We start from the raw sequence: 114,205 nt of genomic DNA on the forward strand, positions 1-114,205 counted from the left end.
CGGCCCCGCCGTCGCGCGCGCCGCCGTCGCGGCCGGAACCCCGCGCGCCGGCGCCTCCGTCACGGGGACGCGACTGCGCCTGCCGCACGGCCCTGGTCGCCTCGCCGAGCTCGACGCCGAGCATGCGCGCGAGCTCGCGCGTGTACCCCGGACGCATCGCGGGGTCGCGGATGTCGGCGATCACGGGCGCCGCCGCGCGAAGCGCCGCGACCCGCCCCTCGACGGTCTCGAGGTCGTAGCGCTCGACCGTGTGCCGGAGCACGAACTCGAACAGCGGCGTGCGGGAGTCGACCAGCGAGCGCACCGCGCCGTCGCCTCGCGCGAGGCGCAGGTCGCACGGATCGAGTCCGTCGGGCGCGACCGCCACGAACGTCTGCGCGGCGAACCGCTGCTCCTCGGCGAAGGCGCGCATCGCGGCCTGCTGCCCGGCGGCGTCGCCGTCGAACGTGAACACGACCTCGCCGACGCCGGAGTCGTCGCCGAGCACGCGCCGCAGCACCTTGATGTGGTCGACGCCGAACGAGGTGCCGCAGGTGGCGATGGCCGTCGTCACCCCTGCGAGGTGGCAGGCCATGACGTCGGTGTAGCCCTCGACGACCACCACGCGGTGCGACTTGGAGATCTCGCGCTTGGCGAGGTCGAGCCCGTAGAGCACCTGCGCCTTGTGGTAGATCGCGGTCTCGGGGGTGTTCAGGTACTTGGGGCCGTTGTCGTCGTCGAGCAGGCGCCTGGCGCCGAACCCGACGGTCTGCCCCGTGACGTCGCGGATCGGCCACACGAGCCGGCCGCGGAACCGGTCGTACACGCCGCGGTCGCCCTGCGACACGAGGCCGGCCGCCGAGAGCTCCTCGCTCGAGAAGCCGCGACCCTTGAGGTGGTTCGTCAGGGCGTCCCAGCTCTTCGGTGCGAAGCCGACGCCGAACCGTCGGGCCGCCTCGGCGTCGAAGCCGCGCTCGCCGAGGAACCGGCGACCGACCTCGGCCTCGCTCGTGCCGAGCTGTTCGGTGAAGAACTCGGAGGCGGCCTGATTCGCGGCGAGCAGCCGTGCACGGTTGCCGTGATCGCTCGCCTGGCCGCCGTCTTCGTAGTGCAGCTCGTAGCCGAGACGGCCGGCGAGGCGCTCGACGGCCTCGGTGAACGAGACGTGGTCCATGCGCTGCAGGAACGTGTACGCGTCGCCCGACTCGCCGCAGCCGAAGCAGTGGTAGTAGCCGAGTGCCGGCCGCACGTGGAAGCTCGGGCTGCGCTCGTCGTGGAAGGGGCAGAGGCCCTTCATCGACCCGACGCCCGCGGACTTCAGGCTCACGTGATCGCCGACGATATCGGCGATGTTCGTTCGGGCCTTCACCTCATCGACGTCACTCTGTCGAATTCGGCCGGCCATGGCTCTCATCCTAGATCGCCGCAGCCGGGCGGATGCCGGTGCGACGCGACTCGGGGCGGCCGGATGCCGAGTTCGCCCGCGGCATCACCGACGAACGAGGCGCTCGTGCCAGGCCAACGCCGACTGGTCGGTGAGGCTGGCCACCTGGTCGACGATGACGCGGCGCCGGGCCGTGTCGTCGGATGCGGTGGCCCAGTCTTCGGCGAACCCGGGATCGAGATCGCGCTCGCCGGTCGCGAACAGCGCGTCGGCGAGCTCGACGAGCACTTCGCGCTGCTGCGTGTAGATGGGCTGGCGGCTGTTGCGCGACATCACGAACGCGGCGACGATGCCCTTGAGCACGGCGATCTCGGCCTGCACCTCGCGCGGAACGACGACATCGGCGTCGAACCGGATGAGGCTCGCCAGCGGGAACGCCGAACGCGTCGCCTCGGTGGCCGCCCGCGCGAACCGGCCGATGAGCTGGCTCGTGAGGTTCTTCAGCTGCGCCTGGTCGCGGCGGCTGCCGCTCCACGAGTCCATCCAGCCGTCGAGCGAGTCGAGGCGGTCGAACGCGGCGATGAGCTCGTCGTGCGAGAACGCCCCGCCGATCCACTCGTACATCGAGGTGACGAGCGCGTCGTGGTCGACCCGCTCGCCGAGGCTCTCGACGTCGATGTAGCCGTTCACGATCGCGTCTTCGAAGTCGTGCACCGAGTAGGCGATGTCGTCGGAGAGGTCCATGACCTGGGCCTCGATGCAGAGCCGGCGCTCGGGCGCCCCGCGGCGGAGCCACGTGAACACCTCGAGGTCGTCGCGGTAGAAGCCGAACTTCGCACGCCCGCTCGGATCGGCGACCGACGTCGCCTCGGGCCACGGGTACTTGCAGCTCGCGTCGAGGCTCGCCCGCGTCAGGTTGAGACCGTAGCCGCGCCCTTCGGCGTCGAACACCTTGGGCTCGAGCCGCGTGAGGATGCGGAGGGTCTGCGCGTTGCCCTCGAAGCCGCCGATGTCTGCCGCCCAGACGTTGAGGGCCTTCTCGCCGTTGTGCCCGAACGGCGGATGCCCGAGATCGTGCGCCAGGCAGGCGGTGTCGACCACGTCGGGGTCGAGCCCGAGCGAGGACGCGAGCTCGCGCCCGACCTGCGCGACCTCGAGCGAGTGCGTGAGCCGGTTGCGCGCGAAGTCGAGCCCGGCGGTGGGGCTCAGCACCTGCGTCTTCGCCGCGAGGCGGCGCAGCGCGCTGGAGTGCAGCAGGCGTGCGCGATCGCGCGCGAAGTCGCTGCGTCGGTTCGTGTGCTCTTCTGGATGCTGGCGCTCGGTGTCGACGTCGTGGTAGCCGCCGAAGAGTCGCTCGGATGCCACCCTCAGCCGCCGCTCGTGTCGAGCTCGGCGTCGACGAGGGTCGTGCGGTCGTGCCCCGCGAGTTCTTGCGAGTCGAGCCAGCCGTCGGGCAGGGCGGGCTTCTTCGGGGTGCCGGCGCGGCCGCGCGGCCCCTCGGCCCCCTCGCCCGGATACGGCATCGACCAGTCGAGCGTGCCGAGCAGGTCGTCGAGCTGCGCGAGCGACTCGACGGTCGCGAGCCTCGCGCGCAGGTCTCCGCCGACCGGGTAGCCCTTGAAGTACCAGGCGACGTGCTTGCGGATGTCGCGGCAGCCGCGCTCTTCGGAGTCGAAGAACTCGGTGAGCAGCTCGGCGTGGCGTCGGAACGTCTGCGCGACCTGGCCGAGCGACGGATGGAAGTTCTGCGTCTCGCCGCGGAACGCCGCCGCGAGGTCGCCGAAGAGCCACGGCCGGCCGAGGCATCCGCGACCGACGACCACGCCGTCGCAGCCGGTCTCGGCGACCATGCGCAGCGCGTCTTCGGCCGACCAGATGTCGCCGTTGCCGAGCACGGGCACGCCCGTGACGGTCTCTTTCAGCTTGCCGATGGCCGCCCAGTCGGCGTGGCCCGAGTAGAACTCGGAGGCCGTGCGCGCGTGCAGGGCGATCGAGGCGACGCCGGCGCCCTCGGCGATGCGACCCGCCTCGAGGTACGTGAGGTGGTCGGAGTCGATGCCCTTGCGCATCTTGATGGTGAGCGGGATGTCGCCCGCGGCCGTGACCGCGCCCTCGACGATGTCGCGGAACAGCCCGGTCTTCCATGGAAGCGCGGCGCCGCCGCCCTTGCGCGTGACCTTCGGCACGGGGCATCCGAAGTTCAGGTCGATGTGGTCGGCGCGGTCTTCGGCGACGAGCATCGTGACGGCCTCTGAGACGGTCTTCGGGTCGACGCCGTAGAGCTGGATCGAGCGCGGCGTCTCGGACTCGTGGTGCGTGATGAGGCGCATCGACTCGGGGGTGCGCTCGACGAGCGCGCGCGAGGTGATCATCTCGGAGACGTAGAGGCCGGCGCCGAACTCGCGGCACAGTCGACGGAACGCCGTGTTGGTGATGCCCGCCATCGGGGCGAGCACGACGGGCACGTCGAGTTCGAGGCCCCCGATGGTGAGCGGGCCTGCGGGGGTCGTGGAAGTGAGTGACATCACGGTCGATTCTCCCAGAATCCCCTGACATCCCGCCCCCAGCCCGATCGGCCGGCCGTAGGATCTCCCTCAGACGAGCGGTGGAGGACGAATGAGCGAGACGATCCCTGGTTCCGAACGGGTGCGAGCCGACGCGGCGGCGAGAGGCCTCGACGTCGAGATCATCGAGCGACCGGCCGCCCGGAGCCTCGAGGAGGCCGCCGAACTGCTCGGCATCACGCCCGCCGACATCGTCAAGTCGCTCGTCGTCAAGCGCAGCGACGACACCTACCTCTTCGCGCTCGTGCCCGGCGGTCGCAAGATCTCGTGGCCGAAGCTGCGCGCGCTCGTCGGCGTCAACAAGCTGCAGCTGCCCGACGCCTCGCTCGCGCTGGCCGCGACCGGCTACGAGCGCGGCACGATCACGCCGCTCGGGTCGACGACGGCATGGCCGGTCTACATCGACGAGTCCGTCGTCGGGCGCCGCGTCTCGATGGGCGCGGGCGAGCACGGCCGGAGCCTGTTCGTCGACGCCGACCGGCTCATCGAGGCGCTCGACGCGGTCGTGGCCGACCTCAGCGACCCCGAATAGGCGCGGCCCCTCGGCGGGCGACTACGCTTCGGGCGTCGCGCCCGGCACGAAGCAGACGTCGCCCTCGCACACCATCGCCGACGGGTCGCCCGCCACCATCGTGAACGGCGACGCCGCGGCATCCGTCGGCCGGATCGCCGGGTCGGATGCCACGGGCGTGCCGTTCGCCACGGCGTCGCTCACGCGACGCGCTCGCCGGAGATCTGCGCGATCGCCTGCGAGAAGACCTCGGCCGGCTGCGCGCCGGAGATGCCGTACTTGCCGTCGATGACGAAGAACGGCACGCCGTTGATGCCGTACGCGCCCGCCTGGGCGATGTCGGCCTGCACGTCGGACGCGTACCGGCCCGACTCGAGCGCGTCACGCGCGGCGTCGGCGTCGAGGCCGACCTCTGCCGCGTAGCCGACGAGTTGGTCGATGCGGTTCACGCGACCTCCCTCGACGAAGTACGCCTTGAGCAGGCGCTCCTTGAGCTCGAGCTGCTTGCCGTTCGCCTTCGCGAAGTGCAGCAGTTCGTGCGCCTTCAGGGTCTTCGTGTGCGCGACCTTCTCGAAGTGGTAGTCGAGGCCCGCGTTCGCGGCGACGCCCGTGACGTGCTCGAGCATCTGCTCGACGCGCTCGACGGGCATGCCCTTGCGATCGGCGAGGTACTCGACCGTCGACCCCTCGAAGTCGAGCGGGGTGTCGGGCGAGAGCTCGAACGAGTGGTACTCGATCTCGACATCGGGTGCGTCGGCGCCGAGCGCCTCGATTCCGGCCTCCAGATGGCGCTTGCCGATGTAGCACCAGGGGCAGGCGATGTCGGACCAGATGTCGATCTTGATGGGTTCACTCACGCTCAGGTCGAACCGATGCGGACGCATGCGTATTCCCGGCATCGCCCGGAAGATCCCGGACGTCGGATGCCGCGGCCGATGCCGTGACGGCTCGCGCGCCGTCCGAAGCGCTCGACCACCGTCGCGAGACCCACACGACCAGAGCGGCCACCGCGGCGAACACCGCCGCGATCACGACCACCCAGAACGCGACCCCGAGGTATCCGTCGGCCTGACGCTCGGGGTTCAGGAACGGATACGGGTACCAGGTCTGCACGGCCTTCACCTGGTCGTAGACCAGCGGGCCGCGCAGGAGCGTGTAGGCGACCCAGGCGATGGGGAACGCGATGATGATCCAGATGCGGCTCCACGCGAGCCGCGGGCGACCGGGGGCGAAGAGCCAGTCGAGCACGAGGAAGATCGGGGCGATCACGTGCATGACCTCGTTGGTCCACGGCTGCGAGTCGCCGCCGCCCGTCACCGCGAGGCCGCGGAGCAGCAGGTTGTAGACGATGCCCGTGACCGCCATGTACGTCGTCGCGCACCCGCGCACGACGGCGAACCACTCGGGGTCGGGCAGTCGCCCGCCGAAGGCGAACACGGCACCGAGGAACAGCACGAGGGCGGCCAGCAGGTTCGACTCGATCGTGAAGTAGCTGAAGAAGTTGACGTTCAGCGTGACGAGGTCTTCGAACGCCTCCTCGATCCAGAAGCCGTACGACCCCTGATAGGTCACGATCGTGGCGGCGATGATCGCGACGGCCATCGCCACGCGGAGCACCGCCCAGAGGAGGACGAAGCCTCTCGGTGCGGTATCGACGCGGCGTGCGGAGGCGGCGGAAGCTGAGTCGGTCACGCGGCCAGCGTATCGGCGACACGGATCGATTCGAGCGGCGCATCGACGGCGTGCCGCCACGGCAGGCGCATGCGCGGCGAGAATCCGACACGCGGCATCCATGCCAGAATCGCATGCATGCCGCGCAACTTCGACCTCCTTTCGGCGTGCGAGGCGTTCGTCTCGGTCGCCGACCGCGAGAGCTTCACGGCCGGTGCGATCGGCACCGGCGTGACCCAGTCCGTCGCGAGCCGCCGCATCGCCGCCCTCGAGGCGCACCTCGGGGCCCGCCTCTTCGAACGCACGTCGCGCCGCGTCGCCCTCACCGCGTTCGGCCGCAGCGTGCTGCCCGGCGCGACCCGGCTCGTGGTGGCCGCACAGGAGTTCGCCGACGACGCCGATCACGCCCGCGCGCTGCCGATCACACTCGCGGTGCCGCGCCACCTCTCCCCCGCGGCGGCCGCACGCCTCTGCGCGGCCGCGGCCGACCGCGCACTCTCGGTCGAGCTGCTCGAGGGCGCCCCGCGCGAACGCGCCGAGTGGATCGGCTCCGGCCGCGCCCAGCTCTCGCTCCAGCACGTCGAGCCCGAACGCGCCGACTGGTCGACGCCGCTCGGCGTCGGATTCGCGCGCGGTGCGGACTCGGGCGACGAGCCCTTCTACCTCGCCGAACTGCGCCCCCGCCGCGGAACGCCCGAGCGACGCCGCCTCTGGTTGCAGCCGGAAGACGACGTGCCGAACGTGCGCGACCGCCTCGAACGCGTGCGCAACGGCGCAGGCCTCGCGACCGACCACCTGCGCGTCGCCACCTCGCTCGTCACGGCCGTGGCCAGGGCGATCGGCGACGGCGACCTCGTGCTCTGCACGAACGCCGAGGCCCGCGAAGCCGATCTGGCGTGGCATCCGCTCGGCGACCTCGCGCTCAGGCGCGGCTACACGCTCGTGCACCGCGACGCCGATCTCGGTGCGCGCTTCGTCGAGGCGACCGGCGGGCTGCTGCCCGACCTGCTCGGCACCCCGGGCGAACCGGCCGAAGACGAGCGCTGAGCGGATGCCGCAGCCACGAGCCGGCGCCGAGCGTGCCACGACGATCGTGTTCCTCGACTACTCGCGCACGGTCGTGATGGCGCGGGTCGTCCGCCGAACCCTCCGCCGCCGCATCCGCCGCACCGAACTCTGGAACGGCAACCGGGAGGCCCCGCTCGCCACCATGCTCACCGACCGCGACCACATCATCCGGTGGGCGTGGCGCACGCACCCGACCTGGCGCGGGCAGGTGGCCGACGCGGCCTCACGGCATCCGTCGCTCGACGTCGTGCGCCTCGCGAACCCGCGCGAGGCCGAGCGCTGGCTCGCCGCGGGTCAACCGGCCGTCGGTGCGTCGACCGCACCGCCGAAGCGCCGATTGCGCGACGCGTAGAGCTCGATCGCCTGCCAGAGATCGGTGCGCGAGAAGTCGGGCCAGAGCTGGTCGAGGAAGACCATCTCGGCGTACGCCGACTGCCACAGCAGGAAGTTCGAGGTGCGCTGCTCGCCCGAGCTCCGCACGAACAGGTCGACGTCGGGCATCTCGGGCACGTAGAGGCGCTTGGCGATCAGCTTCTCGGACACCGCCGAGGGCTTCAGCCGGCCGGCCGCCACGTCGTCGGCGATCGAGCGCACCGCGTCGGTGATCTCGTTGCGGCCGCCGTAGTTGACGCACATCGTGAGCGTCAGGGTGTCGTTGCCGGCGGTGAGCCGCTCGGCGAACTGCAGCTCGTTGATGACCGAGGCCCAGAGTCGCGGCTTGCGACCGGCCCAGCGGATGCGGACGCCCCACTCGTTGAGCTGATCGCGTCGGCGGTGCAGCACGTCGCGGTTGTAGCCCATGAGGAACCGCACCTCGTCGGGGCTGCGCTTCCAGTTCTCGGTCGAGAAGGCGTACACCGAGAGGTGCTTCACGCCGGCCTGGATGGCGCCGGCCACGACGTCGAGCAGCGCCGCCTCGCCCGCCTTGTGCCCCTCGATGCGCGTGAGCCCACGGCGATTCGCCCAGCGGCCGTTGCCGTCCATGACGATCGCCACGTGGTTCGGCACGGCGCCCTTCGGGAACGCGGGCGGGTGCACGCCGGTCCAGTCGAGCGGCTTGTAGGCGACGGCGTCGCGGTGCGTGTAGGGCTTGGGGGTCACGGTGCGGTGATTTCTCTCGAGACGTGCGGCAACGAGCGGAGGCCGCGCTCGAGGTGCCACTGGGTGTAGGCGGCGACGATGCCGCTGGCCTGGTTGCGGTCGCCCACGGCCGAGGCGTCGACGAAGGCCCAGTCGCCGGCGAGGAGCGCGCCGAGCAGCGCGACCGTCGAGCGGGCGATGCGCGGGGTGCCGGGCGGCGCGCACTCCTCGTCGCAGACCACGCCGCCGAGCTGCACGACGACCGCCGTGTGCTCGCCCGGACGGCCGCAGCGCGAGCAGTCCTCGAAGCTCGGCGCCCAGCCCGCGAGCGCGAGTGCGCGCAGCAGGTACGAGTCGAGCGTGAGGGTCGCGCCGTGCTCGCCGCGCGCGAGCGACCGCAGCGCGCCGACGAGCAGCAGGTACTGCTGCAGCGAGCCCTCGGACTCGGTCAGCTTGTCGGCGGCCTCGACCATGGCGCTGGCCGCCGTGTAGGCCTCGTAGTCGGCGCTGATCTCGGCGCCGTACGAGCCGAGCGACTCGGCCTGGGTCACGACGTCGAGCGTTCGGCCCTCGTAGAGCTGCAGGTCGGCGACCATGAACGGCTCGAGGCGGGCCCCGAACTTCGAACCGGTGCGCCGCACGCCCTTCGCGACCGCGCGGATCTTGCCGTGCCGCCTCGTGAGGAGCGTGACGATGCGGTCGGCCTCACCCAGCTTGTGGGTGCGCAGCACGACGGCTTCATCTCGGTAGACGGGCACCCTTCATTCTCCCACCCGCCGCCGACGGCACGGCGCACCGCGCGGATGGCGCGCATGCGGCATCCGTCTGGTTCACTTGCCTCGTGGAAACCCAGCAGTTCTTCATCCCCCTCTGGCTCGATCTCACGGCGGTCGGACTCGGCGGCGTGCAGGGCGCCCTGTTCGCGTCTGGGTTCCAGGGTCAGCGTCGGCTCGACCTGCTCGGTGTCGCCCTCGTCGGCATCGTCATGGGGTTCGGCGGCGGCATGATCCGCGACCTGCTGCTCAACGAGCCGCTGCGGGCGCTGCAGAGCAACTGGTACCTGATCGTCGCGATCGCGGCAGCGCTCCTCGGCATGCTCCTGGCCGGGCCGCTCACGAAGGTCAACGGCCTGATCGTCGGCCTCGACGCCATCGTCATCGGGATGTTCGGCGCGCTCGGCACCTCCAAGGCGCTCGCACTCGGGCTGCCGATCCTGCCCGCGGTGTTCGTCGGCGTGGCCGCAGCAGCCGGCGGCGGCGTGCTCCGCGACATGCTGATGGGCCTGCCCATCGCGATCATGCACGTCGGGTCGCTCTACGCGGTCGCCGCCGGAGCCGGATGCATCGTGCTCGCCGCGCTCGACCTGTTCGGCGTGCCGCTCTTCGTGGGCGGCATCGTCTGCGTCGCCGTCACGGCCGTCATCCGCTGGCTCGCGGTGATCTTCGACGTCTCGTTGCCCGAGCAGCGCATGCTCTACCGGCGCAAGGTCGCGACCGAGACGGGCATGCTCCCCATCATCCGCAACTGACCGCGACGGCCCGCGGACCGACGCTTCCGCGATCGCGCACGGCCGGCCCCGAGCAGCGAACGGCGGCTGAGACGACGGATGCCGCGAGCCGGCGTCGGCTCGCGGCATCAGTCGTTCGGATCAGACCCCGACGGCCTCGAGCTCGTCGACCGCGACCCGTGCGCGGATCGCGCGGTTGACGGCCGAGACGACGGCCTTCAGCGATGCCGTGGAGATGTCGGCGTCGAGACCGACGCCCCAGAGCGTGCGGTCGCCGACCTGGCACTCGACGTAGGCCGCGGCCACGGCGTCGCCGCCGGACGACATGGCGTGCTCGCTGTAGTCGAGCACGCGCACGTCGACGCCCTCGGCGCCGAGCACCGACAGGAACGCCGCGACGGGTCCGTTGCCGCTGCCCTCGGCGTCGACGCGCTCGTCGCCGTCGCGGAGGCCGACGCGCACGCGGACCTCGCCCGTGAGGTCGCTCTCGGTGCGGAGCGACAGCAGCTCGAAACGGCCCCACTTCTCGTCGGGCTGCTCGGCGGGCGCGGGCAGGTACTCGTCGGTGAAGACGGCCCAGATCGCGTCGCTCGAGACCTCGCCGCCCTCTTCGTCGGTCTTGGCCTGCACGACGCCCGAGAACTCGATCTGCAGGCGACGCGGCAGGTCGAGCGCGTGGTCGTTCTTCAGCAGGTACGCGACACCGCCCTTGCCCGACTGGGAGTTCACGCGGATGACGGCCTCGTAGCTGCGACCGAGGTCGCGCGGGTCGACGGGCAGGTAGGGCACGGCCCACTCGAGCTCGTCGACCGTGACGCCGCGACGCTCGGCCTCGGCGGCCATGGCCTCGAAGCCCTTCTTGATCGCGTCCTGGTGCGATCCGCTGAACGCCGTGTAGACGAGGTCGCCGGCCCACGGGCTGCGCTCGTGCACGGGCAGCTGGTTGCAGTACTCGGCCGTGCGCTTGACCTCGTCGACGTCGGAGAAGTCGATCTGCGGGTCGATGCCCTGCGTGAACAGGTTGATGCCGAGGGCGACCAGGTCGACGTTGCCGGTGCGCTCGCCGTTGCCGAAGAGGCATCCCTCGATGCGGTCGGCGCCGGCCATGTAGCCGAGTTCGGCGGCCGCGATCGCGGTGCCCCGGTCGTTGTGCGGGTGCAGCGAGAGGATCACGTTCTCGCGGTGCGCCAGGCGACGGCTCATCCACTCGATCGAGTCGGCGTAGACGTTGGGCGTCGCCATCTCGACGGTGGCGGGCAGGTTGATGATGACCTTGCGCTCGGGCGTGGGCTCGAAGATCTCGATGACCTGGTTGCACACGTCGACGGCGAACTCGAGCTCGGTGCCCGTGTAGCTCTCGGGCGAGTACTCGTAGTACACGTCGGTGCCCGGGACGGTCGACTCCATCTCGCGGCACTTGCGCGCGCCGTGCAGGGCGATGTCGATGATGCCCTGGCGGTCGGTGCGGAAGACGACCTCGCGCTGCAGGATGCTCGTCGAGTTGTACAGGTGCACGATGGCCTGCTTCGCACCCTGGATCGACTCGTAGGTGCGCTCGATCAGGTGGTCGCGCGCCTGCGTCAGCACCTGGATGGTGACGTCGTCGGGGATCGCGCCCTCTTCGATGAGGCTGCGCACGAAGTCGAAGTCGGTCTGGCTCGCGCTCGGGAACCCGACCTCGATCTCCTTGTAGCCCATCTTGACGAGGAGGTCGAACATGATGCGCTTGCGCTCGGGGCTCATCGGGTCGATGAGCGCCTGGTTGCCGTCACGCAGGTCGACGGCGCACCAGCGCGGGGCGACCTCGATGCGCTTGGACGGCCAGGTGCGGTCGGGCAGGTCCACGGCGATCAGTTCGTGGAAGGGGCGATACCGGTGGACGGGCATCGCCGAGGGCTTCTGGGTGTTCTTCATGAGGTGCTCTTCTCGCTTCTCGGATGCGTTCAGCCGACGACGAACTCCGCAGCGAGGGAGGCCTGGAAACTAGGACTCGCTGCGGCAGCTAAGGAGAAGCAGGCCGTAAGACACGCACCAAGGCTAACACTGCCGCGAGCCGGCGCGCACGACCGTGCGGACGGATGCCTCCCCCGAGGCATCCGTCCGCACTCTTCCCCGCCTCCGCACCCCCGTGCGGAGGACGTCTCGACGCGGCGCCCACTCGCCGCGAAATCCGGCCCGTCGCGCTCAGTCGACCGCGAGCGCGACCACCGGCGACACGCGCGCCGCGCGGCGCATCGGGGCGACGGATGCCGCGAGCGTGAGGAGCGCGGCGGCGCCCACCACGATCGCGACGATCGGCCACGGGATCACCGGGGCGACGATGCCGGGGCCCGAACCCACCGACCCGAGGATCGACTGCGCGCCGACCCATCCGTAGGCGATGCCGAGCACGAGGCCCGTGAGTGTCGCGGCGACCGTGAGCGCCGCGGCCTCGACGAGCACCATCACGCGGATCTGGCGGCGGTCGAACCCGAGCGCGCGCAGCAGGCCGAGCTCGCGCGTGCGCTGCATGACGCTGATCGACAGGGTGTTGACGAGCCCGACGGCCGCGATCACGGCGCTGAACCCGATGAGCGTCGAGAACACGGCGACGGTGCCGTCGATGACCGGGCCGAGCGCGTCCTGGAGCTCGGGCTGGTCGTCGGTGGCGATGAGCAGCATGTGCCGGTAGGTCTCCATCGTGACCGCGAACGTCGTGACGAGCGTCACGCCGATCACGAGGCCGATCGTCATGCGCGAGGAGCGTTCGGGGTGCCGCACGGCGTTCTCGGCCGCGAGGCGTGCGGCGGGGCGGTCGCCGAAGAGCCGGCCGACCACGCGCAGCACGGGCGGCATGACCCGGTGCGCTGCGAGCACGATGGCCGTGAACGAGAGGATGCCGCCGAGCAGGCCGATGAGCACGCCCTCGGGTCGCACGAGGCCCACGACGACGCCGAGCACGAGCAGCCCCGCGCCGAGCACCCCGAGGATCCACGCCGCGACGGCGCGGCCCCGGCGCGAGGAGACCTCGTCGAAGTCGGCCTCCGTCGCATTGCCGAGCGCCTGCGCCGGACGCACCGCGAGTACACGGCGCGAGCCGGTCCACGCCGCGAGCCACGTGGTGAGGGCGACCGCGACCATCGGCACGAGCAGCAGCGGATCGACGAGCGAGTACGTCACTCGCGGAATGCTGCCCTGCGCCATGCCGATCTCGGCGATGCCCCACGCGGCCGCCGACCCGACCAGGGCGCCGAGCACCGCACCGGCGAGCCCCACGAGCAGCCCCTCGCGGGCGATCGCCGCGCGCTGCGCGCCCGCGCTCGAGCCGATCAGCCGCAGCAGAGCGATGAGCCGCGTGCGGCCGGCGACGACCGTCGCGACGGTGTTGCCGGTGACGACCGCGCTCACGTAGACCGCGATCGTGATGAACACGCCCGCGACGAGACCGAGCATGAGCTGCACCGTGCCGCTCTCCGCGAGGCCGTTCTCCGAGGTGATGACGGCGGTCAGGATGCCCGTGATCTGGAGCAGGGCCACGCCGAACGCCGCAGCGAGCGTGGCGACGAGCAGCGTCGGCAGCAGGTCCTTGAGGCGGGTCACGCGGCAGCCTCCATCGCGAGCATGTACGAGCTGATCTCCTCGGGCGTCGAGCGCGCGGTGTCGCGCACGATGCGGCCGTCGGCGAGGAACAGGATGCGGTCGGCGTGACTCGCCGCGACCGGGTCGTGGGTGACCATCGCGATCGACTGGCCCGTACGTGACGACGCCGACGCGAGCAGCGACAGCACCTCCCGGCCCGTGCGCGAGTCGAGGTTGCCCGTCGGCTCGTCGGCGAACACGAGGTCGGGCCGCGTCGCGAGGGCGCGGGCGATCGCCACGCGCTGCTGCTGTCCGCCCGAGAGCTCGTGCGGGCGGTGCTTCACGCGCGGGGCGAGCCCCAGGGTGTCGAGCAGCTCGTCGATCCACGCCTGCTCGTCCTTCGAGGGGCGGCGACCGTCGAGCTCGAACGGCAGCAGCACGTTGGCGCGCACGTCGAGCGTCGGCACGAGGTTGAACGACTGGAACACGAACCCGATGCGTCGGCGTCGCAGCACCGTGAGCTCGCCGTCGGGCAGGTCGGTGATGTCGGTGTCGCCGAGCCACACCCGGCCCGAGGTCGGCGAGTCGAGGCCGGCCATGATGTGCATGAGGGTCGACTTGCCGGAGCCCGACGGGCCCATGATCGCGGTGAACTCCCCACGACGCAGTCCGAGCGAGACGTCGTCGAGGGCCGCGACCGCGCCGGGGCCGGTTCCGTACCGTTTGCCGAGGTTGGTGACGCGTGCGATGAGTCCGAGGTCTGAAGGATGGATCTGCATGCCTTCGACGCTACGGACGCCGGCCCGCACGGGTCATCGGGCCATGGGATGGCCCTGCGTCATCCTGCAGGATGATCCGACGTGCCGAGATCGTGCTCGTAGGCGAAGACGACGAGCTGCACACGGTCGCGCAGACCCAGCTTCGCCAGGATCCGGCTCACGTGCGTCTTGACGGTCGCCTCCGACAGGAACTCGGATGCCGCGATCTCGGAGTTCGAGAGGCCGCGGGCCGCGAAGCCGAAGATCTCGCGCTCGCGCGGCGTCAGCTCGGCCCACGAAGTCGGCGCCGGGCGGCGTCCGCTCCCGCGCGCGAGATGCGCGAACAGCTCGCGCGTCGCGCTCGCCGCGATGACCTGGTTGCCCTGGTGCACGGTGCGGATCGCCGCGAGCAGGAATTCGGGGTCGGCGTCCTTCAGCACGAATCCACTCGCCCCCGCGCGGATCGCCTTCGCCGCGTTCTCGTCGAGGTCGAACGTCGTGAGCACGAGGATGCGCGGTGCCCGCCGTCCGGCCCGTTCGGCCTCGGCGAGGATGCGCTCGGTCGCCTGGATGCCGTCGAGCTGCGGCATCCGTACGTCCATGAGCACGACGTCTGGTCGGGTCGTCGCCGCGAGGGCGACCCCGGCCGCGCCGTCGCCCGCCTCGCCGACGACCTCGAGGTCGGGCTGCGACTCGACGAGCATCCGCACGCCCGAACGGAACAGCGCCTGGTCGTCGACCAGCGCGACTCGGATGGCGTTCATGCGGTGCTCCTCGGTTGCGCGGGAATGCTCGCGACGACGCGGAACACGCCGTCGCCGCCGGGCTCGGCGCTCAGCGTGCCGCCCACGAGCTGCGCACGCTCGCGCATGCCCGTGATGCCGTGCCTCGCGCCCGTCGGCCCGGTCGCCGTGGCACCGGTGGCCGTCGTGCCCGGCCCGCCCGCGGCATCCGCGAGGCGATTGGCGATCATGAGCGACACGCCGGTCGGCGTCCAGTCGAAGCGCACCTCGACGGGCGCGCCGGGGTCGCCGTGGCGCAGGGCGTTCGTGAGCGCCTCCTGCACGATGCGGTACACCGCGATCTGGTGGCCCGTGCCGAGTTCGCACGGCTCGCCCGTCTCGACGCGGCGCACGTCGAGTCCGGCTGCGACGACGCCCTCGATGAGCTCGCCGAGGTCGTCGAGCACGGGCTGCGGCGCGCCGCCCTCGCGATGCCGCAGTTCGGCGAGCAGCACCCGCACGTCGCCGAGCGCCCCCCGCGCGACGCCCGAGATCGTCTGGAGGGCCTCGGATGCCGCGTCGGGCCGGGTCTTCGCCGCGAAGCGCGCCCCGTCGGCCTGCGCGATCACGACCGCGAGCGAGTGCGCGACGACGTCGTGCATGTCGCGTGCGATGCGGTTGCGTTCCTGCTCGACCGTGTACCGGTACTCGACGAGCGCGCGCTCGCGGTTCGCGACCTCCTCGCGCCGCCGCACCTCGCGCCCCTCTCGAACGGACCTCGCCAGGAGGCCGGCCGTCCAGGCCAGCACGAGCAGCGCGAGCGAGGCGACGAGGATGAAGGCGGCGGCGATCAGGTTCTCGGGCGTGAGTCCGCTGGTGTCGCCGAAGATCGGCATGAGCACCTGCAGGTAGACCGTGGCGATCAGCGCGCCGACGCCCGCCGACACGAGCCCGAGCCACTTCACGAGCCGTCCGCCGTGCGCGGCCGTCGAGTAGAGCACGCCGAGCACCGCGAAGTCGTAGAACTGCAGGTCGCGGAGGGCGGCCATCTGCACGGTCGCCGCGCACCACGCGATGCCGAGCGACCATGCCGGAGCCAGGCGACGCACCGCGAGTGCCGAGACGAAGAGGGCCATGGCGACGAGGTCGGCCCAGTTGCCCATGAGCGCGAACGGCAGCGACATGAGGCCGAACACGCCCGCGAGGACGATGTCGGTCGTCAGCTTGGCGCGGCTGATGCGGTTCTCGGGCACCGATCCACCGTACGCGCTGCGTGCACCGGATGCCGCGTCAGCCGACGCGAATCATCCTCGAGTCGTACGGGCCGGCCGCCGGCCGACACATCCGACGCCCCACACGGTCGGACGCTCGAGTCGCCCGGCGCGGTTCAGAACCCGAGGCGGCCGAGGAGCTTCGGATCGCGCTGCCAGTCCTTCGCGACCTTGATGTGCAGCGCGAGGTAGACCTTGCGCCCGAGCAGGCCCTCGATCTGGGCACGGGCCGTGGCGCCGACCTCGCGCAGACGCGAACCGCCCTTGCCGATGATGATGCCCTTCTGGCTGTCGCGCTCGACGTAGAGGTTCGCGTAGATCTCGAGCAGGTCCTTGTCCTCACGCTCGACCATGTCCTCGACGACGACGGCGATCGAGTGCGGCAGCTCATCGGTCACGCCCTCGAGCGCGGCCTCGCGGATGAACTCCGCGATGCGCTCCGAGGTGTCCTCATCGGTGAGGATCTCGGCCGGGTAGAGCGGCTGGCTCGACGTCGGCAGCAGCGAGAGCAGTTCGTCGACGAGCACGTCGAGCTGCTCGCCCCGCGGCGCCGAGACCGGGATGACGGCGTCCCACTCGCGCAGCTCGGACACCGCGAGCAGCTGCTCGGCGATCTTCGCCTTGCCCGCGGCATCGGTCTTCGTGACGATCGCGACCTTCTTCGCGCGCGGATACTGGTCGAGCTGCTCGTTGATGAACCGGTCGCCCGGACCGATCGGCTCGTTCGCCGGAACGCAGAACGCGATGACGTCCACGTCGCCGAGCGTGGACTGCACGAGCGAGTTGAGCCGCTCGCCGAGCAGCGTGCGCGGGCGGTGCAGTCCCGGCGTGTCGACGAGGATCAGCTGTCCGTTCTCGCGGTGCACGATGCCGCGGATCGCGCGACGCGTCGTCTGCGGCTTCGAGCTCGTGATCGCCACCTTCTCGCCGACGAGCGCGTTCGTGAGCGTCGACTTGCCGACGTTCGGGCGCCCCACGAACGAGACGAATCCTGCGCGGTACTCAGCCACGGTTCTTCCTTCCATCGGCGTCTCCGGACTCGAACGCCAGTTGGGCGTCGATCAGGGACTGATCGCGTTCGACGAGGATCGTCGAGATGCGTTTTCTGCGGCCCTCGGTGCGCTCGGCCTTCAGCACGAGCCCGGAGACCACCGCCGTCTCGCCCGGCTGGGCGAGGCGGCCGAGTTCCTTCGCGAGCAGGCCGCCCGCGGAGTCGACGTCCTCGTCGTCGAGCTCGAGGCCGAACAGCTCGCCGAGCTCGTCGATGGGCAGGCGCGCGTTCACGCGGAACCGGCCCGGCTCGAGCTCCTCGATCTGCGCGGCCTCGCGGTCGTACTCGTCGGAGATGTCGCCCACCAGCTCTTCGATCACGTCTTCGAGGGTGACCAGGCCCGCGATGCCACCGTACTCGTCGACGACCATCGCGAGGTGGTTCGACTCGAGCTGCATCTGCCGCAGCAGCGCGTCGGCCTTCATCGAGTCGGGAACGAACACGGCCGGGCGTGCGAGCTCGCCGACGGTGAGGTCGGCGGCATCGAGCGGACGCTCGAATCCGAGCCGCGCGAGGTCGCGCAGGTACAGGATGCCGGCGACGTCGTCGGCGTCCTGCTCGATCACGGGGATGCGCGAGTAGCCGGCGTTCAGGAACAGGGCCATCGCCTGCGGCAGATGCGCCGTCGACTCGATCGTGACCATGTCGGTGCGCGGCACCATGACCTCGCGTGCGACCGTGTCGTTGAACTCGAAGATCGAGTGGATGAGCTCGCGGTCGCCCTCTTCGAGCACCTCGAGCTCGGTCGCCTCGTCGACCATGCTGAGCAGCTGCTCCTCGCTCGACACGCCCGCGAAGCGGATGCGTCCGGGCGTCACCCGGTTGCCGAGGCCGACGAGGGCGTTCGCGAGCGGCCCGAGCAGCACGCGCAGGAAGTGCACGACCGGGGCGGTCAACCGCAGCACGACGGGCGCGTGCGCACGGCCGACGCTGCGCGGACTCGCGCCCACGAGCACGAACGAGACGGCCGTCATGATGAGCGCCGACCAGAGCAGCACCCACCACACGTTGTCGAGGAACGACACGAACGCGAGCGTGACGAGCACGGCCGCCGTGGTTTCGGCGATGATGCGCACGAAGTTGACGGCGTTGACGTGCGCACCCGTGTCATCGGCGATGGCCAGCAGCGAACGACGTGAACGGGAGCCGAACGCGAGCTCGGTGACATCCGCCCGACTGGTGGCGCCGAGGGCTGCGTCGACGGCCGCCATGAGACCGCCGAACGCGACGAGCACGAATGCCGACGCGAGGAAGAGCCAGGCCTGCATGGTCAGCGACGACGCTCCTGCATCGTGAAGCCGACGAGGAGGTCGCGCTGCAGCCCGAACATCTCCTTCTCGTCTTCGGGTTCGGCGTGGTCGAAGCCGAGCAGGTGCAGCATGCCGTGCGTGGTGAGCAGGAGCAGTTCGTCGATGAGCGGATGCCCCGCGGTGCGCGCCTGCGCCTCTGCGACCTGCGGGCACAGCACGACGTCGCCGAGGAGTCCGGGCGGCGCGGGGTTGTCTTCGCTGCCCGGTCGGAGCTCGTCCATGGGGAAGCTCAGCACGTCGGTGGGGCCGGGCTCGTCCATCCACTGCACGTGGAGCTGCTCCATGGCCCCCTCGTCGACGAGCACGATCGCGAGCTCGGCGTCGGCGTGCACGTGCAGCGCGTCGAGCACGTAGACCGCGAGGCGCTGCAGCACCTCCTCGTCGATCTCGACGGCGGATTCGTTGTTGACCTCGATGCTCACGAGTTGCCGCCCTTTCGCGGAAGATGGTCGCGCGGGCCCGCGTGCCCGCGTCGTTCGGCGCGGTTCGCGAACTCGCGCGCCTGGTCGCGTTCGAAGCGCTGCGCCTGTGCGCGCTGGTCGAACTCGGTGTACGCGTCGACGATCTGTCCGACGAGGGTGTGCCGCACGACGTCGGCGCTCGTCAGGCGTGCGAAGTGGATGTCGTCGATGCGGTCGAGGATGCGGGTCACGAGCCGCAGGCCGCTCGCGCCGCCGGGCAGGTCGACCTGCGTGACGTCGCCCGTCACGACCATCTTCGAACCGAAGCCGAGGCGGGTGAGGAACATCTTCATCTGCTCGGGCGTGGTGTTCTGCGCCTCGTCGAGCACGACGAACGAGTCGTTCAGCGTTCGGCCGCGCATGTAGGCGAGCGGTGCGACCTCGACGGTGCCCGAGGCGAGGAGCTTCGGCACCATCTCGGGGTCCATCATCTCGTTCAGCGCGTCGTAGAGCGGCCGCAGGTACGGGTCGATCTTGTCGGTGAGGGTGCCGGGCAGGAATCCGAGGCGCTCGCCGGCCTCGACGGCCGGACGGGTCAGGATGATTCGGCTGACCTCCTTGCGCTGGAGGGCCTGCACGGCCTTCGCCATCGCGAGGTAGGTCTTGCCCGTGCCGGCCGGTCCGATGCCGAAGACCACGGTGTGCTCGTCGATGGCGTCGACGTACGCGCGCTGCCCCTCGGTCTTCGGACGGATGCTCTTGCCGCGGGAGGCGACGATGACCTGCCCGAGCATCTCGGAGGGTCGTGAACCTGGATCGGCGTCGATCATGCGTGCCGAGCTCCTCACTTCGGTGGGGGTTGGGTCCTGGCCGGCTCGCACGAGCTCCAGGAGTTCTTCGATGAGTCGACGCACCCGGAGGCGCTCCTCGGATGCACCGCGGATGCCGATCTCGTTGCCGCGCACGTGCACCTCGACGTCGGGGTACTCGCGCTGGATGGTGGTCAGCAGGCGATCCTGCGGGCCCAGCAGCCGCACCATGGCGATGCCGTCGATCTTCAGTCGCTCCTCGTCGACGGACTCGGGGGCGACGTCGTGCGACTCATCCGCCAAGCGAGGCCTCCTCGAGGCCGCCGGCCAGGACGTGCGCGTGCACGTGGAAGACGGTCTGGCCCGCGCCGGCGCCCGTGTTGAACACGAGACGGAAGTCGCCGTCGGCGAGGTCGGCGGCGATGCCGCGGGCGACGTCGACGAGTTCGGCGAGCAGCGCGGGGTCGCCCGCAGCGAGCTCGACGACGTCGCGGTAGGTGCCCGACTTCGGGGTGACGACCACGTGCACGGGCGCCTTGGGCGCGATGTCGTGGAAGGCGATCACGTTCGCCGTCTCGGCGACGATGTTCGCGGGGATCTCACGCGCGGCGATGCGCTCGAACAGGGTCGGCTCAGCGGGTGCGCTCATGTCTCCATCGTAGCGAGGGATGCCTCACCACCGCCCGAGTCGGGCGTTCAGCACCGCGATGGCCGCGGGGCCCGCCGTCGAGGTGCGCAGGACCGAGTCGCCGAGTCGCACGGTCTCGGCGCCCGCGGCGACGAGACGCTCGATCTCGGCGGGCGCGATGCCGCCCTCGGGGCCCACGACGAGCACGAGATCGCGGCCGTCGTCGTCGAGCGCGGTGAGCGGCGTCGTCGCGGTCGGCTCGAGCAGCAGCACGCGGGCGCCGTCGAGCAGGGCGACGAGCCCGGCGGTCGCCGTGAGAGGCGCGACCTCGGGCATCCACGGGCGGATCGACTGCTTGGTCGCCTCGCGCACGATGCTCGCCCAGCGGGCGCGGCCCTTCTCGGCCTTCGGCCCCTCCCATCGCGAGACCGAACGGCTCGCCGACCACGGCACGATCGCATCGACGCCGAGCTCGGTGGCCGCCTGCACCGCGAGCTCGTCGCGGTCGCCCTTGGCGAGGGCCTGCACGAGCGTGATGCGGGGGCTCGGCGCGGGCGTCGAGGTCACCTCGCCGACCTCGAGCACGAGCTCGCGCGGTGCCGCCTCGACCACGGTCGCCGTGGCGAGGACGCCGCGACCGTTGCCGACGGAGAGCTGCTCGCCGACGCGCACGCGCGAGACGGTCACCGCGTGGCGCGCCTCGTCGCCCGCGAGGCGCACGAGATCGCCGGAGGCGGCGCCCGCCAGTTCGAGGGTCTCGTCGAGGTAGAGATGGCTCATCGCGGCATCCGTCAGCCGAGGAACTTGTCGCGGAGTCGGGCGAAGAGGCCCTGCTGGAAGTGGCTCAGCTCGGGGGCCGCGGCCTTCTTCGACGCCGCGAACTGCTGCACGAGCTCGCGCTCCTTCGTCGAGAGCTTGGTGGGCGTCACCACCTGCACGCCGATGCGGAGGTCGCCGCGGCCGCTGCCGCGGAGCTTGGAGACGCCGCGGTCCTTGACCGTGAGGATCTCGCCGCTCTGCAGGCCCGCCTTGATCTCGACCTCGACGTCGCCGTCGAGCGCCTCGATCTTCGCCGTGGTGCCGAGGATCGCGTCGGTCATCGACACCGCGAGGGTCGCGAGCAGGTCGTCGCCGTTGCGGCTGAACACGTCGTGGTTCTTGACCTTGATCTCGAGGTACAGGTCGCCGTTCGGGCCGGCGGCCGGGCCGGCCTCGCCGGAGCCCGGCATCTGCAGGCGCACGCCCGTGTCGACGCCCGCGGGGATGTCGACCGGAACCGTGCGGCGCGCACGCACGCGCCCCTGGCCCTGGCAGGTCACGCACGGCGTCGCGATGACGGTGCCGTAGCCGCGGCAGGTGCCGCAGGGGCTCGACGTCATGACATTGCCGAGGAGCGAGCGCACCGCGCGCTGGATCGAACCGGTGCCGTGGCAGATGTCGCAGGTGACGGGCGACGTGCCCGGCTGGCAGCACGAGCCGTGGCAGGTCTGGCACACCACGGCGGTGTCGACCTCGATGTCGCGGTGCGTGCCGAAGATGACCTCGTCGAGCCCGACCTCGACGCGGATGAGCGCGTCTTGACCGCGTTCGCGACGCGACCTGGGCCCGCGGCTCTGCTGAGCGCCGCCGAAGAACGTCTCGAAGATGTCGCCGAACCCGCCGAAGCCCTGCCCGCCGCCGCCGAACCCGCCCTGGTCGCCGAGGTCGTACTGCTGGCGCTGCTTCGGGTCGGAGAGCACGTCGTACGCGTGCGTGACCGACTTGAATCGCTCGGACGCCTCGGCGCCCGGGTTCACGTCGGGGTGCAGTTCGCGTGCGAGGCGACGGTACGCCTTCTTGATCTCGTCGGGGGTCGCCTCGCGCGAGACGCCGAGGACCTCGTAGTGGTCTGCCACGGAGGGCGTGTCCTTTCGATTGCGGATGCCGGTGGGGGCCGGCTGCTCAGTTCTCGCCGAGCGTGCGGGAGAGGTATCGGGCGACCGCGCGAACGGCCGCCATGCTGTGGGAGTAGTCCATGCGGGTGGGGCCGACGACGCCGAGCCGGGAGATGTCGCGACCGGGGATCTCGAACGCGCTCGAGAGCACGGAGGTCTCGCCGAGCCCGAACGACGCGTTCTCGCGGCCGATGCGCACGGCCACGGCGTGCTCGTCGGCGGCCATCTCGCCGAACAGCCTCAGGAGCACGACCTGCTCCTCGATGGCCTCGATGACGCCGAGGATCGACCCGGCGAAGTCCTGCTCGGTTCGCACGAGGTTCGCCGCTCCGGCCACGACGAGGCGATCCTGCCGCTGGGCGCGGGCCTGATCGGCGAGCGTGGACGCGAGCGCGCCCAGCACGACGGCATCGGCCGGCGCGACGTCGTCGAACGTGCCGGACAGCGACTCCGCGGCATCCGCCATGGCCCGATTGCCGGCGAGCTCGTTCAGGCGCGCGCGATGCAGCGCGAGCGAGGCCTCGTCGACCGGGTGCGGGAGCTCGGCGACCCGCTGCTCGACCTGACCCGAGTCGGTGATGAGGATGCACAGCACGCGGTCGGGTGCGAGCGAGACGAGCTCGACGTGCCGCACCCGCGCACTTCCGAAGCTCGGGTACTGCACGACCGCGAGCTGCTTGGTCAGCTGAGCGACGAGGCGCACCGTGCGCGCGAGGAGCTCGTCGAGGTCGCTCGACTCGCCGAGGAAGGTCTCGATCGCGTGCCGCTGGGCCCTCGTCATGGGGCGCACGTCGGTCAGCTGATCGACGAAGACTCGGTACCCCTTGTCGGTCGGGATGCGGCCCGACGACGTGTGCGGTGCCGCGATGAGCTCCTCCTCTTCGAGGAGCGCCATGTCGTTGCGGATGGTCGCCGCGGAGACGCCGAACGAGTGCCGTTCGACGATGGCCTTCGAACCCACGGGTTCACGGGAGGCGACGTAGTCCTGCACGATCGCTCTGAGGACGGCGAGGCTGCGTTCGGAGACCATGTCCCTCGCTTTCCCGGCGCTGTTAGCACTCAATCGATGTGAGTGCCAATCATACCGCTCAACTCAGGGTAATCCCCATTGCCGACACTCCCGCCCGGCGCTACCGTGAGCATGTTCCGCGACCTACCCGGCTGCGACCGCTCATGCTCGCGGCAGCGGAACGACCGCCGAAGCCCCGAAAGGCACGTACATGTCAGATCCCAACGCAGGCCCGTCCGATCCGAACGTGCCGCCCACCCCGCCGCAGCAGCCGGCCGCACCGCAGCCCGCGGCCGCGCAGCCCGCGGCAGCGCCGGGCGCGCCGCTCTCGCGCGAGCAGGATGTGCAGTGGGGCTCGTTCGCCCACCTCGGCGGAATCCTCGGATTCCTGCCGTCGCTCATCATCTGGCTCGTCTTCAAGGACCGCGGCCAGTTCACGAACACCGAGGCGAAGGAGGCGCTGAACTTCCAGATCACGCTCGTCTTCGCGCAGATCGCGGCCTGGATCCTGACGTTCATCCTCGCCCTCGTGTCGTTTGGCGTCCTCGGCTTCCTCGGCACGTTGCTGTGGTTCGCAATCTGGGCGGTGGGTCTGATCTTCTCGATCCTCGCGTTCATGCAGGCCAAGGACGGCAACCACTACCGCTACCCCTTCGCCATCCGACTCATCAAGTAGTCCAGGGGGCGGCGCCGGCTCCCGGCGCCGGTCGCGCGCATCGCCCGTCGTGGGAGCGTCACACTCCCGCGGCGGGCGTTGCTGTGCCAGCATGAAGGCGTCCGCACTCACCGCGCCGGGTCCGGCGCATCCGAACAGGAGAAGACGATGTCCGACCTGCCCCCTCCCCCGCCCCCGCAGAACCCCTACGAGCAGAGCCCGCAGCTGAGCCCCAACGACGAGAAGCTCTGGGCGACGCTCGTGCACATCGGCGGCATCTTCTTCGGCTTCATCCCGGCCCTCATCGGCTACCTGATCCTCAAGGACAAGGGCCCGTTCGTGCGCGCGCACACCGCGACCGCGCTGAACTTCCAGATCACGATGACCATCGCCGCGATCATCAGCAGCATCCTCTGGCTGGTCGTGATCGGCATCTTCCTGTCGATCGCCGTCGCCGTCGTGGTCGTCGTCTTCAGCATCATCGCCGCCGTCAAGGCGAACCAGGGCGAGCCGTACTCGTACCCGCTCACGATCAAGTTCGTGAGCTGACCGGGGATTCGTCCTCGAGCGAGGTTCAGTCCTCGAGCAGGCGCCGCACGACGGCGTCGGCGAGCAGCCGTCCTCGCCTGGTGAGCGTCAGCCCACCAGCGAGGGCGGCTTTCGCGTCGACGAGCTCGTCGGCGATGAGGCCCGCGACCGCGTGACGACCACCCGTGTGCAGCGATGCGATGTCGATGCCCTCGCGGATGCGCGTGAGGAGCAGCACGCGCTCGGTCTCGCGCGTGGGTGCGTCGAGCACCTCGCGACCGACCGCGGGCGAGTGGCCCGCCGCCAGGCGCTCGGCATAGGCGGCCGGATGCTTCGCGTTCCACCAGCGCACCCCGCCGACGTGGCTGTGGGCGCCGGGCCCGACGCCCCACCAGTCGTCGCCGCGCCAGTAGCCGAGGTTGTGCCGCGAACGGTGCGCCGCATCGTTCGCCCAGTTGCTGACCTCGTACCACTCGAAGCCCGCCTCGGCGAAGGCCGTGTCGGCCAGCTCGTACATGTCGGCCTCGAGGTCGTCGTCGGGCTGCGCGAGTTCGCCGCGACGGATCTGCCGTGCCAGCTTCGTACCGTCCTCGACGATGAGCGCGTACGCGCTCACATGGTCGGGCCGCTCGGCGACCACCGCGTCGACACTGCGCCGCCAGTCGTCGAGCGACTCCCCCGGCGTGCCGTAGATCAGGTCGAGGCTCACGTCGAGTCCGGCGTCGCGCGCCCAGCGCACCACGAGCGGCACCCTCGCCGGGTCGTGCGTGCGATCGAGGGCCGCGAGCACGTGCGGCACCGCCGACTGCATGCCGAACGAGACCCGCGTGAAGCCGCCCTCGGCGAGCCGGATCAGGTCTTCGGGCCCGACGGAATCGGGGTTCGCCTCGGTCGTGACCTCGGCGCCCGGCGCGAACCCGAACTCGTCGCGAACGGCGCCCAGCATGCGCACGAGGTCGTCGGCGGGCAGCAGGGTCGGCGTTCCGCCGCCGAAGAAGACCGTCTCGGCCGCTCGGGAGGGCGCTCCGGATGCCGCGAGCACGCGCCGCGACATCCGGATCTCGTCGATGGCCTGATCGGCGTAGTCGACCTGACGGGCGCCACGAAGCTCGCTCGCCGTGTAGGTGTTGAAGTCGCAGTACCCGCAGCGCACGCGGCAGAACGGGACGTGCACGTAGACGCCGAACGCCCGATCGGCGGCGCCTTCGGCCGCGGAGGCGGGCAGCAGGCCGTCGAGCGGTGCCGGCTCGCCGAGCGGCAGCGCGGAACCCACGCCTACACGCCGCCCGCGGGATGCAGGGCACGAAGCTGCTGCTTCGTCAGCTCGCGTCGACGACGTCGCACCCATGGTGCGAGCACGCGCTTGGAGCCTCCGGCCGTCGCCCGGAACGAGCGGATCGTGAGCCACACGGTGTCGTCGTCGCGGCGCTCGAGCACGAACGACTCCTCGCCGCTCTCGAGCCCGTCGCCGGTCGTGCCGAATGCGTAGCCGACGCGGCCGGGCTCGTCGATCACGTAGACCACGAGCACCGGCGTCAGCTGCGGGCGGAACCGACCGCGTCGCACGAGCGTGGCCTGCATGCCCGAGGCGATGTAGGCCGTGCCGTCTTCGCCGAAGCGGTCCTCGGTGCGCGGGCCTGGCTGCTCGGCGAGCGGGGCGCCCTCGGCGTCGTACACGATGCCGGGATACTGGGCGCCGGTTCCGGCGGAGACATCCGTCACCTCGTAGCCGGCGCCGCGCTGGATGCCCCACGTCATGAGGGCCTCTGCCGCGCGGTCGAAGCGGTCGACGCCGCTGCCGAGCCGAACGCTGTCTTCGGCCGGGCGGTAGCCGCTCGGCGGGTAGCGCATGAGGTCGGGTTCGAGCGTCGCGCCGATCGAGCCGTAGGTGACGGACTGATCGGTGAAGGTGCTGCGTCGGGTCATCGGGGGCCTGCTTACTTCTTGTCCTTCTTCTCGACGTCGCCGCTCAGGGCCGCGATGAACGCCTCCTGGGGAACCTCGACCCGGCCGACCATCTTCATGCGCTTCTTGCCCTCCTTCTGCTTCTCGAGGAGCTTGCGCTTGCGGCTGATGTCACCGCCGTAGCACTTGGCGAGCACGTCCTTGCGCATGGCGCGGATCGACTCGCGCGCGATGATGCGGGCGCCGATCGCAGCCTGGATGGGCACCTCGAACTGCTGGCGCGGGATGAGCTCGCGCAGGCGGCCCGTCATGAGCACGCCGTACGCGTAGGCCTTGTCGCGGTGCACGATCGCGCTGAACGCATCGACCTGCTCGCCCTGGAGCAGGATGTCGACCTTCACGAGGTCGGCGGCCTGGTCGCCCACGGGCTCGTAGTCGAGCGACGCGTAGCCGGCGGTCTTCGACTTCAACTGGTCGAAGAAGTCGAACACGATCTCGCCGAGCGGCATGTTGTAGCGGATCTCGACCCGGTCTTCGCCGAGGTACTCCATGCCGAGCAGGGCGCCGCGGCGCGACTGGCAGAGCTCCATGATCGTGCCGACGTAGTCCTTCGGGGCGAGGATCGCGGCGCGCACCATGGGCTCGCGCACCTCGGAGATCTTCGCGCCCGTCGGGAACTCGCTCGGGTTCGTGACCGTGACGGTCTTCCTGTCTTCGGTCGTGACCTCGTAGATCACCGACGGCGCCGTGGCGATGAGGTCGAGGCCGAACTCGCGCTGCAGGCGCTCGGTGATGATCTCGAGGTGCAGCAGGCCGAGGAAGCCGCAGCGGAAGCCGAAGCCGAGCGCGACCGAGGTCTCGGGCTCGTAGACGAGCGAGGCGTCGGAGAGCTTCAGCTTGTCGAGCGCCTCGCGGAGCTCGGGGTAGTCGCTGCCGTCGATCGGGTAGAGGCCCGAGAACACCATCGGCAGCGGCTCGGTGTAGCCCGGCAGCGCCTCGGTCGCGGGCTTCGCCGCCGTGGTGACGGTGTCGCCGACCTTCGACTGGCGCACGTCCTTCACACCGGTGATCAGGTAGCCGACCTCGCCGACGCTGAGGCCCTTGGACGGGGTCGGCTCGGGGGCGCTCACGCCGATCTCGAGGATCTCGTGGTTCGCCTTCGTCGAGAGCATCTGGATGCGCTCGCGGGGGTTGAGCCGGCCGTCGACCATGCGCACGTAGGTGACGACGCCGCGGTAGCTGTCGTACACGGAGTCGAAGATCATGGCGCGCGCCGGGGCGTTCGCGTCGCCGACCGGAGCCGGGATGCGCTCGACGACCCTGTCGAGCAGGTCCTCGACGCCGAGGCCGGTCTTGCCCGAGACCTTCAGCACGTCGTCGGGCGAGCCGCCGATGAGCTCGGCCAGCTCGCGCGCGTACTTCTCGGGCTCGGCGGCCGGCAGGTCGATCTTGTTCAGCACCGGGATGATCTCGAGGTCGTTCTCGAGCGCGAGGTAGAGGTTCGCGAGCGTCTGCGCCTCGATGCCCTGCGCGGCGTCGACCAGCAGGATCGCTCCCTCGCATGCGGCGAGCGAACGCGAGACCTCGTAGCTGAAGTCGACGTGACCGGGGGTGTCGATCATGTTCAGGGCGTACGACGTGTCGCCGACCTGCCACGGCATGCGCACGGCCTGGCTCTTGATCGTGATGCCGCGCTCGCGCTCGATGTCCATGCGATCGAGGTACTGCGCGCGCATGTCACGGTCGCTCACGACGCCCGTGATGCCGAGCATGCGGTCGGCGAGGGTCGACTTGCCGTGGTCGATATGCGCGATGATGCAGAAATTGCGGATCAGCGCGGGGTCGGTGGCGGCGGGCACCGGCGGGGTAGCAGCTCTCGGAGACATCCCGACGATTCTCCCATGACTTGGCTTCGCACTTTCGACGGATGCCTCCGCGAAGCCCCGCGACTACGCTGACACGCACCATGACCGCGCCCGCAGCCCCGCTTCCGCTCCCCCTCCTCGACTTCGGGAGGGTCTCGCCGTCGGCCCTCCGACCGGTGTTCATCACGCTCCGATTCGGGCTCCACGTGCTCGTGGTCGGGCTCGCCCTGTTCGTCATGGTCCGGGCGCTCCTCGCCGACGACCAGTACGAGGGCGCCATCACGATCCTCACGATCGCGTTCCTCGCGTGCTACGGCGCCGGCGTCGCGACCTCGCACCGCAACCTGCCCCAGTGGGCGCGCGTGCTCTGGCTCACGGCCCTGCTCGCACTGTGGGCCGGAATGTCCGCGATGACCCCGGATGCCGCGTTCCTCGCGTTCCCCCTGTTCTTCCTCGAGCTGCACGTGCTGGCCGCTCCCCTCGCGGTTCCGCTGGTCGTCGTCACGTTCGGCCTCTCGGTGTGGGGCACGGCGAGCCACCTCGGATTCGAGGTGGGCACGATCCTCGGCCCGCTCATCAGCGCCGGCGTGGCGATCGTCATCGGACTCGGGTACCGCGCGATGGCGCAGGAGACGAAGGACCGCCAGGCGCTCATCCTCGACCTCATCGCCACCCGCGAGGAGCTCTCGACGGCGAGCCGCGAGGCCGGCACGCTCGCCGAGCGCGAGCGCATCGCGCGCGAGATCCACGACACCGTGGCGCAGGGCCTCTCGAGCATCCAGATGCTCCTGCACGCCGCAGAACGCGACATCGACGACGAGCGCACGCTCGACAAGCTGAGACTCGCCCGTGAAACCGCCTCGGAGAACCTGGCGGAGACCCGCCGCTTCATCCGCGAGCTCAGCCCGCCGTCGCTCGACGAGCAGACGCTGCCGGCCGCCCTCCGTCGCCTCGCGGCCGCGGTCGACGAGCAGGCCGCGCAGGCGGGCACGGCGACCCGGGTCTCGTACTCGACGAGCGGCGACCCCGTCGCCCTGCCGATGTCCATCGACGCGACGCTCCTGCGCATCGCCCAGGGGGCCCTCGCGAACGTGCTGCGCCACGCCCGCGCCACGCGCGCCGAGCTCACGCTGAGCTACCTCGGCGACGAGGTCGCGCTCGACGTGGTCGACGACGGCATCGGCTTCGACCCCGTGGCGCTCGCCGCCGACCCGGCGGCGCAGCTCCGCTTCGGACTGCGCGCCATGCGCGAGCGCGCCGAGCGCGAGGGCGGGTCGATCGACATCGAGTCGCATCCCGGCGAGGGCACCGCGGTCTCGGTGCGGATCCCCGTGGCGGCGGCGTCGTGAGCGGCGATGCTGTGACCGGCGGCGCTGCGACCGGCGGTGAGGCGAACGCCGGTGCCGGCCCGAGCAGCGACGGCGCAGCCGGCGGCATCCGTCTCCTGATCGCCGACGACCACCCCGTCGTGCGCGCCGGGGTGCGCGCCATGCTGGAGGCCGAACCCGACCTCGTGGTCGTCGCCGACGTCGACCGGGCCGATGCCGCGGTGCGGCGTGCGAACGAGGGCGGCGTCGACGTCGTGCTCATGGACCTGCAGTTCCCGTCGGACATGCAGGGCGCGGAGGCGACGCGTCACATCCGCTCGCAGGCGGATGCCCCCCGCGTGCTCGTGCTCACCAACTACGACACCGACGCCGACATCCTGAGCGCGATCGAGGCCGGGGCGAGCGGATACCTGCTGAAGGACTCGCCGCCGACCGAGCTCGTCGCCGCGATCAGGGCCGCCGCGACCGGCGAGCCCGCGTTCGCGCCCGGCGTCTCGTCGCGCCTCGACGCGAACGGCGGCCTCGAGCGCCTGACGGGCCGCGAGGCCGAGGTGCTGGGCCTCGTGGCGAGCGGCTACACGAACCGCGAGATCGGCAAGGCGCTCTTCCTCAGCGAGGCCACCGTGAAGTCGCACCTCGTGCACATCTTCGCCAAACTGGAGGTGGGTTCGCGCACGGCCGCCGTCGCGCGGGCCCGCGATCTCGGCATCATCCGCTCGAACTGACCGGGGCGAGCGGATGCCGCGGCCACCGCATTGGTGCCATGCGCTCGTTGCTGGTATCGTTGTCTGTTGGCTTGCGTGTGGGTCCCACCCCGCACGATTCGCCGCGCGAGGCCCCTCTACCTTCGCTCGGCACATCCGGTACCCGCACAAGAACGAAAGACGAACCACGTGGCAAACATCAAGTCGCAGATCAAGCGCATCAAGACGAACCTGAAGGCTCAGGAGCGCAACAAGGCGGTCAAGAGCCAGGTCAAGAGCGCCGTCCGCGCCGCTCGCGAGGCCATCGCAACGGGTGACAAGGACAAGGCCATCGCCGCCGTCCGCGTCGCCGGTCGCAAGCTCGACAAGGCCGCCAGCAAGGGCGTCATCCACAAGAACCAGGCCGCGAACCGCAAGTCGGCCATCGCGAAGCAGGCCGCCGCGCTGTAAAGCACGACGTCTGATCGAACGCCCCGCACGAGTCGTGCGGGGCGTTCGTCGTTTCAGCGGCGACGTCCGGTCGTATCGGGTTCGCGGCTCGAGAGTTGCGACGACGCCTCGGACCGCCCGGCTCCACGACCGGACGATGCGGGGGCGGCGGCCCGGCTAGACGACGCTGCGACCGCGGGAGGCGATGACGCCGACGAGTCGCTCGAGCGCGAACACGGGGTCGCGCTCGGCGCCCTTGACCGCGGCGTCGGTACGTGCCAGCTGCACGATGGCCTGCTGGAGGCCCTCGTCGGTCCAGCCGGCGAGGTCGCGCCGTGCGCGGTCGACCTGCCACGGCGCGAGCCCGAGCGAGGAGGCGACGCCGGAGCCACCGCCGCGAACGCCCGAGACCTTCGCCATCGTGCGGATCTTCATCGCGAACGCGGCGACCATGGGCACGGGGTCGGCGCCGCTGTCGAGCGCGTGCCGCAGAGCCACGAGCGCGTCGCCGTGGCGGCCGGCGATCGCCGCGTCGGCGACCTCGAACGCATTCGTCTCGACGCGACCGCCGTAGTACTTCGCGACCACGGCCTCGGTGATGTCGCCGGAGGCGTCGGCGAGGAGCTGCCGACACGCGGCATCGAGCTCGGCGAGATCGTCGCTGAACGCCGCGACGAGCGCACGCAGGGCCCTCGGGGCGATCGACCGGCCGGCGGCGCGGATCTCGGTCTGCACGAACTCCTGCTTGTCGGACTCGCGCTTGAGCTCGGCGCAGACGATCTCGATGGCCTCGCCGTCGCCCGACCGGATGGCGTCGAGCATCTTCTTGCCGCGCACCCCGCCGCGGTGGCGCACGACGACCGTGGTCGACTCGGTCGGCTGGCCGACGAAGTCGACCATGTCGAGGATGAGGTCGTCGGTCGCCTTCTCGGCGCCGTCGATGCGGATGAGCCTGGCCTCGCCGAAGAGCGACGGGCTCGCGAGCGTCAGGAGCTCGCCGCGCTGATAGGCGTCGCCCGAGATCTCGCTGACCTCGAGGTCGGGGTCTTCGGCCCGGAGCACCTCGCGGAGCCGGGTCGAGGCGCGCTCGGCCAGCACGTCTTCGGGGCCCGAGATGAGCACGATCGGCGCCGGTCGAACCTGGTTGTACGCCAACTGCGGGATCGCCGCCGCCTTGGCGCGCGCGTTGCCGCGTGCTGCGCCTGAGGATCGAGCTGCCACGGCACCTCCCTTTCCGTTCAAGTCTACGGTCGAGGTGCGACATCGCCCGCGCTCCGCTCGGTCCAGAGACGGAACCCGCCGTCGCCGGTCGCGGTCAGGAGCGATGTGCCCGAGCGGTCGCTCCGCACGGGAACGGTGCCGAGCCGATCGAGCAGTTCGAGCAGGCGATCGGTGGGATGGCCGTACCCGTTGTCGGCGCCGACGCCGATGACGCCTACGGTCGCGGAGAGCGCCTCGTACAGCCGTTCGCTCTGGTCGGCCGAGCCGTGATGGGCGACCTTCACGAGGTCGACGCGGCCAGGCGCCGCATCCGCGAGCATGCGGGCCTGGGCCTCCTCGCCGAGGTCGCCGAGGAAGACCGCCCGCCCGATGCGCCCCTCGAGCTCGAGCACGACGCTCGCGTCGTTGCCGGGCGCCGTTCGGGCAGGCGGCCACAGCACGCTCCAGCGCGAGTCGCCGAGCACGCCACGCCGGCCGGACGCGACCTCCACGGCGTCGGCACCGCCCGCGATCAGCGGGTCGAGCACCCGCGAGGAGCGTTCGTCGTCGAGCGGACCGTGCACCACGGTCTGCACCATGCCGACGACCGCGCCGCTCCCTGCGACGTGATCGGCATCCCAGTGGGTGAGCACGAGCAGGTCGATGCGCTCGACACCCAGGAACTCCAGGCACCGACCGAGCGCGGCCGGGTCGGGTCCGGTGTCGAAGAGCGCCGTCGACCCCTCGGAGCGCACGAGCACGGCGTCCCCTTGGCCGACGTCGCAGTTCGCGACATCCCACTCCCCCGGATGTGAGGCTCGCGCGACCACCGACGGCCCCGCGACGAGGCCGATCGGCACGGCGACGAGCAGCACGAGGACGACGGCCGCGACTCGGCGGAGTGTGCGACCGCCCCGGCGATCGAGGAGGAGCCAGAGCCCGACCGCGGTCGCGACGAGCAGCACGCACGCACCCGGCGCGTCGGACAGCCACGGCAGTCGCCCGCCGGGAAGGCCCGAGGCGCCGTGCGCGACGAGCGCGATCCAGGAGGCGGGAACCCACGCGACCTGTAGAAGGGCGAACCCGACCGACGGCAGGATCGGCAGCAGGAGGCATCCGATCATGCCGACCACCGTGCCGACCGGCGCCGCGGGCGCGGCGAGCAGGTTCGCCGCGACCCCGTAGACGGCGATCGCCGGATCGAGCAGGATCAGCACGGGCTGGCACGCCACCTGGGCTGCGACGGGCACCGCGAGCACGATGGCGAGCGGCACCGGCATGACCTCGGCGAACCGCCGCGCCAACGGAGCCGCGAGCAGCAGCAGCCCGGCCGTGGCCGCCGCGGAGAGGGCGAACCCGTAGTCGCGGGCGAGCCAGGGATTCTGCACGAGCAGGAGCACGACGGCGACGGAGAGCGCGGAGGTGCCGCCCGCACGCCGCGACGAGGCGACGCCGACCAGGATCACGACCGCCATCGCCGCGGCCCGGATGACGCTCGCCTGCGGCGTCACGAGCACCACGAACCCGGCGAGGGCGACGAGCGCGACGACGACCCGGGAGCGGCGGCCGAGTCCGCACGCGGCCGCGAGGCCGAATGCGGCTGCCGTCACGATCGCGCAGTTCGCCCCGGAGACGGCCGTCAGGTGCGTCAGCGAACTCGCCTTCATCGCGGCATCGAGGTCGGCATCGACCGCGGAGGTGTCGCCGATCGCGAGTCCTGGCACGAGCGCGGCGCCATCGCCCTCGAGGCCGGCCGCGGCATCCGCGAAGCCGTGCCTGAGCCCCGAGGCCCACGCGAGCCACGGCGGCGGCCCTCCGACCGGATCGACGCGGTCGGGCGAGACGAGTCGGAACGCGGTCGATTCGCCGGCCGGAAGGCTCTGGGCGCGTGCCGCGAACGAGAGGCGCGTGCCCCATTCGACGTCGGTCGATGCGCTCAGCCCGACCGTGACCGGAACGTCGGCGGCCGCCACCCCGTCGACGCTCACGAGCACCCCGTCGACGCGGACCATCGGCTCGTCGGCCGCCCAGACCGCAGCGCGCATCGGGCGGGGCGACGTGGTCGCCTCGATCACGACGTCGACGGTGCTGCGGGCCCGCGCCGCCTCCGTCAACGGCGACCGCGCCCGCTCGGCGAGTCCGGCGGCAGCGGTCGTCGCCGCGAGGGCCGCGCACGCGAGCACGACCAGCGTGGTGGCAGCCACGGCGACGAGGAGTGCACGCCGTCGGCTGGACGTCGTGCGCGTGTCGCGACCGTCGCCGAGCGGTGTGTTCAGGGCTCTTCGCGCACTGCCGTGGCGGTCGAGCGTCGCCCAGCAGAGCAGGCCGGCGACGATGAACGCGAGCGCCCACAGCGAGGCCGCCGTCATCCACCCGTCGATGCCGGCATCGGGCGCTCCGACGGCCGCCCACGCGGCAGCCCAGGTCGCGCACGCGGGCAGCAGCATCCGCAGGTCGTGCACTCAGAGCGCCACGAGCTCGGCGAGACCGGCGAACACGGCGTCGCCGATGCCGGTCACGTCCATCAACTGGTCGACGCTCGTGAAGGCGCCGTTCGCCTCGCGGTAGTCGAGGATGCGCTGCGCGAGTGCGGGGCCGATGCGCGGCAGCGTGTCGAGCTCCGCGACCCCCGCGGTGTTCAGGTGCACGAGGCCGTCGGATGCCGCAGCGCCCCCGCCCGCGCCACCACCGCCCGCACCCGCGCCACCGCCCGCCGCGGCCGCCGGCACCTCGCCGATCGCGAACACCCGGAGCTGCTCGCCGTCGACGACCGGACGAGCGAGGTTCACCCCTGCGGGGTCGGCGTCGGCGGTGAACCCGCCGGCCGCGGCGACGGCGTCGACGACCCGCGCGCCCTGGTCGAGCTCGACGAGGCCGGGACTGGCGACCGCCCCGAGCACGTGCACGAGCAGCGGCAGCGGTTCGCCGACCGTGCCGTCGGCGGCGTCGGCACCGTTCGGGCCGTCGCCGCTCACGCCTCCGTTCGGCGAATCGGCCGAGCCGTTCGCACCCGACGGGCCACCAGACCCTCCGATGACCTCCTGCGCCCCGCCGCCGCCCGACGCGAACGAGACCACGGCCGCCAGCGCGACCGCCGCGACGAAGAGCACGACGGCCGCGCCGACGGCGATGCGCACGCGCGGTCCGGCGCGGCGCGCGGCGGGGTCGAGCGCATCGAGCGCATCACGCGGCACGGGTGCACTCGGAGCATCGAGCGGTTCAGCGGGCATGCCCGCACGCTACGGCGACCCCGCAACGCCGAACGGCCGGCCGGGCCGAAGCCCGACCGGCCGTCGCCGATGCCGCAGTGGGGAGGAGCGGTCATGCCGACCGGCCGACCCGTCGAACGCGGGGTCAGCCCTTGATCGCGATGTTCACCAGGCGCGGTGCGCGCACGATCACGTTGACGATCTCGCTGTCGCCGATGGTGCGCACGACCGCGGCCGACGCGCGCGCGAGGGCCTCGAGCTCCTCGCCCGAGATCTTCGGGGAGACCTCGATGCGGTCGCGCACCTTGCCGTTGACCTGCACGATCGCCGTGACCGACTCCTCGACGAGGAGCGCCGGATCGGCCTTGCGCCACGGCACGAGGGCCACGGTCGGCTGGTAGCCGAGACGCTCCCACATGTCTTCGGCCGTGTACGGCGCGAACAGGTCGAGGATCATCGCGGTCACCTCGGCCGCCTCGCGCACCGCGGCGTCGCCCGCACCGGCACCCGAGTCGATGGCCTTGCGGGTCGCGTTCACGAGCTCCATGAGGCGCGCGACGACCACGTTGAACTTGAACGCCTCGACGAGCCCGGGGGCATCGGCGAGCAGTCGGTGCGTGATGCGGCGGAGCGCGGCGTCGCCCGTCTTCCACTCGACGTCGGGGCTCGAGGTCACCTCGCCGGCGATGCGCCACGCACGGGCGAGGAACTTCGCCGCACCGGTCGGCGAGACATCCGCCCAGTCGATGTCGTCTTCGGGCGGGCCGGCGAACGCGAGCGTGACGCGCAGCGCGTCGGTGCCGTGCGCCTGCAGTTCGGACGCGAACTCGACGAGGTTGCCCTTCGACTTCGACATCTTCGACCCGTCCATGAGCACCATGCCCTGGTTGAGCAGCGACGTGAACGGCTCGGTGAAGCTCAGGTAGCCCTCGTCGAAGAGCACCTTCGTGATGAAGCGCGAGTAGAGCAGGTGCAGGATCGCGTGCTCGACGCCGCCGACGTACTGGTCGACGGGCGCCCACTTCTCGGCCTCGGCCGGGTCGAAGGCGACGCCCTCGTCGGTCGGGTTGAGGTAGCGCAGGTAGTACCAGGAGCTGTCGACAAACGTGTCCATGGTGTCGGAGTCGCGACGCGCGGCCCCGCCGCACTTCGGGCACGCGACGTTGACCCAGTCTTCGGCGGCACCCAGCGGGCTCGAGCCCTTGGGCTTCAGGTCGAGGCCCGCGGCGTCCGGAAGCCGCACCGGCAGCTCGCTGTCGGGCACCGGCACCTCGCCGCAGTCGGTGCAGTGGATGATGGGGATGGGCGTGCCCCAGTAGCGCTGGCGCGAGATGAGCCAGTCGCGCAGGCGGTAGTTCTTGGCCGCACGGCCGAGGCCGCGGTGCTCGAGCAGGTCGACGACGCGGCGGATCGCGTTCGACTTCGAGAGGCCGTCGAGCGGGCCCGAGTTGATCAGGCGGCCCTCGCCGGTCAGCGCGACGCCCGTGTCGCCGGGGTTCAGCGGCGGCAGGTCGTCGGGCAGGTACGGCACGCCGTTCTCGTCGAGCGGGATCACGGGGATCACACCGGTGACGGGCTGGTTCGTGTCGACGACGACGCGCACGGGCAGGTCGAACGCGCGGGCGAAGTCGAGGTCGCGCTGGTCGTGCGCGGGCACGGCCATGATCGCGCCGTGACCGTAGTCGGCCAGCACGTAGTCGGCGGCCCAGATCGGCAGGCGCTCGCCGTTCACGGGGTTGATCGCGTGGCGGTCGAGGAACACGCCGGTCTTCGGGCGGTCGGTCGCGAGGCGGTCGATGTCGCTCTCGGTGCGCACGGACTCGAGGTAGCCCTCGAAGCGCGCCTTGACCTCGTCGGATGCCCCGGCCGCGAGCTCTGCGGCGAGCTCGGAGTCGGGCGCCACGACCATGAAGGTCGCGCCGAACAGCGTGTCGGGTCGCGTGGTGAAGACCGGGATGCGCTCCTCGCGCCCCTCGATCTCGAACTCGACGTCGGCGCCGGCCGAGCGGCCGATCCAGTTGCGCTGCATCGAGATGACCTTCGACGGCCACGCGCCCTCGAGCTGGTTCAGGTCGTCGAGCAGGCGGTCGGCGTAGTCGGTGACGCGGAAGTACCACTGCGTGAGGGCCTTCTTGGTGACGACGGCGCCGCAGCGCTCGCAGTGCCCGTCGACGACCTGCTCGTTGGCGAGCACGGTCTGGTCGTTGGGGCACCAGTTGACCTGGCCCGCCTTGCGGTAGGCGATGCCCTTCTCGTAGAGCTTCAGGAAGAGCCACTGGTTCCAGCGGTAGTACTCGGGGTCGCTCGTGTGCAGTTCGCGCGACCAGTCGAACGACGGCGCGTACTGGCGGAACGAGCGCTTCTGCTGGTCGATGTTCTCGTAGGTCCAGGCGCGGGGGTCGACACCGCGCTTGATGGCCGCGTTCTCTGCGGGCAGCCCGAAGGAGTCCCACCCGATGGGGTGCAGCACGTCGAAGCCCTGGTGGCGCCAGTAGCGGGCCACGGTGTCGCCGTAGCCGAACGCCTCGGCGTGCCCCATGTGCAGGTCGCCGGAGGGGTACGGGAACATGTCGAGGATGTACTTGCGCGGCTTCGTGTCACCGGGGCGGCCTGCCGCGAACGGCTTCGACTCCTCCCACACCGGAAGCCACTTCGCCTGGATGGAGGCGAAGTCGTATGCGCCGGGGTCGACCTCGTGCTGATCGTGTGCCACGTGACTCTCAATCGTGTCGATGCGGGGTTCACCGCACTGCTCAGGGCGCGCCAGACGTCGACGCACCGAGCATCAAGCCTACTCACTCGGGCTGGGCGGCGGCCTCACCTGGAGCAGACGAGGATCAGGCGCCCGTCGCGCCGAGCACGGCGAGCAGTGCGCGGGCCTTGATGCGGGTCTCCTCGACCTCCTCCTCGGCGATCGAGAGGGCGGTGATGCCGCCGCCCGTGCCGATCGAGGCGCCGTCGGGGCCGAGCACGATCGAGCGGATGACCATGGCCAGGTCGAGGCTGCCGTCGACGGCCAGATAGCCGAACGCACCGGAGTAGACGCCGCGGGGTCCGGCCTCGAGGCCGTGCAGGATCCGCATGGCGCTGTGCTTGGGCGTGCCCGTCATCGACCCCGCCGGGAACGCCGAGCGCACGGCATCGAGTGCGGTGAGCGGATGCCGCAGCCGGGCGCGCACGGTCGAGACGAGCTGGTGCACATGCGGGTACTCCTCGACGGCGAGCAGGCTCGGCACGCGCACGGTGCCGAGTTCGGCGATGCGCCCGAGGTCGTTGCGCATGAGGTCGACGATCATGAGGTTCTCGGCACGCTCCTTGTCGCTCTCGAGGAGCTCGCGTCGCAGCCGCCGGTCTTCGACGGGGTCGGCGTGCCGCGGGCGCGTGCCCTTCATGGGCTTCGTCGAGACGACGCCGTCGTGCGAGACGTGCAGGAACAGCTCGGGCGAGGCGCTGAGCAGCGCGTGCTCGCCGAACCGGAGGTAGCCGCCGTGGTGCGTCGGGCTCGAGGCCCGCAGTGCGAGGTAGGTGCTCGCCGGGTCGGGCGTCACGTCGACGTCGACGCGGTTCGTGAGGCAGAGCTGGTAGGCGTCGCCGCGGTGGATCGCCTGCTGGCACTCCCCGATGAGGCGCGAGTAGGTCGCGGCGTCGTGGCGCCAGCGCGCGGTCGGCGCGGGCGCCGGCGCCGACTGCGGATCGGGGCGAGCGGATGTCGGCGGCTCCGCCGGCACTGCGGGTGCGGATCCGGCGGGCCCGGCGCCAGCCCTGGCGCTCGCCCAGACCTCGGCGAGTTCGCGCGCCCAGGCCTCGGATGCGGCATCGCCGTCGTGATCGCCGTCGCGCTCGTCGCCGCCGAGCCACACGAGCGCCGCCGTGCGCGCCGCGTGGTCGAACACGACGGCCCGGTCGACCCAGAGGAACGCCGCGTCGGGCGTGTTCGTCTCGGCCGCAGGCACGCCGACGAGTCCGGCGCCCAGCTCGTAGCCGAACCACCCGTACCAGCCGAGCGGGCCGGACGGATCGGAACCCTCGGACTCCTCCGCGCGGTGCTCGGCGAGGCGCGCGCCCAGCGCATCGAACACGTCGTCGACCCCGGCGGCCCGCGTCAGCGTCGGGCGGTCGGAGGCCGCGGGCCAGGCGCTCGTGATCGTGCCGGCCGCGACATCCGCCGTGAGCAGCTCGGAACCGGCGTGCGCCGCGGCGATCACGCTGATGCCGCTCGTGGCATCGGAGCCGCCGTCGAGCCACACCACGTGGGTGGATTCGGTGTGGTGCGCGCGGAAGAGCAGGTGCGGATCGGTCCACCCGTCGAGCCGGCGGCGTCGGATTCGGCGCGGCATCCGTTCAGCCTATGTCGTGGACCGGCCGTCGAGACGCCCTTCACCAATGCTGAACGTGCGGTCGACGAGCCGTTCGTCGACGGGTGCGTGCGAGATGACGAGCACCGTTCGCCCGGCGTCGCGCGCGACCGTCACGAGGTCGCGCATGAGCGCATCGGCCTGCACCGCGTCGACGTTCGCCGTCGGTTCGTCGAGCACGAGCACCGGGAAGCCCGCCAGCGTGGCCCGTGCGAGCGCGATGCGCTGCGCCTGCCCGCCGGAGACGAGCGAGCCGCGCTCGCCGACGCGAGCGTCGAGGCCGCCGCGCTGCTCGACCCAGTCGCGCAGTCCGACGCGGTCGAGCGCGTCGAGCAGGTCGTCGTCGGTCGCGCCCTCGCGTGCGAAGAGCAGGTTCTGGCGCACGGTCTCGTCGAAGAGCCACGGCCGCTGCTCGACGAGGCCGACGATCGTTCGGAGCGCGTCGGGCTCGAGCGCGGAGGCCTCGACGCCGCCGATGCGGTACGAGCCCCCGTACTCGAGGAACCGCACGAGCACATGCGCGAGGGTCGTCTTGCCGGCGCCCGACGGTCCGCGCAGCAGCACGCACTCCCCCGACTCGAGCTCGAGGTCGACGTGCTCGAGCGCGGCACCGGATGTCGCGTCGGGCCGTCGTCGGTCGCCGTCGGCGTTCTCGGGAACCGGCGCAGCTGCATCGCCGGCGTCGCCGCCCACTGCGGGCCACGATGCTCGCACGCCGCGCAGGCGGATCTCGGGCGGCGCAACGCCCGCGGGCGGATCCGCCGGCACCAGAGGCGGAACCGGGATGCCGCTCGGTACCCGCTCGGGCACGGCCGATTCGACTCGCGCGGCGCTCGAGCGCGCCTGACGCCAGGCCGTCGCGGCGAGCGGGATCGCGGCCGCGACCTCGGCGATCGCGAGCGGCACGAGTGCGAGCACGGCGAACACCGGACCGCCGATGCGGCCGTCCTCGAGCAGCGGCGCCGCGGCCGCGAGGCTCGCGGCGACCGCGAACCCGCCGATCGCCGTCATCGAGGCGGATGCCGCACCGGCCGCCATGACCCTGGCTCGCGTCGCGCGGGCGAGCCGATCACCGAGCGCCTCGATGCGGGCGCGGCTGCCCTCGGCCGCATCGAAGGCGACGAGCACGTCGACCGACTGCACGTGCTCGAGCACGGCCGCCTGCAGGTCGCCGCGCAGCGGGGCGAGCTCGCGTTCGGCCCTGGCCGCCGCGAACGACTGGGCCAGGAGCGTCAGCCCGACGCCGACCACGAGGCAGGCGAGCACGGCCAGCGCCGAGGCCGGCGCGAGGATCGCGACGCCGACGATCGCCGCGAGGAGCACGACCGCAGCACTCACGAGCGGCTGCACGACGCGCAGGGGCACGTTCTGCAACTCGTCGACGTCGTCGACGAAGCGGGACAGCAGGTCGCCGCGACGCGCTCCGGCGAGCCCGTCGGGTGCGACGGGCAGCATGCGTTCGAACACGCCCGTGCGGATGGCCGCGAGCTGCCGGAACGACGCGTCGTGGCCGGTGAGCCGTTCGAGGTACCGGAACACGGCCCGACCGAGTGCGAACGCGCGCACGCCGACGACCGCGACCGACAGGTAGAGCACCGGAGGCTGCTCGGCCGCGCGGGCGATGAGCCACGCCGAGCACGCGAGCAGGGCGATCGCGGAGAGGCCGGAGGCGATGCCCGAGAGCACCGACGGCGTGAGACGGCCGGCCGACGGGATCGCGGCGCGGAGGATCGTCGAGCCCGCGGCGGCGCGCTCCGAAGTCGCGCGTCCCGAGGTCGCGCGTCCCGAGGTCGCGCGTCCCGAGGTCGCGCGCTCCGAGGTCGGATCGACGGCGAGGCGTTCAGACATGGGCGCCCGCCAATGCGATCGTGCGGTCGGCCGAGGCGGTCACGCCAGCGCGGTGCGTCGCGACGACCACCGCGTACCCCTCGTCGGCGAGCTCGCGGAGACCGGCCGCGATCGCGGCCTCGTGTGCGGGGTCCTGGGCGGAGGTCGGCTCGTCGAGCAGCACGATGCGCGCCTCGGTGGCGAGCGCGCGGTGCAGGGCCCTGGCGATCGCGACGCGCTGCGCCTGCCCGCCGGAGAGCCCGGAGCCGCCCGCGCCGAGCGGGGTCTCGGGGTCGAGCCCGACGTCGGCGAGGCGCATCGCGCGCTCGACGAGCGCCGCATCGGCCTGCTCGGCGCCGAGACGCACGTTCGAGCGCACGGTTCCGGCGAAGAGCGTCGCACCCTGCGGCGACCAGGCGATCGCCGCGCGGGTCGCGGCACCGGGGCGCTCGCCGTTCACGAGCGCCTCGCCCTCGATCGGTGCGAACCCCAGCAGGCCCGCGAACAGGCTCGACTTGCCGATGCCGCTCGGGCCCGTGACGGCCACGAGTTCGCCGGGGCGGGCTGCGAGATCCACGCCGTCGACCACGAGCTCGCCGTCGCGGCGCACCCCCGCAGCGACGAGCGAGACCCCGGTGTCCGCCGCAGCAGCCGCGGGCGTCGCAACGGTCGCCGCGGCATCCGGAATCCCATCACGACCGGCGACCGGCCCAGGGGCGACCGGCACCGAAGCGCCCCCGCCCCGCGCGGCCTCGAACAATTCGAACGCGTCGTCGGATGCGGCGACGCCCGCAGACGACGCATGGAACGCCGCGCCGACGTTGCGCACGGGCAGGAAGATGTCGGGCGCGAGGATCAGCACGAACAGCCCGGGCAGCAGCCCGATCTCGCCCCACACGAGCCGGAACCCGATCGACACCGCGACGATCGCGACCGAGAGGCTGGCCGCGAACTCGAGCGTGAAGCCCGACAGGAACGTCACGCGCAGCACGGCCATCGTGCGCTTGCGGAAGTCGTCGGTGACCGACCGGATGCGCGAGACCTGCCGCTTGGCCCGGCCGAACACGATGAGCGTCGAGAGCCCTCCGACGACCTCGAGGAACCCGTGCGAGAGGGTCGCGAGCGAGTCGTACTGCCGCCGCTGCACGGCCTGCGTCGCCATGCCGATGAGCGCCATGAAGACCGGTATGAGCGGCAGCACGATCACGAACACCAGCCCCGAGAGCGGGTCGGCCCACCACGCGATCGCGATCAGGATCGGCGTCGCGACCGCCGTCAGCACGAGCTGCGGCAGGTACGAGCCGAAGTACGCGTCGAGCGCGTCGAGGCCGGGGCCGAGCAGGGTGGTCGTGCGCGCGCTGGAGAATCCGGGCACCCCGGCCGGGGCACGCTCGACCGCGACGAGCACGTCACGCCGCAGCTCCTGCTTCACGCGCATCGCGCCGGCCGAGCCCACGAGCTCCCACGCCCACGCCGACAGGGCACGGACGGATGCCGCGACCACGAGGAGCACGAGCAGGGGCCACGCCTGCGACATCCGCTCGCCGTCGATGAGGCCCGCGACGAGCGACGCGAGCGCGTACGCCAGCCCGACGGTCGCGGCCGCCTGCAGGAGCGCCAGCAGGGCGCCGACGACGAGGAACCTGCGGGCGGCGCGCGAACGCCGGACGAGTCGTGGATCGAGGGGTTTCACGTCAGTGCGCGGCCGCCTCGACGGATGCGCGCGAGACGCGCTTGCGGAACACCCAGTACGTCCAGCCCTGGTAGAGCAGCACGATCGGCAGGGTGAACAGCGCCACCCAGCTCATCACGGTGAGGGTGTACTCGGTGCTCGACGCGTTCTCGATCGTGAGGCTGTTCGCCGGGTCGTTCGAGGCCGGCATCACGTCGGGGAACAGCGCCGCGAACAGCGCCAGCACCGCCGTGGCGACGGTGACCGCGAGCAGCGTGAAGGCGATGCCCTCGGCCCCGCGCAGGTTCGCCAGCCAGCCGCCGATGAGCGCGAGGGCGGCCACCGCGGCGAACACCCAGAACCAGAACGTGCCGAACGCGAAGCCGGTCCAGAGCAGGAAGCTCGCGGCGACGACGATCGTGATCGCTCCCGAGCGGACGGCGAGGCGGCGCGCACGCTCGCGCAGGTCGCCCTCGGTCTTGAGCGAGGCGAACACGACGCCGTGCGTGAAGAAGAGCAGCAGCGTCGTGAGGCCGCCGAACAAGGCGTACGGATTCAGCAGCGTCAGCAGGTTGCCCGTGAAGTTGTGGTCGGCGTCGAGCGGCACGCCGGCCACGATGTTCGCGAACGCGACGCCCCAGAGCAGCGCGGGCACGGCCGAGCCGACGACGATCATGCCGTCGAACCACGCCTTCCACTTCGAGTCGGGCCGCTTGTGCCGGTACTCGAACGAGACGCCTCGCGCGATGAGCGCGAGCAGGATCAGCAGCAGGGCGAGGTAGAACCCCGAGAACAGCGTGGCGTACCACTCGGGGAACGCCGCGAACAACGCGGCGCCCGCGACGATGACCCAGGTCTCGTTGAGGTCCCACACGGGGCCGATGGTGTTGATCAGCACGCGCCGATCGGTGTCGTCCTTGCCGAGGAACGGCAGTGACATGCCGATGCCGAAGTCGAACCCGTCGAGGACGAAGTACCCGACGAACAGGAACGCGACGATCCAGAACCAGAGTGTTGCGAGATCCATCTTCAGTCGCCTCCTAGTAGACCGTCGTGGCGGGTTCGATCTTGCCGGTCTCGGGATCCGGCTCCCCCACCTCGGGCGGCCCCTTGTGGATCGCCTGGATGATGAGCCGCACCTCGACCACCGCGAGGATGCCGTAGATGAGCGTGAAGGCGACGAGCGAGATGAGCACGTCGAGCCCGGTCACGTAGGGCGAGACGCCCGATTCGGTCTTCATGAGGCTGAACACGATCCAGGGCTGTCGACCCATCTCGGTGAACACCCACCCGACGCTCATCGCGAGGAGCGAGAGCGGGAAGCTCCAGATCGCGACCTTCCAGACCCATGCCTGCTTCGGCATGCGTCCCTTGCGGGTGACCCAGAGGCCGACCACGGCGATAAAGACGTGGAGCAGGCCGAGGCCGATCATCCAGCGGAACGCCCAGTAGGTGACCCAGAGGATCGGCGTGTAGTCGCCGGGGCCGAACTGCTGCGTGTACTGCGCCTGCAGGTCGTTGATGCCCTCGACGCACCCGTCGAACGTGTGCGTCGACAGGAACGAGAGCAGGTACGGGATGCGGATCGAGAAGAGCTCGCTCGACCCGTCGGGCGTGCCGAGGGTGAAGATCGAGAATGACGCGTCCGCCCCGCAGACCGTGTCGAACGTGGCCTCGGCCGCGGCCATCTTCATGGGCTGCGTCGCGACCATCGCGAGGCTGAGCTGGTCGCCGAACAGGGTCGTGAGCACGCCGGAGCCGATCATGAGCCAGAGCCCGTACTTGAGCGCGGGCCGCATCGTGTCGATGTGCTGGTTGCGCGCGAGGTGCCAGGCGGCCGCGCTGATGATGAGGCCCGCCGCGACCATGAAGCTCGCCGCGATCGTGTGCGGGAACGCGGCGAGGGCGACCCGGTTCGTGAGCAGCGCGCCGATGTCGACGAGCTCGGCGCGGCCGCTCTCGGCGTTCAGCTCGTAGCCGACCGGATTCTGCATGAACGCGTTCGCGGCCAGGATGAAGTACGCCGACAGGATGGTGCCGACGGCGACCGCCCAGATCGTGGCGAGATGGATGCCGCGCGGCAGCTTGTCCCAGCCGAAGATCCAGAGGCCGATCATGGTCGCCTCGAAGAAGAAGGCGAGCAGGCCCTCCATGGCCAGCGGGGCGCCGAACACGTCGCCGACGAACCGCGAGTACTCCGACCAGTTCATGCCGAACTGGAACTCCTGCACGATGCCGGTGACGACGCCCATGGCGAAGTTGATGAGGAAGATGTTGCCGAAGAACCGCGTGATGCGCAGGTACTCGGCCTTGCCGGTGCGGAACCAGGCGGTCTGGAACACCGCGGTGCTCGTCGCGAGACCGATCGTGATCGGCACGAAGAGGAAGTGGTAGACGGTCGTGAGACCGAACTGCCACCTGGCCAACAACAGTGGATCGAGCAGGTCGTTCACGGATGTCCCTTCCACACGCCCTCGACTTCGCGAGCCGTTCTTCTACAGAGCGTAGAACATTCAGGCTCGCGGCGGTAGTCTGGAGCCATGGCGAGTCTTGGCGAGTTGGAGCGCTCCGTGATGGAGGTGCTCTGGAACAGCGACGCCGACGTGTCCGCGAACGAGCTCCGCGACGCCCTCGTGCTGCGTCCCGACTCGACCGGCCGCGCCGTCGCCACGACCACCGTGCTGACCGTGCTCTCCCGCCTCGAGCGCAAGGGCTTCGTCACCCGGTCGCGCGACCAGCGGCCGCACCGCTACCGGGCGCTGCTCTCCCGCGAGGAGCACACCGCCGAGCTCATGCACGAGGTGCTCGACCGTTCGAGCGACCGCGACGCCGCCCTCGCGCGTTTCGTCGGAACCGTGAGCGACCGGGAGGCCGCCACGTTGCGCCGGCTCCTCGACGAGCTCGCACACCACTGACGTGATCCCCCTCGCCCTCGTGCTCGGCGCCCTCGCCGTGGCCCTGGCCTGGCCGGTGCCCATGGCGCTGTCGCGAGCTGCGTGGCCGTCCCGCTCCCCCGCGATCGCACTCGCCCTGTGGCAGGCGATCGCCCTCGCCGGCGCGCTCTCGATGATCGGCTCCCTGCTCGCCTTCGGCGCCTCTCCCGCCGGCTCGCTCTCGGGCGCGATCGAGCATCTCCTGCCCGCCGCACTGCACGGTGCGATCCCCGCCGAGTACGCGATCGTGCACCTCGCTTCCATCACGCTGGCGATCGGCCTCGCGATCCACCTCCTGGCGAACCTCGGACTCACGGCCGTGCGCGCGGAGCGCGAGCGTCGGCGCCAGCACCAGCTCATCGCCCTCCTCGGCGACCCGATGCCCGGCGTCCCGCGCACCCGGGTGCTCGCCCACCCCGAGCCGCTCGCCTATTGCGTACCCGGCATCCGCACGGCGACGGTACTGACCGACGGCCTCGTCGACGCACTCGAGCCCGCCGAGCTCGCCGCCGTCATCGCGCACGAGCGCGCGCACCTCGACCAGTTCCACCACCTCGTCCTGCTCTCGTTCCGTGCCTGGCACAGCGCGCTGCCGTGGTTCCCGATCGCGAACCGCGCCGAGCGTGCGGTGTCCCTGCTCACCGAGATGCTCGCCGACGACGAGGCCAGACGCGAGGTCGGAGACACCACGCTCCGCTCCGCGATCCTGCTGGTCGGCAGCGCCGGCGAGCCGGGAGCGTACGCCGACTCGGGCGGCATCGCCCCCGATCACGCGATGCTCGCCGCCCGCGTCGCGCGCCTCGGAATCACCCCGTAGTCTGATGCGCCCCTCAGCGGCCGCGGATACGCTCGAACGATGAACGAGATCCTCGACTGGATCCTGAACACGGTGCAGAGCGTCGACCCCGTGGCGCGCACGCTGCTCGCCGGGCTCGGCATCATGTTGGAGACCTCGGTGCTCGTCGGCCTCGTCGTCCCGGGCGACACGATCGTGCTCGTCGCCTCCACCGCGGTCGAGGGCGTCGTCGAGTACCTCGCCCTGACCCTCACGGTCATCGTGGGCGCGCTCATCGGCGAGAGCATCGGCTTCGCCCTCGGTCGGTGGTTCGGCCCCCACATCCAGCGCTCACGGCTCGGGCAGCGCATCGGCGACCACAACTGGCGTCGGGCGCAGGTCTACCTCGCGCGACGTGGCGGCCCCGCGGTCTTCGTCTCGCGGTTCCTGCCCGTGCTGCACTCGCTCATCCCGCTCACGGTCGGCATGAGCGACATGCGCTACCGCAGGTTCATGGCCTGGACGGTGCCGGCCTGCGTGCTCTGGGCGTTCGCGTACGTCTCGGTCGGATCCGCCGCCGCCGGCGGCTACCGCGAGCTGAGCCGCGACCTGCACTGGGCCGGCTACCTCTTCGTCGCCGTCATCGTCGTCTTCCTGGTGGCCGTCTGGGCGGTCAAGCGCTGGCTCATCCGCTCCGAGGCCCGCCACATGACGGAGGTCGCCCCGGAACGGCCGAAGGGGCCGGAGACCGAAGTCCCCGACCCCCGCACGGCCGATGGCGCCTAGATCAGTCCGTTCTCGGTGAGCCAGTCCTTCGCGGCGGTGCTGGCCGAAGCCTTCTCGTCGCCCTCGACCCGGTTGCGCAGGTCGATCAGGTCGTCGGTCGTGAGCTTCGCCGAGATGGCGTCGAGCGCCTTCTGCAGCTCGTCGGAGGCGATCGAGCTCGAGAGGAGCGGGATCACGTTCTGGGCGGCGATCAGGTTCTCGGGGTCGTCGAGGACCACGAGATCCTTCGCCTTGAGGTCGGGCGACGTCGTGTAGATGTCGGCGACCTGGACGGTGTCGTCGGTCAGCGCCTTGACCGTGTCGGGTCCGCCGTAGTCCTCGTACGGCACGAAGGTGACATCCGTCACGCCGTAGACCGAGGCGAGCCCCGGGATGCCGTAGCCGAGCTCGGCGAACTGCGGGTTGGCGCCGAGGCTGAACGGCTGCACGGCGGCGAGGTCGCCGATGGCCTTGAGGTTGTTCGCCGTGGCGAACTCGCTCGTGACGACGTAGGCGTCCTTGTCCTCGGCCTCGGCCGAGGCGTAGACGACGAGGTCGTCGGCCGCGACGGCGTCGACCAGGGCGGCGTCGACGTCTTCGGTCGTGCGCTCGGCGAATTCCGTGTCGTAGTAGGCGAGCAGGTTTCCGTTGTACTCGGGAATCAGGTTGATCGATCCGTCCTGCAGCGCGGGGATGGTCTGCTGGCGCGGCCCGATGTTGAACTTCGTCGAGACGTCGAAGCCCTGCGCGGTGAGCGCCTGGGCGTAGATCTCGCCGAGGATCTCGCTCTCGGGGAACGCGAACGAACCCACGACGATCGCGTCGCCGCTGCCTCCGGCGGCGTCGGTCTCGGGGGCGGTGGGATCTCCTGAGGCGCACCCTGCCAGAGCCACGATGGCTCCGACCGCGACAACGCCTGCGGCGATCCGGCCTTTCTTGAACATGCTCATGTCATTCCCTCTCTTGGTTCGGTGTTCCCACCGTCGCCGGCTGACGCTGTGCCTGCCGACGAACCGCACTCCGACCAGTGTCGGCTGGACCGCCGACACCCGGCGTCGCAGTGAGTCTCTGGATGACCGCGAAGACGCCGTCCACGAGGAGGGCGAGCGCGGTGATGAGGATGGCGCCGCCGAGGATCCGGTTGTAGTCGTTCAACCCGATGCCGCTGGCGATGATCCGCCCGAGGCCGCCGAGTCCCACGTACGACGCGATGACGACCGTCGCGATGACCTGGAGCACACCGGAACGCAGTCCGCCGACGATGAGCGGGAGCGACAGCGGGATCTCGACCTTGACGAGGATCTGGAGTTCGGTCATGCCGCTGGCACGGGCGGAGTCGATGGTCTGCCGATCGACGGACTCGAGTCCGGAGTAGGCGCCGGCGAGGATCGACGGGATCGCGAGGAGGACCAGCGCGATCATCGTGCCGAGGAAGTTGGCCGTCGTGCTGACCATCGAGTAGCCGAGGACCATCGTGAGGAAGAACAGCACGCCGAGCGTGGGGAGGGCACGCATGCCTCCCGTGAACGAGATGACGAACTGCCTGCCCTTGCCCGTGTGGCCGATGTAGAAGCCCAGTGGGAGCGCGATGAGCGCTGCGATCAGGACCGCCACGAACGTATAGAGCAGGTGTTCGGCGAGACGGTCTTGAATGGGCAGCGGCGACTGTGCTCCGGCGACCCAGTTGGCCGGGTCGAAGATCCAGGCGAAGGCGTCGATGAAGAGGTTCATCCGACATCACCCACCGTGATCGGAAGGCGAACCGAATCGGCCTGGGCCGACCTGGATCCGTTCTTCCGGTTCCAGGGCAGCAGCAGCCGGCCGAGCAGCACGAGGATCAGGTCGAAGACGAGAGCGATGAGCAGGCTCGCGACGATGCCCGTCGCGACCTCCTCGAGGATGTTGCGCTGCTTGCCGTTCGTGAACAGGTAGCCGAGGTTCTGCGACCCGATCAGGACGCCGACCGAGACGAGCGCGATGGTGGAGACGGAGACGACCCGCATGCCGGCCAGCAGCACGGGCCCCGCGAGCGGGAACTCGACCCGCCAGAACTGCTGCCACCGCGAGTAGCCCATCGCGAGCGAGGCCTGCTTGACGTCGACCGGGACCGACGTGAATGCATCGGCGGCCGCGCGCACCATGATCGCGACCGCGTAGATCGACAACGCGACGATCAGGTTGATGTCGCTCAGCACCTTGGTGCCGATGATGGCCGGGAGGATCACGAACAGCGGCAGCGACGGGATCGTGTAGAGCAGGCTCGTCGAGGTGATGATGACGGCGCGTGCCGTGCGCCCCGTCACGGCGATCCGAGCGAGCGGCACGGCGACGACGAAGCCCACGATGATCGGGACGACGCTCAGGCGGATGTGGTTGACGGTCAGTCCCACGACGAGGTCGAAGTTCGAGATGAGCCAGTTCATGAGGCTTTCACGTCGGGCGACGCACCGTCTCCGATCGATGCATGGTCGTCTTCGATGAGGCCGGCCGGCCGGCCGGCCGAATCGACGACGACGATCCGACCGCTCGCGGGGTCGCGCGGCTGCAGGCGCAGCCGACGCTGGCCGCGGTCGGCCCCGATGAACGAGGCGACGAAGTCGTCGGCGGGGTGTGCCAGCACCTCGGCCGGGGTGCCGATCTGCGCCACGATGCCGCCGGTGCGGAGGATGACCATCTGGTCGGCCAGGGCGAAGGCCTCGTCGATGTCGTGCGTCACGAAGACCACGGTCTTGTCGAGCGCGCTCTGGAGGCGCCGGAGTTCGGTCTGGAGCTCGAGCCGCACGATCGGGTCGACCGCGCCGAACGGCTCGTCCATCAGCAGGATGTTCGGGTCCGCCGCGAGGGCTCGAGCCACCCCGACCCGCTGCTGCTGACCCCCGGAGAGTTGACGCGGATACTTGTCGGCGAGACCGCGGTCGAGCCCCACGGTGTCGAGGAGCTCGAGCGAGCGCGCCCTGGCCGCCGACTTCGCGACGCCCCGCAGCAACGGGACCGTGGCGACGTTGTCGACGATGCGTCGGTGCGGAAGCAGTCCGCCGTTCTGCATCACGTACCCGATGCTGCGGCGCAGGCGCACCGGATCGACGGTCGCGACATCCGTGCCGTCGACGAGCACCTGGCCGCTGGTCGGGTCGACCATGCGGTTGATCATGCGGAGCAGCGTGGTCTTGCCCGATCCGGAGGAGCCGACGAGCACCGTGATGGTGCGCGGCTGGATCACGATGTCGACGTGCTCGATCGCGAGTGTGCCGTCGGGATACTGCTTCGTGACACCGCGGAACTCGATCATGGCCGCCTCACACCCCGTTCGAACGGTCGTTCGAACTGCAAGTCCCCAGCCAAACACCTAAACGGGCACGAGGCAACGCGAAGCCCGCGCGCGTCGAAAGACGGCGTCACGGACGGGCCCGGTGAACCGGGTGCGAAGCTCGGCCCGCGTGCGGGCGGCCGGGATCAGGCGGCGGTGCTGGCCGCTCGCGGCATGCCGAGGTGCTCGCGCAGGTAGGACTGCACGAGTGCGCGGGCCTCGGCGAGGTAGCGCTCGTCGCCGTCGATCGAGCGCTCGAACGCCCGGTTGATGAGCGAGTCGGCGACCTCGAGTGCGATGCCGATGCGGAATCCGAGCTCTTCGGCCTCGAGGTCGATCTCGAACTCGGCCGCGATCAGCTGCGCCATGCGGGCTGCGAACTCGGGCTCGTGGTCTTCGCCGCGATCGCGGTGACCGGCGTGCACGACGGTGAAGCCGGGCTCGTCGCGGTACAGCGCGATGCAGGCGTCGAGCGAGATGTCGATGAGGTCCCACCACGTCGCGGGGGTGGCGCGCTCGAGCTCATCGGCGACCCGCTCGCGGAACCGCTGGATCGCGCGCTCGCGCAGCGCCTCCACCACGGCGACGCGGTCGGGGAAGTACCGGTAGACCGTGCCGATCGAGGCGCCGGCGCGCTCGGCGACCATCTGCGTCGTGAGTCGCTCGAATCCGGACTCGTCGACGATCTCGGCCGCAGCGTCGAGCAGCGCGTCGAGGCGCTGCGAACTGCGTCGTTGTGTCGGCTCGGTGCGGACTGAGCGTTTCCTGCTCGAATCGGCCCCGAGGATCAGGTCGACATTCGGCACGGAACCTCCTCAGTTTGCGCGGTCAACTCTACCGGCCGTCGAAGCGACCGGATGACCACGCAACCTGAGCGTTTCACGTGCGTCCGCTTCGGCATGACAGACTGAGTGGATGCCGGCGAGCCCCCCTGATCCGGCCGGATCGAGCGAGCGCGAGGTCCGGCACCGCGCCGCGCGCATCGAGGACTGGATCCACGTCCAGCACGTTCGATGGGCGCGCAGCCGCGGGCAGGTGCCGACGGTGGTCCCGTACACGGGCTACGGCTCCACCGAGTGGGTGCGCGTGCTCTGCCGTGTGCTGCTGAGCCGACGCATCTCGCCCGACGAGACCTCTCCCCGGCGCCGCAAGCGGCGCGAGCAGGGCATCCGCGGCTGGCGCAGCTTCACGAGCGCCCCGGTCGGCAACGTGCCCGTGATCATCGAGGTCGGCGGGCAGACCATCGAGGTGCTGACCGACCGCGGCGGCGTGGTCGACACGCGCGTCCCGGTGTCGCTGGCGCCCGGATGGCACGAGGCGACGCTCAGCACCCCGGGTTCCGACAAGGTCACCGCACCGATCCAGGTGCTCGATCCCGACGTGTCCTTCGGCATCATCTCCGACGTCGACGACACCGTCATGGTCACGGCGCTCCCCCGGCCGTTCGTCGCCTTCTGGAACACGTTCGTGCTCGACGAGCACGCGCGCATGCCCACCCAGGGCATGTCGGTGCTCTACGAGCGCCTCGTGCGCGCCCACCCGGGCGTGCCGGTGCTCTACCTCTCCACGGGCGCCTGGAACGTCGCACCGACGCTCAACCGGTTCCTCTCGCGCAACCTGTACCCCGCTGGCCCACTGCTGCTCACCGACTGGGGACCGACGCACGACCGGTGGTTCCGCAGCGGTCGCGCCCACAAGGAGGAGAACCTGCGTCGCCTCGCCGGCGAGTTCCCCGGCATCCGGTGGCTCCTCATCGGCGACGACGGCCAGCACGACGAGGTCATCTACGCCGACTTCGCGGCCGAGTTCCCCGACCACGTGGCGGCGATCGCCATCAGGCAGCTCTCGAAGGGCGAGGCCGTGCTCGCCGGCGGGCGCGGCAAGGCGTCGCAGGTCGAGGTGACGGTGCCGTGGGTCGCGGCCACCGACGGTTCGACGATGGCCGACCAGCTCGCCGAGGCCGGCCTGCTCTGACCCGAGGCCCGCGCTGCGGCCGGCAGCGTGCGGCGGCGCCTCAGACGGTGACGGATGCCGCGGCGCCGCGCTCGCGGCGCACGCGGGCGAGTCCGCGGTTGATCTGCCGGGCCCAGAGCGGCCCGCGGTAGATGAACGCGGAGTACCCCTGCACGAGGTTCGCACCCGCGTCGAGCCGCGCCTGCACGTCTGCGGCCGTCTCGACGCCGCCGACCGAGATCACGCACATCGACCCGGGCACGTTCGCACGCACCAGGCCGAGCACCTCGAGCGAACGGGCCGCGAGCGGAGCGCCCGACAGTCCGCCTGCGCCGATGCGCTCGATCTCGGCCGCAGAGGCGCGGAGGCCCTCGCGTGAGATCGTCGTGTTCGTCGCGATGATGCCGTCGAGCCCGAGGCGCGACGCGAGCTCGCAGATGCGCACGACCTCGTCGTCGACGAGGTCGGGAGCGATCTTCACGAGCAGCGGCGTGCTGCCCGATGCGGCGCGAACCGCCTCGAGCAGCGGGGCGAGCGCGTCGAGCTCCTGCAGCCCGCGGAGGCCCGGCGTGTTCGGCGAGCTCACGTTGACCACGAGGTAGTCGGCGAACGGCGCGAGCACGCGCGTGCTGCGCTCGTAGTCGCCCACCGCGTCTTCGACGGCCGTGACCCGGCTCTTGCCGATGTTCACGCCCAGCACGGGCCGCCGACGGCGACGCGACAGTCGCGAGAGTCGGCCGACCGCGGCATCCGCCCCGCCGTTGTTGAAGCCCATGCGGTTCACGAGCGCGCGGTCGCCGATGAGGCGGAACAGCCGCGGACGGTCGTTGCCCGGCTGCGCGATCGCGGTGATCGTGCCGACCTCGACATGGCCGAAACCGAGATTGCCGAGGCCGCGCACCGCGAAGCCGTCTTTGTCGAAGCCGGCGGCGACGCCGAACGGCGACGGGAACGTCAGGCCGAGCGTCTCGACGGCGAGTGACGGATCGGGCTTCGTGAACTGCTCGACCACCCGCCCGATTCCGAGCGTGGGCAGCGCACGGATCACCCGGAACGCGAGGTGATGCGCGTCTTCGGGGTCCATGCGGGAGAAGAAGAGGGAGAAGACAAGTCCGTACATACCGCCCATCAGGCTATCGGAGTTCCGAGCCCGACGAACGCGCGCTACTCCACGGGGCGCGCGGGGAGGCGGCCGTGCGCCTCGCGCAACTGGCCGATCGCCGACTCGAAGTCGTCGAGCGACTCGAACGCCTGGTACACGCTCGCGAACCGCAGGTACGCCACCTCGTCGAGGTCGCGCAGCGGCGGGAGGATCGCGAGGCCGATGTCGTTCGCCTCGATCTGCGAGGTGCCGGTCGAGCGGATCGTCTCCTCGACGGTCTGCGCGAGCACCGCGAGGTCGGAGTCGGTCACCGGGCGGCCCTGGCAGGCCTTCTTGACGCCGAGCACGACCTTCTCGCGGCTGAACGGCTCGGTCACGCCGCTGCGCTTGATCACCGAGAGGCTCGCGGTCTCGGTCGTCGAGAACCGTCCTCCGCACTCCGGGCACTGACGCCGACGACGGATCGAGAGCCCGTCGTCGCTCGTACGGGAATCGATGACTCGGGAATCCGGGTGGCGGCAGAACGGACAGTACATGGTGGTTCAAGCCTAGCGGGGTCGGAACGGCTCTCGCCGGTCAGCGGGCGTCCGCGCGCACGTCGATGCCGACCGGCATCTGCTCGCCGTCGCCTGCGCCGGCCCGCCTCAGCGTTCGAAGCGCGCGGTGACGGCCTCGCCGTGCGCCGGCAGGTCCTCCTCGGCCGAGAGCGTCGCGATGACGGGCGCGACCGCACGGAGTGCGGCCTCGTCGTAGCGCACGACCTGCTGCGGGCGCAGGAACGTCGCAGCAGACAGCCCCGACACGTGACGCGCGGTGCCGCCGGTCGGCAGCACGTGGTTCGAACCGGCGGCGTAGTCGCCGAGGCTCACGGGCGAGTGGGGCCCGACGAAGATCGCACCGGCGTTCTCGATGCGCGCGAGCGTGGCATCGACATCGGCGACCTGGATCTCGAGGTGCTCGGCGCCGAACGCGTTCGCGAAGGCCGCCGCCTGCTCGAGGTCGTCGACCAGCACGAGCGCCGACTGCGGCCCCTCGACCGCGGCCCGCACACGTGCCGAGTGCTTCGTCGCGGCGACACGCGTCTCGAGACGTTCGCGCACCGCCTCGGCGAACTCCGCCGAATCGGTCACGAGCACGGATGCCGCGAGCTCGTCGTGCTCGGCCTGGCTCACGAGGTCGGCGGCCACGAAGTCGGCGTCGGCGCTCGCATCGGCGATCACGAGGATGTCGGTGGGCCCGGCTTCGGCGTCGATGCCCGTGACCCCGGCGACCAGCCGCTTGGCGGCCGCGACGAACACGTTGCCCGGCCCGGTGACCCGCTGCACGGGCAGGACGCCGAGATCGGGGACGCCGTACGCGAAGGCGCCGATCGCGCCCGCGCCGCCCATGGCGTAGACCTCGTCGACGCCGAGGAGCGCGGCGACCGCGGCGATGGTCGGGTGGATGCGCCCGTCGTGGTCGGCCTGCGGCGGCGATGCGAGCGCGATCGACCGCACTCCGGCGACCTGCGCGGGCACGACGTTCATCACGACGCTCGACGGGTACACGGCCTTGCCGCCCGGCACGTAGAGGCCGACGCGCTCGACGGGTTGCCAGCGCTGCTCGATCACGGCGCCCGGCGCGAGCACGGTCGTGACCGGCACGGGCACCTGCGCGGCGCTCGCGGCGCGCACGCGGGCGATCGTGGACTCGACGGCCTCGCGCACGGCGGGGTCGAGCGCCTCGAGCGCGGCGCGCAGCTCTTCGGCGGGCACGCGGATCGCAGCGGGACGAACTCCGTCGAACCGTTCGGCCTGGTCGAGCAGCGCCTGCCCGCCGTGCTCCCGCACCTCGTCGATGATGCGCCCGGCGGGCGCGAGCGCGGCCGTGACATCCGTCTCGGCACGGGGAACCAGCGCGAGCAGCTCGGCTGGGGACGGACGGGAACCGCGGAGATCGATGGTGCGCAGCATGATGCTCCCAGCGTACCGATCGGGCGCGCGAACGCCCGTCGGCAACGTCACAGGAGGCAGCCGGGCCCGAGCAGGCTCTTGAGCTCGCCGTAGAGGTCGGCCGTCACCTTGACGGGGTACTGCCCCACCTCGAAGACCCGTCCGACGCGCCCCTTCGTGAGGGTGATCCGCACCTCGGTGTCGCCCTGGTGGCGCACGAGCACCTCTCGAAGCGCCTCCGTCGTCTCCTGCGTCGCCCGCTGGTCGGGGATCGTGATCCGCACGATGCCCGAGTCGTCGTCCTGGCCGAGTTCGGGCGTGATCACGCTGTAGGCGTGCAGGTTCATGCCGTCGTCGCGCATGCTCACGCGGCCGCGGACGACCACGATCGAGTCGGCCTGCAGGCCCGGCGCGAACTCCTGGTAGGCCTTGCCCATGAACATCACGGTGATCTCGCCCGAGAAGTCCTCGACCGTGATCATGCCGTACTGATTGCCCGAGGCCTTCGCGACGCGGTGCTGCACGCTCGTGACGAGTCCGGCGACCGTGACGGTGTCGGCGTCCTGCGTGGCGTCGGAGGTCATGAGCTCGGTGATCGTGATCGAGGCGTGCTTCGCGAGGGGCGCCTCGAGGCCCGCGAGCGGGTGGTCGGACACGTAGAGCCCGAGCATGTCGCGTTCGAAGGCGAGCTTCTGCTTCTTCGGCCACTCCGGACGATCGGGCACCAGCGACGGCGCGGCGTCGCGCTCGCTCTCGTCGAAGAGGCTGTCGAAGTCGAACCCGAAGTCGCCCACCTCTTCGGCCCGCTTCTCCTTCACGACCGACTCGACCGCGCTCTCGTGGATCTCGACGAGGGCCCGGCGGGTGTGGCCGAGCGAGTCGAAGGCACCGGCCTTCACGAGGGACTCGACGGTGCGCTTGTTCGCGACCTGGAGCGGCGACTTCTTCAGGAAGTCCTGGAACGACTCGAAGCGGCCCTTCGCCTCACGGGCGCCGCGGATGCCGTCGACCACGTTGAAGCCGACGTTGCGCACCGCGCCGAGTCCGAAGCGGATGTCCTCGCCGACGGCGGCGAAGTAGCCGATCGACTCGTTGACGTCGGGCGGCAGCACCTTGATGCCCATGCGACGGCACTCGTTGAGGTACAGCGCGAGCTTGTCGCGGGCGTCGCCGACGCTCGTCAGCAGGGCGGCCATGTACTCGGCGGGGTAATGCGCCTTGAGGTACGCGGTCCAGTAGCTGAGCACGCCGTACGCAGCCGAGTGGGCCTTGTTGAAGGCGTAGTCGGAGAAGGGCAGCAGGATCTCCCAGAGCTTCTGGATCGCGGCATCCGAGTACCCGTTGGCCTTCATGCCGCCCGCGAAGCCCTCGTACTGCTTGTCGAGCTCGGACTTCTTCTTCTTGCCCATCGCGCGGCGCAGGATGTCGGCCTGACCGAGCGAGAACCCTGCGACGCGCTGGGCGATCGCCATGACCTGCTCCTGATAGATGATCAGGCCGTAGCTCGTGTCGAGGATGTCCTTCAGCGACTCCGAGAACTCGGGGTGGATCGGCGTGATCTCCTGCAGCGCGTTCTTGCGGAGTGCGTAGTTGGTGTGCGAGTTCGCGCCCATCGGGCCCGGTCGGTAGAGCGCGATGACGGCCGAGATGTCCTCGAAGTTGTCGGGCTTCATGAGGCGCAGCAGCGCACGCATCGGGCCGCCGTCGAGCTGGAACACGCCCAGCGTGTCGCCCTTGCCGAGCAGTTCGTACGCGCCGGCGTCGTCGAGGGCGAGGTCTTCGAGCACCGGTCGGATGCCGCGGTTCGCCTCGATGTTGTCGAGGGCGTCGTCGATGATGGTGAGGTTGCGCAGCCCCAGGAAGTCCATCTTGATCAGGCCGAGCGACTCGCACGCCGGGTAGTCGAACTGCGTGACGATCTGGCCGTCCTGCTCGCGCTTCATGATCGGGATGATGTCGATCAGCGGGTCGCTCGACATGATCACGCCCGCGGCGTGGACGCCCCACTGGCGCTTCAGGTTCTCGAGCCCGAGCGCGGTCTCGAAGACCGTCTTCGCCTCGGGGTCGGTCTCGACGATGGCCCGGATGTCGGCGGCCTCTTTGTAGCGCGGGTGCTTCGTGTCGAAGATGCCGGTGAGCGGGATGTCCTTGCCCATGACGGCCGGCGGCATCGCCTTCGTGAGCTTCTCGCCCATCGAGAACGGGAAGCCGAGCACGCGCCCGGAGTCCTTCAGCGCCTGCTTCGCCTTGATCGTGCCGTACGTGACGATCTGCGCGACGCGCTCGTCGCCGTACTTCTCGGTGACGTACCGGATGACCTCGCCGCGACGACGCTCGTCGAAGTCGACGTCGAAGTCGGGCATCGAGACGCGGTCGGGGTTCAGGAACCGCTCGAAGATGAGGCCGTGCTGCAGCGGGTCGAGGTCGGTGATGCGCATCGCGTACGCGGCCATCGAGCCGGCGCCGGAGCCGCGGCCGGGCCCGACGCGGATGCCGTTGTTCTTCGACCAGTTGATGAAGTCGGCGACGACGAGGAAGTAGCCGGGGAACCCCATCTGCGAGATGACGCCGACCTCGTAGTCGGCCTGCTTGCGCACCGCGTCGGGGATGCCGTTCGGGTAGCGCACGTGGAGGCCGCGCTCGACCTCCTTCACGAACCAGCTCTGCTCGTCTTCGCCCTCGGGCACGGGGAATCGCGGCATGTAGTTGGCGCTCGTGTTGAACTTCACGTCGCAGCGCTCGGCGATCAGGAGCGTGTTGTCGCACGCCTCGGGGTAGTCGCGGAACACCTGCCGCATCTCGGCGGCCGTCTTGAGGTAGAACTCGTCGGCGTCGAACTTGAACCGGTTCGGGTCGTCGAGCGTCGAGCCCGACTGCACGCAGAGCAGCGCCGCATGGCTCTTGGCGTCGTGCGCGTGCGTGTAGTGCAGGTCGTTCGTCGCGACGAGCGGGAGGGCGAGGTCCTTCGCGAGCCGGTGCAGGTCGGTCATGATCCGGCGCTCGATGCCGAGCCCGTGGTCCATGATCTCGGCGAAGTAGTTCTCCTTGCCGAAGATGTCGCGGAAGTCGGATGCCGCCTTCACCGCCTCGTCGTACTGCCCGAGTCGGAGCCGGGTCTGCACCTCGCCCGACGGGCAACCCGTCGTCGCGATGAGACCCGACGCGTAGGTTGAGAGCAGCTCGCGGTCCATGCGCGGCTTGAAGTAGTACCCCTCGAGCGAGGCCCGACTCGAGAGCCGGAAGAGGTTGTGCATGCCCTCGGTGCTCTGCGAGAGCAGGGTCATGTGCGTGTAGGCGCCCGAGCCCGAGACGTCGTCGCCTCCGCCGGAGCCCCAGCGGATCCGCGTCTTGTCGCCGCGGTGCGTTCCGGGCGTGACGTAGGCCTCGGTGCCGATGATCGGCTTGATGCCGGCATCGGTCGCCTGCTTCCAGAAGTCGTAGGCGCCGAACACGTTGCCGTGGTCGGTGACGGCGACGGCCGGCATGCCCTGTTCGGCAGCTGCGGTGACGAGCTCGCCGACCCTGGCCGCACCGTCGAGCATCGAGTACTCGCTGTGCACGTGCAGGTGGACGAAGGAATCGGTGGCCACTGGGCTCCTCTTCGGATGCTGCGGGGTGGTTCTCAGGGGTGGTTCTGCGGGCGCGTCCGAGTCTACGGCGACCCTCTGTCAGTGCCGCCGGGTCAGTCGACGCGGAGGGACTCGAGTGCTGCGGCGAGGTCGGCCGGGTACTCCGACTCGAACGTGACCCAGTCGCCGGTCGCGGGATGCGTCAGCGACAGCCGGTGCGCGTGCAGCCACTGCCGGGTGAGCCCGAGCCTGGCCGAGATCGTCGGGTCGGCGCCGTACATGGCATCGCCGACGCACGGATGCCGCTGGGCGGCCATGTGCACGCGGATCTGGTGGGTGCGCCCGGTCTCGAGGTGCACTTCGAGCAGCGAGGCGTACGGGAACGCCTCGAGGGTCTCGTAGTGGGTCACCGCGTGCTTGCCGTCGGAGACGACCGCGAACTTCCATTCGGAGCGCGGATGCCGGCCCACGGGGGCGTCGATCGTGCCCGCGAGCGGGTCGGGGTGCCCCTGCACGACCGTGTGGTAGACCTTCTCGACCTCGCGGTCGTGGAACTGCCGCTTGAGCTCGGTGTAGGCGCGCTCGGACTTCGCGACGACCATGAGTCCGCTCGTGCCGGCGTCGAGCCGGTGCACGATGCCCTGGCGCTCGGGGGCGCCGGACGTCGAGATGCGGAAGCCGGCGGCCGCGAGTGCGCCGACGACCGTCGGGCCCTCCCATCCGAGGGACGGGTGCGCGGCGACCCCGGCCGGCTTGTCGACCACGACGAGGTCGTCGTCGTCGTGCACGATGCCGAGGTCGGGAACCGGGATCGCGACGACCTCGACGCTGCGCGGCGGCTGCCAGCTCACCTCGAGCCAGCCGCCGGCGCGGAGTCGGTCGGACTTGTCGAGCGTGCGGCCGTCGAGGACGACTCCCCCGGCGGCGGCGATCTCGGCCGCCTGCGTGCGCGAGAACCCGAGCAGCTTGGCGATGCCCTGATCGACGCGAATGCCTTCGAGCCCGTCGGGGACGGGGACGGAACGCGATTCCACGGCGATCAGGCTTCGCGTGCGGCCGGGGCGTTCAGCGCGCCCTGGCCGGTCGAGACGTTCGGGTTCGCGTCGGCCGTGCCCGGCGCGCTCGAGGCCTCGTCGTCGGTCTCGGGCTCGTCGCGCTTCGCGCCGCCCTTGACCTCGCGCGACCCGTCGAGTCCGACGCCGCGGATCGTGAGGATCATGAACAGCACCATGCTCGACACGATCGCCATGTCGGCCACGTTGTAGATCGCGGGGATCAGCCACGGCGTCGAGATGAAGTCGACGACGTGCCCGAGGCCGAAGCTGGGCTCCCGCAGGAGTCGATCGGTCAGGTTGCCGAGCACACCGCCGAGCAGGAGGCCGAAGACCAGGCCCCACGCCTTGGAGCGGATGCGGCGGGCGAACCAGATGATGAAGGTGATCACGCCGGCCGCGAGGATCGTGAAGATCCACGTCATGCCGCTCGCGAGCGAGAAGGCGGCGCCGGGGTTTCGAACGAAGTGCCACTGGAGCGCATCGCCGAGCACCGGCACCGTCTCGCCCTCGGTGAGGTTGGAGACGACGAGGAACTTCGTCAGCTGATCGAGCCCGTAGACCGCGAGGGCACCGAGGACGAGAACGACGAGCGCAGTCGCGGTTCCGGTCTTCGTGCCCCGGTCAGGCTCCAAAGCCCTGGAAGGTGGGCGTGGGCGCCTGCTCGTTCGAGAGACCCGACTGGGCCTGGAAGCCCTGGTTGTCGGGCACCTGCACCGGAGCGGCGGTGTCGAGGTCGCGGAGCTGGCCCTCGATGTAGCTCTTCAGCTTCTGGCGGTACTCGCGCTCGAAGAGGCGGAGGCCGTCGACGCGCTTCTCGAGCACCTGGCGTTCCTGGTCGAGCACGCCGATCTGGGCGCGCTGCTTGGCCTCGGCCTCGGCGACGACACGGGCTGCCGTGGCGTGGCCCTCGGCGATGAGCGCGTCGCGCTTCTCGATGCCCTCGCGGACGTGCTCCTCGTGGAGACGGCGCGCGAGCTGCAGCAGGTTCGTGGTGCTGGTCTGCTCGTCGAGCTCGGACTGCACGGCCGGAGCGGGAACGGCGACGGCGACGGTCGCGGGCTGCGGGACCGGCTCGGCGTACGCGGGCGCCTGCACCGCTGCAGGAGCGGATGCCGCGGCCTTCGCCGCCTCGGCAGCGCGTGCCTCGGCGGACGAGACGCGCTGGCGCAGCTCTTCGTTCTCCTGATTCAGTCGGCGAAGCTCGACCACGACCTCGTCGAGGAAGTCGTCGACCTCGTCCTGGTCGTATCCCTCGCGGAACTTCGTCGCCTGGAAGCGCTTGTTGACCACATCTTCCGGAGTTAGCGCCATGGCTTCTCACCCTCACATCTTCGAACTGTTCGTTGCGTTCTGCTAAACGGTAGCAAAGTCCACTCGGATCACCCAGTGTCGCCCGTGGACGTTGCACCGGGTTCGCAGGAGATCGTCAGGCGACCGCTGCGAGCCACGACACCACCGTCATGGCGACGATGACCACGAGCATAGCCAGCGACCATCCGAGGTCGAGCGCGACCTGCCCGATGCGGATCGGCGGGATCAACCGCCGGAACATGCGCACGAGCGGGTCCGTGACGGTGTACACGAGTTCGACCACGACCAGCCATCCGCCCTGGGGTCGCCAGGAGCGGTTGAACGTGCGGATCAGGTCGAGGACGAATCGCGCCCACATCACGAAGAAGTAGAGGACGAGCAGCGAGTAGAGGATGCTCCAGACGACGGACAACGCGCCTACCGACGACTACGCGTGCGTGAAGAACGACGCGTCGACGTCGCCTTCGGCCTCACCGGTCTCCCCCGAGACGACCACGTGCGACGGCGAGAGCAGGAAGACCTTGCTCGTGACGCGCTCGATCTTGCCGTGCAGGCCCTGCGACAGGCCGCTGGCGAAGTCGATGAGCCGACGGGCGTCGCCGTCGGACATCTGGGAGAGATTGATGATGACCGGGACTCCCTCGCGGAAGGACTCGGCGATGACCTGCGCGTCACGGTACTGACGCGGGTGCACGGTGAGGATCTCGTTCATCTCCGCCTGCGGGGTGCTCGGTTGGATGTGGTTCTTGCGGAGCGGCGTGACGGCCGCACCGGTCTTGGGTGCCGGCGCGGCGTGCACGACCGGTGTCGCCGCTGCCGGCGACTCTCGGGGCTCGGCCTCGAACTCCTCGTCGGCGAGGCCGAGGTAGACCATGGTCTTCTTGAGCGGGTTGGACATCGCTGCCTCCGTCTGTGTTCCGTCTCTTCGAGGCTAACCGGCGAACGGCCGATTGCCCGTGATTGCCGTGCCGATCCGCAGGTGTGTCGCACCTTCGGCGACCGCTTCCTCGAGATCGTGGCTCATGCCCATCGACAGGTCCACCGCTGCAGGCGCGATCGGCTGCACGATCCGCTCGGACAGCTCGCGCACCCGGGCGAACGCCGGCCGGGCCGGTTCGTCGAGCGGTGCGACGGCCATGAGGCCGCGCAGCTCGAGTCCGGGCGTCGCGAGCACGTGCTCGACGAGCGCACCGAGTTCGGTCGGCGCGACGCCGCCGCGTCCGGGGTCGTCGGTGAGGTTCACCTGCACGAAGCAGTCGACGGATGCCTCGTCGGACCGGAGCGCGTCGACGAGCGCCGCCCGGTCGATCGAGTGGATCGCTGTCGCGTAGGCGCGCACCTGGCGCGCCTTCTTGCTCTGCAGCTGCCCGATGAAGTGCCAGCGGAGGTCGAGGTCGGCGAGGTCGCGGGCCTTGGCCTGCGCCTCCTGATGCCGGTTCTCACCGACATCCGTGACGCCGAGCGATGCGAGGTCACGCACGAGCGACGCCGGGTGGAACTTCGTCACGACGATCGTGCGGATGTCGGCCGCGTCGCGGTCGGCGAGGCGGGCGGCCCCGTCGACGCGCTCGGCGACGACCTGGAGTCGCGCTCGCAGGTCGTCGACTCCTGCGGAGCGCTCCTCGGTCACTTCAGGAAGTCGGGGATGTCGAGGTCGTCGTCGTCGGCGTCGAAGGCCGGGTCGGAGACGATCTGGTCGGCCGTCGACGTCTCGGCGCCGCCCCAGTTGGCCGTCTCGACGAGTTCGTCGATGTCGATCTCGCCGATCACGTCGGCCGAGTCGGCTCCGCCCGCGGACGAGCCTCCGACGGAGGCGCCGACACCGGCGCCGACCGAGGCCGCGGCGGGCACGAGCTGCTCGCGACGCACCTCGACGGGCTTGGCGTTCGGCTCCCCGCCGTCGAATCCGGCGGCGATGACGGTGACGCGCACTTCGTCGCCGAGAGTGTCGTCGATGACCGCGCCGAAGATGATGTTCGCCTCGGGGTGCACGGCCTCCTGCACGAGCCTGGCGGCGTCGTTGATCTCGAAGATGCCGAGGTTCGAGCCGCCCTGGATGGAGAGCAGCACGCCGTGGGCGCCGTCGATCGAGGCTTCGAGCAGCGGGCTCGCGACGGCGAGCTCGGCCGCCTTGATGGCGCGATCTGCCCCCCTCGAGGAGCCGATGCCCATGAGCGCGGAGCCCGCGCCCTGCATGACCGACTTCACGTCGGCGAAGTCGAGGTTGATGAGGCCGGGCGTCGTGATGAGGTCGGTGATGCCCTGCACACCTGCGAGGAGCACCTGGTCGGCCGTGGCGAACGCCTCGAGCATCGAGATGCCACGATCGCTGATCTCGAGCAGACGGTCGTTCGGCACCACGATGAGGGTGTCGACCTCTTCCTTCAGGCGCGCGACGCCCTGCTCGGCCTGCGTCTGGCGGCGCTTGCCCTCGAAGCCGAACGGCTTCGTGACGACACCGATGGTGAGTGCGCCGATGGACTTGGCGATGCGGGCGACGACGGGTGCGCCGCCGGTGCCGGTGCCGCCGCCTTCGCCGGCGGTGACGAAGACCATGTCGGCGCCGGCCAGCGCCTCTTCGATCTCTTCGGCGTGATCTTCGGCTGCGCGACGGCCGACCTCGGGGTCGGCGCCGGCGCCGAGTCCGCGGGTGAGGTCGCGGCCGACGTCGAGCTTGACGTCGGCGTCGCTCATGAGGAGCGCCTGCGCATCGGTGTTGATGGCGATGAACTCGACGCCTCTGAGGCCGAGCTCGATCATGCGGTTGACGGCGTTGACGCCGCCGCCGCCGATGCCGACCACCTTGATGACGGCGAGGTAGTTCTGGTTAGTCGACATCTCCGGCCCTTCGTGCGAACTCTGAACTTTGAACCTCAAGTCGAGGGTTAAAGTCTTGCCGAGTATGCAATTCCTGTGTTCGAAGGTATGCGGATCGCGCACCTCATGTGGCAAGCACGCGGGCGTGTCGCGAACACCTTCGTCTCGATTGGGGCGCGCGACGAGACGGGATGCTCGAACGAGCCTCCGGTCACATGGTGACCGGACTCATCGGCGCTGAGACATCGTACAGCGACACCGAACCCGGTGGCGCCGCGCGCATGAGGTCGTCGAGCACGTCGGCCTTGAGGCTCGACTGCTCTGCACTGCCCCAGACGACCTTCGCATCGCCGATCTGCAGCGTCACGTCGTCGGCGGTCTCCGCGGAGGCGGCCGTGACCTGCGCCCGGATCTCCGCCGGAAGGCTGCGCACGACTCCCGCGACGGCACGGAAGCCGTCACTCGCGACTCCTCCGTCGACCGTGATGAGCGGCTGCCCCTCCGGCCTGGCCTCCGGCCGATCCATGACCACGCCGGCGGCGTCGACGAGCGCGAGCCCGTCGGCCGTCTCGATGACGCCGACCGGCGTGCGCTCGACGATGCGGACGACCAGCGTGTCGGGCGGAACGGCCTCGGTCTGGTACGTCTCGATGAGCGGGAACCTCGACATGGCCTTCTGCACGCCGGCCCGGTCGATGAGCGCGAGCGGGGTGCCGAGCATCGGCGCGAAGGCGGACTCGACCTCTGCCGCCGGCACCCGCGACGCGCCCTCGACGCGCACCACGCGCAACGCCATGACGGGCGAGTACGCGCCGATCAGCACGACCGCGACGAGCAGCCCGATCACGCCGAGACCGATGCCCCAGGCGAGCCTGCGCCGCCGCGTGCGGACGGTGAAGCGCCGCACCTCGGCGCGCTCGTACCTGCGTCGGTCGCGCGTCGCCCTGGCCAGGGCCCGTCGCGCGGCCCATCCGCTCCGCGGGGGGCTCGCCCCGTCGACGGCCATGTCCGTGTCGCTCGTCGACCGCGTCGCGACGTCCTCGGCCGATGCCCCGCCCGGCACCGTGCCCGATGAGGCGCGCGGCGCTTCGGCGGACGCCCGGTCGGCCGGGAGCGGCTCGAACGGCTCGGTGAGCGCGGTCTCGGATGCCGCGGGCGACTGCCTCGAGGCATCCGCCCGCCCTCGGGCACCGGCTCCGCGACGCGCGGGGGGTGTCGACGCTTGAGCGGACGCCGGGGCCGCCGCAGGCGACGAGGCGCTGCGCGTCTGCGCACCGGACGCGGCCGGGCGCGGTTGCGCCGGCCGATCGAACCCCTGCGGCCGCTTCACGCGGCGGGCGTCCTCACCCGAGCTCGCGTTCGAGCGATCCGAGCAGTTGCGGCACGATGCGGTACACGTCACCGCAGCCGAGCGTGATGACGAAGTCGCCGGAACGGGCGATCTGCGCCGTGTGGTCGGCGGCGGCCTGCCAGTCGGCGATGAACGCGACGTGCTCGGGGTGCGCGAACCGCTCGCTCACGAGCGCGCCCGTGACGCCGGGCACGGGGTCTTCGCGCGCGCCGTAGACGTCGAGCACGACGGTCTCGTCGGCGTACTGCTCGAGCACCTCGGCGAACTCCTTCGCGAAGGCCTGTGTGCGGCTGTAGGTGTGCGGCTGGTGCACGGCGATGATGCGGCCGGAGCCGACGACGGTGCGGGCCGCGGCGAGGGCTGCAGCAACCTCGGTCGGGTGATGCGCGTAGTCGTCGTACACGCTGACGCCGCCCACCTCGCCGTGCAGCTCGAACCGGCGGCCGGTGCCCGCGAACTTCGCGATGCCGGCGAGGGCGGCCGCGGGGTCGAACCCGAGCCCGGTGAGCACGGCGAACGCGCCGGCCGCGTTGATCGCGTTGTGGTGTCCGGGGATCGCGAGGCGCGCACGGTACGTCGCACCCTCGTAGTCGACCGCGAACGCGACGGGACCGTCGGTCACGACCGAGTGCACGCGCACGGTCGCGTCGGCGGCCTCGCCGAACGTGACGATGCGCTCATGCGAGAGCCGCTCGCGAACGCGCGTGGCACCCGCGTCGTCGCTCGAGATGACGACGAGCTCGCGGGCGCGGTCGGCGAACTCGACGAACGCCTGCTCGAACGCCTCGCGCGAGCCGTAGTGGTCGAGGTGGTCGGGGTCGACGTTCGTGATGAGCGCGACCGCCGTGTCGTAGAGCAGGAACGACCCGTCCGACTCGTCGGCCTCGACGACGAAGAGCTCGCCCTCGCCCGAAGCCGCACTCAGTCCGAGGTCGGCGAGCACACCGCCGTTCACGAAGCTCGGGTCGGCGTCGAGTGCGAGCAGTCCGGTGACGATCATGCCCGTCGAGGTGGTCTTGCCGTGCGCGCCGGCGACCGACACGAGTCGCTGGCCCGCGATGAGCGCGGCGAGGGCCTGCGAGCGGTGCAGCACGGGCAGCCCTCTCGAGAGCGCCAGCTGGTACTCGGGGTTGTCCTGCCAGAGCGCGCCCGTCACCACGACCGTGTCGACGTCGTCGCCCAGGTTCGCCGCATCGTGGCCGATCGCGATCTCGGCGCCGAGCTCGCGGAGTGCGCCGATGTTCGCCGAGTCGCGCACGTCGGAGCCCGTGACGCGGTGTCCGGCGCCGAGGAACAGGCGCGCGATGCCGCTCATGCCCGAGCCGCCGATGCCGACGAAGTGCACGGCGCCCAGGTCGGACGGGATCGGGGTGGAGAGATCGGGCTTGATGGTCACGGCATTGCTTTCTCTGGGCTCTGGGCGGTGCTGCGCGGGCCGGCGTCGACGGGCTGCGGCCGAAGGTTCGGGGTGACGGATGCCGCGGCATCCGTCACCTCCACGTTACGCGTCTGCGGCGGTGCCGTCGGCATCCGCGCCGAGGGCGGCGTCGACGAGGTCGAGCATGCGGTCGGTGCCGTCGCGTCGGCCGACGGATGCCGCGGCGACCGCCATGCGGGCGATGCGCGCCTCGTCGGCGAGCAGCGGCAGGAGCGTCTCGCCGACCCACTCGGGCGTGAAGTCGGCGTCGTCGACGAGGATCGCCCCGCCTGCAGCGACCACGTCGGCCGCGTTGAAGCGCTGCTCGCCGTTGCCGACGGGGTACGGCACGAGCACCGAGGGGATGCCGAGCGCGGCGAGTTCGCTGACGGTGGCCGCCCCGGCGCGCGAGACGGCGAAGTCGGCGACCGAGAGCGCGAGGTCCATGCGGTCGGCGTACTCGAGCATGCGGTAGTCGGCGAGGCCGGGATCGGTGACCTCGGACTTCGCGCCCGTGATGTGCAGCACCTGCCAGCCGGCCGCGGTGAGCGCACCGGCCGATTCGGTCATGGTGCGGTTGATGCGCCGGGCTCCCAGCGATCCGCCGGTCGCGAGCAGCACGGGCCGAGCTGGATCGAGTCCGTAGAACTCGGCGGCGGACGCTCGCAGCGCCGCCCGGTCGAGCAGCTCGATCTCGCGGCGGAGGGGCATGCCGACGACCTCGGCGTGACGGAGCGGCGTGCCGCTGAACACGACGCCGACCGTCTCGGCCCAGCGGGCGCCGAGGCGGTTCGCGAGTCCGGGCCTGGCGTTGGCCTCGTGGATCGCGACGGGCACGTCGAGCCGACGCGCCGCGAGGTACGCGGGCGTCGAGACGTACCCGCCGAACCCGACGACGACGTCGACCCCGCGCTCGGCGATGATCGTGCGCACGTCGGCGACGGAGTCGCGGAACCGCTTCGGGAACCGCAGCGCGGCGCCGTTCGGGCGACGCGGGAACGGCACCTTCGCGATCGTCAGCAGCTCGTACCCGCGCGCGGGCACGAGCCGCGCCTCGAGGCCCTCTGCCGTGCCGAGCACGAGCACCTCGGCCGAAGGGTCGCGTTCCTTCAGGCGATCGGCGACCGCGAGCAGGGGGTTCACGTGGCCGGCGGTGCCACCGCCGGCCAGGAGGTAGACGGTCATCGCGTGCGCCCCGCAGGAGTGCGGACGGCGGAGCGTGCGGAGGCCCGCGCCGCGAGGCGCGCCGCAGCCCGCGCGGAGGCGGCCGGGTCGCGGGCGACCGAGAGCACGACACCGATCGCGAACAGGGTCGTCACGAGCGCGGTACCGCCCGCGGAGACGAGGGGAAGGGGGACGCCGAGAACGGGGAAGACACCAAGCACGACACCGATGTTGACACACGCCTGACCGATGACCCACACCATGACGGCCGCGGTGACCGTCTTCGCGAACGGCGTCTGGGCCGAACGCAGCACGCGTGCGAACGCGACCGCGAGCAGCACGAACAGCGCGATCACGACGACGGCCCCGATCAGGCCCAGTTCCTCGCCGATGATGGCGAAGATGAAGTCGTTGTCGGCGGCCGGCAGCCACGACCACTTCGCGGTCGAGTTGCCGAGGCCGACGCCGAAGATCCCGCCGTTCGCGAGCGCGAACCGGCCGTGCTGGATCTGCCAGCAGTCGTCGCCCGACCCCTGTTCGCAGTTCTCCTGCAGGAATGCGCTGATGCGGCGCATTCGGTTGTCGCTCGAGACCGCGACGATCACGAACAGTGCGGCGCTCAGGAGCACGGGCGGCAGCAGCAGCCGGAACCGCACCCCGATGAGGAACAGCGTGCCGAGCAGCATCGCGCCCATGATCATCACGGTGCCGAGGTCGCCGCCGAGGAGCACGAGGCCGATCGCCCCGCCGCCCACGAGGAGGATCGGCATGACGCCCTTGCCGAAGTCGCCGAGGTGGGCCTGCTTCTTCGTGACGATGAGGCCGAGCCAGATGACGAGCGCGACCTTGATGATCTCCGACGGCTGGAACTGCACCGGGCCGAGCGCGAGCCAGTTCGTGTTGCCGCCGACCTCGATGCCGAGGGGCGTGGCGACCACGAGCAGCTGCAGCACGCACGCGGTGATCAGCAGCGGCCACGCGATGCGCAGCCAGAAGCGTTCGGGCATGCGGCTCGCGATGAGCATGAGCGGCAGGCCGATGCCGGCGAACATGCCCTGGCGGAGCGCCTGCACGAAGAATCCGCCGTCTTCGAGCCGTGATTCGACGGTCGACGACGAGAGCACCATGACGAGCCCGAAGAGCACGAGGAACACGACCGTGCTGAGCAGCAGCACGTAGTCCTTCGACTCGACGCGGAACACGCGCCCGAGACGGATCCGGGCGGCGACTCCCCCGCGGTCAGGCTCGGGCGTCGGGTTCGTTCGAGGCGGGGTCGTGCGGGGCGGAGTCGCCATCCGCCTCACCTTCCAATCGTGCTCGTACCGCGTGCTGGAACCGACGGCCCCGATCGGCGTAGTCGGCGAACTGGTCCATCGAGGCGGCGGCCGGTGCCAGGAGCACGGTGTCCCCGTCTTCGGCGATCGACTCCGCGAAGGCGACGGCGCGCGCCATGACCGTTCCAGTGTCATCGGCGTCGACCTCGAACACCGGCACGTCGCTCGCGTGTCGGGCGAACGCGTCGACGAGCGCCGACCGATCGACGCCGATCACGACCGCGGCGCGCAGCCGGCCGACGTGCGCCGCGACGAGGCCGTCGACGTCGACGCCCTTGAGCAGCCCGCCCACGATCCACACGACACGGGGGTACGCCCTGAGCGATGCCTCGGCCGCGTGCGGGTTCGTGGCCTTCGAGTCGTCGACCCAGCGGATGCCGCCGGAGACCGCGACCGTCTGGATGCGGTGCGCGTCGAGGCTGAACTCGCCGAGCGCGTCGTGGATCACGCCGACGGGCACGCCCGCTGCGCGAACGAGCGCCGATGCGGCGAGGATGTTGGCCACGATGTGCGGCGCACCGAGTCCGCGCGGCTCGAGCTCGTCGACCGTGATGATCTCGAGCGCCGACGAATGCCGGTCGTCGAGGAACGCCCGGTCGCAGAGGATGCCCTCGACGACGCCGAAGTCGCTCGGACCCGGGGTGTCGAGACCGAATCCGATCGCGCGGGCGCCGTCTTCGACATCCGCCTCCTCGACCATGCGTCGGGTCGCCTCGTCGGCGCGGTTGTACACGCACGCGATGCGCGTGTTGGCGTACACCTTCGCCTTCGCGGCGCGGTACGCGTCGGCCGAGCCGTGCCAGTCGAGGTGGTCGTCGGCGACGTTCAGGCACACGCTCGCGAGCGGATGCAGCGCACCGGCGCCCTCGATCGGCAGCGCGTGCAGCTGGTAGCTCGAGAGCTCGACGACGAGCACGTCGAAGCCGCCCGGATCGCGCACCGCATCGAGCACGGGCACGCCGATGTTGCCGCACGGCGCGGCCCGCAGGCCGTTCGCCGCGAGGAGCGTCGCCGCGAGCTGCGTCGTCGTGGTCTTGCCGTTCGTGCCGGTGACGAGGATCCAGTCGGCCGCGTTCACCTTGTCGCGCACGCGCCAGGCGAGCTCGATGTCGCCCCAGACCGGCACGCCGGCCGACCCCGCCCACTCGAGCAGCGCGTTGTCGGGGTGGAACCCGGGCGACGCGACCACGAGTTCGGGTGCGAACGCCGCGACCTCGTCGGGCACGGCATCGAGCGGATGCCGCAGCACCCGCACGCCGATGACGTCGAGGATGCGCGCACGGTCGTCGTCGACGCTCGTCGCGGCGAGCAGCACCTCGGCGCCGAGCTCGGAGAGCGTGTCTGCGACCGCGAACCCGGTGACCCCGGCGCCGAGCACGAGCACCCGGAGGCCGCTCCAGTCGGCGTGCCAGCTCGTCAGCGAGTCGAGACGGCCGCCCGCGGCATCCGCCTCGCTCATCGCTGGAGCCACTCGAAGTAGAATGCGCCGACGCCCGCGGCGACGAACATGCCCGCGATCAGCCAGAAGCGCACGACGATCGTGACCTCGGCCCAGCCCTTCAACTCGAAGTGGTGGTGGATCGGGCTCATCAGGAAGATGCGTTTGCCGCCGGTGAGCTTGAAGTACGCGCGCTGCACGATCACCGAGCCGGTCTCGATGACGAAGATGCCGCCGATGAGCACGAGCAGGAGTTCGGTCTGGCTCACGATCGCGAGCGCCGCGAGCGCCCCGCCGAGGGCGAGGGAGCCGGTGTCGCCCATGTAGATCTTCGCCGGGTTGGTGTTCCACCAGAGGAAGCCGATGAGGCCGCCCACGATCGCCGAGGCGACGATCGCGATGTCGAGGGGGTCTCGCACGTCGTACGCCCGGTACGCGTCGGCCTGGTTGAGGTTCGCGCTGAAGATCGACTGGTTGAACTGCCAGAAGCCGATGATGATGAACGAGCCGATCGCGAGCACCGATGCGCCGCCGGCGAGGCCGTCGAGCCCGTCGGTCACGTTGACGCCGTTGGAGGCCGCGGCGGTGATCAGGCAGATCCAGATCACGTAGATGATCGTGCCGAGGATCGTGCCGAAGACCATGAAGTCGAGCGGCAGGTCGCGGATGAACGAGATGCTCGTGCTGGCCGGTGTGACGCCCTCCGCGTTCGGGAAGTTGATCGCGAGCAGGGCGAACGCGGCCGCGACCGCGGTCTGCCCCGCGACCTTCGCCCATCCGCCGAGCCCGAGGCTCTGCTTCTTGCGCGTCTTCAGGAAGTCGTCGAGGAACCCGACGAGCCCGAGGCCCACCATCATGAACAGCACGAGGAGGCCCGTCGCCGTCGGTCGCTCGTTGCTCAGCAGCAGCGTCGCGACGAAGTAGCCGAAGACGGTGCCGAGGATGAAGACGATGCCGCCCATCGTGGGCGTGCCGCGCTTGACGTGATGGCTCTGCGGGCCGTCGTCGCGGATGAACTGGCCCCACCCGAGCTTCACGAAGAGCCTGATGAACAGGGGGGTCAGAAACAGCGTGAAGGCGAGCGACAACGCGCCGGCGCTCAGAAGTGCTCTCACGAGAACCATTCTCCCAGTCGGTCGCCGAGGTGGCGAAGACCCGCCGAGTTCGACGATTTCACCAGCACGGTGTCACCGGGCCGGGCGGATGCCGTGACGAGGTCGTACGCCTCGTCGGCGGTCTCGACGAAGGCGGACTCGCCGTCCCACGAGCCCTCGTTGATCGCGGTGATGTGCAGGCGCCGCGCGCCCTGTCCCACGATGACGAGCTGGGAGATGCCGAGCCGCACGGCCAGCAGGCCGATGCGGTCGTGCTCCTCGCCCGAGAACTCCCCCAGCTCGCTCATCTCGCCGAGGACGGCGATCGTGCGGGTGCCGGGTGCCTTGACCTGGGCGAGCGTCTTGATCGCCGCGCTCATCGAGTCGGGGCTCGCGTTGTAGGCGTCGTTGATGACCGTGATGCCGTCGCGGCCGCCCATGACCTGCATGCGCCAGCGTTCGGCGAGCGTGACCTGCTCGAGCGCAGCGACCACGTCGGCCAGGGCCACGCCCAGTTCGACGGATGCCGCGACGGCCGCCAGGGCGTTCATCACGTGGTGCTCGCCGAGCACGCCGAACCGCACGCGGGCGGATTCGCCGCCGGGCACGTGCACCGTGAACTCGGTGCCTCGGGCGTGCACGACCACGTCGGTCGCGCGCACGTCGGCGGCGGAGCCGAGGCCGAACGTCACGACGCGCGCCTTCGTGAGGCCGGCCATGGGAGCGACCCGCGGGTCGTCGAGGTTCAGGACCGCGACGTCGGTCGGCAGCAGGTCGGTGACCATCTCGGACTTCGCGCGCACGGTCTGCTCGATGCCGCCGAACTCGCCCGCGTGGGCGAGGCCGACCTTCAGCACGATGCCGATGTCGGGGCGGGCCATGCGCACGAGGCGGGCGATCTCGCCCACGCCCGACGCGCCCATCTCGGCCACCAGGAACTTCGTGTCCGCCTCGAGGGCGAGCATCGTGATGGGCCCGCCGACCTCGTTGTTGTACGACGCGCGCGCAGCCACCGTGGGGCCGACGTGCTCGAGGACCGAGCGCAGCAGGTTCTTCGTCGTCGTCTTGCCGTTCGAACCGGTGACCCCGACGATCTTGAGGTCGCCGTTCGCCCGCACGCGCGCGACGACCTCGGTCGCGAGCGCGCCCAGTGCGACGACCGAGTCGTCGACGACGATCTGCGGCACCTCGAGGTCGAGCTCGTGCTCGACGACGAGCAGCGCCGCGCCCTGCTCTGCGGCAGCGGGAGCGAAGCGGTGTCCGTCGTCGAACTCGCCGCGCTTGGCGAAGAACACGTCGCCGGGCGCGATCTCACGGGAGTCGGTGGTCACGGTGCCGTCGACGAGCGTCGCGGACGTGGCATCCGTCGAACGCAGTCGAATCGACCCGCCGATCGCCGCGGCGATCTCGTCGAGGCTGAGGGAGATCATGCGAGCCACCCGGCTTCGCGGAGCGCGTCGCGCGCGTCGTCTCGTGCTGAGTAGGGGATCTTGACGCCTTTCACCTCGTGATAGTCCTCGTGGCCCGGGCCGGCGTAGAGGATCGAGTCGCCGTCGCCCGCGAGGGCGAGCGCGGCACGGAACGCGGCGCGCGGGTCGGCGATCTCGTGCAGCTCGCGGTCGGGCACCGCGGCTCTGGCTCCCTCGATGAGGGCCGCGCGGATCTCCGTGGGGTCCTCCCATCGCGGGTGGAAGTCGGTGATGACGAGCGCGTCGGCGCCGCGGGCGGCGATGGCACCCATGTCGGCGCGCTTCGTCGTGTCGCGGTCGCCGTCGGCGCCGAAGACCATGATCACGCGACCGGCCGTCGTGCGGCGGATCGCGTCGAGCGTCTGCAGGAACGCGTCGGGGCTGTGCCCGTAGTCGATGTAGACGGTCGGTCCGCGCTCGCCCGAGATGCGCTCGGCGCGGCCGGGGATGTACGCATCGATGCCGTCGGAGCCGAGCGCCGCCTCGATGCGCTCGAGGTCGTAGCCCGCCTCGACGAGCATGACGATCGCGAGGCCCGCGTTGGCCGCCATGTACCAGCCGAGCAGCGGGACGCGGGTCTCGATGCTGCGGCCCTCCGGCCCGTCGAGCCGGAACGCCGTGTAGGTCGACTGCTCGTCGGTCACGGTGAGTCGCCAGTCGGCGGCGACATCGGGCTTCGTCGTGAGGGTCGTGACCGGGATGCGCGCGTCCTCGACGAGGCGCCGTCCCCACTCGGAGTCGACCGTGACCACCCCGCGACGCGCGCGCTCGGGCTGGAACAGGTCGCGCTTCGCCTCGTAGTAGACCTCCATCGAGGCGTAGTCGTCGAGGTGGTCGTGCGTGAGGTTCGTGAACCCGGCGATGTCGAACACGAGTCCGTCGACGCGGTGACGCGACAGCGCCTGCGCCGAGACCTCGACGCCGACCGCGCGCACGTCGACCTCGCGCATGCGGGCGAGGAGGGCGTGGAGCTCGCTCGCCTCGGGCGTCGTGAGCGAACTCGTGACGGCCTCGTCGCCGATGCGGCGCTCGGCGGTGGAGGTGAGCCCCGCGACGACGCCGAGCTGGCGCAGGATGCCGAAGAGCAGGTAGACGACGCTCGTCTTGCCGTTCGTGCCCGTGACCGCGAAGAGCGTCGCCGGGTTCTCGTCGGTGCGGTGGATCCACGCCGCGACGTCGCCGAGCGTGGCGCGCGCGTCGTCGGCGACGAGCACGGGCAGACCCGAGTCGGCCGCGAGCACGGCGCCCGCGGCATCCGTCAGGACGGCGACCGCGCCCGCTTCGCGAGCCGCTGCGGCGTACTGGGCGCCGTGCGCGTTGCGCCCGGGCACGCCCACGTAGAGGTCGCCGGTGCGGACGGTGTTCGACGACAGCACGACACCCGTGACCTCGAGATCGCCCAACTCGCCGTGCACCTCGAGTGCGAACGTGTCGGCCAGACCGCGAAGCGATCGAGGGACGGGGTGCTGCGGCCGGAGGGCCGTGGGAGGCGATCCGGTCACGAACCCAACTTTCTCACCAGAGTGCTGGCAGGTCAGGCGCCGGGGCGCCGGATGGAATCGTCCGATACTTCTTCAGCACCTGGCTCATGACCTGTTGGAACACGGGAGCGGATGCGGCGGACGAATTCATCTTAACGGCATTCATGATGCTGACCGAAACGACGAACTCGGGGTCGTCGGCCGGCGCGAAGCCCGAGACGGAGACGAGATACTCCGTGCGGTACCCGCCGTTGCCGTCGGGCACCTGCGCCGTTCCGGTCTTCGCCGCGACGCGATAGCCGGGGATGCGCCAGTCGTCCTTGAGCCAGCCCTGCGTGTAGACGTTCTCGAGCATCTCGCTCGTCTCGCGCGCAGCCTGCTCGCTGATCACCCTGGTGCCGGTGACGTCGGGCGAGGTCGTTTCGCCATCGGCGTCGGTGCAGCCCTCGACGAGTTGCACGGGCATGCGCACGCCGCCGTTCGCGATGGTCTGGTAGGCGCTCGCGATCTGCACGGCGGTCGCGGTCAGCCCCTGGCCGAACATCGTCGTGTACTTGGTCTGGTTGTCCCACTCGTCGGGGCCGCCGTTCAGGTCACCGGACGCCTCCGCCGGGAATCCGACCTCGCTCACGCGACCGAAGCCGAACTTCTGCATGTACTCGAAGCGCTGCTGATCGGTCAGCAACTCGCCGAACTTCGCCGTGGCGGTGTTCGACGAATCGATGAGCGCCCCGGTGAGCGTGTACGGGGTGTCTTCGTGGTAGAAGCTGTCGCGGAAGTTCGCGCCGTTCGGTGCATCGTACGAATACGGCGCGATCACCTGGCTGAGCGGGTTCGCCTTGCCCGCGTCTTCGAGGGATGCCGCGGTCACGGCCTTGAACGTCGACCCGGGCTCGAACGGCGCGGTGAACGTGCGCGAGCCGCGATCGGCGGAATCCGTGGCCGCCGGATCGTTCGGGTCGACCGTCGGCACGTCGGCGACGGCGAGCAGCTTGCCCGTCTTGGCCTCCATGACCGTGACGGTCGCCCACTCGGCTCCGACCGCGAGGCGCTGGGCCTCCGCGATGCGCTGCACCTCCCACTGCAGGTCGGAGTCGATGGTGAGCTGCAGCTTTCCGCCGTCCTTCGCCTGCTTGTGCACGACCTCGGTGCCCGGGATCTCGACCCAGTCCTGCAGGCTCGGGATGTACGTGACCTCGCCGTCCTCGCTCGCGAGGCACGCGTCCTGCCCGAGTTCGAGCCCGGCCTGCGCGGTGCCTTCGTCGCCGACCCAGCCGAGCAGGTTGCCCCCGACCGCGCCGTTCGGATAGCTGCGGCTCGGATGCGGGTACTGCACCACCCAGGGGATGTCGAGCGCCCTGATCTTCTCGTAGGTGTCGACGTCGACGAGCTTCGCCACGTAGGCGAAGTCGGAATCGGGATCGTCGGCGAGTTCGGACGCGATGATGCCGAGCACCTGGTCGCCCGTGAGCCCGACGATCGCACCGAGTTCGGCCGCGGTCTGCTCGAGCGGGACCTCGACCCTGACGGTCTTCTCGGGGTCGGCGGGGTCGGGCTCCTCGCGCATGAGCGGGCCCTTCTTCGCGTTCTTCGGCGAGAGGGCGACGTCGTAGCGCATGACGCTGTCGGCGAGCACGATGCCGTTGCGGTCGACGATCTCGCCGCGCGTGCCGTAGACCGGGATCGGGTCGGTCGAGCGCACCTCGTCGGCCTGCTCGTTGAGCGCCGACGCGCGCACGACCTGGATGTCGACGAGGCGCACCACGAAGAGCACGACGAGCACCACGAGCACGACGCCCGCCGCCAGGACCCGCCGCATCGGATGACGGCTGATGCGGTTCACCTGGATCCTCCTCTGGCGACTCGGCAGGTCAATGGGTCGTGGGCGTCGGCAGCGAACCGCCGGCGGGCGGCGGCGCCGCGGGCGCGGCCGGTTCGACCACCGCTCCCCCGAGGCCGGCCCCCTGACCGCCCACGGTTGCAGTCTCTCCCGCGGTCTGCTCGGTCACGAGCGGCACGCCGCTGATCAGCACATTCGGAACCAGTGAGGCGGATGCCGCGGCTCCACCGCCCGCGGCGGCCGGCTGCCCCAGCACCGCACCGTCGCTGAGCCGCAGGAACACCGGGTTCGTGTTGGGCACCATGCCGAGCGCCTCGGCGTTCTGGGCGAGGTACTGCGGCGACTGCACACGGTCGAGGTCTTCGGAGAGGGTCTGCTGCTGGCGCGAGAGCTTCGCCTGGCTGAGCTCGTAGCCGTCGATCTCGTAGGCGCCCTGCGTGACGGCGATCGACAGCATGAGCTGCGCGAGCGCGATGACCACGACGCCGCTGACGGCGATGACCGCGTACGCGAGACGCGGCTTCGGACGCGCGGCGCGATCGGGCGCCGGGCGCAGGATCTCGGGGATCCAGGCGCGTCGCCGGATCGGAGCGGGTGCGAGCGCACCCTGTACGGGAAGGGCGCTCATGTGGCACTCCTCACCCGTTCGGCGGCGCGCAGCCGCACCGGCTTCGCCCGCGGGTTCTCGACCTGTTCGGCCTCGCTCGCGAGTTCGGCGCCCCGGACCAGCAGCTTGAACTGCGGGCGGTGCTCCGGGAGCTCCATCGGCAGGTCGGCGGGAGCCGACGAGGTGGACGCGGCCTGCAGCACGCGCTTGACGATGCGGTCCTCGAGCGACTGGTAGGCCAGCACGACGATGCGACCGCCGACGTTCAGCCCCTCGAGCGCGGCCGGCATGGCCCGCTGGAGCACCGAGAGCTCCTCGTTGACCTCGATGCGCAGCGCCTGGAAGACGCGCTTGGCCGGGTGCCCCTGCCGCTGCACGACCACCGGGGTCGCATCGTGGATGATCGACACGAGTTCGGCCGATCGCAGGATCGGCTGCGTCTCGCGCGCCTTCACGATCGCCTTCGCGTATCGGGCCGAGAGCTTCTCCTCGCCGAAGTCCTGGAAGATGTGGCGCAGTTCGCTCTCGCTGTAGGTCGCGATGATGTCGGCCGCGGTGCGGCCGGTCGTGCCGTCCATGCGCATGTCGAGCGGCGCGTCCTTCGAGTATGCGAACCCGCGCTCGGCGCGGTCGAGCTGCAGCGACGAGACGCCGAGGTCGAAGAGCACGCCGTCGACCTCGTCGAAGCCCTCGGATTCGATCGCGTCGAGGATGCCGTCGTAGACCGTGTGCACGAATCGGGCGCGGTCGCCGAAGCGCGCGAGGCGCTCGCGGGCGATCGCCAGGGCGTCGGTGTCGCGGTCGAGGCCGATGACCGTCAGCGACGGGAACCGCTCGAGCATCGCGGCCGTGTGGCCGCCCATGCCCAGCGTGGCGTCGACCACGACGGCGCCGTCGCGCCGCAGCGCGGGCTCGAGGAGTTCGAGCGTGCGCTCGAGCATGACCGGTGTGTGGATGCGTTCGATGTCCATGATGCCTCCGGGATCGTGTCCGACGGATTCCGATGCCCATCCGTTCGTCCTGTTGCGGGGAAGTGCAGCAGGCGCGTACGGCTGGGAGTCGCAACCCGTCGAGCTAGAAGAGCCCGGGAATCACCTCCTCCGCCGTCTCTGCGAAGGCCGCCTCCTGTTCGGCGAGGTAGGTCTGCCACGCCGTGGCGTCCCAGATCTCGACCCTGCTGCCGGCGCCGATGACCGTGAGGTCTCGACCGAGCCCCGCATAGCTGCGGAGCGTTGCGGGGACCGTGATCCGGTGCTGCTTGTCGGGGGTCTCCGCTGAGGCCCCAGAGAGGAAGACGCGCATGTAGTCGCGCGCCTGCTTGCTCGTCACCGGGGCTTGGCGGATCTTCTCGTTCATCTGCTCGAACTCCCTGGCGCTGAACACGTAGATGCAGCGTTCCTGCCCGCGCGTGAGCACGAGACCGGTCGAGAGTTCGTCCCGGAATTTGGCCGGAAGAATGACGCGGCCCTTCTCGTCGAGCTTCGGCTCGTAGGTCCCGAGGAACACCGCACCACCCCCTTTCCTCCGACCAGGATCCAGGTGCCCCCACTTTACTCCACTCTCATCCCTGAAACAACGACACGCGGGCGATCGAGACGGAAGCGCAGCAGAACAGCCCCGAAAACACTGGGATCCACGGCGTGGAGGAGGGTGGAGGGAAACGGTCGCCCCAGGGAGGTGCGGGGGCCCTCGGGGTGACGGATGCCGCGGCGCGCGCCGAATCGCCGTCGCCGCCCGCGCGGCCGAGGGCCCGAATCAGGCGCGAGATCGCCGATCCGGGCGAGAACCCGCCCGGAAACGACGAAACGGGCCGATCCGGAGGATCGACCCGTTCAACGGTGGAGGACGGTGGAGGACTTAGTCGCCGCGCTCCTGGCGACGGTCCCAACGCTCGTTGAGACGGTCCATGAAGCCCGCGGACTGCTGGCCCTGGGGCTTGCCCGTCGAGGGCGCGCCCTCTTCGGGCGCCGGAGCGGCCGCACCGCGTTTGCCCGGCGTGATCGCGACGAGCACGCCGGCGAACATCATGGCGAAGCCGAGGATGCCGACGATGAGCATCTGCAGCGCCACGCCCGCGATCAGCGCACCGGCGCCGATCACGGCGAGCAGAACCCCGAGCACGATCGCCCGGTAGTTCGGGCGTCGCCCGCGACCACCTCCGACCGCATGCACGAAGTCCGCATCATTGCGGTAGAGGTTCCGCTCCATCTCCTCGAGAAGACGTTGCTCCTGCTCTGAAAGCGGCATCTCTTTCCCCTCAGGCTCGGGACCGACGCATCCTTCGCCCATTCTAGCGCCGCGCAGCCTCGCTAGGCTAGGCGAGTGGCTCAAGGTTCTCGACTCGTCGATCTGGTTCAAACGCGCATCGATGGGTTCCTCGATGACCGCAGCACCATTCTCCGCTCGATCACACCCGAGCTGGCGCCGCTCGACGAGTTCTCAAGGCGCTTTCTCAGCGGAGGCAAGCGCTTCCGGGCGCTGTTCTGCTATTGGGGCTGGGAGGCCGTCGCCGGGCGAGGATTCGATCCGTTCGGCGACGATGCCGAACGCGACACGTTCCCGATCGTGTCCGCCGCCTCCGCGCTCGAGGTCTTCCACGCGGCGGCCCTCGTGCACGACGACCTCATCGACAACTCCGACACGCGTCGCGGGGCACCCGCAGCGCACCGACTGTTCGAACGGGCCCACGCCGATGCCGGCTGGTTGCGCAGCAGCGACGAGTTCGGCCGCGCGTCGGCGATCCTCCTCGGCGACCTCCTGCTCGGCTGGAGCGACGAACTGCTCGACGAGGGACTCGACACCCTCTCAGACCGGGCCGCAGCCCGCGCGGCGCGCGGCGAGTTCATGCGCATGCGCACCGAGGTGACGGCCGGGCAGTACCTCGACATCCTGGCCGAGCAGTCGTGGCACACGCGGCGCGACGACGAGCAGCGGGCCACCGCCGAACGCGTGATCACCTACAAGGCCGCGAAGTACTCCGTCGAATCCCCGCTCGCCCTCGGCGGGCTCATCGCGGGCGGCACGCCCGACCAGATCCGGGCACTGCGCGAGTTCGGACTCCCGCTCGGCATGGCCTACCAGCTGCGCGACGACCTCCTCGGCGTCTTCGGCGACCCCGAGGTCACCGGCAAGCCGAGCGGAGACGACCTCCGCGAGGGCAAGCGCACCCTGCTCGTCGCGATCGCCCGCGAACGGCTCGCCGCCGGCCCGCGCAACCTCCTCGACGAACTCCTCGGCGATCCCGACCTCTCCGAGGAGCAGATCCGGATGCTGCAGCGCACCATCGCCGATTCCGGCGCCGTCGACGAGATCGAGGCGATCATCGCGTCGGACGTCGGCCGTGCACGCGCGGCACTCGACGATGCGCCGCTGAGCACGGGTGCACGCACCGAGCTCGACGCGCTCGCGACGACCGTCAGCCGCCGCAGCAGCTGAACGCGCCGCCGCCGAGCACGCCGTCGCCGCGCTAGCCGGCGTCGATCAGGCGAGCGCCTGTGCGACCCGCCGGACCTCGGCCTTGCGGCCGGCGAGCAACGCGGCGATCGGGCTGACGCCCAGGCTCTCGTCTTCGTTCAGCAGCCACTCCAACGCCTCGGCGTCGCTGAACCCGCCATCGCCCAGCACCATGATCGTGCCGTGCAGCTCGGGCAGCGGGTGACCGTCGCGGATGAACACCGCCGGAACCTTGAGCACGCCGTCGACGCGGGCGGCGAGCAGGTGACGGTCGTCGATCAGGCGACGCACCCGACTGGGCGTCGAACCGAAGAGTTCGACGAGGTCGGGCACGGTCAGCCATTCGGGCGCGGTCGAATCGGGCGCAGTCGCATCGGTCACCCCTCCAGCCTAGCCAGCACGCCGTCGCGGAAGGTACCCCGCCGCGAGCACGACGTCGACCGCGGCATCCGGGCCGTCGGCCGCGACGCGCCACTCCCGGGGACACGCGCGCATGTCGTTGACACGTCTTCCCCGCTGTGGAACGGTGACGCACAGTACCGATGGGGGTCGGCCGAGGGGGCAGCATGACGAACGGCGAGACGCCGACCGAGACGTCGGCGCCGACCACCAGGCGCGAGCTGGCACGCGAGCGGCGGCCGCGCGGCATCCGTCGACTCCTGACCCTGCCGATCGCGATCGTCGGAACGCTCGCGGTGACGCTGGGCATCGTGCAGCCCGCCGAAGCGGCTCCGCAGACCGCGAAACGGCTCGCCAAGGCCAAGGCGACGAACTCCGAGACCCGCCGCCCGGCGGCCGTCGCGACATCCGCCCCGCCCGCCGAGGTCGTCGTCGCCGCCGGCGACACGGTGAGCGGCATCGCCGAGCGGTACGGCCTCGCGACCGCGGAGGTGCTCGCTGCGAACGGTCTCGGCTGGTCGAGCCTGATCTTCCCGGGGCAACGCCTGGCGCTGCCCGGCGGCGCTGTACCGGTCTCGCCCCCGCCGACGGCGGCCGTCGACATCCGTCGGCACACCGTCGTCGCGGGCGACACGGTCAGCGGCATCGCCGAGCGCTACGGCCTGCGCGCGAGCGACGTGTTGAGCGCCAACGGCCTGAGCGCATCGAGCCTGATCTTCCCGGGCGAGTCGATCGTGCTGCCCGGCTCGGGCGGTGGGGCGGATGCCGCGGCGCAACCGGAGGCCCCGGCGCCCGCTCCCGAGCCGGCGCCCGCCGAACCCGTCGCCGCCGAACCCGTCGCGCAGTCGGAGCCCGCGGTGCCCGCCGCCCCCGAACCGGACCGCCCCGCGACCCTCACCGACGAGATGCGCGCGAACGCGCAGCTCGTCATCGACGTCGGCCGTTCGATCGGCGTGCCCGATGCCGGCATCGTGGTCGCGCTCGTGGCCGCCGCGCAGGAGTCCGGCCTGCGCGACCTCGACCTCGGCGACCGCGATTCGCTCGGGCTCTTCCAGCAGCGACCGAGTCAGGGCTGGGGAACGGTGGAGGAGGTCTCCGACCCCGCGCACGCGGCGCGGTCGTTCTACGGCGGACCCGACGGGCCCAACGTCGGACGCGCACCCGGACTGCTCGACCTCGACGACTGGGAGTCGATGCCGGTCGCCGCCGCCGCGCAGGCCGTGCAGCACTCCGCGCACCCCGATCACTACGCGAAATGGGAGACGGCCGCGCGGGTCTGGATCGCCGAGCTCGGCTGAGCCGCGACCGCCGATCTCATCACGAAGCGATTCCGATCGTCGCGCGCCCGGTGTGTAGTCGGGCATCGGCATGAACGCTTTCGTACACTTCTCTGGTGACCACTGCGCCCGTCGACCCGATGATCGGCCGTCTCATCGACGGCCGGTACCAGGTGCGCTCCCGCATCGCGCGCGGCGGCATGGCCACGGTGTACCTCGCGACCGACCTGCGCCTCGAGCGCCGTGTCGCGATCAAGATCATGCACGGCCACCTCGCCGACGACAATACGTTCAAGACGCGCTTCGTGCAGGAGGCCCGCTCGGCCGCGCGCCTCGCGCACCCGAACGTGGTGAACGTGTTCGACCAGGGCCAGGACTCCGACATGGCGTACCTCGTCATGGAGTACCTGCCCGGCATCACCCTGCGCGACCTGCTGAAGGACTACAAGCGCCTCACGCCCGAGCAGACCGTCGACATCCTCGACGCCGTGCTCGCCGGCCTCGCCGCCGCGCACAAGGCCGGCATCGTGCACCGCGACCTGAAGCCCGAGAACGTGCTGCTCGCCGACGACGGCCGCATCAAGCTCGGCGACTTCGGCCTCGCACGCGCCGCGAGCGCCAACACGGCGACCGGTCAGGCGCTGCTCGGCACCATCGCCTACCTCTCCCCCGAACTCGTGACCCGCGGCATCGCCGACGCCCGCAGCGACATCTACGCGGTCGGCATCATGGTCTACGAGATGCTCACCGGCGAGCAGCCCTACGTCGGCGAGGCTCCCATGGCGATCGCCTACCAGCACGCCAACGACCAGGTTCCGATGCCGAGCACGAAGAACCCGTCTGTTCCGGTCCAGCTCGACGAACTCGTGCTCTGGTCCACCTCGCGCGACCCCGATGCCAGGCCACGCGACGCGAAGGAGATGCTCGACCGGCTCCGGCAGATCGAGCCCGAGATCCGCGGCGGCCAGCTGCACGCGACCCAGGCGACCGCCGTGTTCACCGGGAGCCTCCTCGGCGCGCCGGTGCCGCTCGGTGCATCGACGGCGGCGACCACCGTGCTCACCGGAACGGCGCTCGCCCCGACCCCGCTGCCCTCCCCCGCCGAGCCTCGTTCCGACGTCGACGGCGACGGCCCCGACGCGGCGGCTCTCACGACCGCGGCATCGAAGCGCCGGCGGCGCGGCTACTGGATCCTCGCGCTCGTCCTGGTGCTCACGGGGCTCGCGGCGGGCACCGGATGGTACTTCGGCGCCGGCCCCGGCTCGTACGCGACCGTGCCGCAGATCGTGGGCGAGGCCCCCGACGACGCCCGGGCGGCGCTCGTCGACGCAGGTTTCACGGTCACCGACGAGCAGCGTTCCGACCCCGAGGTCGCCGAGGGCCTCGTCTCCGGGAGCGATCCCGAGCCCGGCGCGCAGGCGCAACGAGGCTCGGAGCTCACGATGTACATCTCGACCGGGCCCGCGATCATCGCGGTGCCGCAGGTCGTCGGTGCGCCCGAGGCCGATGCGAGAACGCAGCTGGCCGCGTTCGACGTGAGCGAGAAGGCCGTCGAGCAGTTCTCGGGCGACGTGCCCGACGGCTCGGTCATCGCGGTGCTCACCGGCGACGGGGAGCCCGTGCCCGACCAGTACGCCGAGCGCGGCAAGCTGAGCCTCGTGGTCTCGGTGGGTGCCGTGCCACCCGTCGAGGGCGCCCTCGCGACCGACGCAGAGGCCAAGCTGACGCAGGCCGGCCTCACCGTCGAGTACGCCGACCCGGTGTTCGACAACGAGGTCCCCAAGGATCACGTGAAGACCGCCGACTGGACCGAGGACCCGATGGTGCCCGGCTCGAAGGTCGTGCTCACGGTCTCGAAGGGCCCCGACCTGGTGGCCGTGCCCGACGTGGTCGGCATGAACTGGGGCGAGGCCGGCCCGATCCTGCGCGACGCCGGATTCGAGCTCAGCTACAACGCCATCGCCGACGTGGTGCCCGGGGCGTTCACGGTCTCGAAGACGAGCCCGGCGACCGGGGAGTCCGCCCTCCGCGGCAGCGAGGTCACCGTCAACTTCGCCGGCTTCTAGTCGATCCGAGCGCCCGCCCGCCGGAGTCGAGCTCACGGCGGGACGCCGCAACGATGGCACGCGCCGTACGCGGACGCCCTCGTCTGCGACGTCGGGCGACGCCGGGCGCCTGCTCGCGCCGACCGCCCGCCCTCCACACCGCGACGCGCGCCCGTCGATGGAACGCGAAAGCGCGGCATCCGCTCACCTGGAACGGATGCCGCGCACGCGGGTGGATCAGCGGGCCGAGAGCTCCTCGGCCACGAGGAAGGCGAGCTCGAGCGACTGCATGTGGTTCAGGCGCGGGTCGCAGAGCGACTCGTAGCGGGTCGCCAGGGAGGCCTCGTCGAGGTGCTCCGAGCCGCCGAGGCACTCGGTGACGTCGTCGCCCGTGAGCTCCACGTGGATGCCGCCGGGGAACGTGCCCGCCGCGCGGTGCGCCTCGAAGAAGCCCTTGACCTCGTCGACGACGTCGTCGAACCGACGCGTCTTGTAGCCGTTCGGGGTCGTGATGCCGTTGCCGTGCATCGGGTCGGTGACCCAGAGCGGCGTCGCGTCGCTCGCCTTGACGGCCTCGAGCAGCGGCGGCAGCCCGTCGCGGATCTTCGAGGCGCCCATGCGGGTGATGAAGGTGAGGCGGCCGGGCTCGCGGTTCGGGTCGAGCTTGTCGATCAGCTCGAGCATCGTCTCGGGAGACGTGGTCGGGCCGAGCTTCACGCCGATCGGGTTGCGCACCCGCGACAGGAAGTCGACGTGCGCGCCGTCGAGTTCGCGCGTGCGCTCGCCGATCCAGATGAAGTGCGCCGACGTGTCGTACGGCGTGCCGGTGCGCGAGTCGATGCGGGTCATCGGGCGCTCGTAGTCCATGAGCAGGCCCTCGTGACCCGTGTAGAACTCGGTGTGCTTCAGCGCCTCGAAGTCCGCGCCGCAGGCGTCCATGAATCGCACGGCACGATCGATGTCTCGCGCCATGGTCTCGTAGCGCGCGTTCGCCGGGTTCGCGGCGAAGCCCTGGTTCCACGAGTGCACCTGCCGCAGGTCGGCGAACCCGCCCTGCGTGAACGCGCGGATCAGGTTCAGCGTCGACGCGGCCATGTGGTAGCCGCGCACGAGCCGGGCCGGGTCGGCGTTGCGCGACTCGGGCGTGAAGTCGTAGCCGTTCACGATGTCGCCGCGGTAAGCGGGCAGCGTGACGTCGCCGCGGGTCTCGGTGTCGCTCGAGCGGGGCTTGGCGAACTGCCCCGCCATGCGGCCCATCTTCACGACGGGCATCGAGGCGCCGTACGTGAGCACGACGGCCATCTGCAGCACGGTCTTCACCCGGTTGCGGATCTGATCGGCCGTGGCGCCAGCGAAGGTCTCGGCGCAGTCGCCGCCCTGCAGCAGGAACGCCTCGCCGCGCGACGCGGCGGCGAGCCGCTCGCGCAGGTTGTCGACCTCGCCGGCGAAGACGAGCGGCGGCAGCGTGGCCAGCTCGGCGGATGCCGCGGCCGCCGCTGCGGCGTCGGGCCACTGCGGCTGCTGCTTGATCGGCAGGGTGCGCCAATAGTCGAGGCCGTCGATCACGGAGGGATCTGCATTGACGACGGGCTCGACGAGCTGTACCACGGGTATGTCCTGAGGGGTTTCGGGGCGCGGAGCGCCGATGAAATGACGATCGGCAGCGCGAGCGCGCCACCGCCTTTCGAGCCTACCCCGATTGCGCGGCGCGTTGCTCCCGCACGGAACTCGCGTAGACGTCGACGTAGTCCTGCCCGCTCAGGGCGCGGAGCGAGTGCACGAGTTCGTCGGTGACCGACCGCAGTACGAAGCGATCGCCCTCGAGCCCCTCGAAGCGCGTGAAGTCGATCGGCTCGCCGATGATGATGCCGATGCGGCGCACCTTCGGCAGCCGCGTGCCGATGGGCATGACCTTCTCGGTGTCGATCATCGCGACCGGGACCACGGGCACGCCCGCCTCGAGCACCATGCGCGCAACGCCGGTGCGACCGCGGTAGAGCCGCGCGTCGGGGCTGCGCGTGCCCTCGGGATAGATGCCGAGGATGCCGCCGCCGCCGAGCACCCGGAGCCCGGTCGCGAGCGAGGCCTCGGAGGCCTTGCCGCCGGAGCGGTCGATCGGCAGCTGGCCCGCAGCCTGGAAGAACATCTTCGTCGCCCAGCCCTTGAGGCCCTTGCCGGTGAAGTACTCGCTCTTGGCGAGGAACACGACCGGGCGGTCGACGATGAGCGGCAGGAAGATCGAGTCGATGAAGGACAGGTGGTTGCTGGCGAGCACGACGGGGCCGTCCTTCGGGACGTTCTCGAGCCCGACGACCCACGGACGGAAGATCGCGAGGAGGATCGGTCCGACCACGATGTGCTTCATGATCCAGTAGAACACCGCGCTGTCGCTCCTTCCGTTCGCCCGGTCAACCCTATCGCCGGAGCGCTTCAGGCGTGCTCGGCCGCCCAGACGCGCGCGAGATCGGCGGCGCCGACGACGCCGGCGTCGTTGACGAGCTCGGCGATGACGAAGTCGGGCTCGGGGTGGTAGCCGCGAGCCGGCAGGTGCTCGAGGTACGCCTCGCGGATCGGGCCGAGCAGGAGCTCGCCCGCTGCCGCCACGCCGCCGCCGAAGACGAACCGCTGCGGGTCGAGCACGGCGGAGATCGAGGCGGAGGCCTCGCCGAGCCAGTGTCCGAGCTGACGCAGCGCGGCGATCGCACCGGGATCCTCGGCCTCGATCATCTTGCCGACGATGCCGCCGTCGAGCGCACCGCTCGTCTCGCGGGCGCGAGCGAGCTGCAGGCCGATGCCACCGGCATCCGCGATCTCGTTGGCCATGCGGAGCAGGGCGCGGCCGGAGCCGTACATCTCGATGCAGCCGCGCTGGCCGCAGCCGCACGGGAGCCCGCCGGGCACGACCCGGAGGTGCCCGAGCTCGGCGCCGGCGCCGAACCCGCCGCGGAACAGCCGGTCGCCCGCGACGATCGCCCCGCCGACGCCCGTGCCGATCGTGAGCATGACCATGTCGCTGACCATGCGGCCTGCGCCGAAGCGGAACTCGGCCCAGCCGGCGGCGTTCGCGTCGTTGTCGACGACCACCGTCGCACCGACGCGGGCCTCGAGCTTCGCCCGGAACGGCTCGTTGCGCCAGTCGATGTTCGGCGCGTAGTAGACGGTCGACTGGGCTGCGTCGATGAAGCCGGCCGCGGCGACGCCGACGACCACGTCGTCGGCCGCACCGTCGGAGAGCGTGCGGATCATCTCGACGACCGCGTCTTCGAGGAGCTGCGAATCGCCCGCCGGAGTCGGAACGCGTTCGCTGCGGACGATGCCCCCGGCTTCGTCGACGACCGCTCCTGCGATCTTGGTTCCGCCGATGTCGATGCCGATCGCGTGCACGGTGGATCGCCTTTCCGTTGGGCTGCCGTGGGAGGAGTTGCGCGCCGCCCGGGAACCGGTCTCCGAGGGCAACCACTAGAGTGTAATGGACCCGGACGCCTCCCCTACAGCGGCCCGGACGCCCCCCGTTCGACCCCGGTGCCGAAGGAGCTACCGTGATTCAGTTCGATACCCCCGCTGTCGTCCCCGCCGATCCCGAAGCGAACACGACCGACCTGCTGGTCCAGCGTGTCGCCGCGACGCCCGACTCCGTGCTCTTCTCACTGCCGACCGCCGACGGCGGCTGGTCGCCGGTGACCACCCGCGAGTTCTACGACCAGGTCATCGCCCTCGCCAAGGGCTTCGTCGCCGCCGGCATCCAGCCCGGCGACAAGGTCGGCCTCATGAGCAAGGTGCGCTACGAGTGGACCCTCATCGACTTCGCGATGTGGTTCGCCGGAGGCATCCTCGTGCCCGTCTACGAGACGAACTCCCCCGCGCAGGTGCGGTGGAGCCTCAGCGACTCCGGTGCGATCGCCGCGATCCTCGAGACCGCCGACCACTTCGCCCGCTTCGACGAGGTCCACCCCGACCTCCCCGCGATCCGCAACACGTGGCAGATCGACCTCGGAGATCTCGACAAGCTCGTCGCCGCCGGTGTCGACGTGCCCGACGAGGAGATCGAACGTCGTCGCAACCTCGCGGTCGGCTCCGACATCGCGACCCTCATCTACACGTCGGGTTCGACCGGCAAGCCCAAGGGCTGCGTGCTCACGCACTCGAACTTCGTCGAGCTCTCGCGCAACGCGGGCGTCGCGCTCTCCGACGTCCTCGAAGACCCCAACGGCGCATCGACCCTGCTCTTCATCACGACCGCGCACGTGTTCGCCCGCTTCATCGCGGTGCTGAGCGTGCACGCGGGGGTCCGGGTCGGCCACCAGGCCGACACCAAGCAGCTCCTGCCCTCGCTCGCGAGCTTCAAGCCGACCTTCCTCCTCGCCGTCCCGCGCGTGTTCGAGAAGGTCTACAACGTCTCGGAGCAGAAGGCCGAAGCCGGCGGCAAGGGCAAGATCTTCCGCGCCGCTGCCGAGACCGCCGTCGCCTACTCGACCGCGAAGGAGGCCGGCGACCACATCTCGCTCGGCCTGAAGCTGAAGTTCAAGCTCTTCGACGCGCTCGTCTACTCCAAGCTCCGCGAGGCGATGGGCGGCAACGTCAAGTACGCCGTCTCGGGCTCGGCACCGCTCGGACCCCGCCTCGGCCACTTCTACCACTCGCTCGGCATCACGATCCTCGAGGGCTACGGCCTCACCGAGAGCACCGCGCCCGCGACGGTGAACCTCACGACGCGTTCGAAGATCGGCACCGTCGGTCCCGCGCTGCCCGGCGTCTCGGTGCGTCTCGCCGACGACGGCGAGATCCAGATCAAGGGCATCGACATCTTCAAGGAGTACTGGAACAACCCCGAGGCGACCGCCGAGGCGTTCGACGGCGAGTGGTTCAAGACGGGTGACCTCGGCTCCTTCGACGACGAGGGCTTCCTCACGATCACGGGCCGCAAGAAGGAGATCATCGTCACCGCCGGTGGCAAGAACGTCTCCCCCGCGATGCTCGAGGACCCGATCCGCGCGAACCCGCTGGTCGGTCAGGTCGTGGTCGTGGGCGACCAGAAGCCGTTCATCTCGGCCCTGATCACGCTCGACGCCGAGATGCTGCCCGTGTGGCTGAACAACAACGGCGAAGACGCGGCCATGACGGTCGAGGAGGCCGCCGTGAACCCGGCGGTCCTCGCCGAGGTGCAGCGTGCGATCGACACGGCGAACGACCACGTGTCGCGCGCCGAGTCGATCCGCAAGTTCGCGATCCTCCCGGGCGAGCTCACCGAGGCGAGCGGCCACCTCACGCCGAAGCTCAGCATCAAGCGCAACGTGATCCTCCAGGACTTCGCAGACCAGATCGAGGGCATGTACGCCGGCGCTCCCGCGACCGAGGGGCACTCGATCATCCGCTGACGATCGAACCGACGACGAAGGGCCTCGCGGATGTCTCCGCGAGGCCCTTCGTCGTACCGCCATTCGACGATGTCGAATGCGGCCGGTCAGAACCAGTCCGACTCGCGCACGGCGCGCATGGCGGCCCGTCGCTCGTCCTTCTCCAGACGGTCGAGGTAGACGAGCCCGTCGAGGTGGTCGCACTCGTGCTGCAGGGCCTGCGCCATGAGGCCGGTGCCCGAGAGCTCGATCTCGTTGCCGTCGAGGTCGATGCCGCGCACGCGCGCGAACGGGTAGCGCGGCGTCTTCTGCCAGAGCCCGGGCACCGAGAGGCAGCCCTCGTCGATGAGCTCGATCTCGCCGGAGGTCTCGACGACGACGGGATTGATGATGTAGCCGACCTCGCCGTCGACGTTGTAGCTGAACACCCGGAGGTCGACTCCGATCTGCGGCGCGGCGACCCCGGCGCGCCCGGGAACCCGGACGCTGTCGAGCAGGTCGGTCACGAGCGAGCGCACGCGATCATCGACCTGTTCGACGGGCGATGACACGGTCTTCAGTACTGGGTCGCCGAACAGGCGAATGGGTCGTTCCGGCAATGCCGCTCCGTTTCAATGGCCGCCGCGGTCGACGGGCAGCCCCTCCACGACGAGCGCGGCGAGCTCGCGTGCGGCGTGGCGCGTGACGGGACGCAGTTCGTCCCAGTGCACCACGGATCCGGCGGCCAGTTGGGGGTCGTACGGGATGCGCACGATCTCGCGGACCCTCGACTGGAAGTGGGCTTCGATCTCGTCGACCTTGACCAGGTGCGTGCCCTGCGTCGCGAGGTTGATCGCGACGATGGCGTTGCGCACGAGCTCGCCGAAGCCATTCGCCTCGAGCCACGTGAGGGTCTCGGATGCGAGTCGGGCCTCGTCGACGCTGCCGCCCGAGACGATCACGATCGAATCGGCTCGCTGCAGGGTCGCGCGCATGACGGAGTGGACGATGCCGGTGCCGCAGTCGGTGAGCACGAGCGAGTAGTAGCGGGCTGCGAGCCCTGCGACGACGTTGTAGTCGTCGTCGTTGAACGCCTCGGACAGCGTCGGGTCGGTGTCGGAGGCGAGGATGTCGAGGCGCGTCTCGTCGCGCGAGACGAACGCCGAGAAGTCGGTGTAGCCGCCGATCGACGACGCGCGCGTGACGACGTCTCGCACCGTCTCGCGGGTCTGCCGGTCGACGCGCTCGGCGAGCGTTCCGCGGTCGGGGTTGGCGTCGATCGCGATGATGCGGTCGTCGCGGGCATCGGCCAGCGCCATGCCGAGCAGCGTCGTGATCGTGGTCTTGCCGACGCCGCCCTTGCGCGTGAGCACGGGCACGAAGCGCGCGCCGCCGTCGAATCGACGCTGGATGCGGGCGCTCAGCTCCTTGTATGCACGGGCCTTGGCCGAGTCGCCCAGGTTGACCAGGTGCAGCGAGGCCTCGTACACGAACCGGTTGAAGCCGCCGTGCGGCGCGGGCCGCGTCGTGCGGTTCAGGTCGATGAGCCGGTCGGCGGTGAGGGATTCGGACGTCTCTGGGATCTCGGCCGGCGTCGCGGCATCCGCAGGCACGTCGACGATCGCGACATGGCTGCCCGTGTCGGTGCTGACGCGCTCGCGGCGGAGCCTCGAGGCATCGGCCGCCAACAGGGCGCCGTACGGCGAGGGGTCGGCATGCGCTCCCGAGCGGACGGATGCCCCCGCGAGCGCCGGCGTGATCACCTCGACCGAGGTCGTCGTGGGGCCCGCGACGAGTCCGCCGGGGTCGACGGCGACGTCGTCGATGGCCACGGCCACCTCGTCGTCGGGCATCACGGGCCTGGGCGACGGCGGCAGGTCGACGCGGATGTTCAAGCTGTCGGGAATCGCCGTCGCCGAGTGCGCACCGCCGGGCGCATCTTGATCGGACCGATCGATCGCCGCGGTACGCCCACCCGTGCGCCTGGACGCCGTGTGGTCTTCTCCCCTGATGTCAGCCACCGATAACCCCTCCTCAGTGCGAACGTGAGCCCACGTTACCGTGAGCTCACGCTCAGCCTACAGCGGACGAACCACGACGAGGAGGTCGCCGGCCTCGACCTGCTGCGTCTTCGGGATCGCCACGCGCTCCACGACGCCGGCGACCGGCGAGGTGATCGCGGCCTCCATCTTCATGGCCTCGATCGAGGCGACGCTCTGCCCGACGGCGATCTCGGCGCCCGGCTCGACCTGGAGGGTGACCACGCCCGAGAACGGCGCGGCGATGTGTCCGGGCTGCGAGGCATCGGCCTTCTCGGCGGCGCGCGAGTCGACCACGATGCTGCGGTCTCGCACGAAGACCGGGCGGAGCTGCCCGTTCAGGATGGTCATGACGGTGCGCATGCCCTTGTCGTCGGCCTCGCCGATCGCCTCGAGTCCGGCGTAGAGCCGCACGCCGCGGTCGATCTCGACGACATGCTCCGAGCCCTGGCGCAGGCCGTAGAGGTAGTCGATCGTGTCGACGACCGAGAGGTCTCCGAAGAGCTCCCGGATCTGCTCGAACTGGCGCGTCGGCGCCGGGAAGAGCAGGTTGTTGAGCATCGAGCGACGCGTCGTGCCGTCGCCCTCGAGCGCCTCGATCTGCTCGGCCGTGAGCTCGGTGACGCCGATGCGCACGTCGCGGCCTGCGAGCACCTTCGTGCGGAACGGCTCGGGCCAGCCGCCGGGCAGGTCGCCGAGCTCGCCGGCCATGAAGCCGATGACCGAATCGGGCACGTCGTACTTCTCGGGGTTCGCCGCGAAGTCGGCCGGGTCGGCGCGCACCGCCGCGAGGTGCAGCGCGAGGTCGCCGACGACCTTCGACGACGGCGTCACCTTCGGCACACGGCCGAGGATCTTGTCGGCGGCGGCGTACATGTCCTCGATGAGCTCGAAGTCGTCGGCGAGGCCGAGCGCGATGGCCTGCTGACGCAGGTTCGAGAGCTGACCGCCCGGGATCTCGTGGTGGTACACGCGGCCGGTGGGGCCCGGGAGTCCGGACTCGAACGGCTTGTAGACGCGACGCACGGCCTCCCAGTAGGGCTCGAGGTCGGAGACGGCCTGCAGCGAGATGCCGGTGTCGCGGTCGGTGTGCGCGAGGGCCGCGACGAGCGACGAGGCCGAGGGCTGGCTCGTGGTTCCGGCCATGGGCGCACTGGCGACGTCGACCGCGTCGACGCCGGCGCGGCTCGCGGCGAGCAGGGTCGCGAGCTGGCCGCCCGCGGTGTCGTGCGTGTGCAGGTGCACCGGAAGGTCGAAGCGCTCGCGCAGCGCCGTCACGAGCTTCTCGGCCGCCGCGGGCCGCAGGAGGCCCGCCATGTCCTTGATCGCGAGGATGTGCGCGCCTGCGGCGACGATCTCGTCGGCCAGGCCCAGGTAGTAGTCGAGCGTGTAGAGGTCTTCTGCCGGGTCGAGCAGGTCGCCCGTGTAGCAGAGCGCCACCTCGGCGACCGCGGTGCCGGTGGCGAGCACCGACTCGATGGCCGGGCGCATCTGGTCGACGTCGTTCAGCGCGTCGAAGATGCGGAAGATGTCGACGCCGGTCGCGGCGGCCTCGCGCACGAACGCGTCGGTCACCTCGGTGGGGTACGGCGTGTAGCCGACCGTGTTGCGACCACGGAGCAGCATCTGGATGTTGATGTTCGGCAGCGCCTCGCGGAGCGCCGCGAGCCGCTCCCACGGGTCTTCGCCGAGGAACCGCAGTGCGACGTCGTACGTCGCACCGCCCCAGGCCTCGACCGACAGGAGCTGGGGGGTCATGCGCGCGACGTACGGCGCGACGGCCACCAGGTCCTTCGTGCGAACGCGGGTCGCGAGCAGCGACTGGTGCGCGTCGCGGAAGGTCGTGTCGGTGACGGCGAGCGGCGTCTGCGCGCGGAGCGCGGCAGCGAACCCGGTCGGGCCGAGCTCGAGCAGCTGCTGACGCGATCCGGCGGGCGCGGGCGCCGCGAGGTCGATCTCGGGGAGCTTCTCAGCGGGGCTGACCGTGGTCGGGGCCGCGCCGTTGGGCTGGTTCACCGTGACATCCGCGAGCCAGTTCAGGATCTTGGTGCCGCGGTCCTTCGAGACGCGACCGCGAACGAGCTGCGGGCGCTCGTCGATGAACGAGGTGGCGAGGTCGCCCGCGACGAATGCCGGGTCGTCGAGCACCGCCTGCAGGAACGAGATGTTCGTCGAGACGCCGCGGATGCGGAACTCGGCGAGGGCGCGCTTGGCCCGTGCGACCGCAGCCGGGTAGTCGCGGCCTCGGCACGTGAGCTTGGCGAGCATCGAGTCGAAGTGCGGGCTGATCTGCGCACCCGGGTTGATCGTTCCGCCGTCGAGGCGGATGCCGGCGCCGCCCGGTGAGCGGTAGGTCGTGATCTTGCCCGTGTCGGGGCGGAAGCCGGCGGTGGGGTCTTCGGTCGTGATGCGCGTCTGCAGCGCAGCACCGCGCAGGCGGATGTCGCCCTGCAGCAGCCTGAGGTCGGCGAGCGTCTCGCCGGCGGCGATGCGGATCTGCGACTGCACGAGGTCGACGTCGGTGACCTCTTCGGTGACCGTGTGCTCGACCTGGATGCGCGGGTTCATCTCGATGAACACGTGCTGCCCCGCGCGCTCGCCCGCCGTGTCGAGCAGGAACTCGACCGTGCCGGCGTTGACGTACCCGATGGACTTCGCGAACGCGATGGCGTCGCGGTAGAGCGACTGGCGCACGTCGTCGGACAGGTTCGGCGCCGGGGCGATCTCGATGACCTTCTGGTGACGACGCTGCACCGAGCAGTCGCGCTCGAAGAGGTGCACGGTCTCGCCCGAGGCGTCGGCGAGCACCTGGACCTCGATGTGGCGCGGCCGCAGCACGGCCTGCTCGAGGAACATGGTCGGGTCGCCGAACGCGCTGTCGGCCTCGCGCATGGCCTCCTCGAGGGCCGCACGCAGGTCGTCCTTGACGTTGACGCGACGCATGCCGCGCCCGCCGCCGCCCGCGACCGCCTTCGCGAAGATCGGGAACCCGATCTCGTCGGACTGGGCGACGAGCGTCTCGATGTCGCGCGACGGCGGCGTCGACTTGAGCACCGGAACGCCGGCGGCGATCGCGTGCTCCTTCGCGGTGACCTTGTTGCCGGCCATCTCGAGCACGTTGGTGGGCGGGCCGATGAAGGTAATGCCGGCCTCTGCGGCGGCCTGGGCCAGTTCGGGGTTCTCGGAGAGGAATCCGTAGCCGGGGTAGATCGCGTCGGCGCCGGACTCCCGCGCGACGCGGATGATCTCGGAGACGTCGAGGTAGGCCCGCACCGGATGCCCCGGCTCGCCGATCTGGTAGGCCTCGTCGGCCTTCAGCCGGTGCAGCGAGTTGCGGTCCTCGAAGGGATACACCGCCACCGTCTTCGCACCCAGTTCGACGGCGGCACGGAACGCCCGAATGGCGATCTCTCCGCGGTTGGCTACCAGAATCTTCGAGAACATGCAGGCCTTTCGGTGGGGGTTTCCGCACAGCGAACGTTTAGGTTTCGCCCAAGCAATAGAGGTAGCGTATCTGTTCGTGCACGTACTCAGCGTCAGTTCCCTCAAGGGCGGTGTCGGCAAGACGACCGTCACCCTCGGACTGGCGTCGGCGGCGTTCGCCCGCGGCGTCCGGACCCTCGTCGTCGACCTCGACCCTCAATCCGATGTGTCGACCGGCATGGACATCCAGGTCGCCGGTCATCTCAACGTCGCCGATGTGCTGGCGTCTCCGAAGGAGAAGATCGTCCGTTCGGCGATCGCTCCAAGCGGGTGGGCGAGGTCCAACCCGCAGTCCACGATCGACGTCATGATCGGCAGCCCGTCGGCCATCAACTTCGACGGCCCGCACCCCTCGATCCGCGACATCTGGAAGCTCGAGGAGGCGCTCGCGAACGTCGAGTCCGACTACGAGCTCGTGCTCATCGACTGCGCTCCGTCGCTCAACGCGCTCACTCGCACCGCGTGGGCCGCGAGCGACCGCGTCGCCGTGGTCACCGAGCCCGGCCTGTTCTCGGTCGCCGCCGCAGACCGCGCCCTCCGTGCGATCGAGGAGATCCGACGAGGCCTCTCCCCCAGGCTCCAGCCGCTCGGCATCATCGTCAACCGCGCCCGCGTGCAGTCGCTCGAGCATCAGTTCCGCATCAAGGAGCTCCGCGACATGTTCGGTCCGCTCGTGCTCTCGCCCCAGCTGCCCGAGCGCACGTCGCTCCAGCAGGCGCAGGGCGCGGCGAAGCCCCTGCACATGTGGCCGGGCGAATCGGCCGAGGAGATGTCGGCGAACTTCGACCAGCTGCTCGAGCGCGTGCTGCGCACCGCGCGCATCGGCGACTACGCGTCGGCCGCTCCGTACGAGCTCGAGTCCCCCATCGTCTGAGCCGCGGGTCGCCGTCCTCTGAGCCGCGGCTCCTTCGAGGCCGATGCAGGTTGCCGCATCGGGTCGGGCGAAGCGTCGGCTCGGGCCGGGTTCGCCCATCGAACGCGCGCGACGACGTCACGTCGGCAGCGGCATCCGCTCCCCCGAGACGACGGATGTCGTGTGCGACCGCCGTTGCGAGACTCGTCGGGTCGACGGGTGCGAGTGCGAGCGTCGTGCGGCGAACCCGCTGACGCAGCGCGACCGTCGGGTGCCGTCAGGAGATGCGGCGCGACTTCGCGCCGCGACGCGCGGCCAGCTCGTCCATCGGGTCGGCCGGCTGGGTGTCGAGCTCGACCAGGGAGTTCTCGACCTCGCGGAGAACCTTGCCGACGGCGATGCCGAAGACGCCCTGCCCGCGGTTGACGAGGTCGATGACCTCGTCATCGGAGGTGCACAGGTAGACGCTGGCGCCATCGCTCATGAGCGTGGTCTGCGCGAGGTCTTCGACGCCGGACTCGCGCAGTTGCGTGACCGCGGTGCGGATCTGCTGCAGGGAGATGCCCGTGTCGAGCAGTCGCTTGACGAGCTTCAGCACGAGGATGTCGCGGAAGCCGTAGAGCCGCTGCGAACCCGAGCCGGCCGCACCGCGAACGGTGGGCTCGACGAGCTGCGTGCGCGCCCAGTAGTCGAGCTGCCGATAGCTGATGCCGGCGGCGCCCGCCGCGACCGCGCCGCGATAGCCGGTGCCGTCTTCGTGCTCGGGCATGCCGTCGGTGAAGAGCAGACCGAGGTCGTATCGATCGCGCGCGCTCCGGTCGAGCTCACTCATGCGATCCCCTCACTTTCGACGACTCCCACCCCGGCGGGGCATCGACCACGCTACCGAGGTGAGGGGTCGCGACCAAACACATCCGGCCGAACGTCACGGCGTGTCGCGGTCGAGTCCAGCCGATGCACAGCGCGCACTCAGCGGGCGAGCCTCGCGAGGGTCGAGCGGACGACCTCGGCTCGCACGCACTCGAGACGGGCGGCGAGCTCGGCGGCGTGCTCGGAGACGCGCGCCCTGCCCGCGGCATCCGAGCGCCTCGAGGGTGCGAGCGCCCGTTCGATGAGGGCCGCGTCGCGCTCGGCAGCCGCCCGCATCGCCCGGAGATGGCGCGGCTCGATGCCGACCTCGCGCAGCGCGACGAGCGACTCGAGCACCCGGAGGTCTTCGTCGTCGAACGGCTCGGACGCGCTCATGAGCGACGCGGAGACCGCCTCGTCGAGCAGCCCCCTCGGGGCCTTCGCCGTCACGATGAGCTCGTCGCGCGAGAATCTGCGCGCGCCGAGGAACCCGCTCGCGTCGGTGGCCCCCGGAAGCGCGGGCGTGTCGCCCGCGTCGACCGCCTCGAGATGGGCGCGGATGACCTTCAGCGGCAGGTAGTGGTCGCGCTGCATCGAGAGCACGAGCGTGATGCGCTCGACGTCGGCGGTCGAGAACTTGCGGTAGCCGGCCGCGGTGCGCGCCGGAGACACGAGGCGCTGCTCTTCGAGGAAGCGCAGCTTCGACGGCGTCAGGTCGGGGAACTCGGGCTGCAGGCGCGCGAGAACCTGGCCGATGCCGAGCAGTGGGGCCGAGCCGCTCGCGTGCGTGGAGGCGGCGAGGCCCGACACTAGCTGCTCGCCAGCGGCGCCAGGTCGCGGCGCGATGCGTAGAACGTGAGTCGGAACTTGCCGATCTGCACCTCGGCGCCGTCGCTGAGGAGCGCCGTCTCGATGCGCACCCCGTCGAAGTACGTGCCGTTCAGCGAGGAGAGGTCCTTGACCTCGAACGCCGTGCGGTGCCGAACGAACTCGGCGTGCCGGCGCGAGACCGTGACGTCGTCGAGGAAGATGTCGGCATCGGGGTGCCGACCGACCGTCGTGACGTCGGTGTCGAGCAGGAAACGCGCCCCGCTGTTGGGCCCGCGTCGGACGATGAGCAGCGCCGAACCAGACGGCAGCGCCGCGATCGCCTCCTGCTCCTCGGCCGTGATGTCGGCGTCGACGATGGACAACTGCGCGGCCGCTTCACGGCTGAAGCCGATCGTCGTGCCGGCCGTGTTGCTGTCTCCGAACTCGCCGTTCGTCGTCGTGCGGCCGCCCTCGGCGCCGCCAGCCTGTGAAATGTCGGTATCCGCCACGCTAGCCTCCCTGTTCAAGCGTATCCGATCGAGACCCATCCGCCACCAGTGGGATGCGGATGACTCGTGCCGTCTCGATCGCATAGATGACGCCGGCCCACCAGTAGAGGAACGCGCCCCAGATCGTGATGGCCCAGCCGATCGGCGCGCTCACCGGCTCCACTGCCGGGAATGCGAGACCGAGCATGATGACCGGAAGGCCGAAGAAGAGCGCGAAGGTGGCGACCTTGCCGAGCTGGTGCACCGGCAGCGGGCCGTATCCGTGGTTCGCGAGCACCACGCCGAGGATCAGCAGGATCACGTCGCGCGCGACGATGACGATCACGATCCACCACGGCACGAGGGAGTTCGCGGCGAGGCCGACGAGCGCGGCGAAGATGTAGAGGCGGTCGGCCGCGGGGTCGAGCAGTTGCCCGAGGCGCGTGATCTGGTCGAGGCGCCTCGCGAGGTACCCGTCGAGGAGATCGGTGAGGCTGGCCGCGACGAGCACCACGAGCGCGGTGACGTACTCGCCGACGACGACGGCCCAGAGGAAGAAGGGAACCAGCAGGAGTCTGAGCATGCTGAGGAGGTTCGGAATCGTCCACACCTGCGATCCGACCGCCCCCGCGCTCCGCCCAGCCACATGCCGATCCTATCGAGCCCTAGAATCCAGCCATGACTGCCCTCGCCGTGTGTCTGGCCCTCTGCGCCGCGATCACCGCCGCCACCTGGATCCTCTCGGTCGTCACGAAGGAGTACTCCTGGGTCGATCGCATCTGGTCGATCGCCCCCGTGGCCTACGTCTGGGTCTTCGCCGTCTCGAGCGGGTTCGACGCGAGGCTCGTGCTCATGGCCGCGCTCGTGACGGCGTGGGGCGCGCGCCTGACGTTCAACTTCGCACGCAAGGGCGGCTACCGCCCCGGCGGCGAGGACTACCGGTGGTCGATCCTCAGGGGGCGGATGCCGCGGCTCGGGTTCGCGGCCTTCAACCTGTTCTTCATCTCGATCTACCAGAACGCGCTGATCCTGCTCATCACGCTGCCCGCCTCGACCGTCGCGGATGCGGGGGGCTCGCCGCTCGGCGTGTGGGACGCGGTGCTCGCGCTCGTGTTCCTGGCGTTCCTCGTCGGCGAGACGGTGGCCGACGAGCAGCAGTGGCGGTTCCACGCGTGGAAGGCGTCCGAGCGGGCCGCCGGGCGCACGCCGACCCCCGGGTTCCTGCAGTCGGGCCTCTTCGCCGTGTCGCGGCATCCGAACTTCTTCTTCGAACAGGCGCAGTGGTGGGTGTTCTACGGCTTCGCGATCGCGGCGACCGGCGTCTGGCTGCACTGGAGCATCGCCGGCGCGGTGCTGCTCACCCTGCTCTTCATCGGTTCGACGGTGTTCACCGAGTCGATCTCGCGGGGGCGCCACCCCGGCTATGACGCGTACCGGGCGCGGGTCTCGGCGATCGTGCCGTGGTTCCCTCGACCGGCGCGAGCCGAGGCATCCGTCGCCGTCGACCGCTGATCTGCTCGGAGATCAGAGTCGGGCGCGCAGGCCGGGCCAGGCCTCGGCGAACCGCGGATGCAGCGGCAGCGTGTCGACCTCGTCGATCGGCGTCCACGCGACCGTGATGGACTCGGGGTCGCCGATGAGCGGCTCGAACCGGCGTTCGGCCGTGGCGACGACCGTCGTGTACGACCAGTAGCCGAGGTCGAGCACGCTCGAGAACCGCACGGCGAGGGCGTCGGCCGGAACCCCGGCCTCCTCGCCCGCCTCGCGGAACGCGGCCTCGCGGGCGGTCTCGTGCTCGTGACGCGCGCCGCCCGGCATGCCCCAGGTGCCACCGAAATGGCTCCACTCGGCGCGGTGCTGGAGCAGGACCTCGCGGTCGGCGCTCACGACGAGCAGTCCGGCCGCGCCGAAGCGCCCCCAGTACCGTGCCCCGTCGGGACCCTCGACCCAGCCGTCGCCGCTCGCTCCGCTCATGCTTCAAGCATGGCCCACGGATGCCGCATGCGGCTCACTCCGTGACGCCCGGTGGCGGGCGGACCGGTGTCGGGCCGGGCGCGCGCTGCTTGCGGTGCCCCTCAGGAGTCGGCCTGCTCGAGCGGCGGCGCGATCGCTTCGGCGAGCAGGTCGAGGAAGCGGATGAGCACGCGCTGCTCGGCCGGGTCGAACGACTCGGCGACGCGACGCATGCGCTCGTGCATGGGTCCGAGCGTGCGGTGCAGGCGTTCGTGGGCCTCCGGCAGGGCGCGGAGCGAGAGGATGCGGCGGTCGGTCGGGTGCGGTTCGCGCACGAGGTCGGCGCTCGCGACGAGTCTCGCGACGAGCTTGACCGTGGCTGCGGTCGTGATGCCGAGCTCGCGTGCGAGGCCCGCGCTCGTCGGCAGGCGGCCGGCGCGCTCCTCGGCGACGATCCACCTGAGGGCCGCCGCGTCCGTGTCGCCCATGTCCATGTCGACGCGCAGTCGGCGGCGCATCTCGGCTTCGGCTGCGCGGTGCCGGCGGACGGCCTCGAGCAGTGCCACCGTCTGGTCGTCTCCTTCGGCGTACCAGTAGCGTCCTGCACTCGAACTTTCGATTGTTCCGTCGGCCACGCTGCAATGGTAACGTCAGAATCACTAACTTGGTTAGCGATTCCGGGAGGCCTTCATGACCATCGCAATCGACCTGATCGACGATGACGTCGTCCTGCTCGACGATCTCGGCACGCCGATCGGCACCGCGCCGAAGACCGCGGCGCACGGCCCTGACACCGCACTGCACCTGGCCTTCTCGTGTCACGTGCTGAACGCCGACGGCGAGGTGCTCGTCACACGGCGAGCGCTCACGAAGCAGGCCTGGGCCGGCGTCTGGACGAACTCGTTCTGCGGGCACCCGAAGCCGTCCGAGCCGCTCACGGCCGCCGTGCGACGACGGGCCGAGTTCGAGCTCGGCCTCGAGCTGGACTCCCTCGAACTCGCCCTGCCGACCTTCCGCTACCGGGCGGTCGATGCCGACGGCACGGTCGAGAACGAGATCTGCCCGGTCTACATCGCGACCGCCTCGGGCGAGCCCGACCCGAACCCGCGCGAGGTCGTCGAGTACCGCTGGGTGCGACCGGCCGACCTGCGACGCGCGATCGAGGCGGCGCCGTGGGCGTTCAGCCCCTGGCTCGGACTGCAGGCGGGCCGACTGGAGCTCTATCGTGACTGACCTCGCCGCCGCCGAGGCCCGGAGCTCCGCGGGCGAGACCGCGGCGGACACCGACATCGAGCACGAGCTCGGCACGTTGTTCGCCGCCGCACGGCGCCGAGCCGGCGACCTCGACCCGCACTACGCGGCGCTCTGGCGGTCGCTCGCCCTGCAGAGCTCCGGCGGGAAGCGGATCAGGCCGCACCTCGTGCGTCTCGCCTACCGGGGACTCGGCGGCACCGATGCAGCGCTCGCGACGCGCGTCGCCGTCGCGTTCGAACTGCTCCACACGGCCTTCCTCATCCACGACGACGTCATCGACCGCGACACGGTGCGGCGTGGCGACCCGAACATCTCGGCGCGCTTCGCGGCCCGCGCGATCCGCAACGGCACCGACGAGCGCACGAGCGAGATCTGGGGCGAGACTGCCGCCGTGCTCGCGGGCGACCTGGCGCTGAGCCTCGCGCACCGCGAGCTGGCGCTGCTCCCCGTCGAGGCCGAGCGCCGCGAACGGCTGCTCGACATCCTCGACCGCGCGGTGTTCGTCTCGGCCGCGGGCGAGCTCGCCGACGTCGTCAACGCCGGCGCGCCGGAGCCCACGAGCATGCCGCGCGTGCTCTCGACGCTCGAGCAGAAGACCGCGGTCTACTCGTTCGAGTGCCCGCTCGCCGCGGGCGCCGTGCTCGCCGGGGCGCCGGAGGCGTCGATCTCGGCGCTCGAGCGGTTCGGCCGGTTCATCGGCATCGCCTTCCAGATCACCGACGACGTGCTCGGCGTGTTCGGCGACCCCGCCGTCACCGGCAAGTCCGCGGCCTCCGACCTGCGCGAGGGAAAGCGCACGGCGCTCATCGCCCATGCGGCGACCACCGCGGAATGGCCCCGCATCGCTGCAGGACTCGGCGATCCCGCGCTCGACGACGCCGAGGCCGACGAACTCCGCGAGGCCCTCCGCGACTGCGGCGCGCTCGACACCGCGATGGCCCTCGCCGAGGAGCACGTCACGCTCGCCCGGTACGAGCTCGACACGGCCGACCTGCCGGCCGAGCTCACGGCCGAGCTCGGCGCGATCGCCCGACGGGCCGTGGAGCGGGCGCGATGAGCCGCGCGACCGGCCCGGTGCAGGGCGCCGCCGCGCGGACGACGGCCGGATCCGAGCTGCTCGCACGCTACGACGACGCGGCCGTGGCGAGCGCGGCGACGGTGATCAGCCGGTACTCGACCTCGTTCGGCGCCGCGGCGCGACTGCTCGACGCCCCGGCGCGGCGCGGCATCCGCTCGATCTACGCCCTCGTGCGCGTCGCCGACGAACTCGTCGACGGCACCGCCGAGGCCGCGGGCCTCGCCCCGACCGAGCTGCGTCGCGTGCTCGACGAGCTCGAGGCCGAGACCGAGGTCGCGATGATGCGCGGGTTCTCGACCAACCTGGTGGTGCACGCGTTCGCGACGACCGCGATCGCCGTCGGCATCGACCGCAGGCTGACGCGCCCGTTCTTCGCCTCGATGCGCCGCGACCTCGACCCGAGCCCGATCCGCGCCGAGGAGGTCGGGCCGTACATCCACGGCTCGGCGGAGGTCGTCGGGCTCATGTGCCTCGACGTGTTCCTCGCCTGCGAGGCGGCGGCCGACCCCACGCTCGTGCCCGACCCCGACCGACGGCGACGCCTCGAGCACGGCGCGATCCACCTCGGCGCCGCGTTCCAGAAGATCAACTTCCTGCGCGACCTCGAGACCGACTGGCGCACGCTCGGCCGGAACTACTTCCCGTGGTGCGACCCCGAGGCCTTCACCGACGCCGACAAGACCCGGATCCTCGACGACATCGACGAGGACCTCGCGATCGCGGGGCGGTCGATCCCCGAGCTCCCCCGCCGGGCCCGCGGTGCGGTGCTCTCGGCGCACGGCCTGTTCGCCGGGCTCGCGGCGCGCTGCCGGGCGACGCCGGCCGAGCAGCTCATGACCACGCGCATCCGCGTTCCGGATGCCGCGAAGCTCGCGATCGTCGCACGCTCGATGCTCGCGGCGGCGGGAGGACACCGATGATCGACGGTTCGGAGCGGATCGCGGTGATCGGCGGCGGCATCGCCGGACTCGCGACGGCCGCCCTGCTCGCGCGCGACGGGCACCGGGTCACCCTGCTCGAGGCCTCCCCCGTGGTCGGCGGGCGCGCCGGCACCTGGAGCCGCGACGGCTTCCGGTTCGACACGGGTCCGTCGTGGTACCTCATGCCCGAGGTGTTCGAGCACTTCTTCCGCCTGTTCGGCACGAGCGCCGAACAGCAGCTGACCCTCACGAAGCTCGACCCCGGCTATCGCGTGTACGCCGACGGATACGACTCGGCCATCGACATCCGTGCGACGAGGGCCGAGAACGTCGCGCTGTTCGAGTCGGTCGAGCCGGGCGCCGGCGCGGCGCTCGAGCGCTACCTCGACTCCGCGGCGTCGACGTACGACATCGCCCGCCGCCGTTTCCTGTACACGAACTTCGACGGCGTCCGCGGCATGCTCGCCCCGGAGGTGCTGCGCGGCGGTGCGCGACTCGCAGGGCTGCTGACGACGCCGCTCGAGCGGTTCGCCGCCCGCGCGGTGCACGACCGCCGTCTGCAGCAGGTCCTCGGCTACCCCGCCGTGTTCCTCGGGTCGTCTCCGTCGATGACGCCAGCGATGTACCACCTCATGAGCCACATGGACCTCGAACAGGGCGTGTTCTACCCCCAGGGCGGCTTCTCGCGGCTCATCGAGGCGATCGCGGCCATCGCAGCCGATGCCGGCGTGGAGATCGTGTGCAACGCCCGCGTCGAGCAGATCGAGATCACGGGCGATGCCGAGCCGTCGGTCACGGGCGTGCGCTTCCGCGAGGCCTCGGGTGCGGTGCGACGGGTTCCCGCGCACCGGGTCGTGTCGGCGGCCGACCTGCACCACACCGAGACCGAGCTGCTGCCGGCTCACGCGCGCACCTACCCCGAGCGCTGGTGGGAGCGGCGCACCTCCGGGCCGGGGGCCGTGCTCGCCATGCTCGGCGTGCGCGGCGAGGTGCCGGGGCTCGCGCACCACACGCTGTTCTTCACCGAGGACTGGCGCGAGAACTTCGGCCGCATCTTCGGCGCGAACCCGTCGGTGCCCGACCCCGCGTCGTTCTACGTCTGCATGCCCAGTGCCACGGATGCCTCGGTCGCCCCGCCCGGCGACACGAACCTGTTCGTGCTGGTGCCGGTGCCCGCCGACGTCTCGATCGGCCGCGGCGGCGAGGACGGCCGCGGCGACCGGCTCGTCGAGGCCGCAGCCGACCGGGCGATCGCCCGCATCGCGGAGGTCGCGGGCGCTCCCGATCTGGCGTCGCGCATCGTCGTGCGCCGCACCGTCGGTCCCGCCGACTTCGCGGGCGAGCTGAACTCGTGGCGCGGCGGTGCTCTCGGCCCCGCCCACACCCTGCGGCAGAGCGCGTTCCTGCGCGGGTCGAACCGATCCCGCAGGGTGCGTGGGCTGCTCTACGCCGGCGGGTCGAGCGTGCCGGGTGTCGGGCTGCCGATGTGCCTGATCAGCGCCGAGAACGTCGTGAAGCGCGTGCGCGGCGACCGGTCGAGCGGCCCGCTCGCCGAGCCGGAGGCGAGTGCGCCCGCGACGCGTGCCGTCCCGTCCGCGCCCGCCCGCTCGAAGACGAGGGTGCCGCGGTGACCGGATTCGTCTACCTCGCGGCGCTCCTGGCGTCGATCGGCGCGATGGCGCTCATCGACGCGCGATGGCGGGTGGCGTTCTGGCGCCATCCGGCGGCGGCGGCCATCGCGGTCGGCACGGGCACGGCCCTGCTGCTCGTGTGGGACCTCGTGGGCATCGGATTCGGGGTGTTCTTCCGCGGCGACTCGGTCTGGGCGACCGGGGTGCTGCTCGCGCCCGAGCTGCCGGTCGAGGAGCCCGTGTTCCTCGCGTTCCTCTGCTACCTCGCGCTGGTGGTCGTGCTCGGCGCCGAGCGCCTGCTCGCCGTTCGGCACCGGGCCGCGCGCCCGGTCGAGACCCCGGTGCGCGACGGGTCATCGCCCACGGCCGATGCCACCGCCACCGATCCTGGGGCGGATGCCGCGAGGGAGGCCCGCGCATGACCTACCTGCTGATCTGCGTGCCGTTCCTGCTGGTCTCCGCGCTCGTCGCCGCGGTGGCGTGGCGGAGGATCGCGCCGGGAGCGCGAGCCCGACGCGTGGTCGCCCTCGCCGTCGGCGCCGGCATCCTGCTGGTCCTGACCGCCGTGTTCGACACCGTGATGATCGCGGCCGGCCTGTTCGGCTACGCCGAGGGCACGAGACTGGGCGCGACGATCGGTCTCGCTCCGATCGAGGACTTCGCGTACCCGATCGCCGCGGTGCTGCTCGTGCCCGCCGTGTGGACGATCGCGACCACGCGACGCCGCGCGGTCGGCGAGCCGGCCGATGACGAGTCGGCGGGGGCCGCCTCGTGACCGCGGTGCCGGCCGCGCCGGCGCAGTCTCGAGCGGTGCAGGTGCTCCTGTCGTCGCGCCCCATCAGCTGGATCAACACCGCGTTCCCGTTCGCCGCCTCGTACCTGCTGACGACCGGTCGGGTGGACGTCGTGCTCGTCGTCGGCACGCTCTTCTTCCTCGTGCCGTACAACCTGCTCATGTACGGCGTGAACGACGTCTTCGACTACGAGTCCGACCTGCGGAATCCGCGCAAGGGCGGTGCCGAGGGTGCGCTGCTCGACCCGTCGCTGCATCGCACGGTCGTCTGGGCCGGCGTGGTCACCGCGGCCCCGTGCCTCGTGGTGATGCTCTGGTCGGCCGGCACGGGGCATCCGTGGTCCTGGATCGTGCTCGCCGCGAGCCTGTTCGCAGTGTTCGCCTACTCGGTGCCCGGGCTGCGGTTCAAGGAGCGCCCGGTGCTCGACTCGATCACCTCGAGCTTCCACTTCGTGAGTCCGGCGCTCTACGGTCTCGCCGTCGCCGGAGCAGCGGCGACCCCGCAGCTCGCGGCACTGCTCGTGGCCTTCTTCTGCTGGGGCATGGCGAGCCACGCCTTCGGCGCCGTGCAGGACGTCGTGCCCGACCGGGAGGCCGGCATCGCGTCGATCGCCACGGCGTTCGGCGCCAGGGCGGTCGTGCGCCTCGCGCTCGGGCTCTGGGCGCTCGCCGGTCTGCTCATGCTCGCGACCGAGTGGCCGGGGCCGCTGGCAGCCCTGCTCGTGGTGCCGTACCTCGTGGTCGTGTGGCCGTTCCGGTCGATCGACGACGCCCACTCGGGCGAGGCGAACCGCGGTTGGCGGCACTTCATCGCCCTGAACTACGCGGTCGGGTTCCTCGTGACCATGCTGCTGATCTGGTGGGCCGCGGTTCGCGCATAGGCGTTCGGCGCGCGCGTAGGCTTGCCGCATGCCGACGCCGACCTCCGACTCCCCCGTGCGCATCGACGCATGGCTGTGGGCCGTGCGGCAGTACAAGACGCGCTCTGCGGCGACCGCCGCCTGCCGCGCAGGCCATGTGCGCGTGAACGGCGAACGGGCGAAGGCCGCCCAGTCGGTCCGCCCCGGCGACGAGGTGCGGGTCAGGGTCGACGGCTTCGATCGTCAGCTCGTCGTGCGTGCGACGCTCGTGAAGCGCGTCTCGGCGACCATCGCCGCGACCGCCGTCGAGGACCGCACGCCTCCCCCGCCGCCGCGGGAGTCCGTGGCGATCCTGCCCGTCCGCGAACGCGGTGCCGGGCGTCCGACGAAACGCGAGCGACGAGACCTCGAGAAGCTCCGCGGGAGGGAAGCCTGATGCGCAAGGAGTTCACCCACGAACCCGACGCCGACCGGTACGTGCTCCGCCTCGACGACGAGATCGCGAGCGTGCTCGACTACCGGGTGCTCGGCGACGCGATCGCGATGACGCGGGCGTTCACGAATCCACGCCATCGGGGTTCGGGGTTCGCGGGCGAACTCGTGGCCTACGCCGTCGACGACGTCGAGGCGACATCCGCCCGCCATGTGGTGCCGAGCTGCTGGTACGTGGCCGAGTGGTTCGACCGGCACCCCGAGCGCGCGGCACTGCTCCGCCCGCGCTCGACCTGAGCGGTCGAGCGTCGAGCGGAGCAGTATCAGGCGCGAGCGCGAGTGCGCGATCGGGTGCGGATCAGTACCAGTTGACCGACTGCGAGTGCGACCAGGCGCTGCACGGCGAGCCGTACGAGCCGGCGATGTAGCCGAGGCCCCACTTGATCTGGGTCGCGGCGTTGGTCTCCCAGTCGGCGCCGGCCGTGGCCATCTTGCTGCCGGGCAGCGACTGCGGGATGCCGGTGGCACCGCTCGAGCCGTTGTACGCGGTGTACGACCAGCCGGACTCCTTCGCCCAGAGGCTGTCGAGGCACTGGAACTGGTCGTCGCCCCAGCCGTACATCGATGCGGCGAGCGAGCGGGCGGTCGCGCGGGCGCCGTCGGGCGTGTTCGCGTTCGCGAGCGCCTGCGCGGCCTCGGCCGCGGCCTGCTCTGCGGCGATCCGCTGCTGCTCGTCGTAGGCCTTGGTCGCCGCGGCGGTCTTCTCCGCCTCGGCCTTCGTCTGCTTCGTGAGGCCGACGATGTCCTCGGTCGGGATGAGCTCGTAGTCGCTGAGCGAGGCGACGGAGGCCTGCAGCCCGGAGGCGTCGACCTTGCCGTCGGCGGCGGCGAGCGTCGCGTTGGCCAGCGAGATGGTGTCCTTCGCCTGCGAGGCGGCCTTGGCCGCGGCGATGCCGCTGTACACGCCGAGTCCGTCGCGGCTGAGGCCGGTCGCCTGGGTGAGCTGCGCGGTCGCGTCGATGCGCTCCTGGGTCTTGACGGCGTCCTGCACGGCGAAGCCGGTGCCGACGACGAGCCCGAGGGCGGCGACGGCGCCGACCGCGATGAGGCGCTTGCGGTTCACGCGGCGAGCGCGGTTGCCGCGCCGGGTGTCGATGTGTTCGGGGGTGGTATTCGAGCGTTCTGACGTTGCATTCGTAGTGGTTCGCATGAATCCTGAGCGCTCGGGAATCGGGGGAAATGGGGACGCACCCGCCGAGCTCGGGCACAAGGCACAAACTCTGCCGGTGGTTTCTGTACAGATCCTCACTTCTGCCTGTGCAGACCATGACCGCACCCGGCCCTGCCCCGGAATACTGGGGGGATGGCGCAAACCTCCGAATCCCCTGAGTCACCCGCTCCGGGCAACCGCTGTCCGTGCACGAGCGGACTCACGTTCGGTGAGTGCTGCGGCCGCAGGATCGTCGACGGCGAGCCCGCGCCGACCGCCGCGCAGCTCATGCGCTCGCGCTTCACGGCGTTCGCGATCGGCGACGCCCCGTACCTGCTCGCGACCTGGCATGCGTCGACGCGCCCCCGCGAGCTCGACCTCGATCCCGAGATCCGATGGCTGCGGCTCGACCTCCTGCGCACCGAGCAGGGCGGGCCGCTCGACCGCACCGGCGTCGTCGAGTTCGCCGCGTACTACCGGCACGACGGCGAGCGCGGCATCCAGCAGGAGGTCAGCTCGTTCGTGCGCGAGGGCGGGCGCTGGTTCTACGTCGACGCGGTCGGCTGAACCGACGACAACCCCGGTGCGCTCGGGCGATCTCGCGCCTCGTGCCGCGCGGGTCGCACGGCGGGCCGGCTACGCGTCGCGCGTGCCGCCCTGTTCGAGCGGTTCGCCGTCGAGGGCGAGGTAGGCGCGCTCCACGGCGCCCGTGAGCCCCTCCGGCGGGAGCGGCCAGTCCGCGTGGGCGGCGAGCGCCTCGTCGGCGGGAAGGCCCTGGGCGTGCGCGCCGGCGATCCGATCGGCGATCACCCGGAGGACGCCCGCCTGCCGGGCGACGAACGCGCGATCGACGACCGCACCGTGCCCGGGCATGACGAGGTCGCCATCGCGCATGTCGGCGGCGAGCGCCTCGAGCACGTCGGGCCAGGTCAGCGGGTACGAGCCCGAGCCGTACATCGGCGGCCCCGACTCCTCGACGAGGTCGCCGAGCACCCACACACGCACGTCGGGCACGAACAGCACGACGTCGGTGTCGCTGTGCGCCGGCGGCTGCGGGAGAAGCCGCACGGCCCGCCCTCCGAGGTCGAGGTCGACGGGCGCGTCGATCGGATGCGTCGGCGGCACGAGCTCCACGTCGGCCCACGCCCTGCCCGGCTCGCGCGACGGGTCGAGACGCCACGCGGCCACCCGCGGCCCCTCGTAGCGTTCGAAGTGCCGCGCGATGAGCGCATGACCGTGGATCGCGACATCCGGCACGCCCGACCTGAACGCCTGGTTGCCGAAGGTGTGGTCGAAGTGCGCGTGCGTGTTGACGAGCCCCAGCACGGGTCGGTCGAATCGCGAACGGATGTCGGCGAGGATTTCGGCCCCCTCGGAGGGATCGCCCCCGGCATCGACCACGAGGAGGCCATCGGCGCCCTCGACGACCACGACGGACAGGTCGAACGGCCCGCCACGGCGCTGGTGCACGCCCTCGGCGACGGTGATCCAGGTCGGCATGGGGCGAGCCTAGCCCGCGCGCGGCCGCCCGGCACCGGTCACGCGGCCGCCCGGCACCGGTCAAAGGCAATGCAGAGGTTCGCCTCGTACGGTGGATCCCGTGACTGCGACCCAACCCACCGCCGACCACGATGCCGGCGGGCGAGGCCTCACCGAGCGGGCTCAGCGCGCGATCGAGGCCATCGACGGCAACACGCTCGAAGAGATGCGGACCCTGCGCGACGAGACCGAGCGGTTCATGCTCCGGTACAAGTTCGGCATGGACGAGGTCATCACCAAGCTCTCGATCCTCCGCGAGGAGTTCGGGCAGACGCACGCCTACAACCCGATCGAGCACATCTCGAGCCGCCTCAAGAGCCTCGACAGCGTCATCGACAAGCTCGACCGCAAGGGCGTCGACCCGACGTTCGACTCGATCCGCGAGACGATCACCGACATCGCCGGCGTGCGCGTGACGTGCAGCTTCGTCTCCGACGTGTACCGGGTCGCCGAGCTGCTGACGGCCCAGGGCGACATCCGGGTGCTGAAGAAGAAGGACTACATCGCTGAGCCGAAGGCGAACGGCTACCAGAGCCTGCACCTGATCGTCGAGGTGCCCGTCTTCCTCTCGACCGGCACGCACCACGTGCCCGTCGAGGTGCAGGTGCGCACGATCGCGATGGACTTCTGGGCGAGCCTCGAGCACAAGATCTACTACAAGTACGACCGGCAGGTTCCGGCCGCCCTGCTCGAGGACCTGACGGATGCCGCGCACACGGCGTCCGAGCTCGACGCGCGCATGGAGCGGCTGCACCGCGAGCTGCACGGCGAGCGTCCCGCGAACAGCCGGCCCGTCGCCATCTGAGGTCAACCGAGGCCGGCGAGCACGTCCCGGCCGGCGTCGGTGAGCTTGAGCGACCGATCGTGCGGCAACGCCGTCGCCCACCCGCGATCGAGGAAGACGCGCCGGATCTCGGCGCCGAGCGCGCCCGCGACGTGCGGACGGCGCTCGGTCCAGTCGAGGCATCCGCGCACCGCCGGGCGCCGACCCGACGCAGGCTCGGGTCGGAGGCCGAGGCGCTGCGCGACCGGCCCGCTCCCGGTGATCTCGCCGACGCGACCGGCGACGAGCGGCGCGACCGATCCCTCTTCGACGAGCGCGTCCGCGATGACGAGGGCGACGCGACCGGCGAGGTGGTCGTAGCAGGAGCGCAGCTCGGCGAGCCTCAGTGCGGTCGACGACTGCCGCAGCGAGGTCACCCGCTGCCGGGGAGCGATGCGCTGCACTGCCTCGACGGCATCGGCGACGCTCGCGTCGGCGAGGGCGAAGTATCGGTGGCGGCCGAGCCGACGATCGACGAGCAGGCCGCCCTCGACGAGCTGCGCGAGGTGCGCGCTCGCGGTCGGCGGGCGCACGCCGGCGATGGCCGCGAGCTCGCTCGCCGGTCTCGCGCCGCCGTCGAGCAGCGCCACGAGCATGGCGGCCCGTGCCGGTTCGCCCATGAGCCTGGCGGGGTACGAGAGGTCTGCGTCGCCGTTCACGTCGCCAGCCTACGCCGACGACGTTTCGCCGCAGGGCGAAGCGTTCCGGGCATAGCGTCGAAGCATGCCGATCACGATCACCCAGCCCTCCGAGGTGCGCCGCCTGCTCGCCGACGCGTCCCTGCTCGTTCCCGAGGCGGATGCCGCGTCCGAGCGCGCGAGCGAACGGTTCCGCTCGGCGAGCTCCCGGTTCGTGAACGGGGCCGTGCACGACCGGCGTCGGCAGCTGATCGAGGAGCGGCTCGGGACCCTGAGCCTGCCGGCGCTCGCGGACACCGCCGCCGCGCTCGCCCGACGGGCACGGACCGCTCCCCCGCACGTCGTCGCCCGGACGGTACCGGTCGCGTGCCTGGCGACGCATCTCGGGTTCGCCGACCCTGATGGGCTCCCTCCGCTCGTCGGGGCGGTCGCGGCCGTCTATCCGACCGGCGAGGCGTCGGACGAGGCCGATGACGCGATCACCCGGTTGCTCGCCGCGGCGCCGGCGATCGGGTCCGCCGAGGCGGCGGCGCTCGACGTGCAGCTGCTCGTGCAGGCCCATCTCGCGACCGCCGCGCTCATCGAGGGCGCGCTCCGCACGGTGGCCGGCGAGCCGTCGCTCAGCACGCGTGCGGCGCTCGTCCTCGCCCTGCACCACGCACCCCCGGTTCCGGCGACCCGCCGTGTCCATCCCGACGGCGAGCTCGTCGTGCTGACGCTCGGCGACCCGGCCGCCGCCGCCGTCGACACCCAGGGCAGCGAGGACGCTCCGCTGCTCGCGTTCGGCGCCGGCCCGCGTGCGTGCCCGGCCCCGGCGCACGCCCTGGCGATCGCATCCGCCGTCGTCGAGGTGCTCCGCGAGCGCGAAGCCTCGGGCCCGCCCGACGCCGAACCAGATGACAGCCGGGGCCACGACGAGGAGCCCGATCACCATCGCCGGCTTCGCGACGGGAGGTCGCGATGATCACCCCCGCCGAGTTCGCCGCTCGACACCGCCCCGGCGCACCGCTGCTCCTGCCGAACGCGTGGGACGCGGCATCCGGCAGGTGGCTGGCCTCACGGGGCCACGACGCGATCGGAACGACGAGCCTGGGCGTGGCGCTCGCGAACGGCCTGCACGACGGCGCCGGCGAGACCGCCGACGAGACCATGCGCCTCGCCGAGCTGCTCACCGCGGCCGGCATCGGGCTGAGCGTGGACCTGGAGTCGGGATTCTCGGACGACCCCGACGAGGTCGGGGACTACGTGGGGCACCTCAGCACGCTCGGAGTCCTGGGCGTGAACATCGAGGACTCGACGGCGGCCGGCGCACTCGCGGACCCCGAACTCGCGGCCGCGAAGGTCGCGGCGATCGCCGCGGCCGCGCCCGGCCTGTTCGTGAACGCCCGCACGGACGCCTTCTGGATCGAGGCCGGCGGGCCGATGTCCGAACGCGAGGCCGCAGCGGTGGCACGCGCGCAGCGCTACCTCGACGCGGGCGCGACCGGCGTCTTCGTGCCGGGCGCCATGCCGATCGAGCTGGTCGCCCGGCTCGCATCGACGATCGACGCTCCGCTCAACGTGCTCCCCCAGGCCGACGCTGCGTTCGAGCAGCTCGCCGCGGCCGGCGTCGCCCGGGTCAGCACGGGGCCGCTCCTGTTCCGGGCCGCGCTCGGCGCCATGGACGACGCCCTGGCCCGCACGCTCGGGGCGGCCAGGGCACCGAGCGGGATCCCGACGTACGACGAGGCGGTGGAGTTCGCCGGGCCGTCGTCGACGGCCGAGTCGTGAGCACGCGCCCGGAACCGGGGCGCCGAGGACTGGATCGCTAGTCGCCCTGCTTCGCACGGCTCGGCTGCACGCGCGTCGGCTCACCGGGCATCTTCGGGAAGTCGGGCGGGAACGGCAGTTCGCCGAGGCCGTCGCCGAGGTCGCGCGCCCACCACTCGAGCAGCGTGTCGAGCCGGCCGGGGTGGTCGTGCATGCCCGCCCACGGGTCGCCGACCTCGGCGAGACGGGCGGGAACCGTGCGGATCGTGTGCGCGGTCGGGTCGGTGGTCTCGAGCTCGCTCCACTCGAGCGGGCACGAGACGGGCGCGTGCGGCAGCGGACGCGGGCTGTAGGCCCCCGCCATCGTGCGGTCGCGGTTGGCCTGGTTGTAGTCGATGAAGATGCGGTCGCCGCGCTCCTCCTTCCACCAGTTCGTGGTCACGAGGTCTGGCTTACGCCGCTCGAGCTCGCGCCCGAGCGCGATCACCGCGTGGCGCACCTCGAGGAACTCGTGCTCGGGCTCGATCGGCGCGAAGACGTGGATGCCGCGGCTGCCCGAGCTCTTCACGAACCCCGTGAGCCCGACCTCGCCGAGCAGGTCGCGGAGTGCGAGCGCGATGGGCACCGCCTCGGCGAACCCGGTGCCGGGCTGCGGATCGAGGTCGATGCGCAGCTGGTCGGGGTTGTCGGT

The 114,205-nt window shown here is 71.0% G+C and carries 112 protein-coding genes (1 of these 112 cut by a window edge); 32 read left to right on the top strand and 80 right to left on the bottom strand.

From position 1 onward, the window contains the following. The 3 genes from dnaG to dusB all read right to left on the bottom strand — a co-directional run. Positions 1 to 1,384, bottom strand: a 1,384-nt coding sequence (gene dnaG / locus GQR16_RS06355; RefSeq protein ID WP_157414325.1) for a DNA primase, incomplete at its 3' end; no start/stop codon positions are given. Positions 1,385 to 1,468: 84 nt separating this feature from the next. Beyond that, positions 1,469 to 2,728 carry a deoxyguanosinetriphosphate triphosphohydrolase gene (locus tag GQR16_RS06360; protein WP_211373460.1) on the bottom strand — a complete coding sequence of 420 codons (1,260 nt, stop codon included), beginning with the start codon at positions 2,726 to 2,728 and terminating at the stop codon, positions 1,469 to 1,471. Positions 2,729 to 2,730: 2 nt separating this feature from the next. Then, positions 2,731 to 3,888: a tRNA dihydrouridine synthase DusB gene (dusB, locus tag GQR16_RS06365; protein ID WP_157414326.1), complete on the bottom strand. Its 1,158-nt coding sequence runs from the start codon at positions 3,886 to 3,888 to the stop codon at positions 2,731 to 2,733. A 91-nt stretch (positions 3,889 to 3,979) separates the two neighbouring features. Here dusB and GQR16_RS06370 point away from each other — a divergent pair, with 91 nt between their 5' ends. Continuing rightward, a complete protein-coding gene (locus tag GQR16_RS06370; RefSeq protein ID WP_157414327.1) occupies positions 3,980 to 4,459 on the top strand; it encodes an aminoacyl-tRNA deacylase in 480 nt (159 codons plus the stop codon). 21 nt (positions 4,460 to 4,480) lie between these two features. Here the strand turns inward: GQR16_RS06370 and GQR16_RS06375 are convergent, their stop codons facing one another. Genes GQR16_RS06375 through GQR16_RS20050 form a run of 4 tightly spaced genes read right to left on the bottom strand, consistent with a single transcriptional unit; the run spans position 4,481 to position 6,249 of the window. Next, complete coding sequence (locus GQR16_RS06375; protein ID WP_157414328.1) at positions 4,481 to 4,642, bottom strand: hypothetical protein; 162 nt, start codon at positions 4,640 to 4,642, stop codon at positions 4,481 to 4,483. Beyond that, positions 4,639 to 5,295: a DsbA family oxidoreductase gene (locus GQR16_RS06380; RefSeq protein ID WP_157414329.1), complete on the bottom strand. Its 657-nt coding sequence runs from the start codon at positions 5,293 to 5,295 to the stop codon at positions 4,639 to 4,641. The genes GQR16_RS06375 and GQR16_RS06380 overlap by 4 nt, the downstream gene beginning before the upstream one ends. Continuing rightward, a complete protein-coding gene (locus tag GQR16_RS06385) occupies positions 5,288 to 6,130 on the bottom strand; it encodes a Pr6Pr family membrane protein (RefSeq protein WP_157414330.1) in 843 nt (280 codons plus the stop codon). Before GQR16_RS06385 ends, GQR16_RS06380 begins: the two co-directional genes overlap by 8 nt. Next, complete coding sequence (locus tag GQR16_RS20050; protein ID WP_281351375.1) at positions 6,127 to 6,249, bottom strand: hypothetical protein; 123 nt, start codon at positions 6,247 to 6,249, stop codon at positions 6,127 to 6,129. The genes GQR16_RS06385 and GQR16_RS20050 overlap by 4 nt, the downstream gene beginning before the upstream one ends. Here GQR16_RS20050 and GQR16_RS06390 point away from each other — a divergent pair. Beyond that, complete coding sequence (locus GQR16_RS06390) at positions 6,248 to 7,156, top strand: LysR family transcriptional regulator (RefSeq protein ID WP_170298430.1); 909 nt, start codon at positions 6,248 to 6,250, stop codon at positions 7,154 to 7,156. The two genes, GQR16_RS20050 and GQR16_RS06390, sit on opposite strands and share 2 nt — an antisense overlap. A 4-nt stretch (positions 7,157 to 7,160) precedes the next feature. Continuing rightward, complete coding sequence (locus GQR16_RS06395; protein ID WP_157414332.1) at positions 7,161 to 7,529, top strand: hypothetical protein; 369 nt, start codon at positions 7,161 to 7,163, stop codon at positions 7,527 to 7,529. On the opposite strand, the gene GQR16_RS06400 is transcribed toward GQR16_RS06395, so the two are convergent. Further along, complete coding sequence (locus GQR16_RS06400) at positions 7,472 to 8,278, bottom strand: isoprenyl transferase (RefSeq protein WP_157414333.1); 807 nt, start codon at positions 8,276 to 8,278, stop codon at positions 7,472 to 7,474. The two genes, GQR16_RS06395 and GQR16_RS06400, sit on opposite strands and share 58 nt — an antisense overlap. Next, positions 8,275 to 9,015, bottom strand: a complete 741-nt coding sequence (gene recO, locus GQR16_RS06405; RefSeq protein ID WP_157414334.1) for a DNA repair protein RecO — start codon at positions 9,013 to 9,015, stop codon at positions 8,275 to 8,277. The genes GQR16_RS06400 and recO overlap by 4 nt, the downstream gene beginning before the upstream one ends. An 83-nt stretch (positions 9,016 to 9,098) precedes the next feature. On the opposite strand from recO, the gene GQR16_RS06410 reads away from it, so the two are divergent. Next, positions 9,099 to 9,785 (top strand): trimeric intracellular cation channel family protein, encoded by a 687-nt coding sequence (locus GQR16_RS06410; RefSeq protein WP_157414335.1) that lies wholly within the window; start codon positions 9,099 to 9,101, stop codon positions 9,783 to 9,785. 120 nt (positions 9,786 to 9,905) lie between these two features. Here the strand turns inward: GQR16_RS06410 and leuA are convergent, their stop codons facing one another. The 13 genes from leuA to hrcA all read right to left on the bottom strand — a co-directional run bounded on the left by leuA (position 9,906) and on the right by hrcA (position 23,236). Beyond that, complete coding sequence (gene leuA, locus GQR16_RS06415) at positions 9,906 to 11,678, bottom strand: 2-isopropylmalate synthase (protein ID WP_157414336.1); 1,773 nt, start codon at positions 11,676 to 11,678, stop codon at positions 9,906 to 9,908. Positions 11,679 to 11,948: 270 nt separating this feature from the next. Then, positions 11,949 to 13,343, bottom strand: a complete 1,395-nt coding sequence (locus tag GQR16_RS06420) for an ABC transporter permease (RefSeq protein WP_246200587.1) — start codon at positions 13,341 to 13,343, stop codon at positions 11,949 to 11,951. Further along, a complete protein-coding gene (locus GQR16_RS06425) occupies positions 13,340 to 14,101 on the bottom strand; it encodes an ABC transporter ATP-binding protein (protein WP_157414337.1) in 762 nt (253 codons plus the stop codon). The genes GQR16_RS06420 and GQR16_RS06425 overlap by 4 nt, the downstream gene beginning before the upstream one ends. 59 nt (positions 14,102 to 14,160) lie before the next feature. After that, a complete protein-coding gene (locus GQR16_RS06430; RefSeq protein WP_157414338.1) occupies positions 14,161 to 14,844 on the bottom strand; it encodes a response regulator in 684 nt (227 codons plus the stop codon). Next, positions 14,841 to 16,055 (bottom strand): sensor histidine kinase, encoded by a 1,215-nt coding sequence (locus tag GQR16_RS06435; RefSeq protein WP_246200589.1) that lies wholly within the window; start codon positions 16,053 to 16,055, stop codon positions 14,841 to 14,843. Before GQR16_RS06435 ends, GQR16_RS06430 begins: the two co-directional genes overlap by 4 nt. A 134-nt stretch (positions 16,056 to 16,189) precedes the next feature. Further along, a complete protein-coding gene (era, locus tag GQR16_RS06440) occupies positions 16,190 to 17,098 on the bottom strand; it encodes a GTPase Era (protein ID WP_157414339.1) in 909 nt (302 codons plus the stop codon). Continuing rightward, a complete protein-coding gene (locus GQR16_RS06445) occupies positions 17,076 to 18,392 on the bottom strand; it encodes a hemolysin family protein (protein WP_157414340.1) in 1,317 nt (438 codons plus the stop codon). The genes era and GQR16_RS06445 overlap by 23 nt, the downstream gene beginning before the upstream one ends. 2 nt (positions 18,393 to 18,394) lie before the next feature. Further along, a complete protein-coding gene (gene ybeY, locus GQR16_RS06450) occupies positions 18,395 to 18,856 on the bottom strand; it encodes an rRNA maturation RNase YbeY (protein WP_157414341.1) in 462 nt (153 codons plus the stop codon). After that, positions 18,853 to 19,875, bottom strand: coding sequence for a PhoH family protein (locus GQR16_RS06455; protein ID WP_157414487.1), 1,023 nt, complete (start codon positions 19,873 to 19,875; stop codon positions 18,853 to 18,855). The genes ybeY and GQR16_RS06455 overlap by 4 nt, the downstream gene beginning before the upstream one ends. A gap of 61 nt (positions 19,876 to 19,936) precedes the next feature. Further along, positions 19,937 to 20,293 (bottom strand): HIT domain-containing protein, encoded by a 357-nt coding sequence (locus GQR16_RS06460; RefSeq protein WP_157414342.1) that lies wholly within the window; start codon positions 20,291 to 20,293, stop codon positions 19,937 to 19,939. Between the two features lie 24 nt (positions 20,294 to 20,317). Continuing rightward, entirely contained in the window at positions 20,318 to 21,052 is a 735-nt protein-coding gene (locus GQR16_RS06465) for a 16S rRNA (uracil(1498)-N(3))-methyltransferase (RefSeq protein WP_157414343.1), read from the bottom strand. 11 nt (positions 21,053 to 21,063) lie between these two features. Continuing rightward, entirely contained in the window at positions 21,064 to 22,167 is a 1,104-nt protein-coding gene (dnaJ, locus tag GQR16_RS06470) for a molecular chaperone DnaJ (protein ID WP_157414344.1), read from the bottom strand. A gap of 46 nt (positions 22,168 to 22,213) precedes the next feature. Continuing rightward, positions 22,214 to 23,236, bottom strand: coding sequence for a heat-inducible transcriptional repressor HrcA (hrcA, locus tag GQR16_RS06475; protein ID WP_157414345.1), 1,023 nt, complete (start codon positions 23,234 to 23,236; stop codon positions 22,214 to 22,216). Between the two features lie 190 nt (positions 23,237 to 23,426). Here hrcA and GQR16_RS06480 point away from each other — a divergent pair, with 190 nt between their 5' ends. Continuing rightward, the gene (locus GQR16_RS06480; RefSeq protein ID WP_157414346.1) at positions 23,427 to 23,891 is read left to right on the top strand and encodes a DUF4870 domain-containing protein; all 465 of its coding nucleotides are present in this window, start codon (positions 23,427 to 23,429) and stop codon (positions 23,889 to 23,891) included. Between the two features lie 147 nt (positions 23,892 to 24,038). Continuing rightward, entirely contained in the window at positions 24,039 to 24,419 is a 381-nt protein-coding gene (locus tag GQR16_RS06485) for a DUF4870 domain-containing protein (protein WP_157414347.1), read from the top strand. A 25-nt stretch (positions 24,420 to 24,444) separates the two neighbouring features. On the opposite strand, the gene hemW is transcribed toward GQR16_RS06485, so the two are convergent. From hemW to lepA, 3 genes are read right to left on the bottom strand one after another with little or no spacing between them, the layout of a single operon-like run. Beyond that, positions 24,445 to 25,671: a radical SAM family heme chaperone HemW gene (gene hemW, locus GQR16_RS06490; protein WP_157414348.1), complete on the bottom strand. Its 1,227-nt coding sequence runs from the start codon at positions 25,669 to 25,671 to the stop codon at positions 24,445 to 24,447. Between the two features lie 2 nt (positions 25,672 to 25,673). Beyond that, entirely contained in the window at positions 25,674 to 26,324 is a 651-nt protein-coding gene (locus GQR16_RS06495; protein WP_157414349.1) for a DUF1990 domain-containing protein, read from the bottom strand. Between the two features lie 11 nt (positions 26,325 to 26,335). After that, positions 26,336 to 28,189 carry a translation elongation factor 4 gene (lepA, locus tag GQR16_RS06500; RefSeq protein WP_157414350.1) on the bottom strand — a complete coding sequence of 618 codons (1,854 nt, stop codon included), beginning with the start codon at positions 28,187 to 28,189 and terminating at the stop codon, positions 26,336 to 26,338. Positions 28,190 to 28,269: 80 nt separating this feature from the next. Here lepA and GQR16_RS06505 point away from each other — a divergent pair, with 80 nt between their 5' ends. The 3 genes from GQR16_RS06505 to rpsT all read left to right on the top strand — a co-directional run bounded on the left by GQR16_RS06505 (position 28,270) and on the right by rpsT (position 30,650). Next, positions 28,270 to 29,517, top strand: a complete 1,248-nt coding sequence (locus GQR16_RS06505) for a sensor histidine kinase (protein WP_157414351.1) — start codon at positions 28,270 to 28,272, stop codon at positions 29,515 to 29,517. Between the two features lie 86 nt (positions 29,518 to 29,603). Next, a complete protein-coding gene (locus tag GQR16_RS06510) occupies positions 29,604 to 30,221 on the top strand; it encodes a response regulator (RefSeq protein ID WP_281351376.1) in 618 nt (205 codons plus the stop codon). 168 nt (positions 30,222 to 30,389) lie between these two features. Continuing rightward, the gene (gene rpsT / locus GQR16_RS06515) at positions 30,390 to 30,650 is read left to right on the top strand and encodes a 30S ribosomal protein S20 (protein ID WP_157414352.1); all 261 of its coding nucleotides are present in this window, start codon (positions 30,390 to 30,392) and stop codon (positions 30,648 to 30,650) included. A 156-nt stretch (positions 30,651 to 30,806) separates the two neighbouring features. On the opposite strand, the gene holA is transcribed toward rpsT, so the two are convergent. From holA to GQR16_RS06560, 9 genes are all read right to left on the bottom strand, one after another. Further along, positions 30,807 to 31,850 (bottom strand): DNA polymerase III subunit delta, encoded by a 1,044-nt coding sequence (gene holA / locus GQR16_RS06520; RefSeq protein WP_157414353.1) that lies wholly within the window; start codon positions 31,848 to 31,850, stop codon positions 30,807 to 30,809. 23 nt (positions 31,851 to 31,873) lie between these two features. Continuing rightward, positions 31,874 to 34,291: a ComEC/Rec2 family competence protein gene (locus GQR16_RS06525; RefSeq protein WP_157414354.1), complete on the bottom strand. Its 2,418-nt coding sequence runs from the start codon at positions 34,289 to 34,291 to the stop codon at positions 31,874 to 31,876. After that, complete coding sequence (locus GQR16_RS06530) at positions 34,292 to 35,059, bottom strand: ComEA family DNA-binding protein (protein ID WP_157414355.1); 768 nt, start codon at positions 35,057 to 35,059, stop codon at positions 34,292 to 34,294. It abuts the gene before it with no gap. Positions 35,060 to 35,183: 124 nt separating this feature from the next. After that, entirely contained in the window at positions 35,184 to 37,751 is a 2,568-nt protein-coding gene (gene leuS / locus GQR16_RS06535) for a leucine--tRNA ligase (RefSeq protein ID WP_246200593.1), read from the bottom strand. 124 nt (positions 37,752 to 37,875) lie between these two features. Further along, the gene (gene pabB / locus GQR16_RS06540) at positions 37,876 to 39,375 is read right to left on the bottom strand and encodes an aminodeoxychorismate synthase component I (RefSeq protein WP_157414356.1); all 1,500 of its coding nucleotides are present in this window, start codon (positions 39,373 to 39,375) and stop codon (positions 37,876 to 37,878) included. Positions 39,376 to 39,384: 9 nt separating this feature from the next. Further along, the gene (gene cydC / locus GQR16_RS06545) at positions 39,385 to 41,241 is read right to left on the bottom strand and encodes a thiol reductant ABC exporter subunit CydC (protein ID WP_157414357.1); all 1,857 of its coding nucleotides are present in this window, start codon (positions 41,239 to 41,241) and stop codon (positions 39,385 to 39,387) included. Next, on the bottom strand, positions 41,234 to 42,913 hold the full coding sequence (cydD, locus tag GQR16_RS06550; RefSeq protein WP_157414358.1) for a thiol reductant ABC exporter subunit CydD: 1,680 nt from the start codon (positions 42,911 to 42,913) through the stop codon (positions 41,234 to 41,236). Before cydD ends, cydC begins: the two co-directional genes overlap by 8 nt. 1 nt (position 42,914) lies before the next feature. Next, on the bottom strand, positions 42,915 to 43,919 hold the full coding sequence (gene cydB / locus GQR16_RS06555; RefSeq protein WP_157414359.1) for a cytochrome d ubiquinol oxidase subunit II: 1,005 nt from the start codon (positions 43,917 to 43,919) through the stop codon (positions 42,915 to 42,917). Between the two features lie 13 nt (positions 43,920 to 43,932). Continuing rightward, positions 43,933 to 45,345 carry a cytochrome ubiquinol oxidase subunit I gene (locus GQR16_RS06560; protein ID WP_157414360.1) on the bottom strand — a complete coding sequence of 471 codons (1,413 nt, stop codon included), beginning with the start codon at positions 45,343 to 45,345 and terminating at the stop codon, positions 43,933 to 43,935. 87 nt (positions 45,346 to 45,432) lie between these two features. Between GQR16_RS06560 and GQR16_RS06565 the strand changes: the two genes are divergently transcribed. Genes GQR16_RS06565 through GQR16_RS06575 form a run of 3 tightly spaced genes read left to right on the top strand, consistent with a single transcriptional unit; the run spans position 45,433 to position 47,386 of the window. Beyond that, entirely contained in the window at positions 45,433 to 45,807 is a 375-nt protein-coding gene (locus GQR16_RS06565; protein WP_157414361.1) for a BlaI/MecI/CopY family transcriptional regulator, read from the top strand. 1 nt (position 45,808) lies between these two features. Next, the gene (locus tag GQR16_RS06570) at positions 45,809 to 46,642 is read left to right on the top strand and encodes a M56 family metallopeptidase (protein WP_157414362.1); all 834 of its coding nucleotides are present in this window, start codon (positions 45,809 to 45,811) and stop codon (positions 46,640 to 46,642) included. A 39-nt stretch (positions 46,643 to 46,681) separates the two neighbouring features. Continuing rightward, positions 46,682 to 47,386 carry a DedA family protein gene (locus GQR16_RS06575; RefSeq protein WP_157414363.1) on the top strand — a complete coding sequence of 235 codons (705 nt, stop codon included), beginning with the start codon at positions 46,682 to 46,684 and terminating at the stop codon, positions 47,384 to 47,386. Here GQR16_RS06575 and GQR16_RS06580 read toward each other — a convergent pair. From GQR16_RS06580 to GQR16_RS06600, 5 genes are all read right to left on the bottom strand, one after another. After that, a complete protein-coding gene (locus GQR16_RS06580; RefSeq protein ID WP_170298431.1) occupies positions 47,383 to 48,258 on the bottom strand; it encodes an ABC transporter substrate-binding protein in 876 nt (291 codons plus the stop codon). The two genes, GQR16_RS06575 and GQR16_RS06580, sit on opposite strands and share 4 nt — an antisense overlap. A 58-nt stretch (positions 48,259 to 48,316) precedes the next feature. Continuing rightward, on the bottom strand, positions 48,317 to 49,096 hold the full coding sequence (locus GQR16_RS06585) for an ABC transporter permease (protein WP_157414365.1): 780 nt from the start codon (positions 49,094 to 49,096) through the stop codon (positions 48,317 to 48,319). Continuing rightward, positions 49,093 to 49,788 carry an ABC transporter permease gene (locus GQR16_RS06590; RefSeq protein ID WP_157414366.1) on the bottom strand — a complete coding sequence of 232 codons (696 nt, stop codon included), beginning with the start codon at positions 49,786 to 49,788 and terminating at the stop codon, positions 49,093 to 49,095. The genes GQR16_RS06585 and GQR16_RS06590 overlap by 4 nt, the downstream gene beginning before the upstream one ends. Continuing rightward, positions 49,785 to 50,654, bottom strand: a complete 870-nt coding sequence (locus tag GQR16_RS06595) for an ABC transporter ATP-binding protein (RefSeq protein WP_157414367.1) — start codon at positions 50,652 to 50,654, stop codon at positions 49,785 to 49,787. Before GQR16_RS06595 ends, GQR16_RS06590 begins: the two co-directional genes overlap by 4 nt. Positions 50,655 to 50,818: 164 nt before the next feature. Next, complete coding sequence (locus GQR16_RS06600) at positions 50,819 to 51,478, bottom strand: TetR/AcrR family transcriptional regulator (protein ID WP_157414368.1); 660 nt, start codon at positions 51,476 to 51,478, stop codon at positions 50,819 to 50,821. Between the two features lie 109 nt (positions 51,479 to 51,587). Here GQR16_RS06600 and GQR16_RS06605 point away from each other — a divergent pair, with 109 nt between their 5' ends. After that, a complete protein-coding gene (locus tag GQR16_RS06605; protein ID WP_157414369.1) occupies positions 51,588 to 52,646 on the top strand; it encodes an App1 family protein phosphatidate phosphatase in 1,059 nt (352 codons plus the stop codon). Positions 52,647 to 52,686: 40 nt separating this feature from the next. Here GQR16_RS06605 and GQR16_RS06610 read toward each other — a convergent pair whose 3' ends face one another. The 24 genes from GQR16_RS06610 to GQR16_RS06725 form a co-directional block, all read right to left on the bottom strand. Next, entirely contained in the window at positions 52,687 to 53,745 is a 1,059-nt protein-coding gene (locus GQR16_RS06610; protein ID WP_157414370.1) for a quinone-dependent dihydroorotate dehydrogenase, read from the bottom strand. A gap of 44 nt (positions 53,746 to 53,789) precedes the next feature. Then, positions 53,790 to 54,263, bottom strand: a complete 474-nt coding sequence (nrdR, locus tag GQR16_RS06615) for a transcriptional regulator NrdR (protein ID WP_067877089.1) — start codon at positions 54,261 to 54,263, stop codon at positions 53,790 to 53,792. A 108-nt stretch (positions 54,264 to 54,371) separates the two neighbouring features. Beyond that, positions 54,372 to 55,679, bottom strand: coding sequence for a histidinol dehydrogenase (gene hisD / locus GQR16_RS06620; protein ID WP_157414371.1), 1,308 nt, complete (start codon positions 55,677 to 55,679; stop codon positions 54,372 to 54,374). 47 nt (positions 55,680 to 55,726) lie between these two features. Next, complete coding sequence (gene dnaE / locus GQR16_RS06625) at positions 55,727 to 59,200, bottom strand: DNA polymerase III subunit alpha (protein WP_246200620.1); 3,474 nt, start codon at positions 59,198 to 59,200, stop codon at positions 55,727 to 55,729. 140 nt (positions 59,201 to 59,340) lie between these two features. Next, positions 59,341 to 60,261 (bottom strand): RluA family pseudouridine synthase, encoded by a 921-nt coding sequence (locus tag GQR16_RS06630; protein ID WP_157414373.1) that lies wholly within the window; start codon positions 60,259 to 60,261, stop codon positions 59,341 to 59,343. A gap of 5 nt (positions 60,262 to 60,266) precedes the next feature. After that, positions 60,267 to 60,914 (bottom strand): signal peptidase II, encoded by a 648-nt coding sequence (gene lspA, locus GQR16_RS06635; RefSeq protein ID WP_157414374.1) that lies wholly within the window; start codon positions 60,912 to 60,914, stop codon positions 60,267 to 60,269. Further along, positions 60,904 to 61,593 carry a DivIVA domain-containing protein gene (locus tag GQR16_RS06640; RefSeq protein WP_157414375.1) on the bottom strand — a complete coding sequence of 230 codons (690 nt, stop codon included), beginning with the start codon at positions 61,591 to 61,593 and terminating at the stop codon, positions 60,904 to 60,906. Before GQR16_RS06640 ends, lspA begins: the two co-directional genes overlap by 11 nt. Before the next feature lie 115 nt (positions 61,594 to 61,708). Next, complete coding sequence (locus GQR16_RS06645) at positions 61,709 to 62,005, bottom strand: YggT family protein (protein ID WP_246200594.1); 297 nt, start codon at positions 62,003 to 62,005, stop codon at positions 61,709 to 61,711. A 15-nt stretch (positions 62,006 to 62,020) separates the two neighbouring features. Beyond that, positions 62,021 to 62,491: a cell division protein SepF gene (locus GQR16_RS06650; protein WP_055858490.1), complete on the bottom strand. Its 471-nt coding sequence runs from the start codon at positions 62,489 to 62,491 to the stop codon at positions 62,021 to 62,023. Between the two features lie 33 nt (positions 62,492 to 62,524). After that, on the bottom strand, positions 62,525 to 63,223 hold the full coding sequence (locus GQR16_RS06655) for a YggS family pyridoxal phosphate-dependent enzyme (RefSeq protein WP_157414376.1): 699 nt from the start codon (positions 63,221 to 63,223) through the stop codon (positions 62,525 to 62,527). Then, positions 63,220 to 64,431: a cell division protein FtsZ gene (ftsZ, locus tag GQR16_RS06660; protein WP_157414377.1), complete on the bottom strand. Its 1,212-nt coding sequence runs from the start codon at positions 64,429 to 64,431 to the stop codon at positions 63,220 to 63,222. The genes GQR16_RS06655 and ftsZ overlap by 4 nt, the downstream gene beginning before the upstream one ends. 190 nt (positions 64,432 to 64,621) lie before the next feature. After that, positions 64,622 to 65,740, bottom strand: coding sequence for a cell division protein FtsQ/DivIB (locus GQR16_RS06665; protein ID WP_246200596.1), 1,119 nt, complete (start codon positions 65,738 to 65,740; stop codon positions 64,622 to 64,624). Between the two features lie 13 nt (positions 65,741 to 65,753). After that, a complete protein-coding gene (gene murC, locus GQR16_RS06670; protein ID WP_157414378.1) occupies positions 65,754 to 67,157 on the bottom strand; it encodes a UDP-N-acetylmuramate--L-alanine ligase in 1,404 nt (467 codons plus the stop codon). 105 nt (positions 67,158 to 67,262) lie between these two features. Beyond that, positions 67,263 to 68,363 (bottom strand): undecaprenyldiphospho-muramoylpentapeptide beta-N-acetylglucosaminyltransferase, encoded by a 1,101-nt coding sequence (gene murG / locus GQR16_RS06675; protein WP_157414379.1) that lies wholly within the window; start codon positions 68,361 to 68,363, stop codon positions 67,263 to 67,265. Further along, positions 68,360 to 69,637 (bottom strand): putative lipid II flippase FtsW, encoded by a 1,278-nt coding sequence (gene ftsW / locus GQR16_RS06680; RefSeq protein WP_157414380.1) that lies wholly within the window; start codon positions 69,635 to 69,637, stop codon positions 68,360 to 68,362. Before ftsW ends, murG begins: the two co-directional genes overlap by 4 nt. Next, on the bottom strand, positions 69,582 to 71,135 hold the full coding sequence (gene murD / locus GQR16_RS06685) for a UDP-N-acetylmuramoyl-L-alanine--D-glutamate ligase (protein WP_157414381.1): 1,554 nt from the start codon (positions 71,133 to 71,135) through the stop codon (positions 69,582 to 69,584). Before murD ends, ftsW begins: the two co-directional genes overlap by 56 nt. Next, positions 71,132 to 72,229: a phospho-N-acetylmuramoyl-pentapeptide-transferase gene (gene mraY, locus GQR16_RS06690; RefSeq protein WP_157414382.1), complete on the bottom strand. Its 1,098-nt coding sequence runs from the start codon at positions 72,227 to 72,229 to the stop codon at positions 71,132 to 71,134. The genes murD and mraY overlap by 4 nt, the downstream gene beginning before the upstream one ends. Beyond that, positions 72,226 to 73,638 carry a UDP-N-acetylmuramoyl-tripeptide--D-alanyl-D-alanine ligase gene (locus tag GQR16_RS06695; RefSeq protein ID WP_157414383.1) on the bottom strand — a complete coding sequence of 471 codons (1,413 nt, stop codon included), beginning with the start codon at positions 73,636 to 73,638 and terminating at the stop codon, positions 72,226 to 72,228. The genes mraY and GQR16_RS06695 overlap by 4 nt, the downstream gene beginning before the upstream one ends. Next, positions 73,635 to 75,179, bottom strand: a complete 1,545-nt coding sequence (locus tag GQR16_RS06700; protein WP_157414384.1) for a Mur ligase family protein — start codon at positions 75,177 to 75,179, stop codon at positions 73,635 to 73,637. The genes GQR16_RS06695 and GQR16_RS06700 overlap by 4 nt, the downstream gene beginning before the upstream one ends. A gap of 13 nt (positions 75,180 to 75,192) precedes the next feature. Then, positions 75,193 to 77,001: a peptidoglycan D,D-transpeptidase FtsI family protein gene (locus tag GQR16_RS06705; RefSeq protein WP_246200598.1), complete on the bottom strand. Its 1,809-nt coding sequence runs from the start codon at positions 76,999 to 77,001 to the stop codon at positions 75,193 to 75,195. 28 nt (positions 77,002 to 77,029) lie between these two features. Beyond that, entirely contained in the window at positions 77,030 to 77,626 is a 597-nt protein-coding gene (gene ftsL / locus GQR16_RS06710) for a cell division protein FtsL (RefSeq protein WP_157414385.1), read from the bottom strand. After that, positions 77,623 to 78,576 carry a 16S rRNA (cytosine(1402)-N(4))-methyltransferase RsmH gene (rsmH, locus tag GQR16_RS06715; RefSeq protein WP_157414386.1) on the bottom strand — a complete coding sequence of 318 codons (954 nt, stop codon included), beginning with the start codon at positions 78,574 to 78,576 and terminating at the stop codon, positions 77,623 to 77,625. The genes ftsL and rsmH overlap by 4 nt, the downstream gene beginning before the upstream one ends. 103 nt (positions 78,577 to 78,679) lie before the next feature. Then, positions 78,680 to 79,111, bottom strand: a complete 432-nt coding sequence (mraZ, locus tag GQR16_RS06720) for a division/cell wall cluster transcriptional repressor MraZ (RefSeq protein ID WP_067877136.1) — start codon at positions 79,109 to 79,111, stop codon at positions 78,680 to 78,682. A 351-nt stretch (positions 79,112 to 79,462) separates the two neighbouring features. Then, positions 79,463 to 79,852, bottom strand: a complete 390-nt coding sequence (locus GQR16_RS06725) for a DUF3040 domain-containing protein (protein WP_157414387.1) — start codon at positions 79,850 to 79,852, stop codon at positions 79,463 to 79,465. A gap of 75 nt (positions 79,853 to 79,927) precedes the next feature. On the opposite strand from GQR16_RS06725, the gene GQR16_RS06730 reads away from it, so the two are divergent. Further along, entirely contained in the window at positions 79,928 to 81,040 is a 1,113-nt protein-coding gene (locus GQR16_RS06730) for a polyprenyl synthetase family protein (protein ID WP_157414388.1), read from the top strand. Positions 81,041 to 81,085: 45 nt separating this feature from the next. Here GQR16_RS06730 and GQR16_RS06735 read toward each other — a convergent pair whose 3' ends face one another. Next, positions 81,086 to 81,439 (bottom strand): Rv2175c family DNA-binding protein, encoded by a 354-nt coding sequence (locus GQR16_RS06735; protein WP_157414389.1) that lies wholly within the window; start codon positions 81,437 to 81,439, stop codon positions 81,086 to 81,088. Between the two features lie 185 nt (positions 81,440 to 81,624). Between GQR16_RS06735 and GQR16_RS06740 the strand changes: the two genes are divergently transcribed. Both GQR16_RS06740 and pknB read left to right on the top strand, forming a co-directional pair. Beyond that, positions 81,625 to 82,755, top strand: a complete 1,131-nt coding sequence (locus GQR16_RS06740; RefSeq protein ID WP_157414390.1) for a LysM peptidoglycan-binding domain-containing protein — start codon at positions 81,625 to 81,627, stop codon at positions 82,753 to 82,755. Between the two features lie 95 nt (positions 82,756 to 82,850). Further along, positions 82,851 to 84,800: a Stk1 family PASTA domain-containing Ser/Thr kinase gene (gene pknB / locus GQR16_RS06745; protein ID WP_157414391.1), complete on the top strand. Its 1,950-nt coding sequence runs from the start codon at positions 82,851 to 82,853 to the stop codon at positions 84,798 to 84,800. A 216-nt stretch (positions 84,801 to 85,016) separates the two neighbouring features. On the opposite strand, the gene GQR16_RS06750 is transcribed toward pknB, so the two are convergent. From GQR16_RS06750 to GQR16_RS06760, 3 genes are all read right to left on the bottom strand, one after another. Continuing rightward, complete coding sequence (locus GQR16_RS06750) at positions 85,017 to 86,387, bottom strand: class II 3-deoxy-7-phosphoheptulonate synthase (protein ID WP_425482613.1); 1,371 nt, start codon at positions 86,385 to 86,387, stop codon at positions 85,017 to 85,019. A gap of 82 nt (positions 86,388 to 86,469) precedes the next feature. Next, positions 86,470 to 87,159: a lysophospholipid acyltransferase family protein gene (locus tag GQR16_RS06755; RefSeq protein WP_157414392.1), complete on the bottom strand. Its 690-nt coding sequence runs from the start codon at positions 87,157 to 87,159 to the stop codon at positions 86,470 to 86,472. Positions 87,160 to 87,209: 50 nt separating this feature from the next. Further along, on the bottom strand, positions 87,210 to 88,163 hold the full coding sequence (locus GQR16_RS06760; protein WP_157414393.1) for an ROK family glucokinase: 954 nt from the start codon (positions 88,161 to 88,163) through the stop codon (positions 87,210 to 87,212). Positions 88,164 to 88,318: 155 nt separating this feature from the next. On the opposite strand from GQR16_RS06760, the gene GQR16_RS06765 reads away from it, so the two are divergent. Then, the gene (locus GQR16_RS06765) at positions 88,319 to 90,154 is read left to right on the top strand and encodes an AMP-dependent synthetase/ligase (protein WP_157414394.1); all 1,836 of its coding nucleotides are present in this window, start codon (positions 88,319 to 88,321) and stop codon (positions 90,152 to 90,154) included. An 86-nt stretch (positions 90,155 to 90,240) separates the two neighbouring features. On the opposite strand, the gene def is transcribed toward GQR16_RS06765, so the two are convergent. From def to GQR16_RS06780, 3 genes are read right to left on the bottom strand one after another with little or no spacing between them, the layout of a single operon-like run. Beyond that, positions 90,241 to 90,732 carry a peptide deformylase gene (gene def, locus GQR16_RS06770; RefSeq protein WP_157414395.1) on the bottom strand — a complete coding sequence of 164 codons (492 nt, stop codon included), beginning with the start codon at positions 90,730 to 90,732 and terminating at the stop codon, positions 90,241 to 90,243. 12 nt (positions 90,733 to 90,744) lie between these two features. Next, positions 90,745 to 92,133, bottom strand: a complete 1,389-nt coding sequence (locus tag GQR16_RS06775) for a MinD/ParA family ATP-binding protein (protein ID WP_246200600.1) — start codon at positions 92,131 to 92,133, stop codon at positions 90,745 to 90,747. Between the two features lie 57 nt (positions 92,134 to 92,190). Further along, positions 92,191 to 95,595, bottom strand: a complete 3,405-nt coding sequence (locus GQR16_RS06780) for a pyruvate carboxylase (protein ID WP_157414396.1) — start codon at positions 95,593 to 95,595, stop codon at positions 92,191 to 92,193. 76 nt (positions 95,596 to 95,671) lie between these two features. On the opposite strand from GQR16_RS06780, the gene GQR16_RS06785 reads away from it, so the two are divergent. After that, positions 95,672 to 96,508, top strand: coding sequence for a ParA family protein (locus GQR16_RS06785; RefSeq protein ID WP_157414397.1), 837 nt, complete (start codon positions 95,672 to 95,674; stop codon positions 96,506 to 96,508). 256 nt (positions 96,509 to 96,764) lie between these two features. Here the strand turns inward: GQR16_RS06785 and GQR16_RS06790 are convergent, their stop codons facing one another. The 4 genes from GQR16_RS06790 to GQR16_RS06805 all read right to left on the bottom strand — a co-directional run bounded on the left by GQR16_RS06790 (position 96,765) and on the right by GQR16_RS06805 (position 99,280). Further along, positions 96,765 to 97,319, bottom strand: a complete 555-nt coding sequence (locus GQR16_RS06790) for a MerR family transcriptional regulator (protein ID WP_157414398.1) — start codon at positions 97,317 to 97,319, stop codon at positions 96,765 to 96,767. A gap of 137 nt (positions 97,320 to 97,456) precedes the next feature. Beyond that, complete coding sequence (gene ftsR, locus GQR16_RS06795; protein WP_157414399.1) at positions 97,457 to 98,146, bottom strand: transcriptional regulator FtsR; 690 nt, start codon at positions 98,144 to 98,146, stop codon at positions 97,457 to 97,459. Beyond that, complete coding sequence (locus tag GQR16_RS06800; protein ID WP_425482614.1) at positions 98,146 to 98,655, bottom strand: FHA domain-containing protein; 510 nt, start codon at positions 98,653 to 98,655, stop codon at positions 98,146 to 98,148. The genes ftsR and GQR16_RS06800 overlap by 1 nt, the downstream gene beginning before the upstream one ends. Before the next feature lies 1 nt (position 98,656). Then, positions 98,657 to 99,280, bottom strand: coding sequence for a CDP-alcohol phosphatidyltransferase family protein (locus GQR16_RS06805; RefSeq protein ID WP_157414401.1), 624 nt, complete (start codon positions 99,278 to 99,280; stop codon positions 98,657 to 98,659). 32 nt (positions 99,281 to 99,312) lie between these two features. Here GQR16_RS06805 and GQR16_RS06810 point away from each other — a divergent pair, with 32 nt between their 5' ends. After that, positions 99,313 to 100,146, top strand: coding sequence for a DUF1295 domain-containing protein (locus GQR16_RS06810; protein ID WP_157414402.1), 834 nt, complete (start codon positions 99,313 to 99,315; stop codon positions 100,144 to 100,146). Between the two features lie 12 nt (positions 100,147 to 100,158). On the opposite strand, the gene GQR16_RS06815 is transcribed toward GQR16_RS06810, so the two are convergent. Together GQR16_RS06815 and GQR16_RS06820 are read right to left on the bottom strand one after the other, a co-directional pair. Then, positions 100,159 to 100,608, bottom strand: coding sequence for an NUDIX domain-containing protein (locus GQR16_RS06815; protein WP_157414403.1), 450 nt, complete (start codon positions 100,606 to 100,608; stop codon positions 100,159 to 100,161). A gap of 101 nt (positions 100,609 to 100,709) precedes the next feature. Further along, the gene (locus GQR16_RS06820) at positions 100,710 to 101,222 is read right to left on the bottom strand and encodes a MarR family winged helix-turn-helix transcriptional regulator (RefSeq protein WP_157414404.1); all 513 of its coding nucleotides are present in this window, start codon (positions 101,220 to 101,222) and stop codon (positions 100,710 to 100,712) included. 55 nt (positions 101,223 to 101,277) lie between these two features. On the opposite strand from GQR16_RS06820, the gene idi reads away from it, so the two are divergent. The 9 genes from idi to GQR16_RS06865 are packed head-to-tail and all read left to right on the top strand — an operon-like array spanning position 101,278 to position 107,852. After that, a complete protein-coding gene (gene idi / locus GQR16_RS06825; RefSeq protein WP_211373461.1) occupies positions 101,278 to 101,820 on the top strand; it encodes an isopentenyl-diphosphate Delta-isomerase in 543 nt (180 codons plus the stop codon). Further along, complete coding sequence (locus GQR16_RS06830; protein WP_170298432.1) at positions 101,813 to 102,898, top strand: polyprenyl synthetase family protein; 1,086 nt, start codon at positions 101,813 to 101,815, stop codon at positions 102,896 to 102,898. The genes idi and GQR16_RS06830 overlap by 8 nt, the downstream gene beginning before the upstream one ends. Next, positions 102,895 to 103,839 (top strand): phytoene/squalene synthase family protein, encoded by a 945-nt coding sequence (locus tag GQR16_RS06835; RefSeq protein ID WP_157414406.1) that lies wholly within the window; start codon positions 102,895 to 102,897, stop codon positions 103,837 to 103,839. The genes GQR16_RS06830 and GQR16_RS06835 overlap by 4 nt, the downstream gene beginning before the upstream one ends. Next, a complete protein-coding gene (crtI, locus tag GQR16_RS06840) occupies positions 103,836 to 105,470 on the top strand; it encodes a phytoene desaturase family protein (RefSeq protein WP_157414407.1) in 1,635 nt (544 codons plus the stop codon). Before GQR16_RS06835 ends, crtI begins: the two co-directional genes overlap by 4 nt. Beyond that, entirely contained in the window at positions 105,467 to 105,892 is a 426-nt protein-coding gene (locus GQR16_RS06845; RefSeq protein WP_157414408.1) for a lycopene cyclase domain-containing protein, read from the top strand. The genes crtI and GQR16_RS06845 overlap by 4 nt, the downstream gene beginning before the upstream one ends. Further along, the gene (locus GQR16_RS06850) at positions 105,889 to 106,245 is read left to right on the top strand and encodes a lycopene cyclase domain-containing protein (protein ID WP_157414409.1); all 357 of its coding nucleotides are present in this window, start codon (positions 105,889 to 105,891) and stop codon (positions 106,243 to 106,245) included. The genes GQR16_RS06845 and GQR16_RS06850 overlap by 4 nt, the downstream gene beginning before the upstream one ends. 35 nt (positions 106,246 to 106,280) lie before the next feature. Further along, positions 106,281 to 107,144, top strand: coding sequence for a prenyltransferase (locus GQR16_RS06855; protein ID WP_157414410.1), 864 nt, complete (start codon positions 106,281 to 106,283; stop codon positions 107,142 to 107,144). A gap of 28 nt (positions 107,145 to 107,172) precedes the next feature. Next, on the top strand, positions 107,173 to 107,559 hold the full coding sequence (locus GQR16_RS06860) for an RNA-binding S4 domain-containing protein (RefSeq protein ID WP_157414411.1): 387 nt from the start codon (positions 107,173 to 107,175) through the stop codon (positions 107,557 to 107,559). Next, positions 107,559 to 107,852: a GNAT family N-acetyltransferase gene (locus GQR16_RS06865; RefSeq protein WP_157414412.1), complete on the top strand. Its 294-nt coding sequence runs from the start codon at positions 107,559 to 107,561 to the stop codon at positions 107,850 to 107,852. The genes GQR16_RS06860 and GQR16_RS06865 overlap by 1 nt, the downstream gene beginning before the upstream one ends. 61 nt (positions 107,853 to 107,913) lie before the next feature. Here GQR16_RS06865 and GQR16_RS06870 read toward each other — a convergent pair whose 3' ends face one another. Beyond that, positions 107,914 to 108,678 carry an aggregation-promoting factor C-terminal-like domain-containing protein gene (locus GQR16_RS06870; RefSeq protein WP_246200603.1) on the bottom strand — a complete coding sequence of 255 codons (765 nt, stop codon included), beginning with the start codon at positions 108,676 to 108,678 and terminating at the stop codon, positions 107,914 to 107,916. Between the two features lie 240 nt (positions 108,679 to 108,918). On the opposite strand from GQR16_RS06870, the gene GQR16_RS06875 reads away from it, so the two are divergent. After that, positions 108,919 to 109,332 carry a YchJ family protein gene (locus GQR16_RS06875; protein WP_157414413.1) on the top strand — a complete coding sequence of 138 codons (414 nt, stop codon included), beginning with the start codon at positions 108,919 to 108,921 and terminating at the stop codon, positions 109,330 to 109,332. A 69-nt stretch (positions 109,333 to 109,401) separates the two neighbouring features. Here the strand turns inward: GQR16_RS06875 and GQR16_RS06880 are convergent, their stop codons facing one another. Next, on the bottom strand, positions 109,402 to 110,265 hold the full coding sequence (locus GQR16_RS06880; protein ID WP_157414414.1) for an MBL fold metallo-hydrolase: 864 nt from the start codon (positions 110,263 to 110,265) through the stop codon (positions 109,402 to 109,404). A 205-nt stretch (positions 110,266 to 110,470) separates the two neighbouring features. Here GQR16_RS06880 and GQR16_RS06885 point away from each other — a divergent pair, with 205 nt between their 5' ends. Beyond that, on the top strand, positions 110,471 to 111,109 hold the full coding sequence (locus GQR16_RS06885; protein ID WP_157414497.1) for a GTP pyrophosphokinase: 639 nt from the start codon (positions 110,471 to 110,473) through the stop codon (positions 111,107 to 111,109). Positions 111,110 to 111,111: 2 nt separating this feature from the next. Here GQR16_RS06885 and GQR16_RS06890 read toward each other — a convergent pair whose 3' ends face one another. Continuing rightward, positions 111,112 to 111,786, bottom strand: a complete 675-nt coding sequence (locus GQR16_RS06890; protein WP_157414415.1) for an ArsR/SmtB family transcription factor — start codon at positions 111,784 to 111,786, stop codon at positions 111,112 to 111,114. A gap of 64 nt (positions 111,787 to 111,850) precedes the next feature. On the opposite strand from GQR16_RS06890, the gene GQR16_RS06895 reads away from it, so the two are divergent. Both GQR16_RS06895 and GQR16_RS06900 read left to right on the top strand, forming a co-directional pair. After that, positions 111,851 to 112,729, top strand: a complete 879-nt coding sequence (locus GQR16_RS06895) for a cytochrome P450 family protein (RefSeq protein ID WP_157414416.1) — start codon at positions 111,851 to 111,853, stop codon at positions 112,727 to 112,729. After that, positions 112,726 to 113,535, top strand: coding sequence for an isocitrate lyase/PEP mutase family protein (locus GQR16_RS06900; RefSeq protein ID WP_157414417.1), 810 nt, complete (start codon positions 112,726 to 112,728; stop codon positions 113,533 to 113,535). The genes GQR16_RS06895 and GQR16_RS06900 overlap by 4 nt, the downstream gene beginning before the upstream one ends. A gap of 37 nt (positions 113,536 to 113,572) precedes the next feature. Here GQR16_RS06900 and ligD read toward each other — a convergent pair whose 3' ends face one another. Further along, positions 113,573 to 114,205, bottom strand: partial view of a non-homologous end-joining DNA ligase gene (ligD, locus tag GQR16_RS06905; RefSeq protein WP_157414418.1) — the 3' portion only. Its footprint extends 390 nt past the window's final position; the window shows 633 of its 1,023 coding nt (coding positions 391–1,023); its start codon lies off the right edge, out of view — the gene reads right to left on this strand; it ends in the stop codon at positions 113,573 to 113,575.

It is taken from the genome of Agromyces allii, assembly GCF_009749385.1.
In the GTDB taxonomy this organism is placed as follows: Bacteria; Actinomycetota; Actinomycetes; order Actinomycetales; family Microbacteriaceae; genus Agromyces; species Agromyces allii.

Bases quoted from the DNA above. Each gene is read 5' to 3' on its own strand.
- GQR16_RS06575 (WP_157414363.1), top strand. From the start codon at position 46,682: ATGAACGAGATCCTCGACTGGATCCTGAACACGGTGCAGAGCGTCGAC.
- GQR16_RS06590 (WP_157414366.1), bottom strand. From the start codon at position 49,788: ATGAACTGGCTCATCTCGAACTTCGACCTCGTCGTGGGACTGACCGTC.
- GQR16_RS06815 (WP_157414403.1), bottom strand. From the start codon at position 100,608: ATGAGCGGAGCGAGCGGCGACGGCTGGGTCGAGGGTCCCGACGGGGCA.
- GQR16_RS06460 (WP_157414342.1), bottom strand. From the start codon at position 20,293: ATGAGCGCACCCGCTGAGCCGACCCTGTTCGAGCGCATCGCCGCGCGT.
- GQR16_RS06650 (WP_055858490.1), bottom strand. From the start codon at position 62,491: ATGTCCAACCCGCTCAAGAAGACCATGGTCTACCTCGGCCTCGCCGAC.
- GQR16_RS06860 (WP_157414411.1), top strand. From the start codon at position 107,173: ATGCCGACGCCGACCTCCGACTCCCCCGTGCGCATCGACGCATGGCTG.
- GQR16_RS06595 (WP_157414367.1), bottom strand. From the start codon at position 50,654: ATGATCGAGTTCCGCGGTGTCACGAAGCAGTATCCCGACGGCACACTC.
- GQR16_RS06610 (WP_157414370.1), bottom strand. From the start codon at position 53,745: ATGTACGGACTTGTCTTCTCCCTCTTCTTCTCCCGCATGGACCCCGAA.
- GQR16_RS06565 (WP_157414361.1), top strand. From the start codon at position 45,433: ATGGCGAGTCTTGGCGAGTTGGAGCGCTCCGTGATGGAGGTGCTCTGG.
- GQR16_RS06465 (WP_157414343.1), bottom strand. From the start codon at position 21,052: ATGAGCCATCTCTACCTCGACGAGACCCTCGAACTGGCGGGCGCCGCC.
- GQR16_RS06495 (WP_157414349.1), bottom strand. From the start codon at position 26,324: ATGACCCGACGCAGCACCTTCACCGATCAGTCCGTCACCTACGGCTCG.
- crtI (WP_157414407.1), top strand. From the start codon at position 103,836: ATGATCGACGGTTCGGAGCGGATCGCGGTGATCGGCGGCGGCATCGCC.
- dusB (WP_157414326.1), bottom strand. From the start codon at position 3,888: ATGTCACTCACTTCCACGACCCCCGCAGGCCCGCTCACCATCGGGGGC.
- GQR16_RS06390 (WP_170298430.1), top strand. From the start codon at position 6,248: ATGCCGCGCAACTTCGACCTCCTTTCGGCGTGCGAGGCGTTCGTCTCG.
- GQR16_RS06850 (WP_157414409.1), top strand. From the start codon at position 105,889: ATGACCTACCTGCTGATCTGCGTGCCGTTCCTGCTGGTCTCCGCGCTC.
- GQR16_RS06895 (WP_157414416.1), top strand. From the start codon at position 111,851: ATGCCGATCACGATCACCCAGCCCTCCGAGGTGCGCCGCCTGCTCGCC.
- GQR16_RS06725 (WP_157414387.1), bottom strand. From the start codon at position 79,852: ATGCCGCTTTCAGAGCAGGAGCAACGTCTTCTCGAGGAGATGGAGCGG.
- GQR16_RS06835 (WP_157414406.1), top strand. From the start codon at position 102,895: ATGAGCCGCGCGACCGGCCCGGTGCAGGGCGCCGCCGCGCGGACGACG.
- GQR16_RS06485 (WP_157414347.1), top strand. From the start codon at position 24,039: ATGTCCGACCTGCCCCCTCCCCCGCCCCCGCAGAACCCCTACGAGCAG.
- murD (WP_157414381.1), bottom strand. From the start codon at position 71,135: ATGAGCGAGGCGGATGCCGCGGGCGGCCGTCTCGACTCGCTGACGAGC.
- hrcA (WP_157414345.1), bottom strand. From the start codon at position 23,236: ATGGTCTCCGAACGCAGCCTCGCCGTCCTCAGAGCGATCGTGCAGGAC.
- hisD (WP_157414371.1), bottom strand. From the start codon at position 55,679: ATGCTGCGCACCATCGATCTCCGCGGTTCCCGTCCGTCCCCAGCCGAG.
- GQR16_RS06455 (WP_157414487.1), bottom strand. From the start codon at position 19,875: ATGGTGCGGCTGCTGGGCCCGCAGGATCGCCTGCTGACCACCATCCAG.
- GQR16_RS06445 (WP_157414340.1), bottom strand. From the start codon at position 18,392: ATGCAGGCCTGGCTCTTCCTCGCGTCGGCATTCGTGCTCGTCGCGTTC.
- cydC (WP_157414357.1), bottom strand. From the start codon at position 41,241: ATGTCTGAACGCCTCGCCGTCGATCCGACCTCGGAGCGCGCGACCTCG.
- idi (WP_211373461.1), top strand. From the start codon at position 101,278: ATGACCATCGCAATCGACCTGATCGACGATGACGTCGTCCTGCTCGAC.
- GQR16_RS06875 (WP_157414413.1), top strand. From the start codon at position 108,919: ATGGCGCAAACCTCCGAATCCCCTGAGTCACCCGCTCCGGGCAACCGC.
- GQR16_RS06430 (WP_157414338.1), bottom strand. From the start codon at position 14,844: ATGAACGCCATCCGAGTCGCGCTGGTCGACGACCAGGCGCTGTTCCGT.
- GQR16_RS06585 (WP_157414365.1), bottom strand. From the start codon at position 49,096: ATGAACCTCTTCATCGACGCCTTCGCCTGGATCTTCGACCCGGCCAAC.
- GQR16_RS06880 (WP_157414414.1), bottom strand. From the start codon at position 110,265: ATGCCGACCTGGATCACCGTCGCCGAGGGCGTGCACCAGCGCCGTGGC.
- GQR16_RS06780 (WP_157414396.1), bottom strand. From the start codon at position 95,595: ATGTTCTCGAAGATTCTGGTAGCCAACCGCGGAGAGATCGCCATTCGG.
- GQR16_RS06900 (WP_157414417.1), top strand. From the start codon at position 112,726: ATGATCACCCCCGCCGAGTTCGCCGCTCGACACCGCCCCGGCGCACCG.
- GQR16_RS06740 (WP_157414390.1), top strand. From the start codon at position 81,625: ATGACGAACGGCGAGACGCCGACCGAGACGTCGGCGCCGACCACCAGG.
- GQR16_RS06885 (WP_157414497.1), top strand. From the start codon at position 110,471: ATGCGGACCCTGCGCGACGAGACCGAGCGGTTCATGCTCCGGTACAAG.
- cydB (WP_157414359.1), bottom strand. From the start codon at position 43,919: ATGGATCTCGCAACACTCTGGTTCTGGATCGTCGCGTTCCTGTTCGTC.
- GQR16_RS20050 (WP_281351375.1), bottom strand. From the start codon at position 6,249: ATGCATGCGATTCTGGCATGGATGCCGCGTGTCGGATTCTCGCCGCGC.
- GQR16_RS06810 (WP_157414402.1), top strand. From the start codon at position 99,313: ATGACTGCCCTCGCCGTGTGTCTGGCCCTCTGCGCCGCGATCACCGCC.
- ftsZ (WP_157414377.1), bottom strand. From the start codon at position 64,431: ATGTCGACTAACCAGAACTACCTCGCCGTCATCAAGGTGGTCGGCATC.
- GQR16_RS06370 (WP_157414327.1), top strand. From the start codon at position 3,980: ATGAGCGAGACGATCCCTGGTTCCGAACGGGTGCGAGCCGACGCGGCG.
- GQR16_RS06605 (WP_157414369.1), top strand. From the start codon at position 51,588: ATGCCGGCGAGCCCCCCTGATCCGGCCGGATCGAGCGAGCGCGAGGTC.
- GQR16_RS06640 (WP_157414375.1), bottom strand. From the start codon at position 61,593: ATGGCGCTAACTCCGGAAGATGTGGTCAACAAGCGCTTCCAGGCGACG.
- GQR16_RS06790 (WP_157414398.1), bottom strand. From the start codon at position 97,319: ATGAGTGAGCTCGACCGGAGCGCGCGCGATCGATACGACCTCGGTCTG.
- GQR16_RS06865 (WP_157414412.1), top strand. From the start codon at position 107,559: ATGCGCAAGGAGTTCACCCACGAACCCGACGCCGACCGGTACGTGCTC.
- lepA (WP_157414350.1), bottom strand. From the start codon at position 28,189: ATGTCTCCGAGAGCTGCTACCCCGCCGGTGCCCGCCGCCACCGACCCC.
- rsmH (WP_157414386.1), bottom strand. From the start codon at position 78,576: ATGGACATCGAACGCATCCACACACCGGTCATGCTCGAGCGCACGCTC.
- ftsW (WP_157414380.1), bottom strand. From the start codon at position 69,637: ATGGCGACTCCGCCCCGCACGACCCCGCCTCGAACGAACCCGACGCCC.
- leuA (WP_157414336.1), bottom strand. From the start codon at position 11,678: ATGAAGAACACCCAGAAGCCCTCGGCGATGCCCGTCCACCGGTATCGC.
- era (WP_157414339.1), bottom strand. From the start codon at position 17,098: ATGGAAGGAAGAACCGTGGCTGAGTACCGCGCAGGATTCGTCTCGTTC.
- ftsL (WP_157414385.1), bottom strand. From the start codon at position 77,626: ATGAGCGCCCTTCCCGTACAGGGTGCGCTCGCACCCGCTCCGATCCGG.
- pabB (WP_157414356.1), bottom strand. From the start codon at position 39,375: ATGCCGCGCCGAATCCGACGCCGCCGGCTCGACGGGTGGACCGATCCG.
- nrdR (WP_067877089.1), bottom strand. From the start codon at position 54,263: ATGTACTGTCCGTTCTGCCGCCACCCGGATTCCCGAGTCATCGATTCC.
- GQR16_RS06695 (WP_157414383.1), bottom strand. From the start codon at position 73,638: ATGATCTCCCTCAGCCTCGACGAGATCGCCGCGGCGATCGGCGGGTCG.
- GQR16_RS06425 (WP_157414337.1), bottom strand. From the start codon at position 14,101: ATGCAGATCCATCCTTCAGACCTCGGACTCATCGCACGCGTCACCAAC.
- murG (WP_157414379.1), bottom strand. From the start codon at position 68,363: ATGACCGTCTACCTCCTGGCCGGCGGTGGCACCGCCGGCCACGTGAAC.
- dnaE (WP_246200620.1), bottom strand. From the start codon at position 59,200: ATGCTCGACGGTGCGGCCAGGGTCGGCGAGCTCGTCACCGCAGCTGCC.
- GQR16_RS06480 (WP_157414346.1), top strand. From the start codon at position 23,427: ATGTCAGATCCCAACGCAGGCCCGTCCGATCCGAACGTGCCGCCCACC.
- GQR16_RS06395 (WP_157414332.1), top strand. From the start codon at position 7,161: ATGCCGCAGCCACGAGCCGGCGCCGAGCGTGCCACGACGATCGTGTTC.
- GQR16_RS06505 (WP_157414351.1), top strand. From the start codon at position 28,270: ATGACCGCGCCCGCAGCCCCGCTTCCGCTCCCCCTCCTCGACTTCGGG.
- GQR16_RS06530 (WP_157414355.1), bottom strand. From the start codon at position 35,059: ATGCCCGCTGAACCGCTCGATGCTCCGAGTGCACCCGTGCCGCGTGAT.